General features: G+C 72.4%; 102 protein-coding genes and 2 pseudogenes (2 of these 104 only partly in view). 49 read left to right on the forward strand and 55 right to left on the reverse strand.

Features of this window, described 5'->3' with window-relative positions:
- Positions 1–114: the 3' portion of a hypothetical protein gene (locus tag MB828_RS36105; protein ID WP_301651853.1), read on the forward strand. The gene continues 951 nt to the left of window position 1, outside the view; the window shows 114 of its 1,065 coding nt (coding positions 952–1,065); its start codon lies off the left edge, out of view; its stop codon occupies positions 112–114.
- Between the two features lie 123 nt (positions 115–237).
- Positions 238–1,440, forward strand: a complete 1,203-nt coding sequence (locus tag MB828_RS36110; RefSeq protein WP_301651854.1) for a lactonase family protein — start codon at positions 238–240, stop codon at positions 1,438–1,440.
- Here MB828_RS36110 and MB828_RS36115 read toward each other — a convergent pair.
- Both MB828_RS36115 and MB828_RS36120 read right to left on the reverse strand, forming a co-directional pair.
- Positions 1,408–2,136, reverse strand: a complete 729-nt coding sequence (locus MB828_RS36115) for a DUF2470 domain-containing protein (protein WP_301651855.1) — start codon at positions 2,134–2,136, stop codon at positions 1,408–1,410. The two genes, MB828_RS36110 and MB828_RS36115, sit on opposite strands and share 33 nt — an antisense overlap.
- A 113-nt stretch (positions 2,137–2,249) precedes the next feature.
- Complete coding sequence (locus MB828_RS36120) at positions 2,250–2,855, reverse strand: TetR/AcrR family transcriptional regulator (protein WP_301651856.1); 606 nt, start codon at positions 2,853–2,855, stop codon at positions 2,250–2,252.
- Between the two features lie 108 nt (positions 2,856–2,963).
- Here MB828_RS36120 and MB828_RS36125 point away from each other — a divergent pair, with 108 nt between their 5' ends.
- Complete coding sequence (locus MB828_RS36125; protein ID WP_301651857.1) at positions 2,964–4,502, forward strand: cytochrome P450; 1,539 nt, start codon at positions 2,964–2,966, stop codon at positions 4,500–4,502.
- Here MB828_RS36125 and MB828_RS36130 read toward each other — a convergent pair.
- Both MB828_RS36130 and MB828_RS36135 read right to left on the reverse strand, forming a co-directional pair.
- Positions 4,461–5,300 (reverse strand): pentapeptide repeat-containing protein, encoded by an 840-nt coding sequence (locus MB828_RS36130; RefSeq protein WP_301651858.1) that lies wholly within the window; start codon positions 5,298–5,300, stop codon positions 4,461–4,463. The two genes, MB828_RS36125 and MB828_RS36130, sit on opposite strands and share 42 nt — an antisense overlap.
- 9 nt (positions 5,301–5,309) lie before the next feature.
- Entirely contained in the window at positions 5,310–6,227 is a 918-nt protein-coding gene (locus tag MB828_RS36135) for an AraC family transcriptional regulator (protein ID WP_301651859.1), read from the reverse strand.
- 158 nt (positions 6,228–6,385) lie between these two features.
- Between MB828_RS36135 and MB828_RS36140 the strand changes: the two genes are divergently transcribed.
- Complete coding sequence (locus MB828_RS36140; RefSeq protein WP_301651860.1) at positions 6,386–7,468, forward strand: aldo/keto reductase; 1,083 nt, start codon at positions 6,386–6,388, stop codon at positions 7,466–7,468.
- A 54-nt stretch (positions 7,469–7,522) separates the two neighbouring features.
- Here the strand turns inward: MB828_RS36140 and sigJ are convergent, their stop codons facing one another.
- From sigJ to MB828_RS36185, 9 genes are all read right to left on the reverse strand, one after another.
- Positions 7,523–8,419 (reverse strand): RNA polymerase sigma factor SigJ, encoded by an 897-nt coding sequence (gene sigJ, locus MB828_RS36145; RefSeq protein WP_301651861.1) that lies wholly within the window; start codon positions 8,417–8,419, stop codon positions 7,523–7,525.
- Between the two features lie 65 nt (positions 8,420–8,484).
- Positions 8,485–9,786, reverse strand: coding sequence for an alpha/beta fold hydrolase (locus tag MB828_RS36150; RefSeq protein ID WP_301651862.1), 1,302 nt, complete (start codon positions 9,784–9,786; stop codon positions 8,485–8,487).
- Positions 9,787–9,883: 97 nt separating this feature from the next.
- Positions 9,884–10,909, reverse strand: a complete 1,026-nt coding sequence (locus tag MB828_RS36155; RefSeq protein WP_133022717.1) for a LacI family DNA-binding transcriptional regulator — start codon at positions 10,907–10,909, stop codon at positions 9,884–9,886.
- Between the two features lie 111 nt (positions 10,910–11,020).
- The gene (locus tag MB828_RS36160) at positions 11,021–12,445 is read right to left on the reverse strand and encodes a BNR repeat-containing protein (protein WP_301651863.1); all 1,425 of its coding nucleotides are present in this window, start codon (positions 12,443–12,445) and stop codon (positions 11,021–11,023) included.
- A gap of 28 nt (positions 12,446–12,473) precedes the next feature.
- Positions 12,474–12,794: an L-rhamnose mutarotase gene (locus MB828_RS36165; RefSeq protein WP_301651864.1), complete on the reverse strand. Its 321-nt coding sequence runs from the start codon at positions 12,792–12,794 to the stop codon at positions 12,474–12,476.
- A gap of 19 nt (positions 12,795–12,813) precedes the next feature.
- The gene (gene rhaS / locus MB828_RS36170) at positions 12,814–13,893 is read right to left on the reverse strand and encodes a rhamnose ABC transporter substrate-binding protein (protein ID WP_301651865.1); all 1,080 of its coding nucleotides are present in this window, start codon (positions 13,891–13,893) and stop codon (positions 12,814–12,816) included.
- Between the two features lie 138 nt (positions 13,894–14,031).
- Entirely contained in the window at positions 14,032–15,009 is a 978-nt protein-coding gene (locus MB828_RS36175; RefSeq protein ID WP_301651866.1) for an ABC transporter permease, read from the reverse strand.
- Complete coding sequence (locus tag MB828_RS36180) at positions 15,002–16,042, reverse strand: ABC transporter permease (RefSeq protein WP_301651867.1); 1,041 nt, start codon at positions 16,040–16,042, stop codon at positions 15,002–15,004. The genes MB828_RS36175 and MB828_RS36180 overlap by 8 nt, the downstream gene beginning before the upstream one ends.
- Entirely contained in the window at positions 16,039–17,556 is a 1,518-nt protein-coding gene (locus tag MB828_RS36185; RefSeq protein ID WP_301651868.1) for a sugar ABC transporter ATP-binding protein, read from the reverse strand. Before MB828_RS36185 ends, MB828_RS36180 begins: the two co-directional genes overlap by 4 nt.
- A gap of 257 nt (positions 17,557–17,813) precedes the next feature.
- On the opposite strand from MB828_RS36185, the gene rhaI reads away from it, so the two are divergent.
- The 6 genes from rhaI (at position 17,814) to MB828_RS36215 (ending at position 25,579) form a co-directional block, all read left to right on the forward strand.
- Positions 17,814–18,983 (forward strand): L-rhamnose isomerase, encoded by a 1,170-nt coding sequence (gene rhaI, locus MB828_RS36190; protein ID WP_301651869.1) that lies wholly within the window; start codon positions 17,814–17,816, stop codon positions 18,981–18,983.
- A gap of 148 nt (positions 18,984–19,131) precedes the next feature.
- Positions 19,132–21,171, forward strand: coding sequence for a bifunctional aldolase/short-chain dehydrogenase (locus MB828_RS36195; protein ID WP_301651870.1), 2,040 nt, complete (start codon positions 19,132–19,134; stop codon positions 21,169–21,171).
- A gap of 14 nt (positions 21,172–21,185) precedes the next feature.
- Positions 21,186–22,622: a rhamnulokinase gene (locus tag MB828_RS36200; RefSeq protein ID WP_301651950.1), complete on the forward strand. Its 1,437-nt coding sequence runs from the start codon at positions 21,186–21,188 to the stop codon at positions 22,620–22,622.
- 70 nt (positions 22,623–22,692) lie between these two features.
- Positions 22,693–23,448, forward strand: coding sequence for a (Fe-S)-binding protein (locus tag MB828_RS36205; protein WP_301651871.1), 756 nt, complete (start codon positions 22,693–22,695; stop codon positions 23,446–23,448).
- A complete protein-coding gene (locus tag MB828_RS36210) occupies positions 23,445–24,923 on the forward strand; it encodes a LutB/LldF family L-lactate oxidation iron-sulfur protein (RefSeq protein WP_301651872.1) in 1,479 nt (492 codons plus the stop codon). Before MB828_RS36205 ends, MB828_RS36210 begins: the two co-directional genes overlap by 4 nt.
- Positions 24,920–25,579 carry a LutC/YkgG family protein gene (locus tag MB828_RS36215; protein WP_301651873.1) on the forward strand — a complete coding sequence of 220 codons (660 nt, stop codon included), beginning with the start codon at positions 24,920–24,922 and terminating at the stop codon, positions 25,577–25,579. The genes MB828_RS36210 and MB828_RS36215 overlap by 4 nt, the downstream gene beginning before the upstream one ends.
- Here the strand turns inward: MB828_RS36215 and MB828_RS36220 are convergent.
- On the reverse strand, positions 25,552–28,632 hold the full coding sequence (locus MB828_RS36220) for an alpha-L-rhamnosidase (protein WP_301651874.1): 3,081 nt from the start codon (positions 28,630–28,632) through the stop codon (positions 25,552–25,554). The genes MB828_RS36215 and MB828_RS36220 overlap by 28 nt on opposite strands.
- 226 nt (positions 28,633–28,858) lie before the next feature.
- Here MB828_RS36220 and MB828_RS36225 point away from each other — a divergent pair, with 226 nt between their 5' ends.
- Positions 28,859–30,013, forward strand: a complete 1,155-nt coding sequence (locus tag MB828_RS36225) for a betaine/proline/choline family ABC transporter ATP-binding protein (protein ID WP_301651875.1) — start codon at positions 28,859–28,861, stop codon at positions 30,011–30,013.
- Positions 30,014–30,034: 21 nt separating this feature from the next.
- On the opposite strand, the gene MB828_RS36230 is transcribed toward MB828_RS36225, so the two are convergent.
- The 5 genes from MB828_RS36230 to MB828_RS36250 form a co-directional block, all read right to left on the reverse strand.
- Positions 30,035–30,649: a hypothetical protein gene (locus tag MB828_RS36230; RefSeq protein WP_301651876.1), complete on the reverse strand. Its 615-nt coding sequence runs from the start codon at positions 30,647–30,649 to the stop codon at positions 30,035–30,037.
- Positions 30,650–30,704: 55 nt separating this feature from the next.
- Positions 30,705–31,646: an ABC transporter substrate-binding protein gene (locus tag MB828_RS36235; RefSeq protein WP_301651877.1), complete on the reverse strand. Its 942-nt coding sequence runs from the start codon at positions 31,644–31,646 to the stop codon at positions 30,705–30,707.
- Positions 31,643–32,314, reverse strand: a complete 672-nt coding sequence (locus MB828_RS36240) for an ABC transporter permease (protein WP_133022700.1) — start codon at positions 32,312–32,314, stop codon at positions 31,643–31,645. The genes MB828_RS36235 and MB828_RS36240 overlap by 4 nt, the downstream gene beginning before the upstream one ends.
- A complete protein-coding gene (locus tag MB828_RS36245; RefSeq protein WP_133022699.1) occupies positions 32,311–32,991 on the reverse strand; it encodes an ABC transporter permease in 681 nt (226 codons plus the stop codon). The genes MB828_RS36240 and MB828_RS36245 overlap by 4 nt, the downstream gene beginning before the upstream one ends.
- A 69-nt stretch (positions 32,992–33,060) precedes the next feature.
- Entirely contained in the window at positions 33,061–33,633 is a 573-nt protein-coding gene (locus MB828_RS36250) for a TetR/AcrR family transcriptional regulator (RefSeq protein ID WP_301651878.1), read from the reverse strand.
- Between the two features lie 119 nt (positions 33,634–33,752).
- Between MB828_RS36250 and MB828_RS36255 the strand changes: the two genes are divergently transcribed.
- Positions 33,753–34,610: an AAA family ATPase gene (locus tag MB828_RS36255; RefSeq protein ID WP_133022697.1), complete on the forward strand. Its 858-nt coding sequence runs from the start codon at positions 33,753–33,755 to the stop codon at positions 34,608–34,610.
- On the forward strand, positions 34,607–35,980 hold the full coding sequence (locus MB828_RS36260) for a VWA domain-containing protein (protein WP_301651879.1): 1,374 nt from the start codon (positions 34,607–34,609) through the stop codon (positions 35,978–35,980). Before MB828_RS36255 ends, MB828_RS36260 begins: the two co-directional genes overlap by 4 nt.
- A gap of 54 nt (positions 35,981–36,034) precedes the next feature.
- Here MB828_RS36260 and MB828_RS36265 read toward each other — a convergent pair whose 3' ends face one another.
- Together MB828_RS36265 and MB828_RS36270 are read right to left on the reverse strand one after the other, a co-directional pair.
- Positions 36,035–36,400, reverse strand: a complete 366-nt coding sequence (locus MB828_RS36265; protein WP_133022695.1) for a cupin domain-containing protein — start codon at positions 36,398–36,400, stop codon at positions 36,035–36,037.
- Between the two features lie 89 nt (positions 36,401–36,489).
- On the reverse strand, positions 36,490–36,618 hold the full coding sequence (locus MB828_RS36270) for a hypothetical protein (protein WP_301651880.1): 129 nt from the start codon (positions 36,616–36,618) through the stop codon (positions 36,490–36,492).
- A 399-nt stretch (positions 36,619–37,017) separates the two neighbouring features.
- Between MB828_RS36270 and MB828_RS36275 the strand changes: the two genes are divergently transcribed.
- From MB828_RS36275 to MB828_RS36300, 6 genes are all read left to right on the forward strand, one after another.
- A complete protein-coding gene (locus MB828_RS36275; RefSeq protein WP_301651881.1) occupies positions 37,018–38,169 on the forward strand; it encodes an NAD(P)/FAD-dependent oxidoreductase in 1,152 nt (383 codons plus the stop codon).
- Complete coding sequence (locus MB828_RS36280; protein WP_301651882.1) at positions 38,166–38,465, forward strand: (2Fe-2S)-binding protein; 300 nt, start codon at positions 38,166–38,168, stop codon at positions 38,463–38,465. The genes MB828_RS36275 and MB828_RS36280 overlap by 4 nt, the downstream gene beginning before the upstream one ends.
- Positions 38,466–38,525: 60 nt before the next feature.
- Entirely contained in the window at positions 38,526–39,989 is a 1,464-nt protein-coding gene (locus MB828_RS36285) for an NAD(P)/FAD-dependent oxidoreductase (protein ID WP_301651883.1), read from the forward strand.
- A 36-nt stretch (positions 39,990–40,025) separates the two neighbouring features.
- Positions 40,026–40,925, forward strand: coding sequence for a dihydrodipicolinate synthase family protein (locus MB828_RS36290; protein WP_301651884.1), 900 nt, complete (start codon positions 40,026–40,028; stop codon positions 40,923–40,925).
- A 71-nt stretch (positions 40,926–40,996) separates the two neighbouring features.
- Positions 40,997–41,998, forward strand: a complete 1,002-nt coding sequence (locus MB828_RS36295) for a proline racemase family protein (RefSeq protein ID WP_301651885.1) — start codon at positions 40,997–40,999, stop codon at positions 41,996–41,998.
- Positions 41,999–42,029: 31 nt separating this feature from the next.
- Entirely contained in the window at positions 42,030–42,728 is a 699-nt protein-coding gene (locus MB828_RS36300) for a GntR family transcriptional regulator (protein WP_301651886.1), read from the forward strand.
- On the opposite strand, the pseudogene MB828_RS36305 reads toward MB828_RS36300, so the two are convergent.
- Together MB828_RS36305 and MB828_RS36310 are read right to left on the reverse strand one after the other, a co-directional pair.
- Positions 42,683–43,072: pseudogene (locus MB828_RS36305) on the reverse strand (carboxypeptidase-like regulatory domain-containing protein); the annotation flags it as partial. The gene MB828_RS36300 and the pseudogene MB828_RS36305 sit on opposite strands and share 46 nt — an antisense overlap.
- Positions 43,073–43,201: 129 nt before the next feature.
- The gene (locus MB828_RS36310; RefSeq protein ID WP_133022686.1) at positions 43,202–44,224 is read right to left on the reverse strand and encodes a LacI family DNA-binding transcriptional regulator; all 1,023 of its coding nucleotides are present in this window, start codon (positions 44,222–44,224) and stop codon (positions 43,202–43,204) included.
- Between the two features lie 360 nt (positions 44,225–44,584).
- Between MB828_RS36310 and MB828_RS36315 the strand changes: the two genes are divergently transcribed.
- The 6 genes from MB828_RS36315 to MB828_RS36340 all read left to right on the forward strand — a co-directional run bounded on the left by MB828_RS36315 (position 44,585) and on the right by MB828_RS36340 (position 52,585).
- A complete protein-coding gene (locus MB828_RS36315; RefSeq protein ID WP_301651887.1) occupies positions 44,585–46,525 on the forward strand; it encodes a glycoside hydrolase family 127 protein in 1,941 nt (646 codons plus the stop codon).
- A gap of 32 nt (positions 46,526–46,557) precedes the next feature.
- The gene (locus MB828_RS36320; RefSeq protein ID WP_301651888.1) at positions 46,558–47,796 is read left to right on the forward strand and encodes a sugar ABC transporter substrate-binding protein; all 1,239 of its coding nucleotides are present in this window, start codon (positions 46,558–46,560) and stop codon (positions 47,794–47,796) included.
- A 72-nt stretch (positions 47,797–47,868) separates the two neighbouring features.
- Complete coding sequence (locus tag MB828_RS36325) at positions 47,869–48,756, forward strand: carbohydrate ABC transporter permease (protein ID WP_301651889.1); 888 nt, start codon at positions 47,869–47,871, stop codon at positions 48,754–48,756.
- Between the two features lie 44 nt (positions 48,757–48,800).
- Positions 48,801–49,562 (forward strand): carbohydrate ABC transporter permease, encoded by a 762-nt coding sequence (locus tag MB828_RS36330; RefSeq protein WP_133023179.1) that lies wholly within the window; start codon positions 48,801–48,803, stop codon positions 49,560–49,562.
- Between the two features lie 49 nt (positions 49,563–49,611).
- Positions 49,612–51,345, forward strand: coding sequence for an RICIN domain-containing protein (locus MB828_RS36335; protein WP_301651890.1), 1,734 nt, complete (start codon positions 49,612–49,614; stop codon positions 51,343–51,345).
- Positions 51,346–51,619: 274 nt separating this feature from the next.
- Positions 51,620–52,585: a pirin family protein gene (locus MB828_RS36340; RefSeq protein ID WP_301651891.1), complete on the forward strand. Its 966-nt coding sequence runs from the start codon at positions 51,620–51,622 to the stop codon at positions 52,583–52,585.
- Between the two features lie 58 nt (positions 52,586–52,643).
- Here MB828_RS36340 and MB828_RS36345 read toward each other — a convergent pair whose 3' ends face one another.
- Entirely contained in the window at positions 52,644–53,267 is a 624-nt protein-coding gene (locus MB828_RS36345) for a DJ-1/PfpI family protein (protein WP_301651892.1), read from the reverse strand.
- Here MB828_RS36345 and MB828_RS36350 point away from each other — a divergent pair.
- Positions 53,266–54,693, forward strand: a complete 1,428-nt coding sequence (locus MB828_RS36350) for a PLP-dependent aminotransferase family protein (RefSeq protein ID WP_301651893.1) — start codon at positions 53,266–53,268, stop codon at positions 54,691–54,693. The genes MB828_RS36345 and MB828_RS36350 overlap by 2 nt on opposite strands.
- A 235-nt stretch (positions 54,694–54,928) precedes the next feature.
- The gene (locus tag MB828_RS36355; protein ID WP_301651894.1) at positions 54,929–55,051 is read left to right on the forward strand and encodes a hypothetical protein; all 123 of its coding nucleotides are present in this window, start codon (positions 54,929–54,931) and stop codon (positions 55,049–55,051) included.
- Between the two features lie 186 nt (positions 55,052–55,237).
- Here the strand turns inward: MB828_RS36355 and MB828_RS36360 are convergent, their stop codons facing one another.
- Positions 55,238–55,753, reverse strand: a complete 516-nt coding sequence (locus MB828_RS36360; RefSeq protein WP_301651895.1) for a hypothetical protein — start codon at positions 55,751–55,753, stop codon at positions 55,238–55,240.
- Between the two features lie 135 nt (positions 55,754–55,888).
- Here MB828_RS36360 and MB828_RS36365 point away from each other — a divergent pair, with 135 nt between their 5' ends.
- The 3 genes from MB828_RS36365 to MB828_RS36375 all read left to right on the forward strand — a co-directional run bounded on the left by MB828_RS36365 (position 55,889) and on the right by MB828_RS36375 (position 59,015).
- The gene (locus tag MB828_RS36365; protein WP_301651896.1) at positions 55,889–57,160 is read left to right on the forward strand and encodes a sensor histidine kinase; all 1,272 of its coding nucleotides are present in this window, start codon (positions 55,889–55,891) and stop codon (positions 57,158–57,160) included.
- Positions 57,148–57,798, forward strand: a complete 651-nt coding sequence (locus MB828_RS36370) for a response regulator transcription factor (RefSeq protein WP_189908279.1) — start codon at positions 57,148–57,150, stop codon at positions 57,796–57,798. The genes MB828_RS36365 and MB828_RS36370 overlap by 13 nt, the downstream gene beginning before the upstream one ends.
- A gap of 335 nt (positions 57,799–58,133) precedes the next feature.
- Positions 58,134–59,015 (forward strand): alpha/beta fold hydrolase, encoded by an 882-nt coding sequence (locus MB828_RS36375; RefSeq protein ID WP_430381482.1) that lies wholly within the window; start codon positions 58,134–58,136, stop codon positions 59,013–59,015.
- 80 nt (positions 59,016–59,095) lie between these two features.
- Here MB828_RS36375 and MB828_RS36380 read toward each other — a convergent pair whose 3' ends face one another.
- Positions 59,096–59,956, reverse strand: a complete 861-nt coding sequence (locus MB828_RS36380; RefSeq protein WP_430381483.1) for a cytochrome P450 — start codon at positions 59,954–59,956, stop codon at positions 59,096–59,098.
- A 119-nt stretch (positions 59,957–60,075) separates the two neighbouring features.
- Between MB828_RS36380 and MB828_RS36385 the strand changes: the two are divergent.
- A pseudogene (locus MB828_RS36385) lies at positions 60,076–60,729 on the forward strand (glycoside hydrolase family 15 protein); the annotation flags it as partial.
- A gap of 247 nt (positions 60,730–60,976) precedes the next feature.
- Here the strand turns inward: MB828_RS36385 and MB828_RS36390 are convergent.
- Positions 60,977–61,615, reverse strand: coding sequence for a nucleotidyltransferase domain-containing protein (locus tag MB828_RS36390; RefSeq protein ID WP_301651897.1), 639 nt, complete (start codon positions 61,613–61,615; stop codon positions 60,977–60,979).
- Positions 61,616–61,919: 304 nt separating this feature from the next.
- Here MB828_RS36390 and MB828_RS36395 point away from each other — a divergent pair, with 304 nt between their 5' ends.
- A complete protein-coding gene (locus tag MB828_RS36395; RefSeq protein WP_301651898.1) occupies positions 61,920–62,411 on the forward strand; it encodes a cupin domain-containing protein in 492 nt (163 codons plus the stop codon).
- Between the two features lie 309 nt (positions 62,412–62,720).
- Complete coding sequence (locus MB828_RS36400; protein WP_301651899.1) at positions 62,721–62,891, forward strand: hypothetical protein; 171 nt, start codon at positions 62,721–62,723, stop codon at positions 62,889–62,891.
- A 49-nt stretch (positions 62,892–62,940) separates the two neighbouring features.
- On the opposite strand, the gene MB828_RS36405 is transcribed toward MB828_RS36400, so the two are convergent.
- From MB828_RS36405 to MB828_RS36420, 4 genes are all read right to left on the reverse strand, one after another.
- Complete coding sequence (locus tag MB828_RS36405; protein WP_301651900.1) at positions 62,941–64,077, reverse strand: S8 family peptidase; 1,137 nt, start codon at positions 64,075–64,077, stop codon at positions 62,941–62,943.
- 118 nt (positions 64,078–64,195) lie between these two features.
- On the reverse strand, positions 64,196–64,738 hold the full coding sequence (locus tag MB828_RS36410) for an EF-Tu/IF-2/RF-3 family GTPase (protein ID WP_301651901.1): 543 nt from the start codon (positions 64,736–64,738) through the stop codon (positions 64,196–64,198).
- A 29-nt stretch (positions 64,739–64,767) separates the two neighbouring features.
- Positions 64,768–65,781 (reverse strand): ketopantoate reductase family protein, encoded by a 1,014-nt coding sequence (locus tag MB828_RS36415; protein ID WP_301651902.1) that lies wholly within the window; start codon positions 65,779–65,781, stop codon positions 64,768–64,770.
- An 82-nt stretch (positions 65,782–65,863) separates the two neighbouring features.
- Positions 65,864–67,486, reverse strand: a complete 1,623-nt coding sequence (locus MB828_RS36420; RefSeq protein WP_430381484.1) for a PLP-dependent aminotransferase family protein — start codon at positions 67,484–67,486, stop codon at positions 65,864–65,866.
- Between the two features lie 21 nt (positions 67,487–67,507).
- On the opposite strand from MB828_RS36420, the gene MB828_RS36425 reads away from it, so the two are divergent.
- Positions 67,508–68,455, forward strand: coding sequence for a DMT family transporter (locus MB828_RS36425; protein ID WP_301651904.1), 948 nt, complete (start codon positions 67,508–67,510; stop codon positions 68,453–68,455).
- An 88-nt stretch (positions 68,456–68,543) separates the two neighbouring features.
- Here MB828_RS36425 and MB828_RS36430 read toward each other — a convergent pair whose 3' ends face one another.
- Positions 68,544–69,944, reverse strand: a complete 1,401-nt coding sequence (locus MB828_RS36430) for a DEAD/DEAH box helicase (RefSeq protein WP_430381485.1) — start codon at positions 69,942–69,944, stop codon at positions 68,544–68,546.
- Positions 69,945–70,236: 292 nt separating this feature from the next.
- On the opposite strand from MB828_RS36430, the gene MB828_RS36435 reads away from it, so the two are divergent.
- Positions 70,237–70,902: a hypothetical protein gene (locus MB828_RS36435; RefSeq protein WP_301651905.1), complete on the forward strand. Its 666-nt coding sequence runs from the start codon at positions 70,237–70,239 to the stop codon at positions 70,900–70,902.
- Between the two features lie 86 nt (positions 70,903–70,988).
- Here the strand turns inward: MB828_RS36435 and MB828_RS36440 are convergent, their stop codons facing one another.
- Both MB828_RS36440 and MB828_RS36445 read right to left on the reverse strand, forming a co-directional pair.
- Entirely contained in the window at positions 70,989–71,429 is a 441-nt protein-coding gene (locus tag MB828_RS36440) for a VOC family protein (RefSeq protein WP_301651906.1), read from the reverse strand.
- Positions 71,430–71,478: 49 nt separating this feature from the next.
- A complete protein-coding gene (locus MB828_RS36445) occupies positions 71,479–72,444 on the reverse strand; it encodes an ArsR/SmtB family transcription factor (RefSeq protein WP_301651907.1) in 966 nt (321 codons plus the stop codon).
- A gap of 72 nt (positions 72,445–72,516) precedes the next feature.
- Between MB828_RS36445 and MB828_RS36450 the strand changes: the two genes are divergently transcribed.
- Together MB828_RS36450 and MB828_RS36455 are read left to right on the forward strand one after the other, a co-directional pair.
- Positions 72,517–73,440: an alpha/beta fold hydrolase gene (locus MB828_RS36450; RefSeq protein WP_301651908.1), complete on the forward strand. Its 924-nt coding sequence runs from the start codon at positions 72,517–72,519 to the stop codon at positions 73,438–73,440.
- 484 nt (positions 73,441–73,924) lie between these two features.
- Positions 73,925–74,692, forward strand: coding sequence for a hypothetical protein (locus MB828_RS36455; RefSeq protein WP_301651909.1), 768 nt, complete (start codon positions 73,925–73,927; stop codon positions 74,690–74,692).
- A gap of 107 nt (positions 74,693–74,799) precedes the next feature.
- Here MB828_RS36455 and sbnA read toward each other — a convergent pair whose 3' ends face one another.
- The 7 genes from sbnA to MB828_RS36490 all read right to left on the reverse strand — a co-directional run bounded on the left by sbnA (position 74,800) and on the right by MB828_RS36490 (position 84,945).
- Complete coding sequence (gene sbnA, locus MB828_RS36460; RefSeq protein WP_301651910.1) at positions 74,800–75,858, reverse strand: 2,3-diaminopropionate biosynthesis protein SbnA; 1,059 nt, start codon at positions 75,856–75,858, stop codon at positions 74,800–74,802.
- A 36-nt stretch (positions 75,859–75,894) separates the two neighbouring features.
- Positions 75,895–76,965, reverse strand: coding sequence for a 2,3-diaminopropionate biosynthesis protein SbnB (gene sbnB / locus MB828_RS36465; RefSeq protein WP_301651911.1), 1,071 nt, complete (start codon positions 76,963–76,965; stop codon positions 75,895–75,897).
- Positions 76,962–77,969 (reverse strand): TauD/TfdA family dioxygenase, encoded by a 1,008-nt coding sequence (locus MB828_RS36470; protein WP_301651912.1) that lies wholly within the window; start codon positions 77,967–77,969, stop codon positions 76,962–76,964. Before MB828_RS36470 ends, sbnB begins: the two co-directional genes overlap by 4 nt.
- Before the next feature lie 58 nt (positions 77,970–78,027).
- Positions 78,028–81,276 carry a non-ribosomal peptide synthetase gene (locus tag MB828_RS36475; RefSeq protein ID WP_301651913.1) on the reverse strand — a complete coding sequence of 1,083 codons (3,249 nt, stop codon included), beginning with the start codon at positions 81,274–81,276 and terminating at the stop codon, positions 78,028–78,030.
- A 13-nt stretch (positions 81,277–81,289) separates the two neighbouring features.
- Positions 81,290–83,869, reverse strand: coding sequence for a Pls/PosA family non-ribosomal peptide synthetase (locus tag MB828_RS36480; protein WP_301651914.1), 2,580 nt, complete (start codon positions 83,867–83,869; stop codon positions 81,290–81,292).
- A gap of 211 nt (positions 83,870–84,080) precedes the next feature.
- Positions 84,081–84,383, reverse strand: coding sequence for a hypothetical protein (locus tag MB828_RS36485; RefSeq protein ID WP_301651915.1), 303 nt, complete (start codon positions 84,381–84,383; stop codon positions 84,081–84,083).
- A gap of 121 nt (positions 84,384–84,504) precedes the next feature.
- Entirely contained in the window at positions 84,505–84,945 is a 441-nt protein-coding gene (locus tag MB828_RS36490) for an ATP-binding protein (protein WP_133022659.1), read from the reverse strand.
- A 238-nt stretch (positions 84,946–85,183) separates the two neighbouring features.
- Between MB828_RS36490 and MB828_RS36495 the strand changes: the two genes are divergently transcribed.
- From MB828_RS36495 to MB828_RS36505, 3 genes are read left to right on the forward strand one after another with little or no spacing between them, the layout of a single operon-like run.
- Positions 85,184–86,059: a helix-turn-helix domain-containing protein gene (locus tag MB828_RS36495; protein WP_133022658.1), complete on the forward strand. Its 876-nt coding sequence runs from the start codon at positions 85,184–85,186 to the stop codon at positions 86,057–86,059.
- Positions 86,056–86,316, forward strand: coding sequence for a DUF397 domain-containing protein (locus MB828_RS36500; protein WP_133022657.1), 261 nt, complete (start codon positions 86,056–86,058; stop codon positions 86,314–86,316). Before MB828_RS36495 ends, MB828_RS36500 begins: the two co-directional genes overlap by 4 nt.
- Positions 86,317–86,364: 48 nt before the next feature.
- The gene (locus MB828_RS36505) at positions 86,365–87,171 is read left to right on the forward strand and encodes an SAM-dependent methyltransferase (RefSeq protein WP_301651916.1); all 807 of its coding nucleotides are present in this window, start codon (positions 86,365–86,367) and stop codon (positions 87,169–87,171) included.
- Positions 87,172–87,243: 72 nt separating this feature from the next.
- Here the strand turns inward: MB828_RS36505 and MB828_RS36510 are convergent, their stop codons facing one another.
- Together MB828_RS36510 and MB828_RS36515 are read right to left on the reverse strand one after the other, a co-directional pair.
- Positions 87,244–88,092 carry a chitosanase gene (locus MB828_RS36510; protein WP_301651917.1) on the reverse strand — a complete coding sequence of 283 codons (849 nt, stop codon included), beginning with the start codon at positions 88,090–88,092 and terminating at the stop codon, positions 87,244–87,246.
- Positions 88,093–88,227: 135 nt separating this feature from the next.
- Positions 88,228–88,443: a hypothetical protein gene (locus tag MB828_RS36515; RefSeq protein WP_046733555.1), complete on the reverse strand. Its 216-nt coding sequence runs from the start codon at positions 88,441–88,443 to the stop codon at positions 88,228–88,230.
- 136 nt (positions 88,444–88,579) lie between these two features.
- Between MB828_RS36515 and MB828_RS36520 the strand changes: the two genes are divergently transcribed.
- Positions 88,580–89,362 (forward strand): Fpg/Nei family DNA glycosylase, encoded by a 783-nt coding sequence (locus MB828_RS36520; RefSeq protein ID WP_301651952.1) that lies wholly within the window; start codon positions 88,580–88,582, stop codon positions 89,360–89,362.
- A 76-nt stretch (positions 89,363–89,438) separates the two neighbouring features.
- Here the strand turns inward: MB828_RS36520 and MB828_RS36525 are convergent, their stop codons facing one another.
- The gene (locus tag MB828_RS36525) at positions 89,439–90,011 is read right to left on the reverse strand and encodes a dihydrofolate reductase family protein (RefSeq protein ID WP_301651918.1); all 573 of its coding nucleotides are present in this window, start codon (positions 90,009–90,011) and stop codon (positions 89,439–89,441) included.
- Positions 90,012–90,173: 162 nt separating this feature from the next.
- Between MB828_RS36525 and MB828_RS36530 the strand changes: the two genes are divergently transcribed.
- Both MB828_RS36530 and MB828_RS36535 read left to right on the forward strand, forming a co-directional pair.
- Positions 90,174–90,449 (forward strand): hypothetical protein, encoded by a 276-nt coding sequence (locus tag MB828_RS36530; RefSeq protein WP_301651919.1) that lies wholly within the window; start codon positions 90,174–90,176, stop codon positions 90,447–90,449.
- 66 nt (positions 90,450–90,515) lie between these two features.
- Positions 90,516–90,863: a tetratricopeptide repeat protein gene (locus MB828_RS36535; RefSeq protein WP_133022652.1), complete on the forward strand. Its 348-nt coding sequence runs from the start codon at positions 90,516–90,518 to the stop codon at positions 90,861–90,863.
- Positions 90,864–91,045: 182 nt separating this feature from the next.
- On the opposite strand, the gene MB828_RS36540 is transcribed toward MB828_RS36535, so the two are convergent.
- Both MB828_RS36540 and MB828_RS36545 read right to left on the reverse strand, forming a co-directional pair.
- A complete protein-coding gene (locus MB828_RS36540) occupies positions 91,046–91,462 on the reverse strand; it encodes a BlaI/MecI/CopY family transcriptional regulator (RefSeq protein ID WP_301651920.1) in 417 nt (138 codons plus the stop codon).
- Positions 91,463–91,500: 38 nt separating this feature from the next.
- Complete coding sequence (locus MB828_RS36545; protein ID WP_301651921.1) at positions 91,501–92,949, reverse strand: PepSY-associated TM helix domain-containing protein; 1,449 nt, start codon at positions 92,947–92,949, stop codon at positions 91,501–91,503.
- A 124-nt stretch (positions 92,950–93,073) separates the two neighbouring features.
- Here MB828_RS36545 and MB828_RS36550 point away from each other — a divergent pair, with 124 nt between their 5' ends.
- Positions 93,074–93,718, forward strand: a complete 645-nt coding sequence (locus tag MB828_RS36550) for a peptide deformylase (RefSeq protein WP_301651922.1) — start codon at positions 93,074–93,076, stop codon at positions 93,716–93,718.
- A gap of 443 nt (positions 93,719–94,161) precedes the next feature.
- Here MB828_RS36550 and MB828_RS36555 read toward each other — a convergent pair whose 3' ends face one another.
- Complete coding sequence (locus MB828_RS36555; RefSeq protein ID WP_301651923.1) at positions 94,162–95,589, reverse strand: dihydrolipoyl dehydrogenase family protein; 1,428 nt, start codon at positions 95,587–95,589, stop codon at positions 94,162–94,164.
- Positions 95,590–95,723: 134 nt separating this feature from the next.
- On the opposite strand from MB828_RS36555, the gene trxA reads away from it, so the two are divergent.
- Positions 95,724–96,104 (forward strand): thioredoxin, encoded by a 381-nt coding sequence (gene trxA / locus MB828_RS36560; RefSeq protein WP_133022647.1) that lies wholly within the window; start codon positions 95,724–95,726, stop codon positions 96,102–96,104.
- A 154-nt stretch (positions 96,105–96,258) separates the two neighbouring features.
- Here the strand turns inward: trxA and MB828_RS36565 are convergent, their stop codons facing one another.
- Together MB828_RS36565 and MB828_RS36570 are read right to left on the reverse strand one after the other, a co-directional pair.
- Positions 96,259–97,695, reverse strand: coding sequence for an aldehyde dehydrogenase family protein (locus MB828_RS36565; RefSeq protein WP_301651924.1), 1,437 nt, complete (start codon positions 97,693–97,695; stop codon positions 96,259–96,261).
- Between the two features lie 122 nt (positions 97,696–97,817).
- A complete protein-coding gene (locus tag MB828_RS36570; protein ID WP_301651925.1) occupies positions 97,818–98,864 on the reverse strand; it encodes a LacI family DNA-binding transcriptional regulator in 1,047 nt (348 codons plus the stop codon).
- Positions 98,865–98,991: 127 nt separating this feature from the next.
- On the opposite strand from MB828_RS36570, the gene MB828_RS36575 reads away from it, so the two are divergent.
- Positions 98,992–99,663 carry a TetR/AcrR family transcriptional regulator gene (locus tag MB828_RS36575; protein WP_301651926.1) on the forward strand — a complete coding sequence of 224 codons (672 nt, stop codon included), beginning with the start codon at positions 98,992–98,994 and terminating at the stop codon, positions 99,661–99,663.
- Positions 99,664–99,667: 4 nt separating this feature from the next.
- Here the strand turns inward: MB828_RS36575 and MB828_RS36580 are convergent, their stop codons facing one another.
- Positions 99,668–100,348 carry a TetR/AcrR family transcriptional regulator gene (locus tag MB828_RS36580; protein ID WP_207920510.1) on the reverse strand — a complete coding sequence of 227 codons (681 nt, stop codon included), beginning with the start codon at positions 100,346–100,348 and terminating at the stop codon, positions 99,668–99,670.
- Positions 100,349–100,450: 102 nt separating this feature from the next.
- Between MB828_RS36580 and MB828_RS36585 the strand changes: the two genes are divergently transcribed.
- Complete coding sequence (locus MB828_RS36585) at positions 100,451–101,008, forward strand: NADPH-dependent FMN reductase (protein ID WP_133022643.1); 558 nt, start codon at positions 100,451–100,453, stop codon at positions 101,006–101,008.
- A gap of 152 nt (positions 101,009–101,160) precedes the next feature.
- Here the strand turns inward: MB828_RS36585 and MB828_RS36590 are convergent, their stop codons facing one another.
- The gene (locus MB828_RS36590; protein ID WP_301651927.1) at positions 101,161–102,042 is read right to left on the reverse strand and encodes an LLM class F420-dependent oxidoreductase; all 882 of its coding nucleotides are present in this window, start codon (positions 102,040–102,042) and stop codon (positions 101,161–101,163) included.
- 211 nt (positions 102,043–102,253) lie between these two features.
- Here MB828_RS36590 and MB828_RS36595 point away from each other — a divergent pair, with 211 nt between their 5' ends.
- Positions 102,254–103,228, forward strand: a complete 975-nt coding sequence (locus MB828_RS36595; RefSeq protein ID WP_301651928.1) for an alpha/beta hydrolase — start codon at positions 102,254–102,256, stop codon at positions 103,226–103,228.
- Between the two features lie 7 nt (positions 103,229–103,235).
- Here the strand turns inward: MB828_RS36595 and MB828_RS36600 are convergent, their stop codons facing one another.
- The 3 genes from MB828_RS36600 to MB828_RS36610 form a co-directional block, all read right to left on the reverse strand.
- Complete coding sequence (locus MB828_RS36600) at positions 103,236–105,281, reverse strand: TerD family protein (RefSeq protein WP_301651929.1); 2,046 nt, start codon at positions 105,279–105,281, stop codon at positions 103,236–103,238.
- A 167-nt stretch (positions 105,282–105,448) separates the two neighbouring features.
- The gene (locus tag MB828_RS36605) at positions 105,449–105,937 is read right to left on the reverse strand and encodes a (2Fe-2S)-binding protein (protein WP_301651930.1); all 489 of its coding nucleotides are present in this window, start codon (positions 105,935–105,937) and stop codon (positions 105,449–105,451) included.
- 97 nt (positions 105,938–106,034) lie between these two features.
- A complete protein-coding gene (locus MB828_RS36610) occupies positions 106,035–108,116 on the reverse strand; it encodes a xanthine dehydrogenase family protein molybdopterin-binding subunit (protein WP_301651953.1) in 2,082 nt (693 codons plus the stop codon).
- 187 nt (positions 108,117–108,303) lie between these two features.
- Here MB828_RS36610 and MB828_RS36615 point away from each other — a divergent pair, with 187 nt between their 5' ends.
- Positions 108,304–109,329 (forward strand): helix-turn-helix domain-containing protein, encoded by a 1,026-nt coding sequence (locus tag MB828_RS36615; RefSeq protein WP_301651931.1) that lies wholly within the window; start codon positions 108,304–108,306, stop codon positions 109,327–109,329.
- Here the strand turns inward: MB828_RS36615 and MB828_RS36620 are convergent.
- Positions 109,323–112,930, reverse strand: partial view of a molybdopterin-dependent oxidoreductase gene (locus tag MB828_RS36620; RefSeq protein ID WP_430381486.1) — the 3' portion only. The gene runs 496 nt beyond the window's last position; 3,608 of the gene's 4,104 nt are visible here — the last part of the coding sequence; its start codon lies beyond the right edge, outside the window — the gene reads right to left on this strand; the stop codon is at positions 109,323–109,325. The genes MB828_RS36615 and MB828_RS36620 overlap by 7 nt on opposite strands.

A 112,930-nucleotide genomic window follows, 5' to 3' on the forward strand; every position in this document is an offset into this window, starting at 1 on the left:
CCGGTCGGCGACTGGCTCGGCGAGGACCTGGAACCCTGGCAGCAGCCGTCCCCGGAGCAGGTGATCCCGCTGAAGGACCCGCCGGGCAAGCCGGTGGAGGACGGCGACTGGTAGACCGCCCCCGACACCCGCTCCCATTGCAGCATGCGCAACGTTCGTTGCCGTTCTTGCGTTCGCTCGCCGGTACACGCCAAGGTTGCGTGACGACCGAGGCGACCGACGACCTGAGGTGCGGGCATGGGCAGTGGTACGGAAGCGACGGGTGGCGGCTGGAGCAGGCGCCGGTTCGTCGGCGCGCTGGCGGGCGCCGCGGCGGTGGTGGCGGTCCCGGCCCCGGCCGCGCCGCCCGCGGAGGCGCCCCGCACCGCCCCACGGACGGCGGCGAAGTCCCCGGCGAAACCGGCTTCCGGTCCCCGCCCGCTCTACCTCGGCACCTACACCTCGGTGGCCGGCGACGGGACCGGCATCGGCCTCGCCGACTACGATCCGGCGACCGGCGAGATCACCGGCACCGGCACGCTCACCGGCGTCACCGACCCGTCGTACCTGGCCGTCCACCCGGACGGGCGCACGCTGTACGCCGTGAACGAGCACGCGGCCGGGAGCGTCACCGCCGTACGGCTCGCGGACCGGAAGGTCCTCGGCAGCCGCGGCACGGGCGGGGCGGGCCCCTGCCATCTCTCGGTGCATCCCACCGGCCGCTGGCTGCTGAGCGCCAACTACACCTCGGGCAGCGTGGCCGTGCACCCGATCGACGCCACGGGCGCCCTCGGTGAGCGCACGGCCCTGGCCACGCACTCCGGTCCGGCGCCCGGGCCCGGCCAGCAGGGCCCGCACGCCCACCAGTTCGTCACCAGCCCGGACGGCGGTCACGTCCTCGCCGTCGACCTCGGCACGGACACCGTCTACACCTACCGCCTCGACCTCGCGAAGGGCACGCTCACCGAACTCTCGCAGGCGCACACGAGACCGGGGGCGGGCCCCCGCCACCTGACCTTCCACCCGGGCGGGCGGTACGCGTACCTGGCCGACGAGGTGGACGACACGGTCACCGTGTGCGGGTACGACCCGGCCACCGGCAGGCTCACCGTCGGCGAGCCGCAGTCCACCGGCAGCAGGGCGGGCACCACCAACTACCCGGCCCAGATCCTGGTCACCGCGGACGGCGCCTACGCCTACCTCGCCAACCGCGGCGACAACACGCTGGCCAGGTACGCCGTCGAGGCCGACGGGGCCCGGTTGCGGCTGCTGGACACGGTGCCGGTGCACGGGGACTTCCCCCGGCAGATCGCCTTCTCCCCGGACGGCCGGCTGCTGTTCGCCGCCAACCAGCGGTCCGGCACCGTGAGCGTCTTCACCGTCGATGCGGCCGGCGGTGGACTCCGGCTCGCCGGCGAGCCGTTCGCGTCACCGGTCGCCGTCTGCGCGCTGCCGCTGTAGCGTCCGCGGGCAGGACGCGGCGGCGGCCTGGGCCAGCAGGACGTGTATCCGCTCGGTGAGTTCGGCGACGTCGTCGGCGGGCGCGTGGAAGGTGAGCCGAACGTCGCCGTGGGCGCGGGCGCGTTCGATGCGCAGGGTGAGCCCGTGCCGGTCGACGGCCAGGGGCTGGACCCGGGTGGCGGCGTGCAGGCTGTCCGGCTCGACGAGGCGGGTGAGCCGCTCGACGGCGTCCGGATGGGCGTCGGCGAGGTGGGTCAGCAGTCCGGCCTCGGCCCCGGCCAGCGGGTCGGGGCGCGCGGCGGCGAACTCGTCGAGGTCGACGACCACCGCGCCGGAGGGCCGGCGCAGCACCACCCGGGTGGGGTGGAAGACGAGCTGCTCGTCGGTGGGGGCGAACCAGCCCGCCATCCAGAGCCGGGCCCGGACCCGGCCCCGCACCGGGACGGGCGCGACGTCGGCGAACTCCAGCACCGCGGCCGGCTCGCCGCGCGGGGCGCAGATCGCCGCCGTGAGCAGGGCGCTGTCCTCGGGCACGTGCAGCAGCACCCGGCCGTCGTCGGCGACGGCGTGCGCGCCGACGAACTCCTCGCGTCCGCCGTCCGCGGTCACCATGCACGACCACGCGACGGCGAGCAGGGACCGGGCCTGCTCCGCCGCACCGGGTCCGGCCGCCCAGGCTGCCTGTTCGTCACCCATCCCGAAACCTCCTTAGGTAAGCCTCACCTAACTTACCGAAGATCCAGAGGTACGCCAACCACGCGCCGCGACACGCACACGACGGACAGGGGCGGGGAGACCGGCCACGACGGTCAGGAGAGGACGCCCAGCAGGGCCCGTGCGCAGAGGTCCCGCACCTGCTCCCGCGTCAGTTCTTCGGTGCGCAGCCACTCCAGGCAGACGTGCGTGGTGAAGGCGAGCCAGCCGCGGACCGCGAGGCGGGTGTCGGGGCGCCGGTCGAGAGCGGGACCGAACTCCGGGTCCGCGGCCAGGGCGGCGAGGATCTGACGCTCCTGCGCCGCCTGCGCCTGCCGGTAGACCCGGCGCACGGCCTGGTCCCCGGAGGCCTCGGCGCGATGGAAGGCGCGGAAGCCGTGGGCGTGCGCGTGGACGTACTCGAGGTAGACGTCGAGACCGGCGGTGAGCTGCTCGCGGGCGGGGACGCCGGGCTCGGCCGCCGTCAGCCGCAGCATCCGCTCACTCTCCCGCTCCACCACGGCCGCGAAGAAATCACGCTTCGTCGGAAAATAGTGGTACAGCAGCCCCCGGGAGACCCCCGCGATCTCGGCTACCTGCTCGATCCACACGTCGTCGTACGGGCTCTCGGAGAAGAGCCTGGCCCCGACCGAGAGGAGTTGCTCACGGCGCTCCACGGTGCTCAGTCTGCGGCGGCTGCGCTCACCCTGGTTCGCGACCATGTCCGCACTTTACTTGACGCCGGTTCAACAACGGGTCGAGACTGAAAGCGCTTATTGAACCCACGTACAACTAGCTCAACCTGCCGCAGCATCGAGGGAGATCGCGTCATGGCGGAGACGGTCACGCAGCCTGGGTCGGGGGCGGACGGCCCGCTGCCGAAGGGGTTCCGGGGCGCCGAGCAGGGCTGGCCCGAGCTGCACCGGATCCCGCACCCGCCGCGTCGGCTGCCGCTCCTCGGCGACGTCCTGGGCGTCGACCGGCGCACCCCCGTGCAGGACTCGATGCGGCTGGCCGGGCAGCTGGGCCCGGTCTTCCGGCGCAAGGCGTTCGGCAACGAGTTCGTGTTCGTGTGGGGCGCCGCGCTCGCCGCCGACATGGCCGACGAGTCCCGGTTCGCCAAGCACGTCGGCCTGGGCGTCGCCAACCTGCGCCCGGTCGCCGGGGACGGCCTGTTCACGGCGTACAACCACGAGCCGAACTGGCAGCTCGCGCACGACGTCCTCGCCCCCGGGTTCAGCCGGGAGGCCATGGAGGGCTACCACGCGATGATGGTGTCGGTGGCGGGCCGGCTGACCGACCACTGGGACCGGGAGCAGGCGGCCGGGCGGTGGGTGGACGTGCCCGGGGACATGACCAAGCTGACCCTGGAGACGATCGCGCGCACCGGGTTCGGGCACGACTTCGGGTCGTTCGAACGGGACCGGCCGCACCCCTTCGTGACCGCGATGATCGGCACCCTCACCTACGCCCAGCGCCTCAACAGCGTGCCCTCGCCGCTGGCCCCGCTGCTGCTGCGGCAGGCCTCCCGGCGCAACGCGGCCGACATCGGCTTCCTCAACCGCACGGTCGACGAACTGGTCGCCGAGCGGCGCCGCACCGGCCCCGCGGAGGGCGACCTGCTGGACCGGATGCTGGAGACGGCCCACCCGGAGACGGGCGAGCGGCTGTCCGCCGAGAACGTCCGCCGCCAGGTGATCACCTTCCTGGTGGCCGGCCACGAAACCACCTCGGGCGCCCTCTCCTTCGCCCTGCACTACCTCGCCCTGCACCCCGGGATCGCCGCCCGGGCCGCCGCCGAGGTGGACCGGGTCTGGGGCGACACCCCCGCGCCGGGCTACGACCAGGTGGCCAAGCTGCGCTATCTGCGCCGGGTCCTCGACGAGTCGCTGCGGCTGTGGCCGACCGCCCCCGCCTTCGCCCGCGAGGCCCGCCGGGACACCGTGCTCGCCGGCGAGCATCCGATACGCCGGGGCGGCTGGGCGCTGGTCCTGACCCCGATGCTGCACCGCGACCCGGAGGTGTGGGGGCCGGACGCCGACCGCTTCGACCCGGACCGTTTCGAGGCGAAGGCCGCCCGGGGCCGGGCCCCGCACACCTTCAAGCCGTTCGGAACGGGCGCCCGCGCCTGCATCGGCCGCCAGTTCGCCCTGCACGAGGCGACCCTGGTCCTCGGCCTGCTGCTGCGCCGCTACGAGCTGACGGCCGACCCCGGCTACCGCCTGACGGTGACCGAACGGCTGACGCTCATGCCGGAGAAACTGCGGCTGCGGCTCGAACGGCGGCGCCCCGCACCGGCACCGGTGCCGGTGCCGGACACGTCCGGCTCAGCGGACGGCGGCTGTCCAGTGCACGGGACGGGTGACTGACTCCGGCAGCCGGGTCCCGGCACTCCCCCGCGCCGCGTCGACCTGCGGCTGGGTCAGGAAGAACGCACCCGTCAGATCCGCGTCGGTGAGGTCGGCGTCCCGCAGGTCGGCACCGATCAGATCCGCGTCGCGCAGGTCGGCGCCGGTGAGGTCGGCGGCGATCAGATAGGCCCCGCGCAGGCTAGCGCCTCGCAGGTCGGCGCCCCTGAGCCGGGCTCCCATCAGATCCGCGCCCCGGCGGTCCTTCGTCCGGCCCCGGCTCCGGACGCCCGTGCGGGCCAGCTCACTGGCGCGCAGCAGCAGTGCGTTCACGTCCTGCCGGTGGGCGGCCACGTCCAGGGCGGCGAGTTCCTCGGGCGTGCCGAGGGCGAGCGCCTCGGTCCTGTCCAGCAGCGCCTCGAGCTCGGCGTGCACGGGCCGGGCGGCGGGCAGGGCGAGCGCGGCCGTCAGATACCAGAGGAGTTCGTGCAGCTGCCGTACGACGGGGAAGACGTCCACCATCCGGCGGACGTGCTCCGGGGGGCCGCTGCGCCAGTCCCGGCCGCCGAAGGTCACCTGGGAGACCCGCTGGCCCGCGCCGAAGCAGTCGTAGACCGTGCAGCCGGCGAACCCGCGCCCGCGCAGCTCGGTGTGGATCCCGCAACGGTGGTCGCCGCCGAGGTTCCGGCAGGGCGTCCCGGCGGGTTTGGTGACCGCGAAGTCGGCCGAGGCGGTGAACGGCAGGGCGACACAGCACAGGCCGAAGCAGCGGGAGCAGTCTCCGCGCAGCCGCGACGGTCCGGATATCTGTTCTGGCATCCGTCCAGCCTACGGACCTGCGAGGACTGCCACCTCCGCGTTTCTCAGGCGGGCCGCGTCCGCGCCGGGCGGCCGGCCGAACTGCCGCCGGTACTCGCGGCTGAACTGGGAGGCGCTGTCGTAGCCCACCGCGTAGCCGACGTCGGCGATGTCGTCGGTACTGCTCATCAGGCGCAGCCGGGCCTCCTGGAGGCGGATGTGCTTCTGGTACTGGATCGGGGTCATCGCGGTGACCGCCCGGAAGTGCCGGTGGAACGGGGAGGCGCTCATCCCGGAGAGCCGGGCGAGGTCCTCCACGCGCAGCGGTTCGGTGTAGTGCTCGCGGATGAAGCGGACGGCCCGGCTGATCTGGGTGAGGCGGCTGTCGGCGAGCCCGATCTGCCGGACCAGCGCGCCCTGTTCGCCGGTGATCAGCCGCCACAGGATCTCGCGTTCGACCATCGGGGCGAGGACGGGGATGTCGGCGGGCCGGTCGAGCAGCCGGACCATGCGGACCACGGCGTCGAGGAGGTCGGCCGAGGCGTCGCCGACCGCGAGGGCGGGCAGGTCGTCCGTGCGGCGGCGGCCGGTGCCGGCTCGCGGGCCGGTGCCGGACTCCAGGAGCAGCGCGGCGAGCCGGGCGGGCCTGATGCGCAGGCCGAAACCGAGGAAGGGCCGGTCGGGGGTGGCCCGGGTGCAGTGGCCGGAGACCGGCAGGTCCACCGAGACGACCAGGTACTGGCCCACCTCGTAGTCGTAGATCCGGCCGCCCAGCGTGAGTCGTTTCGCGCCCTGGGCGACCAGCGCGAGGACGGGGTCGACGATGCCCGAGCGGGGGCCGGTCGGCCGCTCGGCGCGGGTCAGCAGCAGCCCGTCGATCGCGGGGACGGCGTCGGCGTCACGCGGGGCGTGCCGGTCGATCAGGGCGCGCAGTTCGTCGAGGGACACGCTCGATTCAAACGCCGCGCGGGGCCGGCCGCAACGCCCCCGCCGTCCACATCGACAGGATCGTGCAAGCCGCCGGTCCGATCGCCCTAACGTTCCCGCAGCTCAGGCTGGTTTGCTCGGAGAACCGGATGCCCCATCCATCTTCCACGGAGCGTTTCATGGCACTCGACTCGTACGTCGGTCTCGGCCGGTCCGGGCTCAAGGTGAGCCCCTTCTGCCTCGGCGCGATGAACTTCGGCGAGGACGGCGGGTTCGGCTGCTCGGTCGAGGACTCGGAGAAGATCCTCCAGACCTATCTCGACCTCGGCGGCAACTTCGTCGACACCGCGAACTTCTACACCAACGGCCACTCGGAGGCGATCATCGGCGACTTCCTCGCCGCCCGCCCCGGCCGCCGCGACCGGCTGGTGCTGGCCACCAAGTTCTTCGGCAACCTGCACCTCGGTGACCCCAACGGCGGCGGCGCGGGCCGCAAGGCGATCGTCGGCCAGCTGGAGGACTCGCTGCGCCGGCTGCGCACCGACCACGTCGACCTGTACTGGCTGCACAACCACGACTGGGCCACGCCGGTCGAGGAGACCCTGCGCACCCTCGACGACCTGGTGACGGCCGGCAAGATCCGTTACGTCGGCTTCTCCGACACCCCGGCCTGGTTCACCGCCAAGGCCCACACCATGGCCCTGCTGCGCGGCTGGACGCCGGTGACCGCGCTCCAGATGGAGTACTCGCTGCTGGAACGCACCGTCGAGGGCGAGCTGGTGCCCCTCGCCGAGGACGCCGGGATGGGGCTGCTGCCCTGGAGCCCGCTGAAGAACGGCTACCTCTCCGGCGCGTACCGCAAGGGCCGGGCGGCGCCCGCGGACGCGAAGCGGGCCGCCCTCCTCGGGCAGCCCGACGACGCGCAGTTCACCGTCATCGAGGCGGTGGCCGCCGTCGCCGAGGAGATCGGCACGAGCCCGGCCGCGGTGGCCCTGTCCTGGGTGCGGAACCGGCCCGGCGTCACCTCCACCCTCATCGGCCCGCGCACACCGGCCCATCTGGAGGGCAACCTCGCCGCCCTCGACGTCCGCCTGACGCCGGAGCAGACGGCCCGGCTGGACGAGGTGTCGGCGCCGTCCCTGAACTTCCCGTACGACCTCAACCGCAGGGTCGGCGCCATGCTCAAGTACGCGGGTGCGACCGTCGACGGGGTGCCGAGCGCGGTGTACCCGCCGCTGCTGGAGAGCGCGGCCCGCTACTGACCGGGCCGGGCCGCGCCGTCCGGGCGTCAGCCCGTCCCGTGCGTCAGCCGTCCGTCAGTCGTCCTCGGCAGCGAACTCCAGGCGGGCCAGCCGCTCGGGGTCGGCGAGGATGTACATCTCGGTGATGCGGCCGTCGACGACGGTCACCGCCATCACCGAACGCGGGCCGCCCGCAGGCGTGTTGACCATGCCCACCGTGCCGTTGACCAGGGCGAGCCGGGCCGTGCCGGCGAACTGCCGGAAGGTGAAGGCCTGTTCGGCGACGGGCCGGGCCCCGCGCACCAGCTTGGAGGCGGCGGCGCCGCGCACCAGGGCGCCCGAGTCGACGCGCAGCACCACGTCCGGGTGGAGCAGGGCGACCAGCGCCTCGAAGTCCCCGCCCCGGGAGGCGGCCAGGAAGGCGTCCAGGACCCGGCGTTGCCGGCCCAGGTCGGGCTCGGCCGACGGGGTGGCGCCCTGCACCCGGCGGCGGGCCCGGCTGGCCAGCTGCCGGGTCGCCGCCGGACTGCGCTCCAGGATCGGGGCGATGTCGTCGAAGGGCACCGTGAACATGTCGTGCAGGACGAACGTCAGCCGCTCGGCGGGTTCCAGCGTCTCCAGGACGATCAGCAGGGCGAGCCCGACGGAGTCGGCCTGGAGCACCTCCTGTTCCGGGTCGATGGTGGAGAGCGGCCTGATCACCGGGTCCGGCACGAACGTCTCGTCCATCGGCTGCTCCCGGCGCGCGGTCCGGGAGCGCAGCATGTCGAGGCAGACCCGGCCGACCACCGTGGTCAGCCAGCCGCCGAGGTTCCGGATCTCGTCCGGGTCGGTGCGGCCGAGCTTGAACCAGGCCTCCTGGACGGCGTCCTCGGCCTCGGTGAGCGAGCCGAGCATTCGGTAGGCCACCGCGCGCAGGTGGTCGCGGTGTTCCTGGAAGCGGCCGGCCAGCAGTTCCGTGTCCATGGTCATGTCCCCCGTGTCTCCCCTGTCTCCCGTGTCGGCCGAGCGGTTCCCCGCGCCCCTTCGGGAGTGTCTCAGGCCTCGTCCCGTGCCAGGGCCAGCAGCCGGTCCAGCACCCGCGGTGCCCCGGCGCGCAGTCCGTCGTGCTCGAACTCGTCGGTGACCCAGGTGCGCAGGCCCCGCACCGCCCGCGCGGTCCGCAGGGAGTGCCCGGCGTCGACGTACATGTCGTCGTGGTAGACGACGGCGGCGACCGGCACCTCGTTGACGGCGAGGCGCGCCGGGTCGTACAGCGGCTGCCAGTCGGTGCGGGCGGCGAGCAGGTCCGCGGCCTCCTTCAGCGGCCGCAGCGACGGGTCGGTCTCGAACACCCACGGGTGCACGGTCTCCCCGGTGAACAGCACCGGGGTGTCGCCCGCGAGCGACTTGGCCGCGTCGAACTGCGGGAACTCGGCGCGCACCCGCTCGGCCGCCCAGGCGGTGGGGCGGGCGTCCTGACCGTAGACGGGCTCGTGGACCAGCGCGTACAGCGGGTTGGCCGCGTACGACAGGAGGCCCTGGACCTGTTCCTGGAAGGAGTCGGAGAGCTCGGCACCGGCCGGCGTGCGGACGAACGCGTCCTCCAGGAGGAAGTGCAGGCGGTGGCTGCCGTCGCTCATGCCCAGCATCAGGCCGAGGGACTGGAAGGCCTCGACGGTGAGCCGGTAGCCGTTGGGCAGCACGGTCTCGCGGTCCAGAAGGTGCTCGGCGATCCGGCGGACCCGCTCGACGTCCATCGGATAGCGGTCGTAGTGCGCGGCGACCTTGCGCTCGATGCGCGGGTAGGCGGCCCGGTAGACGTCGTCGGCGTGCGCGTCGAGGGAGGGCAGACCGCCGGTGATCACGGAGGTCTCCAGCCCCTCGGGGAAGAACGACAGGTAGGTCAGGGTGCAGAAGCCGCCGAAGCTCTGGCCGAGGGTGGTCCAGGGGGCGCCGCCGGTGAGCTGCGGGCGGATCGCCTCGCAGTCCCGGACGATCGAGTCGGCACGGAAACGGGCCAGGTGGTCGGCCTGCGCGGCCGGGCCGCCGCGCAGCGGGAGGGTCTGCCGGTTGACCGGGGTGGAGCGGCCGGTGCCGCGCTGGTCGAGGAGGAGGACGCGGTACTCCTGAAGGGCCCGGTCGAGCCAGGCCTGCCGCCCGACGAAACGATTCGCCCCGAAACCGGGTCCGCCCTGGAGGTACAGCAGCCAGGGCAGCTCCTTGTCCGCCTTGTCGCTCGCGACCGCCTCCCGCGCGTAGAGCTCGATGGTCTCGCCACCGGGGTCGGCGTGGTCCAGCGGGACGGTGAAGTGGCGGTCGGTGAGGACGACGCCGGGCTGGCGGTAGCTGAGGCTCAACGGTTCTCCCGGGACGGACGGACGGACGCGTCCCAGTTCAGCACACGTCCGGGGGTGGCCCGCCCCCGGGATCATGCAATCGTTACTGAATCTCCGATCAGCGGGCGGCGAGGCTGGAGCGGCGGACCACGAGTTCCGGCTGGAGCACCACCCGGCGGTGCTCGTGGGGTCGCTGTCCGTCGTGTTCCTCGGTCTCCTCCAGGAGGAGGTCGGCGGCCATGGCGCCCATGGTGACGGCGGGCTGGCGTACGGAGGTGAGGGGGACGGCGGCCGCGGCGGCGAACTCGATGTCGTCGTAGCCGACGATGGCCAGATCGTCCGGGACGACGACACCGGCCGCGTACATGGCCTGGAGGACGCCGAGGGCGAGCAGGTCGTTGGCGCAGAAGACGGCGGTGGGCCGGTCGGCGAGGCCGAGCAGGCGGGCGCCCGCGTCCCGTCCGGCGGCCACGTCGAGCCGTTCGGTGGGCAGCTCGCGCAGCGCGTCGGGGCTGAGTCCGGCCTCGGCGAGGGCGTTCAGCGCGCCGGTCCGGCGGTCGCGCACCTGGTTGAGCCCGGGGGGGCCGCTGACGTACGCGATGGAGCGGTGACCGGCGTCGACGAGGTGGCGGACGGCCAGCGCGCCGCCCGCCACGTCGTCGACGCTGACCGAGCACTCGGTGGTGCCCTCCGCGACCCGGTCGACCAGTACGAAGGGGATGCCGTGCCGGCGGAACGTCTCGATGTTGCGGCCGGTGGCATCCGCCGGGGTGAGCAGGACGCCGCGGACCCGCTGTTCGGCGAAGAGCGCGAGGTACTCGGCCTCCTCACCGGCGTTCTGCGCGCTGTTGCAGACCATCACGCCGAGTCCGGCGTCGCGTGCCGCCCGCTCGGCGCCGCGTGCCACGTCCACGAAGAAGGGGTTGCCCATGTCGAGGACGAGCAGCCCCATGATCCGGCTGCGGCCCGCGCGCAGCTGACGCGCGGACTCGCTGCGGACGTAGCCGAGCCGGTCGATCGCCGACTGCACCCGCGCCCGGGTCTCACTGGCGACCGTGTCCGGGCGGTTGATGACGTTGGAGACCGTGCCCACCGACACTCCGGCGGCGCGGGCGACGTCCTTGATACCCACCGACTGGGCCATCGGGCGGAGACCTCCAGGGATATACGGGCGGCGGAGAACCCTTCACACCTGGCGGGACGACCACCACGGGAAGGGCTTCACATTACGACATGACTCGCGCACGGAGCCGGGTCAGGCGGGCAGGGCGAAATCGACGACGTGGAGCGCCGAGGGTGTCGTACCGCTCGACGTCTCCTGGTACATGAAGGACAGCACGCCGTCCGCCTTGATCCGCAGTTCGTCGATCACGACCTCGCCGAAGGCGTTGAGGTCGCTGCCGTCGTACAGCAGTGCCCAGTCGGTGTACCCGGAGGATCTGGACGCACCGGCGATCCGGCCGTACGGGAACACCGCGTAGGCGTTGTCGTACTTGTCCAGGACCAGTTTGGTGCGCTGGCTGGAGTCGAGTGCGACGGGGATCTCGGTCTTCTGCCAGGTGCCGGCGGAGTTCTTGCGGACGTGGAAGGCGCGGCCGCCCGCGGTGCGGTCGCTGACGTAGTCCGTCGTGCACTGCCCGAAACGGCCGGGGACGTAGCTGATGATCGCGTGCGGGAGGCCGGCCGAGTCGGTCCACTGGCTCTCCTGGTTCATCAGGGAGTGGTCGGGGTTGAGGGAGTCGACGACCAGACCGGAGTCGGTGACGGCGACGGTGTCCGAGGTGCCGGTGGTGGCGACCAGGGCGCCCGCGTCGTTGCGCCAGGTGCGGCCGCGGTCGGTGGAGTAGACGTAGCCGGTGTCGTGGTTGGTGATGCCGCCGCTGTCGCACATCACGGACGCCGACTGCTCACGCCAGGTGAAGAACGCGTGCAGTCGTCCGCCGGCGTCGTAGTCGATGCCGTGCAGGTACATGTTGCGGGCGGTGCTGGAGCCGTGCGTGCTGGTGTACGTGCCAGTGGAGCTGGTCCACTCCCCCAGCGCGGTCCAGCTCGAACCGTCGTACTCCGCGAGGGCGTTGCGGCCGTTCCCGGAGATCCCGACCCGGTAGCTGAGCTGGAGCCTGCCCTCGGGCGTGGCGATGAACTGCGGGTAGGTGAACTGCGTGGTGAGCGCCAGCCCGTCGAGGGACGTCTGGACGGCGCCGAAGACGGCCGAGGTCCATGAGGTGGAGCCGGGGTCGTCCAGCAGCCCGGCGACCGACTTCACGTAGAAGAAGCCGTCGCTGTGGGAGTCCATGTTGATGTGGAGGCGGCCGTCGACCTTCGACACGCCCATGGAGATGACGTTGTGGGAGTCCCTGGACTTGAGCTGGTGGGAGAGGGTGACGGTCGACCAGGAGGAACCCCCGAGCACCCGGCGGCCGATCACCGCGGAGCCGGTGAAGGTGTACCAGGCCGCGTACTGGTAGCCCTTGTAGGTGAACAGGCCGTTCTTCTGGAAGGAGTTGTTGTTGACCAGCCCGTCGTAGGAGACGAAGAAGATCGCCGTGGCGTCGAGTCGGGTGCTCTGCTTCTTGTTCACCGACGGTCCGGGGTCGGCCGCGCGGGCGGTGCCGGCGGCGAGGGCGGGGGTGGCCATGGCGCCCACGAGGGCGGCACCGAGCACGGTACGTCGTTTCACGAGCGGCTCCTGAGGGGACGGAGGTGCGTCAGGCGAGGTGGAACACTTCGGTGAGCGGTCTCATGGCCTCGTCGGGGCGGGCGCCGTCGAGGGACTCGAAGAAAGGGCCCATCTCGGTCTGCCAGCGGGCGTTGACCTCGGTGGCCTCCATGCCGGCGAGGGCGGCGGTGAAGTCCTCGGTCTCCAGGTAGCCGACGAGCAGGCCGTCGTCGCGCAGGAAAAGTGTGTAGTTGTGCCAGCCGGTGGCCGAGAGCGCGGCGTGCATCTCGGGCCACACGGCGGCGTGGCGTTCGCGGTACTCGGCGATGCGGTCCTGCCGCACCTTGAGGAGGAAACAGACGCGCTGCATGAAGTACCGCCCGGGGATCCTAGAAGTTGAACTGGTCGATGTTCTTCGCGTCGAAGACGGTGGGCTTGCCGAGGTTGATCACGCCGTCCTTGCCGATGGTGTAGGTGGTGTCGCCGGCCTTGAAGGTCTCGCCTTCCTTGCCGGTGATCTGTCCGGAGGCGAGGGCGACGGCGGTACGGGCGGCGAGGTCGCCGAGCTTGGCCGGGTCCCACAGCTCGAAGGCGTCGACGGTGCCGTTCTTGACGTACTGGCGCATGTCGTTGGGCGTGCCGAGGCCGGTGAGCTTGACCTTGCCCTTGTACTTGGAGCCGGACAGGTACTGGGCGGCGGCCTTGATGCCGACGGTGGTCGGGGAGATGATCCCCTTGAGGTTCGGGTACTGCTGGAGCAGGCCCTGGGTCTGCTGGAAGGACGCCTGGGCGTCGTCGTTGCCGTAGGCGATCTTGACCAGCTTGATGTTCTTGTACTTGGGGTCCTTCAGCTCGTCCTTCATGAACCCGATCCAGGTGTTCTGGTTCGTGGCGGTCTGGGCGGCGGACAGGACGGCGATCTCGCCCTTGTACCCGATCTGTTCGGCGAGCAGCTGCACCTCGGTACGGCCCAGGTCCTCGGCGGACGCCTGCGAGACGAACGCGTTGCGGCAGCCGGCGTTGGTGTCCGAGTCGTAGGTGACGACCTTGATGCCGTTGCTCATGGCCTGCTTGAGCGCCGTGCACAGGGCGCCGGGGTCCTGCGCCGACACCGCCATGGCGTCGACCTGCTGCTGGGTCAGCGTGTTGACGTAGCTGACCTGCCCGGAGGTGTCGGTCGCGCTGGAGGGGCCGACCTCCTTGTACGTGCTGCCGAGTTCGGTGAGCGCCTTCTTGCCGCCGTTGTCGGCGGAGGTGAAGTAGGGGTTGTTGACCTGCTTGGGCAGGAACCCGACGGTGAGCCCCTTCTTCAGCGCCGCGTTCGGATCGGCCTTGGCGGTGGAGGTGGCGGCCTGGTCGTCACTGCCGGAGTTGTTCTTGGTGGTGCCGCCGCAGGCGGTGGCGGCGAGAGCGAGGGAGGACACGGCGGCGAGCGCCACAGCGGCACGCCGGATGGACGACTTACGCATGACGGTTCCTTTGCAAGAAGGGTTCAGGAGACGCCTGAAAGAAGGGTTCAGGAGAGCGCCCCGCAGGGGGCGCCGGGGGTACCCCGGCCGAAGGCTGGGGGAGGAACTGCGCGACGAGCCACACACGGCCCGCAGTGTTCAGACGGCCTTCGCGGCCCTCTGCCGAGCCAGCGAAACCTGCCGGGCGACGCGAGGCCCCAGCACCGAGACGACGAGCAGCACACCGGTCACGACGATCTGCGACTGCGCGGAGACGTTGACCAGGCTCATCACGTTCTGGAGCGCGCCGAGCAGGAACACCCCGGCGATCGCCCCGCCGAGGGTGCCCTTGCCCCCGTCGAAGTCGATGCCGCCCAGCAACACCGCGGCCACGACACTCAGTTCGAGGCCGGTGGCGTTGTCGTACCGCGCACTGGCGTAGTGCAGGGCCCAGAAGATCCCGGTGAGCGAGGCCATGAACCCGGTCGCGACGAAGAGGATCAGCTTGTTGCGTTTGACGCGGATCCCGGTGAAGCGGGCAGCTTCCTCGCTGGCGCCGATGGCGAACAGGGACCGGCCGAACGGGGTGGCGTGCAGGACGACCACGGCGATGACGAGGAGGATCAGGAAGGGCAGGAAGGCCTGTGGCAGGAACGTGCCGCCGAGCCGGCCGGCGGCGAAGTCGAGGTACTGGGTGGGGAAGTCGGTGACCGCGTCGGAGCCGAGGACGATCTGGGCGATGCCCCGGTAGGCCGCGAGCGTGCCGATGGTGACGGCCAGCGACGGCAGCCCGAGCCGGGTCACCAGCAGCCCGTTGACCAGCCCGCAGGCCACGCCGAGGACCAGACAGACCGGGATGATCGTCTCGATGGCCATGCCCTCGTTCCAGAGCTTGCCCATGACCGCGCCGGACAGGCCGGCGGTCGAGGCGACCGACAGGTCGATCTCACCCGCGACCACCAGCAGGGTCATCGGCAGGGCGATCAGCGCGATCGGCAGGGTGTTGCCGATCAGGAACGACAGGTTCAGCGCGTTGCCGAAGCCGTCGACGGTGGAGAACGAGAACAGCAGCAGGAGGATGAGGAGGGCGCCGACGACGGTGTCCCAGCGGACGGCGCGCGTCAAGGACTCAGGCATGGCGGGCGTTCCTCTTCTTGAGGGCGGATGCCACCCGTAGTGCGACGATCCGGTCGACGGCGATGGCGAGCAGGAGCAGGATGCCGTTGATGGCGAGGACCCAGACGCTGCTGACGCCGAGGGCGGGCAGGACGCTGTTGATGGAGGTGAGCAGGAGGGCGCCGAGGGCGGCGCCGTAGACGCTTCCGGAGCCTCCGGTGAAGACGACGCCGCCGACGACGACGGCGCTGACGACGGTGAGTTCGTAGCCGTTGCCGGTGCTGGAGTCGACGTTGCCGAACCGGGCCAGGTACATGGCTCCGGCGAGGCCGGCGAGGGCGCCGCAGACGGTGTAGGCGGTGATGATCCGCTTGCGGACGGGGATGCCGGCGAGGCGGGCGGCTTCGGGGTTGGAGCCGAGGGCGTACAGTTCCCGGCCGCTGCCGAAGTGTTTGAGGTAGTAGGCGGTGGCGACCAGGACCGCGAGTGCGATCAGGGCCAGCCAGGGGATCGCGGACAGGCCGCCGGAGCCGAAGTCGTTGAAGGCGCCGGGCAGGTCGGCGGCGGTGATCTGCCGGGAGCCGACCCAGATGGAGTCGAGGCCTCGGATGATGTAGAGGGTGCCGAGGGTGACGACGAGGGCGGGCACCTGCCCGAAACTGACGAGCACCCCGTTCAGGAGCCCGCAGCCGATCCCCAGGAGGACCGCGAGGAGGACGGCGACGAGTGGGTTGCCGCCGCTGTGCAGGTAGTCGCCTGCGGCGAAGGCGGTGATGCCGAGGGTGGAGCCGACGGACAGGTCGACGTTGCGGGTGATCACCACGAGGGACTGGCCGGTGGCGACCAGGACCAGGATGGTCGCGTTGAGCAGCAGGTCCTTGATGCCCTGCTCGGAGAGGAACTCGCTGTTGCCGGCCTGGGTGACGGCGATCATCACCAGGAACACGGCCAGGATGGCGAGTTCCCGCATCTTGAAGACGCGGTCCACGAGCCGGGTGCCGCTCGTGGCGGGGGGCTCGTCGGTGGAGACGGGGCTGGGAGCGGTGGCCGTCATGCTGCGGTCCTCCCGGTGGCTGCGGCCATCACGGTTTCCTCGGTGGCGTCGGAGCGCGGGATCTCGGCGGTCAGGCGGCCCTCGTGCATCACGAGCACGCGGTCGGCCATGCCGAGGATCTCGGGCAGGTCGGAGGAGATCATCAGGACGGCGACGCCGTCGGCGGCGAGCTGGGACAGCAGGCGGTGCACCTCGGCCTTGGTGCCGACGTCGATGCCCCGGGTCGGCTCGTCCACGATCAGCACCTTCGGCCCGGTCGCCAGCCACTTGGCCAGGACGACCTTCTGCTGGTTGCCGCCGGACAGGGTCGAGACGGTGTCGGCGATCCGGGCGTACTTCACCTGGAGCCTGACCGCCCAGTCCAGGGACCGGCTGCGTTCGGCACCCCGGTCGACCAGACCCGCCTTCACACTCGTCCGCAGTCCGGTCAGGCCGATGTTCCGCTCGATGGACATGTCCATCACCAGGCCCTGCGCCCGCCGGTCCTCGGGGACCAACGCGAGACCGGCGGACATCGCGGTGGAGGGCGCGCCGTTGGTCAGCTTGCGTCCCCGGACCTCGACCTCGCCGGCGTCCCACCGGTCGACGCCGAACACCGCGCGGGCGACCTCGGTGCGACCGGCACCGACCAGTCCGGCCAGGCCGACGATCTCACCGGCGCGGACCTCGAAGGAGACGTCGGTGAACACCCCCTCACGGGTCAGCCTGCGCACCGACAGGGCGACCTCGCCGACGCTCACGTCCTGCTTCGGATAGAGCTCGTCCAGGTCCCGGCCGACCATCCGGCGCACCAGGTCGTCCTCGCTCATGCCGTCCAGGAGTTCACTGGCGATCCAGGCCCCGTCGCGGAGCGTGGTGACCCGCCGGCAGATCTGGAAGATCTCCTCCAGCCGGTGCGAGATGAACAGCACGGCCGCGCCCTGCTCGCGCAGCGCGCGCACGACGTTGAAGAGACGGGCGACCTCGCTGCCGGTCAGGGCCGCGGTCGGCTCGTCCATGATCAGGACCCGGGCGTCGAAGGAGAGCGCCTTGGCGATCTCCACGATCTGCTGGTCCGCGATGGACAGGCCACGGGCGGGACGGTCAGGGTCCAGAGCCACCCCGAGCCGCTTCATCAGGGCGGCGGTCGCCGCCCGGGTGGCCTTGTGGTCGATCCGGCCCAGGGCGCGCCGCGGCTGGCGGCCCATGAAGATGTTCTCGGCGATCGACAGGTCGGGAAAGAGCGTGGGCTCCTGGTAGATCACGGCGATACCGGCGTCACGGGCGTCGCCGGGGCCGTGGAAGACGACGGGCTCACCGTCGAGCAGCACCTGGCCGGCGTCCGGCCGGTGCACTCCGGCAAGGGTCTTGATCAGCGTCGACTTGCCCGCGCCGTTCTCCCCGGCGAGCGCGTGCACCTCGCCGGGGAACAGCTCCAGGGAGACGTCCCGCAGAGCGCGGACGGCACCGAAGGACTTGGAGACGTCCTTCAGCGCCAGCACCGGGGCCGGTCCCGTGTCGGACGGGTGGGTCATGGAGGCTCCTCGACGACACCGGGCGGGAAGGTTCCGACCGACCCCACGGCGCCGTGAAAGGTTTCAACTGGATTGCCGGGACCGTAGGCACCACAGGCATGTCACGTCAATGGGTCCGTGTCGAAAAAGTTTCGATAGCCGAAGGTCACGGCGGAGTCACGGAAAACCGGGCGAGCCGGAGCGCTTGACACTCCTGCGCAAGCCTCATACTTTGCCGTTCTGAATCGTTTCATCATTCGTACCCCAGGAGCTCCGAAGTGACCGACTCCGCCGCGGTGAAGGCCGCGCTGAAGACCCAGGCCGTCGAGACGCCGTCGTGGGCGTACGGGAACTCGGGGACCCGTTTCAAGGTGTTCGCCCAGCAGGGCGTGCCGCGCTCGCCGCAGGAGAAGCTGGACGACGCGGCGCAGGTCCACGCGGTGACGGGGGTGGCGCCGACGGTGGCGCTGCACATCCCGTGGGACAAGATGGACGGCCCCGACGGATACGCGGACCTGGCCAAGCACGCCGAGGAGCGGGGGGTGAAGCTGGGCGCGATCAACTCCAACACCTTCCAGGACGACGACTACAAGCTCGGCAGCATCTGCCACCCGGACGCGGCGGTGCGCCGCAAGGCCGTGGACCACCTGCTGGAATGCGTCGACATCATGGACGCGACGGGGTCGCGCGACCTGAAGCTCTGGTTCGCGGACGGCACGAACTACCCCGGGCAGGACGACATCCGGTCGCGGCAGGACCGGCTGGCGGAGGGGCTGGCCGAGGTGTACGACCGGCTCGGCGACGACCAGCGGATGCTGCTGGAGTACAAGCTCTTCGAGCCCGCCTTCTACACGACCGACGTGCCGGACTGGGGGACGGCGTACGCCCACTGTCTGAAGCTGGGTCCGAAGGCGCAGGTCGTGGTCGACACCGGGCACCACGCGCCGGGTACGAACATCGAGTTCATCGTCGCCACGCTGCTGCGGGAGGGGAAGCTCGGCGCGTTCGACTTCAACTCGCGGTTCTACGCCGACGACGACCTCATGGTCGGGGCCGCCGATCCGTTCCAGCTGTTCCGGATCATGTCCGAGGTGATCCGGGGCGGCGGCTTCACCGCCGAGGTCGCGTTCATGCTGGACCAGTGCCACAACATCGAGGCGAAGATCCCGGCGATCATCCGGTCGGTGATGAACGTCCAGGAGGCGACGGCGAAGGCGCTCCTCGTCGACCGTGACGCGCTGACCGCCGCCCAGCGGTCCGGGGATGTGCTCGAGGCGAACGCCGTGCTGATGGACGCGTACAACACGGATGTGCGGCCGTTGCTCGGTGAGGTGCGGGCGGAGATGGGGTTGGACCCGGACCCGATCGCCGCGTACCGGCGGTCCGGCTGGGCCGAGAAGATCGTCGCGGAGCGGGTGGGCGGGGAGCAGGCCGGGTGGGGTGCGTGAGCGTCTGCCTTGAGTTGTCTCGTCGCGGGGGGCGGGCTGGTCGTGGCCGGTCGCGCCCGCGCGGCGGTAGCCGCATGTCACACGCAGCCCCGCGCCCCTGACGGGACGCACCGGTGTACCCCCTCCTTCTAGAACCATAGGAACCTTCATGACTACGCATCCCGAAGCCGCGGCTCTGCTCGCCCGGTCTCATCGGCTCGGTGCTGATCCCCGTAACACCAACTACGCCGGCGGGAACACGTCGGCCAAGGGCACTGCCTGCGATCCCGTGACCGGCGGGGACGTCGAGCTGATGTGGGTGAAGGGGTCCGGTGGTGACCTGGGCACCCTGACCGAGGGCGGGCTGGCCGTGCTGCGGCTGGACCGGCTGCGGGCGCTCACCGGGGTCTATCCGGGTGTCGAGCGCGAGGACGAGATGGTCGCCGCGTTCGACTACTGCCTGCACGGCAAGGGCGGCGGCGCCCCGTCGATCGACACCGCCATGCACGGGCTGGTGGACGCGGCGCACGTCGATCACCTGCATCCCGACTCCGGGATCGCGCTGGCGTGCGCGGCCGACGGGGAGAAGCTGACCGCGGAGTGTTTCGGGGACCGTGTGGTGTGGGTGCCGTGGCGGCGGCCCGGTTTCCAGCTGGGCCTGGACATCGCGGCGATCAAGGCTGCCAACCCGCAGGCGGTCGGCTGCGTCCTCGGCGGCCACGGCATCACCGCCTGGGGCGAGAGCGCTGAGGAGTGCGAGGCCAACTCGCTGTACGTCATCCGCACCGCCGAGGCCTTCCTCGCCGAGCGCGGCCGGCCGGAGCCCTTCGGACCCGTCGTCCAGGGGTACGAGGCGTTGTCCGGGGCCGAGCGGCGGGAGCGGGCCGCGGCCCTCGCGCCGTACATCCGCGCGATCGCCTCGCAGGACCGTCCGCAGGTCGGCCACTTCAACGACTCCGAGGCGGTCCTCGACTTCGTGGCCCGCGCCGAGCACCCGCGCCTGGCCGCACTGGGCACGTCCTGCCCCGACCACTTCCTGCGCACGAAAGTACGGCCGCTGGTGCTCGACCTTCCGCCGGCCGTCCCGCTCGACGAGGCGGTGGCGCGGCTGAAGGAACTGCATGCCGCCTACCGCGAGGAGTACGCGGCCTACTACCGGCGGCACGCCCTGCCGGACTCGCCCGCGATGCGCGGTGCCGACCCGGCGATCGTGCTGGTGCCCGGTGTCGGCATGTTCAGCTTCGGCAAGGACAAGCAGACCGCCCGGGTGGCCGGCGAGTTCTACGTCAACGCGATCAACGTGATGCGCGGGGCCGAAGCGGTGTCCACGTACGCGCCGATCGAGGAGTCGGAGAAGTTCCGCATCGAGTACTGGGCCCTTGAGGAGGCCAAGCTCCAGCGGCTGCCCAAGCCCAAGGCGCTGGCCACCCGGGTGGCACTGGTCACCGGCGCCGGCAGCGGGATCGGCAAGGCCATCGCCGAGCGCCTGGTGGCCGAGGGCGCCTGTGTCGTCGTCGCCGACCTGAACGCCGAGAACGCGGCCGCGGTCGCCGAGGAGCTCGGCGGCCCGGACAAGGCCGTCGCCGTGACCGTGGACGTGACGTCCGAGGAGCAGATCGCGGAGGCGTTCAAGGCCGCGGTACTCGCCTTCGGCGGGGTGGATCTCGTCGTCAACAACGCCGGGATCTCGATCTCCAAGCCGCTCCTGGAGACCACCGCTCGTGACTGGGACCTCCAGCACGACATCATGGCCCGCGGGTCGTTCCTGGTGTCGCGGGAGGCGGCCCGGGTCATGACCGCGCAGAAGCTGGGCGGGGACATCGTCTACATCGCCTCCAAGAACGCCGTGTTCGCCGGGCCCAACAACATCGCCTACTCCGCGACCAAGGCCGACCAGGCCCACCAGGTGCGGCTGCTGGCCGCCGAGCTGGGCGAGCACGGCATCCGCGTCAACGGCGTCAACCCGGACGGCGTGGTACGCGGGTCCGGGATCTTCGCCGGCGGCTGGGGCGCCCAGCGAGCCGCGACCTACGGCATCGAGGAGTCGAAGCTGGGCGAGTTCTACGCGCAGCGGACCATCCTCAAGCGCGAGGTCCTGCCCGAGCACGTGGCGAACGCCGTGTTCGCGCTGACCGGCGGCGAACTCACCCACACCACCGGACTGCACATCCCCGTCGACGCGGGTGTCGCGGCCGCGTTCCTGCGATGAGCACGACGAGCGCGATGAGGTCCTACGCCGCGGTCGACCTGGGCGCCTCCAGCGGACGCGTCATGGTCGGCCGCGTCGGCCCCGACTCGCTGGAGCTCACCGAGGCCCACCGGTTCGCCAACCGTCCCGTGCGGCTGCCCGAAGGACTGCGGTGGGACATCCTCGCCCTCTACGCCGGGGTGCTGGACGGGCTGCGGACGGCCGGGCAGGTCGACTCCGTCGGCATCGACAGCTGGGCCGTGGACCACGGCCTCCTGGACGCCGACGGCACACTGCTCGGCAACCCCGTCCACTACCGCGACACCCGCACCGACGGCATCGCCGAGAAGGTGTGGGCGACGCTGCCGGCGGCGGAGCTGTACGGCCTCACCGGCCTCCAGTACGCGCCCTTCAACACCCTCTACCAACTGGTGGCGGCGCGTGCGAGTGCCCAGTTCGGGCACGCCGAACGGCTGCTGCTCGTCCCCGACCTGCTGTCCTACTGGCTGACCGGGGAGCAGGGCACCGAGCTGACCAACGCCTCCACCACCCAGCTCATCGACCCCCGCACCCGCACCTGGTCCACCGAGGTCGCCGACCGGCTCGGGATCGACCTGGGACTCTTCGCGCCGCTGCGCCGGCCCGGCGACCCGGCCGGACAGCTGCGGCCCGAGGTGCTGGAGGAGACCGGACTGACCGGACCGGTGCCGGTGACCACCGTCGGCTCGCACGACACCGCCTCCGCGGTCGCCGCCGTACCGGCCACCGGGAAACGGTTCGCGTACATCTGCACCGGCACCTGGTCACTGGCCGGGCTCGAACTCGACGCGCCCGTCCTGACCGAGGAGAGCCGGGCCGCCAACTTCACCAACGAACTCGGCCTCGACGACACGGTCCGCTACCTGCGCAACATCATGGGACTGTGGCTGCTCCAGGAGTGCGTACGGGCCTGGGGCGACCCGGAGCTGGGCGGGCTGCTGCGGGAGGCGGCCACCGTGCCGGCGCTGCGTTCCGTGGTGGACGCGGGGGACAGCGCGTTCCTCGCCCCGGGCCGGATGCCGGAGCGGATCGCCGAAGCCTGCCGGGCCTCCGGGCAGCCGGTGCCCGGGTCGCGGGCCGAGATCACCCGGTGCATCCTCGACTCGCTGGCGCTGGCCCACCGGCGGGCGGTCATGTCGGCGCAACGGCTCGCCGACCACCCGGTGGACACGGTGTACGTCGTCGGCGGCGGCACCCGCAACGCGCTGCTGTGCCAGCTCACCGCCGACGCCTGCGGGCTGCCGGTGGTGGCGGGGGCGACCGAGGCGGCGGCCCTGGGGAACGTGCTGGTACAGGCCCGTACCCACGGACTCGTCGGCGATCTCGCCGACCTGCGGCAGCTGCTCACCCGCACCCAGCCGCTGACCCGGTACACACCGCGTGGCGACACCGCGCGCTGGGCGGCGGCCGAGTCCCGACTCGCCGCCCGGTGACCGGGTCTCCCGCCGCCCGCAACGGCCCACTACTCTGCACTCATCCGATGATCGACCTCTAGGAGCCGCGATGCGTGTCGCCCTGTTCCTGACCTGTGTCAACGACACGCTCTATCCGGACACCGGTCGCGCCGTGGTGAAACTGCTGACCAGGCTGGGCGTCGAGGTCGACTTCCCGATGGCGCAGACCTGCTGCGGACAGGCCCACTACAACACCGGTTACCGTCATGACGCGGAACCCCTGGCCCGGCATTTCTCCGATGTCTTCGGTGAGTACGAGGCCATCGTGACCCCGTCCGGATCGTGCGGGGCGATGGTGCGGGAGCTGTATCCGCGGATGGGCGAGCGGGCGCGGGCGGAGGGACGCGGCAGCGGCCTGGCGACGGCGCTGGCACCGGTGGTGCCGAAGACGTACGAGCTGACCGAGTTCCTGGTGGACGTGCTCGGGGTGACGGACGTCGGTGCCTACTACCCGCATCGGGTCACGTACCACCCGACCTGCCACGGGCTGCGGGGCCTGGGCCTCGGCGACCGCCCACGCCGACTCCTGGAGGCCGTCGAGGGACTGGAGCTGGTCGAGCTGCCGGGAGCGGAGGAGTGCTGCGGGTTCGGCGGCACGTTCGCGGTGAAGAACGCGGACGTCTCGGCGGCCATGGGCACCGACAAGGTCCGCAACGCCGAGTCGACCGGTGCCGAGGTGCTGTGCGCGGCCGACAACTCCTGCCTGATGCACATCGGCGGGACCATGACGCGCCTGGAGACCGCGATGCGCCCCGTCCACATCGCGGAGATCCTGGCCGCCACCGAGGAGGAACCGGCCGCATGAGCGGAACATTCGTCGGCATGCCGGCCTTTCCGAAGGCCGCGCACGAGGCCGTCAACAACCCGACCCTGCGCGGCAATCTGCGTCACGCGACCCACACCATCCGCGCCAAGCGGGCCAGGGCCGTCGCCGAGGTGTCCGACTGGGCGGCACTGCGGGAGGCCGGCAAGCGGATCAAGGACCACACCCTGCGTCATCTCGACCGCTACCTGGTCCAGTTGGAGGAGACGGTGACGGCCGCGGGCGGGACCGTCCACTGGGCGGCCGACGCCGACGAGGCCAACCGGATCGTGACCCGGCTGGTCAAGGAGACCGGCGAGACGGAGGTCGTCAAGGTCAAGTCGATGGCCACCCAGGAGATCGGGCTGAACGAAGCCCTGGAGGCCGAGGGCATCCGGGCCTACGAGACCGATCTCGCCGAGCTGATCGTGCAGTTGGGGAAGGACCGGCCCTCGCACATCCTGGTACCGGCGATCCACCGCAACCGGGGTGAGATCCGGGACATCTTCCGCAACGAGATGAGCGAGTGGGGGCGCCCGGCCCCCGACGGGCTGACCGACACTCCCGCCGAACTGGCCGAGGCGGCCCGCCTGCACCTCAGGGAGAAGTTCCTGCGCGCCAAGGTCGGTATCTCCGGCGCCAACTTCATGGTCGCCGAGACCGGCACCCTGGTCGTCGTCGAGTCCGAGGGCAACGGACGCATGTGCCTGACCCTCCCCGAGACGCTGATCTCGGTCGTCGGCATCGAGAAGACCGTGCCGAGCTGGCAGGACCTGGAGGTCTTCCTCCAGACCCTGCCCCGCTCCTCGACCGCGGAGCGGATGAACCCGTACACCTCCACCTGGACCGGCACCACCGACGGCGACGGCCCCCGCACCTTCCATCTGGTCCTCCTCGACAACGGCCGCACCGACACCCTCGCCGACGAGGTGGGCCGCCAGGCCCTGCGCTGCATCCGCTGCTCCGCCTGCCTCAACGTCTGCCCGGTGTACGAACGAGCCGGCGGCCACGCCTACGGCTCCGTCTACCCCGGCCCCATCGGCGCCATCCTCACCCCCCAACTCCGGGGCACCGCGAGCGAGATCGACGCCTCGCTGCCCTACGCCTCCTCGCTCTGCGGAGCCTGCTACGAGGTCTGCCCGGTCGCCATCGACATCCCCGAGGTGCTGGTGCACCTGCGGGAGCGGGTGGTGGAGGGCGGCGAGGCGGTCCGGGACGGCAACAAGGTGGTGCTCAAGCCGGCCAAGGGGCACGCGGCGGAGCGGGCGGCGATGCGCGCGGCCCGCTGGGCGTTCTCCCGTCCGGCGGCGCTGCGCACCGGCCAGCGGCTCGCCTCCCGCACCCGCCGCCTGCATCCCCGCACCCTGCCGGGTCCCGGCCGGGCCTGGAGCGGGACCCGGGACCTGCCCGCCGTACCGGCGGAACCCTTCCGGGACTGGTGGCAGCGGACCGGCGGCGGAAAGGGTGACGCCAAGTGAGCAGCAGGGAACGGATCCTCGGCCGGGTGCGGCGCGCCCTGGCCGACGTGCACGGCGAGGACGGCCCGGTCGAGCGGACGTACCTGCGCGAGCACGGGGAGCGGAGCGTCGAGGAGACGGTGGAACTGCTCGCCGAGAACCTCGCCGACTACCGGGCGATCGTCCACCGCTGCACCGAGGCCGAACTCGCCGCTGTGATCGGGCGGTTGGTCGCCGAGCGTGGTTCGGGGACCGTGGTCGTGCCGGCGGGTCTCGCGCCGCGGTGGCTGGCGGCGACCGATGCCTTGCAGGTCCCCGACCTGGCGGAGAGCACTCCGCGGGAGCTCGACCGGGTCGGCAGCGTGGTCACGGGCTGCGCGGTGGCGATCGCCGAGACCGGCACCATCGTGCTGGACGGCGGCCCCGACCAGGGCCGCCGCCGCATCACACTCGTCCCGGACCACCACATCTGCGTCGTCCGGGTCCCGGACCAGGTCGTCTCCTCCGTGCCCCAGGCCCTCGAACGCCTCGATCCGACCCGCCCGTTGACCTGGATCTCCGGCCCTTCGGCCACCAGCGACATCGAGCTGGACCGGGTCGAGGGGGTGCACGGACCGCGCACCCTGGAGGTGCTGCTGGTCAGCCGCGATCAGCCGAGCGACGCCAGCAACTCGTAGTGCCCGGACGGCAGTCCGTACGACGCGACGCCGTCCGCGAATCCCTCGTAGGTCACGCCGGGCACCCGGGAGAGCGGGGTGCGGCCCTCGCGGACGGTCCCCGGGTCGGCCGTGGGGATGCGCAGGGTGGCGGTGCTGTTCGCCGGTACCACGGCCCGGTAGGCGAGCCGGCGGTCCGTCACCCGCCATGCGCTGACGATCTCACCGTACGGCGACCGGTACGAACCGGAGACCTGGGTGATCTTCCCGGTCGGGTCGAGGTGCGGCCGGAGCAGGAAGTGCTTGAAGCCGGGGTGGGCCGGGTCCTTGGCGATGCCCGCCATGGACTCGTACATCCACTCCATGATCGCGCCGTACGAGTAGTGGTTGAAGGAGTTCATCTCGACCGGGCCGAAGCCGTCGGCCTCGGAGTAGGAGTTCCAGCGCTCCCAGACGGTGGTGGCGCCGTTCTTCACCGAGAACAGCCAGGACGGCATGGCGTCCTGGTGGAGGAGCCGGTAGGCGAGGTCGGCGTGGCCCTCGTCGGTGAGGACGGGGGCGAGGACGTTCACGCCGAGGAAGCCGACGGAGAGGGTGTTCTCGGGGTAGTCGACGCGGGTGCTGTCGGGGTGGGCCGCCTTGTAGGCCGCGTCGTTGCCGATGTTGGCGGCGAGCAGGGCGACCAGTTGGCGGCGCTGCGCCTCGGTGTCGTGGAAGCCGAGCTTGAGGACCCAGAGCAGGGCGGTCTGGGCGTTGTCCTCGGTCCTGCCCGCGCTGTTGCCGGGGGTCCAGGGCGGTGGGTCGCCGAGGCTGGAGCGGAGCGTGAGCTCGCCGGTGCCGGCGTCGGTGGCCAGGTACTTGATGATGAACGCCCGCTTGATGTGGGCGAACAGCCGCTCGTAGGCGCCGGCTTCGTCGGTGCGGCCGGTGGCGCGGGCCATGTCGGCCATCAGGCGGGCGCTGTGGCCGTAGTAGACGTCGCTCATCAGCTGGGTGCTGGTGATCTGGAAGGCGAGCCAGTCGCCGAAGACGGCGCCCTGCCCCGCGTAGGTGTCGCCGGTCCTGCGCTGGATCCAGTCCAGGTACTTCGTCATCACCGGCCAGCAGCGGTCGATGACCGTGCGGTCGCCGGACATCTGCCAGACCGTCCAGGGCACGACCACCCCGCAGTCGGCCCAGCCGCTCGCCGCCACCGGCTGGTTGTACCGGTTGCCGGGCGCGACCCAGGTGAACTGGGCGCCGTCCAGGCCGTAGATCCGCTGGGAGTCGTTGAGGTTGTCGGTGAAGTGGCTGAGGAAGTTGACCGCGTCGGCGTTGTAGAGGCCGGTGCCCGCGAAAAGCTGGGTGTCGCCGGTCCAGCCGAGCCGTTCGTCGCGCTGGGGGCAGTCGGTGGGGATCCAGAAGTAGTTGCCGCGCTGACCCCAGCGCACGTTGCTGATCAGCTGGTTGACGGTGTCGTCGTCGGTGCCGATCGCCCCGGTGTCGCGGATCGCGGAGGTGGCGACCCGGCCGGTGAGGGAGGTGACGGTGATCCGTTCGGTGGCGGTGACGGAGGCGTGGCGGAAGCCGTAGAAGGTGAGCGAGTCCTCGTGGGTCTCGCCGGCGGGGTCGCCCTTGAGGACGTAGGTGCTGGTGGCCTTCGCGGTGCGCAGGTTGGCCCGGTACAGGGAGCCGGCCGGGCCGTCGGCGCCCGCGCTGGAGTCGTTGAGCATCTCGCCGAAGCGGAAGGTGACTTCGGTGCCGGCCGGGCCGCGCAGCGTGTAGCGGGGGACGCCGACCATGTTCTGTCCCAGGTCGAAGACCGCGGTCTCGCCGGGGGCGAGGGTGACGGTCGCGGTGGCGGCCTGCGCCGGGTCGGTGACGGTCCGGGCAGGGTCGACGACGATCCGCCCCCTGCCGTCGCCGGTCACGCCGGTGTACACGGTGACGGAGTGCGGACTGCGGTCCCACTCGGGCATCAGCCGGGCGCTCTCCCCGGGGTAGGCGACGAGTTGCGCGTCGGGGAACCGCGCCGGGTACGCGCTGGGTTCGACGGCCGACCAGCCGGAGGTGTCGAAGCCGTTCGCGGTCCAGCCGGGCAGTTCCCGGCGGGCGTCGTAGGTCTGGCCGTCGTAGATGTCGTCGGCGCGGTAGGGGCCGGTGTCGGTGGCACGCCAGGCGTCGACCGGTTCGGTGACGACGGACTGGGTGCTGCCGTCGGCGTACCGGATCAGCAACTTGGCCTTGAGGGCGAGGGAGTTGCCGTCCGCTGAGTAGTAGGTGCTGCCGTCCGAGACCCGGCTGTTGTACCACCCGTTGCCGAGCACGGCGGCCAGGGTGACCTGCCGTTCGCCCGCGACCAGGTGGGTGACGTCGTAGCTGAGGTAGCTGATCCGGCTGTCGTAGTTGGTCCAGCCGGGGGCCAGCAACTCGGTTGTGCTGCCGCCTCCTTGGGGCACGGTGACCCGTCGGCCGTTGACGTGGGCGGTGTAGACGCCGAGGGCCGAGACGTAGAGCCGGGCCGCGGCCACCGTGCGGCCGGTGAGGGCGCTCTGGCGGCGCAGCAGCGGGGCGCCCGCGCTGCCCGGACGCTTGCCCGCCATGCCGATCCAGCGGGCGCCGTCCCAGCCGGTGACACCGTCGGTGCTCAGCAGTCCGGTCTCGAAGCGGGCCGGGCGGGAGGTGGTGGCGCGGCCGTCCTCGTGCCAGACCGTCACCGTCCAGTCGTAGCGGGTGGCGGCGGTGAGGTCCGGGCCGCCGTACGGTACGGCGACGGAGTCGGCCGCGGGGACCCGGCCGCTGTCCCAGACGGGCGCGCCGGCTTCGGTGACCCGGATCCGGTAGGCCGTCTGGCGGCGGCCACGGACCGGGGAGGCGGTGCGCCAGCCGAAGCGCGGGCGCCGCGCGTCCACGCCGAGCGGGTCGGTGCGGTGCTCGACCGTCAGCCCGGTCACGGCATCGCCGGCGGCCGGGGCAGCGGCTGAGGCCGGGCCGGGACCGCCCGCCCTCAGCACCGGGACGGCCCCGAGCGCGGTGGTGAGAAGGGTCCTGCGCCGGACCCCGTCGTGATCGTCCCTGGATACTCCGTCTGTCATGCCGTCATCCCTTCGGCCGGTCGGAGTTGTATCGATTCAGATCGATCGACGGATGAAGATAGTTGCCCTTGTGAGACGTGTCGATGGCGGGAACAGGGAGAATTTTTCACAGCCTCCGACACCCGTGGGATCCAGCCAGGGGCAGGAAGGCCACCGGTAGATCGGATTGAAACTTTTCAAAAACGGAGCCGAGCGTCCCGGAACGGCCGCGGCTAGCGTGAGGGGCATGATCCGGTTCGAGCAGGTCTCCAAGCGGTATCCGGACGGCACGACCGCCGTGGACGGCCTGTCCTTCGAGGTGGCCGAGGGTGAGCTCGTGACGCTCGTCGGCCCGTCCGGCTGCGGCAAGACCACCACGATGATGATGGTGAACCGGCTCATCGAACCGACCTCGGGCCGGATCCTCGTCGACGACGAGGACGTCGCCACGGTCGACCCGGTGCGGCTGCGGCGCCGGATCGGCTACGTCATCCAGCAGGTGGGGCTGTTCCCGCACCGCACGGTCCTCGACAACACCGCCACCGTCCCGGCCCTGCTCGGCTGGAGACGGGCGAAGGCCCGGGCCCGCGCGGCCGAGTTGCTGGATCTGGTGGGCCTGGACCCCGGGACGTACGGGGCCCGCTACCCGGACCAGCTCTCCGGCGGTCAGCGGCAGCGGGTCGGCGTGGCGCGGGCGCTGGCCGCCGATCCGCCGGTGCTGCTGATGGACGAGCCGTTCGGCGCGGTCGACCCGGTGGTACGGGCGCAGTTGCAGGACGAGTTCCTGCGGATGCAGGCCGCGGTGCGCAAGACGGTGCTGCTGGTCACGCACGACATCGAGGAGGCGGTGCGGCTCGGCGACCGGATCGCGGTGTACGGGCAGGGACGCATCGAGCAGTTCGACACGCCCGGCGCGGTGCTCGGCACCCCCGCCACGCCGTACGTCGCCGAGTTCGTGGGCGCCGACCGGGGGCTCAAGCGGCTGTCGGTGACCGCCGTCGAGCCGGACGACCTGGAGCAGCCGCCGGTCGTCCGGCCGGACGAGTCCGCCGGGGGCGCCGCCGTGCGGATGCGCGGCCTGGGTGCCCGGTGGGCCGTGGTACTCGACGCGGACGGCGATCTGCACGGCTGGGTCGGTCTGGACGAGTTGGCGGCGGGCGGCCAGGTCCGCGCGCTCGCCCACCGGATGACCGCCTGGGTACCGGTCGGCGCCCCGCTGAAGCAGGCGTTCGGTGTGATGCTCCAGCACGACGCCGGGTGGGTCGCCGTCCTGGACGGTTCGCGGTTCCTCGGTGTGCTCACCCCGGCCAAGCTGCACGAGGCGCTGCGCCGCTCGGTGGACGCGGACGCGCGCGGGATCCCGCGGGGGCAGGTGCCGTTCGACTCGGTGTCCGGCGCCTGACCGGCCCCGGCCGGGGTGGCGTCAGGAGTACGTCATCGGGCAGCCGCGGCGCAGTGAGTGCTGGGCGGCCCGCAGGTACAGCGCGACGTAGAAGGCGGCGTCCAGGTCCTCGGCCCAGGGCCCGGGGCGGGTGGTGGCCGCCTCCTCGGCCTCGCCCTCCAGGAACCACATGGTCAGATCCAGGTTGTCGCAGGCCTCCGGTATCACGTCCAGGGGCAGCCGGATCGCCTCGGCCATCCGCTCGGCGAGCGCCAGCACCTGGGGTGCGCCGGCGACCGTCGTCTCGTCGGCGTAGGGGGACCGGACGGGCAGCCGCAGTGACTCGTCGAGCGACAGCGGCACCAGCACCGACCAGGTCAGCAGCAGCCCCGACTCGTGCTCCGACAGGTGCTCCCGGCACAGCCCGCCGAACCCGTCCATGGGCGCCGCCAGCTTCTCCTCGAACGACTGCCCGGAGCCGCGTACCAGGGCGGTCCGCTCGGGCACCGACGTGTACGGCGCGAGACCACGGCGTGCCAACTCCGCGTCGAGCGCCGCGGCGAGGGGGCCCTGGCCGCCCTCGCCGTCGTCCTCCATCTCGGTCTCGGCCGTGCCGAACCAGTCCCCCGCGCTGACACTCACCAGATAGATCCCCATGCCCCGCAACGTAGCGGCCGCCACTGACAACGGCCCCCGCACCGGTCTCCGGACCTCACTTCACCAGGCCCTTGTCCTTCAGATAGGTCCGCGCGACGTCCGAGGCGAGCCGCCGCCAGCTGTCGACCTGCTGGTTCATGGCGGCCAGATCGGCGGTCGTGAGAACGTCGTTGAGCCTGCCGAGCGCCTTGGTCACCCGCTCGGCGCCGGCCCGTGACCGGTTGACGACCGGGACGACGTAGTCGGCGTTCTGCAGGTGCCGGTCGTCGGCGAGGAGGACCAGGCCGAACTGGTCGAGGGTGGCGTCCGTGGTCGTGGTCAGCACCATCTGGTCCTGTCCGTTCTGCACGGCCCGCTTGGCCTGCGTGGTCCCGACGCCCTTGGGGTCGACGCCGGTGATGTCGATGCCGTACACCTTCTTCAGCCCCGGCTCGCAGTACGGCCGTTGCACGCACTCGTCGCCCGCCGCGAGCCGCACCCTCAGTCCCGAGGCGCCGAGGTCGCTCAGGGTCCTCAGGTGGTACCGGCGGGCGTAGGCGGCGGTCACCGCGAAGGCGTTCTGGTCGACGGCCCTGCCCGGGTCCAGGACAGTGAGGCCTCGCGGGGTGGCGAGGCGGCGCAGCGCCTTCATGGTGGTGGCGAGGTCCGGTGAGCCGGCGGGCGGTGCGTCGGGGCCGTTGGTCCTGGCGTTGAGCCAGTCGGCGAAGGTGGCCGCGTACTCCGGGACGACGTCGATCTGGCCGGATTCCAGGGCGGGTTCGTAGAGTTCGCGGTTGGCGACGGTGAGCAGGGAGGTCCGGTAGCCCGCCTGGTTCAGCAGCTGTGCGTACATCTGGGCGAGCAGGTCGCTCTCGGTGAATCCCGCGGAGCCCACCATCAGGTGCCGGCTGTCGCCGGGGGGTGCGGTGACCTCGCCGCGGTTCTCCAGGGAAGGGCCGGTGGCGCAGGCGGTCAGGACGAGCAGCAGCGCGGCCGGCGCCGCCGTGCGGCACCTCACCGCGAGCCCCGTGCCCACACCGGGGCGAGCCGTTCGGCGATCTCGAAGACGCCCTCCACGACCAGGGCGAACGCGGCGACCAGGATCGCTCCGGCGACCACCATGGGGGTGCTGGCCAGGTTGAAGCCGGCCGTGATGATCCGGCCGAGTCCGCCGCCGCCCGCGAGCGCGGCGATGGTGGCGGTGGCGACGAGCTGGACGGCGGCGAGCCGTACCCCGGTGAGGATCAAGGGCAGGGCGAGGGGCAGTTCCACGCGCAGCAGCAGCTGCCGGCCGGTCATCCCCATGCCCCGGGCGGCCTGTACGACGCTCCGGTCGACCTCGCGCATCCCGACGTAGGCGTTGGTGAGCAGGGGCGGTACGGCGAACAGCACCAGGGCCACCACCGTGGGGCCCTCGCCCCAGCGTCCGACCGGGGTGAGCAGGAGCAGGACCAGGACGGCGAAGGTGGGGACGGCGCGGCCGACGTTGGAGATGTTCACGGCGAGCGCGCCGCCCCTGCCGAGGTGGCCGAGGACCAGGGCGACCGGGAGGGCGATCAGGCAGCTGACGAGCAGACAGACGACGGTCAGGACGAGGTGCTGGAGCAGCCGGTTCCCGATGCCGTCCTCGCCCGCCCAGTGCGCGGCGTCGGTGAGCCAGGACCAGGCGTCGGCGAGCGTCGTCATCGGCGGGCCGCCCGGGTCCACGGGGTGAGCAGCCACTGCACGCCGAGCAGCAGCAGGTCGGCCAGGACGGCGATGACCACGCACAGCACGGACGCGGTCAGCACCTGGGCCTTGAAGTAGGTGTTCATACCGGCGTAGATCAGGTTGCCGAGCCCGCCGAAGCCGACGATCGCCCCGACGGTGACCAGGGAGACCGCGGAGACGGTGGCGATGCGCAGCCCGGCCATCGCGGCGGGCAGGGCGAGCGGGAACTCGACGGTGAGCAGCAGCCGGACCGGGCCGTAGCCGAGACCTCGGGCGGCCTGCCGGATCTCCTCGGGGACGGCGCGCAGGCCCGCGAGGAGGTTGCGGACCAGCAGGGTGAGCGAGTAGAGCACCAGGCCGGCGACGACGAGGGTGGCCGAGAGGCCGTACAGGGGCAGCAGCAGGGAGAACATCGCCAGGGACGGGATGGTGTACAGGACCGTGGTGACCCCGAGGACGGGTCCGGCCGCCCAGCGCCGGCGGCGGGCCAGTACGGCCAGCGGCACCGCCACGAGCAGCGCGATGACCACCGAGACCACGGTGAGCCTGAGATGCTGGCCGACGGCGTCGAGCAGGATCTGCCGGCGGCTGGAGAGGTAGGCACCGCAGATCCAGTCGTTGCGCGCGAGGCAGTCGTTCGGGGGCGCGGTCACGCGTCCATTGCACCGGACGGGCGACCGGCTCGGCGCGTTGTGGTGATCCGTCCGGGGCCGGCCCCGGCGCTACTTCATGCCGGCCGCGTCCATCAGGGCGGTCACCGTGCCGGCGGCCAGTCCGTCGGCCAGGCTCTCGATGCGGGCGCCGGCGCGGGCGCTGGCCCCGTCGAAGACCAGCATCAGCTGCCGGGCGAGCAGCCGCGGGTCCCGGGCGCCGCCCCGCTCGGCCTGGGTGCGGAAGTCGCTCTCCAGGTGGTCCTTGACCTCCCGGGCCACCGCGCTCGCCGGGTGCTCGGTGTCCTTCAGCTCGACGAGGACGGCGAGGTACGGGCAGCCGCGGTAGTCGGGGGCGGCGGAGGCCTGCTCCAGCCGCCGGAAGACGTACAGGATCCGCTCGCGGGGCGTGGCCGACCCGGTGTCCGGCGGCGTGAGCTGGGCCTCGTACCAGGCCCTGCGGCGCTCCAGGCTGGCGGCCAGCATCTCGTCCTTGCTCTCGAAGAGCTGGTACATCGAGCGCTTGGAGACCCCGGCCGACCTGCACAGCGCCTCGACGCCGATGGAGACGCCGTCGCGGTAGAAGAGCTGGGCGGCGGCGTCGAGCAGCCGGTCGCGGGGGGACGCCTTGTCGGTGGTGGCCATGGGGCCGAGGGTACCGCGCGCGGGCACGTTGGGAAACCGATCGGTATACAGGGTGGCGAGTCAGGTGAACAAGCGCTTAGATAGTGAGGTCAGTGATAGCCCCTCAGCCGGAGGCCCCGTTGTTCACTTCCGTCGACGACGTCTCCACGCGCCTCGCGGAGACGGGCTACCTCGCCTCCCCCGCGGTCGCCACCACCGTCTTCCTGGCCGACCGGCTGGGCAAACCGCTGCTCGTCGAGGGCCCGGCCGGGGTCGGCAAGACCGAGCTGGCCAAGGCCGTGGCCGAGGTCGCCGGGGCGCGGCTGGTCCGGTTGCAGTGCTACGAGGGCGTGGACGAGTCCCGCGCGCTGTACGAGTGGAACCACGCCAAGCAGCTGCTGCGCATCAGCGCGGGCCGGGACGAGAGCTGGGACGACACCCGCACTGACATCTTCAGCGAGGAGTTCCTGCTCCCCCGCCCGCTGCTCACCGCGATCCGGGGCGACGACCCCAAGGTGCTGCTGATCGACGAGACCGACAAGGCCGACGTCGAGGTGGAGGGCCTGCTCCTGGAGGTGCTCAGCGACTTCCAGGTGACGGTCCCGGAGCTGGGCACGGTCACCGCGACCCGCCGCCCCTTCGTGGTCCTCACCTCCAACGCCAGCCGTGAGCTGTCCGAGGCGCTGCGCCGCCGCTGCCTGTTCCTGCACATCGGGTTCCCGGACGAGGAGCTGGAGCGGCGGATCGTGCGCCTGAAGGTGCCCGCCCTGACCGAGACGCTGGCCGAGTCCGTCGTCCGGGTGGTCGGGGCACTGCGCGCGATGGACCTGCGCAAGGTGCCGTCGGTCGCGGAGACCATCGACTGGGCGCGCACCCTGCTCGCGCTGGGCGCCGACACGCTGGACGAACAGGTGGTACGGGACTCCCTCGGCGTGATCCTCAAGCACCAGGACGACATCCAGAAGGCGGCCGCCAAGCTGGACCTGGACGCGCTGTGAGCACGCCGGCCGGTCCCCGCGCCGACCTGGCGGACCGGCTCACGGGGCTGGTCGGGGCGCTGCGGGCGCACGGGGTACGGGTCGGGACCGGCGAGACGGTGGACGCGGCCCGCGCGATCGAGGCGCTGGGCCTGGCCGAACGGGAGCCGCTGCGCGAGGGGCTGGCCGCGACCCTGCTGCACGGCACCGGTCAACGGGCCGTGTTCGACCAGGTCTTCGACCTCTACTTCCCGCGCGGGGTCGGCGGCCCCGGCGACGGGTCCGGCGACCGGGACGAGCTGCGGGAACGGCTCGCGGACGCGCTCGCCGACGACGACACCGCGCTGCTGCGGCGGTTGGCGGCGCAGGCCGTGGACGGCTTCGGCGGATACGGGAGTTCACCGGGCTCCGACGGCTGGTCGTCGTACCAGACGCTGGACCGGCTGCGGCCGCAGACGCTGCTGGCCCGGGTGCGGACGGACATCCGGGCACGGGGCGGGAACGGCTCGGGGTTCGCGGACCGGCTGCTGGACGACGAGATCAGGCGGCGCATCGAGGCGTTCCGGGGCATGGTCGCGGCGGAGGCCAGGCGGCGGGTCGCGGAGCGGCGCGGGCGGGACGAGATCGCCCGGCGGGCGGTGGCGCCGAGCGCCGACCGGGTGGACTTCCTGTTCGCCGGGCGGGACCAGCTCACCGAACTGCGCCGGGCCGTGCAGCCGCTGGCGCGCAAGCTGGCGACCCGGCTGGCCGCGCGCCGCCGCCGGGCCGCGCGGGGCACGATCGACCTGCGGCGCACCCTGCGCGGCTCGCTGTCCACCGGCGGGGTGCCGATGCGGCCGGTGCTGCGCCGCCGCCGGCCGGTCCGCCCCGAGCTGGTGCTGCTGTGTGACGTCTCCGGCTCGGTGTCGGGGTTCTCGGACTTCACGATGCTGCTGGTGCAGGCGCTGCACGACCAGTTCAGCAAGGTCCGGGTGTTCGCCTTTGTCAACCGGATCGACGAGGTGACCGGCCTGCTGGAGCACGGCCGGGCCGACCCCGAGGGGCTCGGCGCCCGGATCCGCGCCGAGGCGACGCTCACCGGCTGGCACGGCAGCAGCGACTACGGCATGGCCCTGGGCGAGTTCGCCGAGCGGTACGGCGCCGCGGTGGGCCCGCGCACCACCGTGTTCGTGCTCGGTGACGCCCGCACCAACAACCTCGACCCGAACCTCGCGGCCGTCCGCCGGGTCGCCCGGCAGGCGCGCCGCGTCTACTGGCTGAACCCCGAGCAGCGCTCGCTGTGGGGCACCGGCGACTCGGCGGCGCCCGAGTACGCGGAGCTGGTGGAGATGCACGAGTGCCGGACGGCCCGGCAGTTGAGCGGGCTCATCGCACGGCTGCTGCCGGTGTAGGCACGAGAGAAGGTGCCGTCACCGCGCGCGGTGACGGCACCCCAGGGCCGGCCCTCAGCCCTCCTTGGCCTTCGCGTAGTCCGTCGCCATGCCGCCGGCGAAGTCGTACACGATCACCTGTTCGTCGCCCACCACCCAGGCGTCGTGTCCCGGCGGGCAGACGAAGACGTCTCCGGGGCCGACCTCGCCCTCGCCGCCGTCGTCCATGACCAGGTGCATCCGGCCCTGCACCACGAATCCGTTGTGGTGGACCATGCAGGTCCCGGTGCCCGCGATCGGTCCCACCGACTCCGTCCAGCGCCAGCCCGGCTCGAAGGTGGCGACGGCGAAGTCCAGGCCGGTCATGTGCACGGCTTCGAGGTGGCCGCGGGGGAAGTCACGCCGCTCGTCCGGCTTGTCGACCGTCTTGATCTCCAGCATGACGGTGTCCTCCCTTCCGGCCGCTCACCACGGCCGGGGCCGGCCCCCGCCGCCCGGTGACCGCGCCCCACCACTCCATCGTCTTCCTGTCAAGCCGGGAGCGCCATTCGGGGGTGTCCGCCGGTGCCGGCCGCCCTCCGTTCGGCGCGGCGCACGGTGAACACCACGTACACGCAGGCGAGGTCGAGCAGGGAGCAGGCGAGGTACAGGCCGTACAACGGTGCCGGCCATCTTGTCGAGGGCGATGCCTGGGGACTGGCCCGGGGTGCCGCGGCGGGCGGCCGGCAGCAGCAGGAAGAGTGCGGACATCACCAGGTCGCCGCCGAACGACGTGCAGACGCCCTCGCCTTCGTCGAACCGGAGGGACACCCAGTTCACGCCGAAGAAGGCCAGGACGAGCAGGGCGGCCGGCGCGGGCAGAAACAACTTCCCTGACGGGCGCGGGAATTCGTCGGGCCGTAGCGGACGACGGAGTCGCCGATGACGGGACCGAAGCCGAACCGGACCAGGTCCTCGGCCTTCCGGCCGGTTCTGCCTCCTTGATCAGGCCGGCACCCCCCGCCGGCGGAGGTGTCCGAGGTGTTCCCCCGGCCGGTGCCATGTGACATATTACTGTCGTGAGCATGCGACTGACCTGCGATGTCGTGATCGTCGGGGCGGGCATGGTGGGCGCGGCGTGCGCCCTGTACGCGTCCCGGGCGGGGCTCGACGTGATCGTGGTGGACCGCGGTCCGGTGGCCGGCGGCACCACCGGCGCCGGCGAGGGCAACCTGCTCGTCTCCGACAAGGAGCCGGGACCCGAACTCGAACTCGCCCTGCTGTCCGCCAGGTTGTGGACGGAGCTGGCCGATGACCTGGGCGACCTGATCGAGTACGAGGCCAAGGGCGGGGTGGTGGTCGCCGCCGCGCCCGCGGAGCTGGCCGCCCTCGATCGCTTCGCGGCCGGTCAACGGGGAGCCGGGGTACGGGCCGAGGCGGTCGACGCGGACCGGCTCCGGGACCTGGAGCCGTACCTGGCACCCGGCCTGGCGGGCGGGGTGCACTATCCGCAGGACGCTCAGGTGATGCCGACGCTGGCCGCCGCGCATCTGCTGCGGGTCTCGGGCGCCCGGCTGTCGACCGGCCGGACGGTGACGGGGGTACTGCGCGGTGCCGACGGTGCCGTGCGCGGGGTCCGCACCGACCGCGGCGACCTGCACGCCCCGGCCGTGGTGAACGCGGCCGGGACCTGGGGCGGCGAACTGGCCGCGCTCGCCGGAGTGCGCCTGCCCGTGCTTCCCCGGCGCGGTTTCGTGCTGGTCACCGAGCCGCTGCCACGCCGGGTACGGCACAAGGTGTACGCCGCCGACTATGTGGCCGACGTGGCCAGCGACTCGGCCGCCCTGGGGACCTCGCCGGTCGTCGAGGGCACCGCGGCCGGGCCGGTCCTGATCGGGGCGAGCCGGGAACGCGTCGGTTTCGACCGGTCGTTCGCACTGCCGGTGGTGCGGGCGCTGGCGGCGGGCGCCACCCGGCTGTTCCCCTTCCTGTCCGACGTCCGGGCCGTACGCGCCTATCTGGGCTTCCGCCCGTACCTGCCGGACCACCTCCCCGCCATCGGCCCCGACCCCCGCGTCCCCGGGCTCTTCCACGCCTGCGGACACGAGGGCGCGGGCATCGGACTCGCCACCGGTACGGGGCTGTTGATCGCCCGGGTGCTCAGCGGCAAGGCCCCGGAACTGGACCTGGCCCCGTTCGCTCCCGAGCGTTTCACCGAGGAGGCCGCGTGAACCCGCTGGAGTGGGCCGGGGCCCGGCCGGGTCCCGCCTTCGCCGTCACCTTCGACGGCCGCGAGATCGAGGCGCTGCCCGGCCAGACGGTCGCGGCCGCGCTCTGGGCGTCCGGTGTCAGGTCCTGGCGGACCACCCGCGGCGAGGGCCGCCCCCGAGGTGTCCTCTGCGGGATCGGCGTCTGCTTCGACTGCCTGGTCACCGTCAACGACCGCCCCAACCAACGGGCCTGTCTGGTGCCCCTGCGCCCGGGTGACGCCATCCGTACCCAGGAGGGCACGGGCCACCATGACTGAGCGGACCCAGGAGGGCAGGGGCCGCCATGACTGAGCGGACCCAGGAGGGCACAGGCCATCATGACTGAGCGTCCCCACCTCGCCGTGATCGGCGCGGGTCCGGCGGGACTCGCCGCCACCCTGGCCGCCGCCCGGCACGGACTGCGCGTCACCCTGATCGACGCGGCAGCCGAGGCGGGCGGCCAGTTCTACCGGCAGCCGGCCGCCGGACTCGGGGCCCGCCGCCCGCGGACACCGCACCACAGCCGACGCGGCTGGGAGCGGCTGCGCGCGGGACTCGACCGGTACGTCTCGGCCGGGCACGTGACCCATCTCCGCGACCATCACGTGTGGTTCGCGCAGCGGCGGCCGGCGGGCTTCACCGTGCACGCGCTGCTGGGACCGGAGCAGGAGCGGCCCGTCGAGGTCCGTGCCGACGGGCTGCTGCTCGCGACCGGCGGCTACGAGAAGGTGCTGCCGTTCCCCGGCTGGACGCTCCCCGGGGTCGTCACCGCGGGCGGTGCGCAGGCCATGCTCAAGGGCGGCCTGGTGCTGCCCGGCCGTACCGTCGTCGTCGCCGGGACCGGGCCACTGCTGCTGCCCGTCGCGACCGGGCTGGCGGCGGCGGGCGCGCGGGTGGCGGCGCTGGTGGAGTCCGCCGACCCGCGGGCCCTCGTACGACGGCCCGCGCCGCTGGCCGCCCAGCCCGCGAAACTCGCCGAAGCCGCCCGGTACGCGGCCGGGCTGCTACGGCACCGGGTGCGTCCCCTGGTCCGCCACACCGTCGTCGAGGCCCACGGCGACGGGCGGCTGACGGCCGTGACCGTCGCCGCGCTCGACACGGAGGGCCGGGTACGGCCGGGCACCCGGCGGCGCGTCGACTGCGACACGCTGGCCGTCGGGCACGGCATGCTGCCGCACACCGATCTCGCCCTGGGCCTCGGCTGCCGCATCGACGGTGTCGCCGTGCACGTGGACGACGAGCAGCGCACCGACGTACCGGAGGTGTGGGCGGCGGGCGAGGCGACCGGGATCGGCGGCGCGGCCCTCGCCCTGGCGGAGGGCCACATCGCGGGACGCTCGGCCGCCGCGCGGCTGTCGGGTGCGGTGCCCGAGCCGCACGGCTGGGCGGCGGCCGCGGGCAGCCGGGCGGGGCTGCGGAGGTTCACGGCGGCGCTGGACGGGGTCTACGCACCGCCCGCGCACTGGGCCGACCTGGTCACGGACGGCACGGTCGTGTGCCGTTGCGAGGAGGTCACCGGCGGAGCGGTCCGGCAGGCCGTGACCGAGCTGGGCGCGGGAGACGTACGGACCGTCAAGCTGCTGACCCGGGCCGGGATGGGCTGGTGCCAGGGCCGCATGTGCGGGACGGCGGTCGCCGGGCTCGCCGGCTGCCCGGAGACGGCGGCCCGCAGGCCGTTCGCGCGGCCGGTGCCGCTCGGGGTGCTCGCCCGCGCCGGCCGGGACGAGGAACGGCAGGACGACGGTCACGACGACCCCGACGCACACCAGGACGACCTGAACGAACAGCACGACGCACGGTGACATGACACATCCCCTCCGAAGAGCCCGAGGAGCCCCATGACCACCGACCCCCAGTCCCGCCCCTGGCGCGGTGTCCTCGTCGCCACCGCCCTGCCGCTGCGCGACGATCTCTCCGTCGACCACGACCGGTACGCCGAGCACTGCGCCTGGCTGGTCGAGAACGGCTGTGACGGTGTCGTACCGAACGGCTCGCTCGGCGAGTACCAGGTGCTCACCCCCGAGGAGCGCGCCGAGGTGGTGGCGACCGCCGTGGCCGCGGTCGGCGGGGCCCGGGTCATGCCCGGCGTCGCCGCGTACGGCTCGGCCGAGGCCCGGCGCTGGGCGGAACAGGCCCGCGACGCCGGCTGCCAGGCCGTGATGCTGCTGCCGCCCAACGCCTACCGGGCCGACGAGCGTTCGGTCCTGGCGCACTACGCGGAGGTCGCCAAGGCGGGCGTGCCGGTGGTGGCGTACAACAACCCCGTCGACACCAAGGTCGACCTCGTCCCGGAACTGCTCGCCAGGCTGCACGGCGAGGGGTACGTCCACGCCGTCAAGGAGTTCTCCGGCGATGTCCGGCGTGCCTGGCGGCTGGCCGAACTCGCTCCGGAACTGGACCTGTTGATCGGCGCCGACGACGTCCTGCTGGAGCTGGCGGTCGCCGGTGCCAAGGGCTGGGTGGCGGGCTACCCCAACGCGCTGCCCGCGTCGACCGTCGAGCTGTACCGCGCGGCGGTGCGCGGGGACCTGGACACGGCCAAGCGGCTGTACGAGCAGTTGCATCCGCTGCTGCGCTGGGACTCGCGGGTCGAGTTCGTGCAGGCCATCAAGTTGTCCATGGACATCGCCGGCCGTCACGGGGGCGCCTGCCGTCCGCCGCGGGTGCCGCTGCTGCCCGAGCAGGAAGCCGTCGTCCGCGCGGCCACCGAGAAGGCCCTGGCGGCCGGACTGGCATGAGCCCCCGCGCGAGGGACCCGCGCCGAGGGACCCATGCCGAAAGACCACGCCGAGCGACCACCAGGAGTGTCATGCGCAGCAAACTCGTCCTGCACGCCGTCGACTCGCACACCGAGGGCATGCCCACCCGCGTGATCACCGGCGGGATCGGGACCATCCCCGGCGCGACCATGAACGAGCGGCGGCTGTACTTCCGTGAACACCGCGACGACATCAAGCAGTTGCTGATGAACGAGCCGCGCGGACACTCGGCGATGAGCGGAGCCGTCCTGCAGCCGCCGACCCGGCCGGACTGCGACTGGGGCGTGGTCTACATCGAGGTCTCCGGCTACCTGCCGATGTGCGGGCACGGCACGATCGGGGTGGCGACCGTGCTCGTGGAGACCGGCATGGTGGAGGTGGTCGAGCCGGTGACCACCATCCGGCTCGACACCCCGGCCGGTCTCGTCGTCGCGGAGGTGGCGGTGGAGGACGGCGCCGCGACGAACGTCACCCTCCGCAACGTGCCGTCCTTCGCCGTCGGCCTCGACCGCAAGATCGCCCTCGCGGACGGGCGTACGGTGACCTACGACCTCGCCTACGGCGGCAACTTCTACGCCATCCTGCCGCTGGACGAGTTCGGCCTGCCCTTCGACCGGGCCCGCAAGGACGACATCCTGGCCGCCGGGCTGTCGCTGATGGCGGCGATCAACGCCGAGGCGGAGCCGGTGCACCCCGAGGACCCGTCGATCCACGGCTGTCACCACGTCCACCTGCTCGCCCCCGGCGCGACGGCCCGCCGCTCCCGGCACGCGATGGCCATCCACCCGGGCTGGTTCGACCGCTCCCCGTGCGGCACCGGCACCAGCGCGCGCATGGCCCAGCTGCACGCCCGCGGCGAACTGCCCCTGCACACCGAGTTCGTGAACGAGTCCTTCATCGGCACCCGGTTCACCGGCCGGCTCCTCGGCGCCACCGAGGTCGCCGGCCGCCCCGCCGTCCTGCCCAGCTTCACCGGCCGCGCCTGGATCACCGGCACCGCGCAGTACCTGCTGGATCCCACCGACCCGTTCCCGGCCGGCTTCGTACTCTGATGTCCCCCGTACCGCCACCAGGAGTTCCACCATGGCCGACCGGCCCAGCAGCTCTTCCGTCCCCGCCATCCCCTCGCTGGGCGGCCGTCGGCCCAACTACCGGGAACGGGTCGTGGACGTCCTGCGCGCCGCGCTGATCGCGGGTGAACTGCGGCCCGGCGAGGTGTACTCGGCGCCCGGCCTCGCCCCCCGGCTGGGCGTCTCCGCGACCCCGGTGCGCGAGGCCATGCTGGAGCTCGCGAAGGAGGGGATGGTCGAGATCGTCCCAAACAAGGGGTTCCGGGTCACCGCCGTATCCGAGAAGCAGCTGGACGAGTACACCCACGTCCGGTCCCTGATCGAGATACCGACCACCGTGGGCCTCGCGGCCACCGCCCGCCCCGAGGACCTGGAGGCGCTGCGGCCGGTGGCCCAGGAGATCGTCGCCTCGGCCCTGAAGGGCGACCTGATCGCCTACGTCGAGGCCGACCTGGCCTTCCACCTGGGGCTGCTGGCCCTGGCGGGCAACGACCATCTGGTGGACGTGGTGCGGGACCTGCGGCGCCGCTCACGGCTCTTCGGTCTGACGGCGCTGGCGCGGGCCGGCCGGCTGACCGCCTCCGCCGAGGAGCACCTGGAACTCCTGGACGCCCTGCTGGCCCGCGACGAGCAGGCCGTACGCGAGGTGATGACCCGTCACCTCGGTCACGTCCGCGGGCTGTGGGCGGCCGGACCGCCCACGGACGACTGACCTCGCCCGGGCGACTGCCCGCCGGGATGGGCGAGTTCGATGTCGTGACCGTGAACGTCGGTGCCGCCGACGCCCACGGCGGTGGCCTGCGGCGGGTAGCCGGTGGCGATCACCGTGTACTGGCCGGTGTCCAGATCCGGGAAGACGTACGTGCCGTCGTCCCCGGTGGTGGTCGTGGCGACGACGTTGCCGACGGCGTCCACCAGGGTGACCCGGGCGTCGCCCAGCGGGCCGGCCGCCGCGCGCACCGTGCCGCGTACCTGGACGCCGGGCCGCAACTCGGCCTCGACACGGGTGAGTCCGGTCCCGGACAGCTCAACGGGGAGCGCGAGCGGCCGGTGCAAGGTTCCGTGCGGCCCGACGGCCGCCCCGCCCCGACCATGACGGCAGCCCCTGTCCCGGACCACACCGGCGGTCCTTGCCCCGCGCCACGGCGGCAGCCCCTGTCCGGGCCACGGCGACAGCCCCTGTCCTCAGCTGGACTCGCGCACCACCAGCCGGCACGGCACCGTGTGCACACCCGGTTCCGGTGCGGCGTCGATGGCCTGGAGCAGTCGCAGTGCGGCGATCCGGCCGATCTCGGCCAGGTTCATGTCGACGGTGGTGAGCGGCGGGCGGCAGGCGAGCGCCATGGTGTCCCAGTTGTCGTACCCGACGACGGCGATGTCCCCCGGCACGTCCTTGCCGCGCTCGCGCAGCGCGTCGGCCACCCCCCGGGCGATCTGGTCGTTGCCGCAGAAGACGGCGTCCGTGCCGGGGGCCGTGCGCAGCACGGCGTCGGCGGCCCGCCGCCCCCAGGCCTCGCTCCACTCCCCGAAGTGCACGCGCCCGGCCGCGGGTTCGAGTCCGGCCGCGGCCAGGTGCTCGACGGCGTGCCGGGCCCGGTCGCGGGCCGCCTGGTGGTGCTCGGGCCCGGTGACGTGGGCGATCCGGGTGCGGCCGGTGGCGAGCAGGTGCTCCACGGCGAGCCGGGCGCCGCCGCGGTCGTCGGTGACGACGGAGGTGTCGGCGGGGTCGGCCGACGGGGAGAGGGCGTAGACGACGGGGATGGCCGGGTCGATGCCGGTCAGCGGCGGGCGGGGGTCGGTACGGCGGCCGGCGACGATGACCCCGTCCACCCGCCGGTCGGTGAGGTTGCGCAGGTGGTGCTGCTCTCGGATGGCGTCGCCACGGGTGTCGCAGAGCAGGACGGAGATCTTCCCGGCGCCGAGCGCGTCCTCGGCGCCGAGCAGCACCGGGGTGCTGAAGCGGCCGATGCCGTCCGTCGTCATCAGGCCGACGGTCCAGCTGCGGCCGCTGTGCAGGCTCTGCGCGTGCTGGTTGGGCCGGAACCCGAGCGCCTCCACCGCGTCCAGCACCCGCTGCCGGGTCTCCGGGCGCATCCGGCCCGCGCCGTTCAGCGCCTTGGACGCGGTGCCCACACTGACACCGGCGAGGGCGGCGACATCGGCGAGCCTGGCCCGGCCGACGGGCGGGGAGTCGGGAGCAGAGGTCACGAGCAAACCTTTTCCTAGACGGACTCTCGCTCGCACCGTCGGCCTTGCGACGGCAGAGCCGCCCCACATGGTCGCAGGCGCTCGCGCCAAGCGCCAGCCGCCGCAGACAACTTGAAAAAAGTGCGCCGGGCGCCTTGACCCCCTCCCTCGACTGCCCTGTACTTCTCGGCGAGAAAACGGTTGCGCAACACCGTCCCGTATCCCGTCGCAACACGGTCCCGTACCGCATAGCGGCGCGGTCCCGTACGGCATCGCGGCGCGGTCCCGCACCGCTTCGTGGCCGCAGCTCCAGACAGCGTTCGGTATTTCGAATCACGCATCAACGCCCAGGCACCCAGTCCCTCCCCACCTCGGAGAGCCATGCCCCGCACGCCTTCCGCCCTGCCCTTCCCCATCGGCCCCATCCGCCCCACCCCCGGCGCCCGCACCGCGCTGCGCCCGGCGGCCGTCACCATCGACGGCGGCTTCTGGCACGACCGGCGCGCGACCAACGCCCGGGTCTCCCTCCCGCAGGGTCCGGACCTGCTGGAGTCCGCCGGGAACCTGCACAACCTGCGGCTGGCGGCGGGCCGGGCCGAGGGCGAGTTCCAGGGCGCGTACCCGTTCGTCGACACGGACGTCTACAAGTGGCTGGAGGCGGCCGCCTGGCAGCTCGCCGAGGACTCCGGCGAACCACTGGCCGCCGAGGTCGAACGGATCGTGGCCCTGGTGGCCGCCGCCCAGCAGCCCGACGGGTATCTCAACACCTGGTTCCAGCTGGTCAAGGGCGGGGTGCGCTACCAGGACCTGCGCTGGGGCCACGAGCTGTACTGCGCGGGCCACCTGATCCAGGCCGCCGTGGCCCACCACCGGGCCACCGGGCGTCCCGAACTCCTCGACGTGGCCCGGCGGTTCGCCGACCACATCGACTCGGTCTTCGGCCTCCCCGGCAGTGGGAAGCCCATCGACGGCATCGACGGCCACCCCGAGGTGGAGACCGCCCTGGTGGAGCTGTACCGGGAGACCGGCGAGCGCCGCTACCTGGACCTGGCCGGCTACTTCGTGGACCGGCACGGCCACGGCCTGCTCGGCGGCGAGGCGTACTGCCAGGACCGCGTCCCGCTGCGTGCGGCGACGAACGTCGAGGGCCACGCGGTACGGCAGTTGTACCTGCTGGCGGCCGCCGCGGACCTGGCGACGGAGACCGGCGACGACGAACTCCGCTCCGCGGGCGAGCGGTTGTGGCGAGCCATGACGGCCACCAAGACCCACCTCACCGGCGGTCTTGGCGCCCATCACGACCGGGAGGACTTCGGCGACCCGTACGAACTCCCCAACGAGCGTGCCTACTGCGAGACCTGTGCGGCGATCGCCTCGGTGCAGTGGAGCTGGCGGCTGGCCCTGCTCACCGGCGAGGCCCGCTACTCCGACCTGATCGAGCGCACCCTGTTCAACGGCTTCCTCGCCGGGGTCTCGCTGGACGGCGAGCGCTGGCTGTACGTCAACCCGCTCCAGGTCCGCGACGGCCATACCGACTCCGGGGGTGACCAGTCGGCCCGCCGCACCCGCTGGTTCCGTTGCGCCTGCTGCCCGCCGAACGTGATGCGGCTGCTGGCGAGCCTGCCGCACTACCTGGCGTCGGGTGACGAACAGGGCCTGCAGATCCACCAGTTCGTCACCGGGACGTACGCGACCGACCGGGTGCGGGTGCGCGCCGAGACCGACTACCCCTGGCACGGCACGGTCGCGTTCACCGTCGAGGAGACCTCCGCCGACGGCCCCTGGACGCTGTCCCTGCGCATCCCGCAGTGGTGCCGCGAGTTCCGGGTGCGGTCCGGTGCCGACGCGTACGACCAGTCCGACGCCCCCGTCGACCACGGGTGGCTGCGGCTCACCCGCGCCTGGGAGCCGGGCGACCGGGTCGTCCTCGAACTCGGTCTGGAACCCCGGCTCACCGCCGCCGACCCCCGCGTGGACGCCGTACGCGGCTGTGTGGCGATCGAGCGCGGGCCGCTCGTGCACTGCCTGGAGCAGGTGGACCACCCCGGCGGCGGGCTGGACGACATCGTCCTCGACCCGTCCCGGCCGCTCGCCGTGAAGCACCGCCCGGACCTGCTCGGCGGCGTCACCACCGTGGTGGCGGCGGGCCGCCGGCGCCGCCTCCCGGACCGCGGCTGGTGGCCGTACACCTCGGCGTCCGGCACGGACGGCGGATCGGACCGTGAACCGGACGGCGAACCTGTCGAGTTGACCGCGATCCCGTACCACGTCTGGGCCAACCGCGAGGACGGCAGCATGCGCGTCTGGCTCCCCACCTCCTGAAACACCCCGCTCTACGACAACGAGGTCACCCCGTGATACCCACCCGCCGTACCCTCCTGGCCGTCGCCGTGGCGGCCCTGCTCCCCCTCACCGCCTGCGGTGGCGGTTCCGGCTCCTCGGGATCGTCGTCCTCGGCCGGCGGCACGTACACCTTCTGGGACCCGTACCCTCAGTTCGACGCCTCCTCGGACTGGGGCAAGCGGGTCACCGCGTGCGGCACCGCGGCCGGGGTGAAGCTCAAGCGGACCGCGTACGACACCACCGACCTCGGCAACAAGGCGCTGCTGGCCGCCCAGCAGGGTGACGCACCGGACGTGATGCTGGTCGACAACCCGGTCGTCTCCACGCTGGTGGAGGCCGGGATCCTCAACAAGACCGCCGACCTCGGGCTCGACACCGCGTCGATCCAGAAGAACGTCATCGGCGCCGGCACCATCGACGGCGCCTCCTACGGCGTCCCGATCGGCGCCAACACCCTCGCGCTCTACTACAACAAGAAGGTCCTCTCCGCCGCCGGCGTCGACCCGGCCTCGATCAAGGACTGGGCGTCGCTCACGGCCGCGCTGAAGAAGGTCAAGGCGGCCGGGAAGAAGGGGATCACCTTCTCGGCGATCAACACCGAGGAGGGCAGCTTCCAGTTCCTGCCCTGGTTCTGGGGCGCGGGCGGCGACCTGACGAAGCTGGACTCCGCCGGCGGAGTCGCGGCGCTGACGCTGTGGAAGCAGTGGGTGGACGCGGGGTACGCGCCCAAGGACGTGCTCCAGAACACCCAGACCACCAGCTGGCAGGAGTTCGCCACCGGGGACTACGCGTTCAGCGAGAACGGCACCTGGCAGCTCGGCAACGCCGACAAGGCCGGCTTCCCGTACGGGGTCGTCAACATCCCTGGGCGGACAGGCGGTTCGGCGCCGGTGCCGACGGGCGGCGAGTTCGTCACCGTACCCGTGCAGAAGGACTCCTCGCGCTACGACGTCAGCAAGAAGATCGTCACCTGTCTGACCAGCGCGACGAACCTGCTGGCCACCGACACCACGCTGATGTACGTGGCGCCCACCGCGGCGGTACAGGCCGAACAGGTCAAGAAGAACGCTGAGTTGAAGCCGTGGGTGGCGGCGGTCGCGGCGGCCCGCGGGCGCACCAGCGGTGGTCTCGGCACCAAGTACCCGACGATCTCGCAGCCGATGTGGACGGCCGTGCAGTCGGCCCTGTCCGGCGGCAGGAGCCCGCAGGACGCGCTGGACACCGCGCAGGCCGCGGCACGCAAGGGCTGACCGGTGGCCGCCAATCCGCGTGTCGACGCGGCCCCGCACCTCTGTCGGGGCGGTTCACACCTGGGAGTCCGCATGTCCCCCGCCTTTCGGCGCCGGCTGACCGCGCTCGCCTTCGTCCTCCCCCTGCTCGTGTACCTCGCCGCCTTCTACGTCTACCCGCTGTACCGCAACCTCGACCTGAGCCTGCGCGACTACACGGTCCGGTCCTTCGTGGCCGGCGACGCCCCGTTCTCCGGCTGGGACAACTTCCGTACGGTGCTGGACGATCCGACGTTCGGACCGGCGATGCGGCACACGATGGTCTTCACCTTCGTGTCGATCGCCTTCCAGTACGTCATCGGACTCGCCCTCGCGGTCTTCTTCAACCGGCACTTCAGGCTGTCCACCGTGCTGCGGGCGCTGTTCCTGATCCCGTGGCTGCTGCCGCTGATCGTGTCGGCGTCGACCTGGTCGTGGATGTTCAACAGCGAGTCGGGAGTGGTCAATCACCTCCTCCACACCGTCGGCCTCGCTCCGGTCGGCTGGCTCACCTCACCGGACTGGGCGCTGACCGCGGTGATCGTCGCGAATATCTGGATCGGCATCCCCTTCAACCTGGTCATCCTGTACAGCGGGCTGCAGAACGTCCCCGGCGAGCTGTACGAGGCGGCGGCCCTGGACGGGGCGGGCGCCTGGCAGCAGTTCCGGCGGATCACCTTCCCGCTGCTGCGCCCGGTGTCGGCGATCACCCTGCTGCTGGGGCTGGTCTACACGCTCAAGGTGTTCGACCTGATCTGGATCATGACCAAGGGCGGTCCCGGTGACGCCTCCTCGACCCTGGCCACCTGGTCGTACCAGCTGGGCTTCGGCACGCTGCTGCCGAGATTCGGGCCCGGTGCGGCGGTCGGCGACATCCTGATCCTCATCGCGCTGGTCTTCGGTCTCCTGTACGTCCGCGTCCAGAGGAGGCAGGAAGCGTGAGGTCGCGCGGCTACACCCTGATCGGCATCCTGCTCACCGCGCTGATGCTGTTCCCGGTGTACTGGATGGTCAACGTCTCCCTCACCCCGCAGCAGGACATGCGCAAGGACCCGCCGGACCTGTTTCCGCTGCACCCCACCTTCGAGGGCTACCGGGCGGTCCTCGACGACCAACTCCCCTACCTGGGCACCAGTCTGCTGATCGGCCTCGGTACGGTCGCCGTCACCCTGGTCATCGCGGCCCCGGCAGGCTACGCGCTGGCGAAGCTGCGCCCACGCGGCGGCGGCGCGCTCGGACTGGCCCTGCTCATCGCGCAGATGATCCCCGGAATCGTGATGGCGATGGGCTTCTACGGCGTCTTCCTGGACCTCGGTCTGCTCAACTCCTGGTGGGGACTGATCGTCGCGGACTCCACCATCGCCGTGCCCTTCGGCGTCATGATCTTCACCGCGTTCATGTCGGGCATCCCCGGCGAACTGATCGCGGCCGCCCGGATCGACGGCGCCGGCACCTGGCGCACCTTCCGCTCGGTCGTCCTCCCACTGAGCCGCAACGCGCTCGTCACCGTCTCGCTGTTCGGCTTCCTGTGGGCCTGGTCCGACTTCGTCTTCGCCAACACCCTTGACGGCGGCGGCAGTTGGAAGCCGATCACACTCGGCATCTACAAGTACATCGGCAACAACAACCAGGAGTGGAACGCGATCATGGCCACCGCCGTCGTCGCGTCCGTCCCGGCGGCCGTCCTCCTGGTCCTCGCCCAGCGCTATGTGGCGGCGGGCGTCACCGCGGGCGCGGTGAAGGACTGACCCCCGACCGACTCCCGATTCCCCCGATTCCGCAAGGGAGACCCATGTCATGAGCCGCACCTCCCGCAGAGCCGCGGTGGGCGCCGTGGCCCTCACCGTGGCCGCCCTCGGCACCACGGCACCCGCCCAGGCCGCGCCGACGTCCGCGACCACCCTGGTGGTGAGCGCGAACCAGACCCTGCGCTCCGTCACGCACGTGGCGACCGGCAGCCTGTACGGCCTGGACACCGCGAGCGTCCCGGCGGACAGCCTGGTCAAGCCGCTCAAACCCAACACCTTCGTGCAGATGGCGCCCGGCGGCAGCCAACTGCCCAACGGTGAGCCCAGCCCCGGCGGTGACGCCCTGGCCGTCGCTCCCGAGGCGGCCGGAGCCGGTGCGAAGGTCGTCGTACGCATGCCGGACTGGTATCCGGACTTCCCCTACAAGTGGGTGAGTTGGAGCGACTGGCTGTCCGCCGTGGACAAGCAGGTGGCGTCGGTGAAGTCCTCGGGCGCGACCAACATCGCCGCCTATGAGCTGTGGAACGAGCCGGACTGGACCTGGAACACCTCGGCGGCCGGCAGCTTCGACTCCGGGTGGGCGACGACGTACAAGGAGGTCCGCGCCAAGGACGCCACGACCCCGGTCCAGGGCCCGAGTCACTCGGCGTGGAACCGGAGCTGGATGAGCACGTTCCTCACCGACGCGAAGGCCAGTGGCACGGTCCCGGACATCGTCTCCTGGCACGAGTTGCAGGGCTCGCAGAACATCGCCGCCCATGTCGCCGCGTACCGCGCCCTGGAGACCGGCCTGGGCATCAGCCCGCGCCCGATCGCCATCGAGGAGTACGGCACCACGAGCGAGGTCGGGGTCCCCGGGCCGCTCGCGAGTTACGTCGCCAAGTTCGAGCGGGCCGGCGTCCACGACGCCGAACTGGCCTTCTGGAACCACTACGGCACCCTCGGCGACACCCTCACCGACACCGGCGGCTCCCCCAACGGCTCGTACTGGCTCTACAAGTGGTACGGCGCCATGTCCGGGAACATGCTGGTCACCACACCGCCGGCGCAGACGGGCATCGACGGCTTCGCGTCCCTCAACGGCGCGGGCAACCAGATCAGCGTCGTCACCGGCGGCTGCACCGGTTCGTGCGCCGTGACCGTCAACGGGCTGTCGTCCCTGTCGGCCTTCGGCGGCACGGTGCACGTCAAACTGGAGTACACGCCGTCCAAGGGCCGTACCACCGCGGTCTCCGGGCCGATCACGGTCTCGGACACGGACTACCCGGTCAGCGGCGGCTCGATCACCGTCCCGGTGACCATGAACGCCTCCGACGGCTACCACCTGACCGTCACCCCGAGCGGCACCGCCACCTCGCTGGCCGGGCGGTACCAGATCACCAACAGGAACAGCGGCCTCGCCCTGGACACCAGCGGCGCGGGCACCGCCCAGGGCACCGCCGCCGTCCAGGCCACCCCCACCACGGGCACCGACCAGAACTGGACCCTGGTGGCCGCGGGCAACGGCCTCTACAAGATCCAGCAGCAGGCGAGCGGCCTGCTCCTCGGCATCACCGACGCGGGTACCTCCGCCGGCGGCACCGCCCTGATCTGGGGCGACAACGGCACCGCCGACCACCTCTGGCAGCTGATCCCGTCGGGCGACGGCTACTACAAGATCGCCAACTACAACAGCGGCCTGCTGCTCGGCGTGAACGGCATGAGCACCTCGTCCGGCGCCCAGGTCCTCCAGTGGGACGACAACGGCACCGCCGACCACCTGTGGAAGCTCACTCCCCGCTGACGTACACCGCAGTGAAACCGAGCACACCCGCGTGGGGCCACGTCCTGCGTTCACGGCCCCACGAAGGCTCTCCCTGGTGATTCGCAGCCGAAAAGAGACGACCGGCCCCACCTTCACAGGAGGACGGAGCCGGTCGTCGTCGCATCGCGGTTCGCCCTGATCCGGCCGCGAAGCGGGACACCTACCGTCCGGTCTTCGACAAGGTGAGGGACGGGTTCCGTTCGCCCCGCTGACCGCTCGGCAACACGGACCGGCGCCCGCTAAGTTTGGCGGCATGAGCAACCTTGACCGCGCTCCCGTGCCGAGCGTGTGCGGCGGCCGCGGATTCGTCGTCGCCGAACCCGTCCGCGAGCTGTTGAGCCCCCGCCAGGTGAGACTCGGCGAGTCGACCGAGGTGCGCCGGCTGCTGCCGAACCTCGGCCGCCGCATGATCGGCGCCTGGGCGTTCGTCGACCACTACGGCCCCGACGACATCGCCGACGAGCCCGGGATGCAGGTACCGCCGCACCCGCACATCGGGTTGCAGACGGTCAGCTGGCTGCACGAGGGCGAGGTGCTGCACCGTGACTCCACGGGCAGCCTGCAGACGATCCGCCCGCGCGAGCTGGGACTGATGACGTCGGGCCGGGCGATCAGCCACTCCGAGGAGAGCCCCCGGTCGCACGCCCGGTACCTGCACGGCGCCCAGCTGTGGGTGGCCCTTCCGGACGCGCACCGCCACACGGACCCGATGTTCGAGCACCACGCCGACCTGCCGAAGGTCACCGCGCCCGGCCTCACCGCCACGGTCGTCCTCGGCTCCGTCGACGGCGCGGCCTCCCCGGGTACGACGTTCACCCCGATCGTCGGCGCGGACCTGGCCCTCGCCCACGGCGCCGACCTGCGGCTGCCCCTCGAACCCGACTTCGAGTACGGCGTCCTGGCGATGTCCGGCGAGGTGCACGTCGACGGTGTGCCGGTGCTCCCGGGCTCCATGCTCTACCTGGGCTGCGGCCGCACCCAACTCCCGCTGCGCGCCGAGTCGGACGCGGCGATCATGCTCCTCGGCGGCGAGCCGTTCGAGGAGGAGCTCGTGATGTGGTGGAACTTCGTCGGGCGCACCCAGGACGACATCGAACAGGCCCGTGCGGACTGGATGAACGGGACGAGGTTCGGGGAAGTGAAGGGTTACGACCGGGCGCCTCTCGCGGCGCCGGAACTGCCGCCGGTGCCGCTGAAACCGCGAGGCCGAGTGCGCTGAGCAGGTACTCCGGGGCCTGGCGCAGGGGGAGCGGCAGCAGTCCACGCGACTGGTTGGTTCAGACGAGCGCCGGTGCGGGAGCGGGCAGGTAGGGGGTGATGTTGCGCCACGCGCGCTCGATGTACTGCTCCTTCTCGCCGACCGGGGCGACATAATGCAGTGCGCTTTCGGCGGCGTCGTTGCCCTTGAGACGGGCGATGATCCAGGCGGCGAGGTAGTGCGAAGCGAGGCAGCCGCCGGCGGTGGCGAGGTTGTCCTTGGCGTAGAAGGGCTGGTTGAGCACCTCGACGCCGGCGGCGACGACCCAGGGCTTGGTGGTCAGGTCGGTGCAGGCGGGGATGTCGTCGAGCAGACCGAGCCTGGCCAGTACGAGCGCGCCGGAGCACTGCGCGGCGATGAGTTGGCGCGAGGGGTCCAGGCCGCGCAGGAGGTTCATGATCGCCTGGTCTTCGACGACCTCGCGGGTAGCGATTCCGCTGCCGACGATGACCGCGTCAGCGGCGCACGCCTCCTCGAGGGTGGACATCCGTTCAAGCACCACCCCGTTCCTTGACGTCACCTTGGGGCTGGGCGTGGCGAGGGTGACGCGCCAATCGTCGGCCTTGACGCGGTTGAGTACGCCGAGCGCGATCAGGGAGTCGAGTTCGTTGTAGCCCTCGAAGGTGAGGATCGCGATGTGCATGACGGCCGTCCTTCCGGGTGAGCGGGTTTTGACGATAGGGACCCGTGAACAGGACAGTCAAAGAATTGTCATGGATACAATTCGGTGTATGGCAGCCTCGCGGTACAAGAACCTGGTCGACGCGCTCGCGTCGGACATCCGGACAGGCAGGCTCGCCGCCGGTGTGCGACTGCCGACGCACCGCGGGCTCGCCGCCCGCGAGGGGATGGCCGTGGCGACCGCGACTCGGGTGTACGCCGAGCTGGAAGCCATGGGCTTGGTGAGCCGGGAACAGGGCCGTGGCACGTTCGTGCGGGACGTCGCGGTCCACGCCGGTCACGGAATCGATCAGCAAGTCGTCGCCACGGATACGGTCGACCTCAACTTCAACTATCCGTCACTGCCCGGCCAAGCCGATCTCCTACGGCAGACCCTGCGAGAGGTGGCCACCTCAGGCGAACTCGACTCGCTGCTGCGCTACCAACCACATCGAGGACGTCCCCAGGACAGAGCCTCGATCGCTCGGCACCTGAGGCGTCGAGGACTCTCTCCTGCCGCGGACGAGATCATGGTCGTCAACGGCGCGCAGCACGGCCTGGCCATCACCGTCATGGCCACGCTCAACGCCGGTGACGTCGTCGCTGTCGACGCACTCACCTACCCGGGTTTCAAGGTGCTCGCGCATGCCTTTCATCTCGACGTGGAGCCCATACCCACAACCGCCGACGGGCCGGATCTCGATGCCTTCGAGAAGCTGTGCGCGACCCGCCCCGTGCGCGCCGTCTACACCCAGCCGACCCTGCACAACCCTCTGGGGTGGGTCATGTCGGCAGCCGACCGCGCCCGTCTGATCCGGATCGCTCGGCACCACGGTCCGCTCATCATCGAAGACGCCGCGTACGCCTACCTGGTCGAGAATCCGCCACCGCCGCTGGCTGCGAGTGCACCGGACATCACCGTCTACGTCTCGGGACTGTCCAAGAGCGTCGCCACCGGCCTGCGGGTCGGCTTCGTCGTCGCCCCGCCGTCCAGGGTGCCGTCGCTCGAACGCGCGATCCGGGCGACCACATGGAACACCCCGGCCCTCACCACCGCGATCGCCTGCCGCTGGCTCGACGACGGCACGGTGGACCACTTGGAAGCGCGGAAACGCGACGACGCCAGGGCCCGCCAAGCAATCGCCGGACAAGAACTGGCGGGCCTTCCGCTCATCGGCCACCCCTCGTCCTACTTCACCTGGCTGCCCCTGCCCGACGACGCACGCGCCGATCGCCTGACCGCCACCCTCGCTCGTCAGCGCATCTCGGTGAGCACAGCGGAACCCTTCACCACCTCGAAGCACACACCGCAGGCGCTCCGTCTCGCTCTCGGCTCGACCGACCTGGACAGCCTCCGGTCGACGTTGCGCACAGTACGCCGAGTCACTGTCGAGGACGCCTACGCCTGACCCCCGCCGGACCAGCCGATCCCGCCCTCCTCAGCGCGCGGCCAACCGCCGGGCTGAACGCGCTGCCGGACAACAGCCCGCGTCCGACGGCAGCGCATACACCGAATACCGGCTCACACAGAAGGGCAAGGCCCTCCGGGTCGCGCTCGTCGCGCTGCGACAATGGGGCGAGGACAACCTGTTCGACCCGGAAGAGGAACGACTCGGACTCGTCGACCGTCGTGACGGCCTGCCAGTGGCCCACCTCGACATGCGCGCCCATGACGGCCGCGTCCTGGCGCCCGACGACGTCGAAGTCCGCAACATCAGTCCCTGGTCACCGCCCGCCGACAGCGACCGGTCCGGCAAGCAGCCCTGATGCGAGTGCAGCGTCAGCCGGCCGCGACCAGGTCGCGTCGGGGAAATCCAGCCCCGCCGGCCCCACCGTTGTGACCTGCGGAGCAACTCATCGCGTGACCGGTGTGCTCCCGACCCGCGAACACGCGTCGCCGCCCACGAGCGCGCCTGCGCGCTCCGGCACGACTACGTAGTCGGGCGGTCGGCGTCACGCGGGCCGGTTCAGGGTCCGCAGTGCCAGCCGGCCGCACAGCGCGGCGAGCGGCAGCTCGGCGCCGAGCGCCATGGCGACCGCGCCGGCGAAGTCGCCGCCCGGGGCCGCGGTCGTGGTGTCGAACCAGGCGTCCACCACAAGCAGCGTCGCGGTGGCGGCGGCTGCCAGGGCGTGCCGCCGGTCGCCGCGGGCGGCGAGGAGGCCGGTGGCGATCAGGCCGAGCGCCTCCAGCGCGTCGAGCCCGACCCAGGCGACCGGCCAGTGCGCCGCGGTCGCGGTGGCCGGCAGGCCGACGGCCAGCACGTACAGCCACGGCAGCAGGGCGAGCCCGCAGGCGACCAGCAGCCACCCGGCCCGCCGCATGCCCCGCGCCGGGCGCGGCTCCTCCGCCTCTTCGCGGAGCGGGATGGCCTCGGCGCGGCCGAAGCCCTCGGCACCGGTCAATTCGTCATCACACAGCACCAGTTGACGCATCGTCTTCCCCCGCTCCCCGCCGGCTCTCCCCTTCATGTGCTCCACCCTCCGCCGCGCACCAGGGCGCCGTCAGTCACGCAGGGTTCCGACCCGGGGTGGAGAGAAGTGCACCCCCGAACCGGGCGGAAGCGTCATGGCACGGGGATGGCCTGCGGCTTTACCGTGTGACGCATGCAACTCACGACGTGGCTGCGGCTGGTGCCGGGCCGGCTGTTCCGCAGGGCGGGACACCGGACCGCGCTCGTCGCCGCCGGCCTGCCGCTCCACCTCGCCGTGGTGCCACTGTGGCTCTGGCTGCTCGGCACGATTGCGGCGTGGGTGCACGCGCCCTGGGCGGTGGCTGTGACTCCGCTGCCCGTGCTGCTCACGCTCGTGGTGACACCCCTGCTGACCGCCGGGCAGCGGCGGCGCTACCGGGCGCTCGTCGGCAAGGACCTCCCGCGCCCCGCCGTACCCGGGCCGGGACGCGACTGGACGTCGCCGGTGCGCCGGCTGACCACGCGGGCCTTGTGGCGGCAGGTCTGCTACCACGCCGTGGCGGGTCCGCCGCTCGCCGTCCTGGACCTCGCCGTCCTCGTCGTCTGGGGCACCGCTCTCGTGGCCGCCTCCGTCTATGTGTGGATCTGGGCGCTGCCCCCGCAGTGGCGGGTCAGCGACGTCGGGTACAGCACGCAGGCCGCCTACATCACCGCCGGCGGCCTCGCCCTGCTGTTCCTCGGGCCCCGGCTGACCGGCGCGCTGGTGCGGCTGGAGACCCGGGCGGCCGAGGTCCTGCTCGGCCCCAGCCGCACGGACAAGCTGGCCCGCCGGGTCGCCGACCTCGCCGAGAGCCGGGCCGGCGTGCTCGACGCCGCCGACGCCGAGCGGCGGCGGATCGAGCGCGACCTGCACGACGGCGTGCAGCAGCGCCTCGTCTCACTCGCCGTCAACCTGGGCCTGGCCAGGGCCACCCTCGGCGACCTGCCGGAGGACGCCCGCAAGGTGATCGACGAGGCGCACCGCGAGGCGAAGGAGGCGATCGCCGAGCTGAACGACCTGGTGCGCGGCCTGCATCCGGCCGTCCTTGAGGACCGCGGCCTCGACGCCGCGCTGTCCGGGGTCGCCGCCCGCCTCCCGATCCCGGTGCGCGTGGCGGTGGACCTGCCGCGGCGCCCCTCGCCCACGGTCGAGGCCGTCGCGTACTTCGTGGTCTCCGAGGCCCTGACGAACGTGGTCAAACACGCCCAGGCGAGCCGGGCGGACGTGACCGTGGAGCGGATCGGGGAGACACTGCTGGTGGTCGTCGCGGACGACGGAGCGGGCGGCGCGGATCTCGCGGCGGCCGGCGGCACCGGGCTCGCCGGGCTCGCCAGGCGCGTCGCGTCCGTCGACGGCACGTTCTCCTGCCGCAGCCCCGCCGGGGGCCCGACCGTCATCACCGTGGAGCTGCCGTGCGCGCCGTGATCGCCGAGGATTCCCTCTTGCTGCGCATCGGCGTGGTCAAGGTGCTGGAGGCGGCCGGCTTCGAGATGTGCGCGCAGGTCGCCGACGCGGAAGGGCTGCTGGCGGCCGTCGAGGAGCACCGGCCCGACATCGCCGTGGTCGACGTGCGCATGCCGCCCGGCTTCACGGACGAGGGAGTACGCGCCGCGCTGGTGATCCGCCGCCAATATCCGCGTACCGCCGTGCTCCTGCTGTCGCAGTACGTGGAGGAGCGGTACGCGGCCGATCTGCTCGCCGCCAACACCTCGGGCGTCGGTTATCTGCTCAAGCAACGCGTCGCCGACGTCGAGGAGTTCACCGAGGCGGTACGCAGGGTGGCGGCCGGTGGCACCGCGCTCGACCCGCAGGTCGTCGCGCAGCTGCTGGTGCGCCGGCACAGCGATCCACTCGACCGGCTGACACCGCGCGAGCGGGAGGTGCTGGAGCTGATGGCGGGCGGCCGGTCCAACTCCGGCGTCGCCGCCGAGCTGGTCGTGAGCGAGAGCGCGGTCGCCAAGCACATCAACAGCATCTTCACCAAGCTCGACCTGCCCAAGGCCGACGCCGACCACCGTCGCGTCCTGGCGGTGTTGCGCTTCCTGGGCGTCGCGACCGCCTAGTACGCGACCCTCGAGACCGGCGGCGCGGGCCTCGCACCGCATGTGCGCGACGAGCGCCCCTACCCCGTCCTTGCGCCCGCCGCGCCTCTCACGGAAGCGGTTACACCGACTGCCGTACCGATTTCACCCGATTGCACTGGGTGAGCTGGCTCGGTGCCACGGACGCGTGAAGCTGATTGCGGTACAGCCTGACGAAAGGCGAGGACAGAATGAGTACGGTCCCTGGCATACGACGCCGCAGACAGCGTCTTCACGGTGCGGCAGCTGCAATCGCCGTCGCCGGCCTGTGCGCGATCCCGACGGCGTCGGCTTCAGCGGAAGGCGGCACAGGCGGCGTGAAGCCCACCATCGTGCTGGTACACGGCGCCTTCGCCGACGGGTCCAGCTGGAACGGGGTGATCACGCGCCTGCGGCAGGCGGGGTATCCGGTCATCGCTCCGGCGAACCCGCTGCGTGGACTGGCCAGTGACGCCGAGTACATCCACAGCGTGCTGAAGAGCGTGCACGGACCGGTCGTGCTCGTCGGCCACTCCTACGGCGGCGCCGTGATCAGCGAAGCCGCCGTCGGTGACGCCCAGGTCAAGGCGCTGGTCTACGTCGCCGCCTTCGCCCCCGCGGAGGGGGAGAGTTCTCTGGGGCTGTCCAACAAGTTCCCGGGGAGTTCGCTCGGCCCCACCCTCAGGAACGTGCCCTTCCCTCTTCCAGGCGGGGGCACCGGCACCGACCAGTACATCAAGGCCGACAAGTTCCACGACCAGTTCGCCGCCGACGTGCCCAGACCGGTCACCGACCTGATGGCCGTCACCCAGCGTCCCGTGGCCGCCTCGGCCCTGCAGGAGAAGGCCACCAAGGCCGCCTGGAAGACGATCCCCTCCTGGACTCTGATCACCACCGAGGACCGCAACATCCCGCCGGCCTCACAACGGTTCATGGCCCAGCGCGCCCATGCGCACACCGTCGAGGTCAAAGCGTCCCACGCCGTCGCGGTGTCCCAGCCGGGCGCGGTCAGCCGCCTGATCGAGCAGGCCTCCCGGACCACCGCCACCACGACGACCGCGGCTGATCCTTCCGGCACGACCCTCGCGGACACCGGCTCCGGGCGGCAGACCACGCACGCCGTCACCCTCGGCAGCACAGCCGCCGCGTCGGTGGCCGCCGGTGCGGCCTTCGTCCTCCTCGGCCGCCGGTGGCGACCGGAAGCGAACAGCGGCCGCTGAGGCTCGTCCCGCAACCCGCAACCCGCAGACGTGCGCGCCGCCGCGGCCGCCGGGCTGAGCGAGGCCCCCTGGACGGCTCGTCATGGTGTGGTGAGGCCGTCGATCGCCACGGGAAGGTGGTGGGGGCCGCGCAGGACGGGGTTGGCGCGGTACGGCGGTGGGTCCGCCAGCAGCCGTGGGTTCCTGATCCTGCGGAAGAGCTCCGGCAGGGCGAGCTGCGCCTCCATCCGGGCCAGCGGGGCGCCGAAGCAGTAGTGGATGCCGGTGTAGAACCCCAGATGCTCGTTGTCCGCGCGGTCGGGATCGAACCGGTCGGGATCCTCGAAGCGTTTGGGGTCGCGGTTGGCCGAGGCCAGCATCAGCCGGACAGGCGCGCCCTTGGGGATGGTGGTCCCGGCGATGTCGATGTCTGCCAGGGTGGTGGTGAACGGTATGAACTGGACCGGTGGCTCGTACCGCAGCACTTCCTCGACGAGCGGGACGACCAGCTCCGGTTCCTTCCGGAACCGCTCAAGGACCTCGGGGTGGCGCAGCAGTGTGAGTGTCGCGTTGCTGATCAGGTTGACGGTCGTCTCGTGGCCCGCGATCAGGAGCACGATCGCGGTGGACACCAGCTCCGCGGTGGACATGCTGCCGCCGGGGCCTGTTTCGCGGGCCAGGGGGCCGAGGATCCCGCTGCCGTCGCGGCGGCGCTTGGTGTCGATCAGGCCGGCGAGGTAGGCGCCCAGCTCGCGGCGTGCCTGTTGTGCCTTTTCCAGCCCTCTTTGCCCGCCGCTGGGATCGAGCCCCGACGCCACGGTGTCGGCCCAGCCGTGGAAGCGCTGTTCGTCCTCCTCGTCCTTGCCTTCGAGCCCGTCGAACAGGTCGGCGACGACCCTGGCCAGCTCTCCGCGCAGGTCGTGGAGGAACCTGGGACTGTGCGGGGGGCCGAACGGCCGCATCGCCGCACCCCGCAGCCGGTCGTGTCCGGGCGGGTCCGGGAACGACGCGACCGGCGCCGCGCTGTCCCGCGTTGCGTGGCCCGTAACGGTGCTGCCGCATCTGGGAGGCACTGATCAACACGGTGGACTGGGTGTGCGAGAACTGGGACCGTCCCGAAGCCGGTATCTGGGAAACACGGGGCGGTGACAAGGACTTCACCTATGGGCGGCTCATGAGCTGGATCGCGTTGGACCGGGCCGTCCGTATGGCCGCCCGCAGCGGCCGCCCCGGTGAGGTGCAGCGCTGGACCAGGCAACGCGACGCCGCCTATTGGCAGATCATGCAGCGAGGCTGGAGTGCGGAGCGGGCTGCGTTCACCCAGTACCTGGGCAGCGAGGTCCTGGACTCCGCGCTGCTGCGGATGCCCGCGGTGGGGTTCATCCCCCCGCAGGACCCGCGGTGGCTCTCGACGCTGGACGCGATCAAGAAGGATCTCGTGTCCGACGGCCTCGTGTACCGGTACGATCCCTCCGCCTCCCCGGACGGGCTGCGCGGTTCCGAAGGCACCTTCTCGGCGTGCACGTTCTGGTACGTCGAGGCCCTCGCCCGCGCCGGCCGTCTGCGTGAGGGGCGCTTCGTCTTCGAGAAGATGCTCACCTACGCCAATCATCTCGGTCTGTACTCCGAGGAGATCGGGCTGACCGGCGAGCAACTCGGCAACTTTCCGCAGGCGTTGACCCACCTCGCCCTCATCTCCGCCGCGCTGAGCCTGGATGCCCATCTCGACGCCGCCGTACCGGGTTTCCCTCCCACCTCACCAGTCTCGGTCCCCTATCTCTACGCGCAACCGATGACGGCGGAGGCCGGAGGCCCGCCGGTCACGCCGGCCACCCCGTATCCGTCGGACCACATCATCCGCAGATGAGCGCACCGACCTGTCCATGACGGCATCGCCGTCGCGGGCAGGCCGGAGGCGTACTCAGCCAGGCCCCGCCGTCACGGCCGGCTGGACCGTCCTCGGCCGTCCGGTGGCGCGCCACTCACCCCGCCAGCTCGGGCAGCCACGGATGCTCGGGGTGCACGAGCTCCAGCCACCCACCAAGGACATCCCGCCGGGCCCTGCCCAGCAGCGGCAGCACCCCGTCGAAGTCGGCCTGATCCTTGGGCCGTGGCGCCTTCGCTTTGAACAGCAGCACCAACTCCGGCACGAGGTAGGGGACTCCGTCAGGAGTTCGCTCAATGACCGCGTCATAGGGCAGTCGCAGCCGCTCGTCCCGCCGACAGATCCAGGTCCCGCCCTCGTGCGGCTCGCGGAAGACGTCAAACAGGAACTGGCCGCTCGTCGGATCCCGCAGCCAGGTCTGGTGCGTGGCCGCCAGCTCCTCAGCTCCCGCCTCCGGCCAGACCCGCCCCGAACCCACCGCGTCGAACACGTACTCGGGGAAACGGTGCCGGATCTCCGGGAACCCCGCCGCGGGCACCGAGATCTCCAGATCGCCGTGCGGCCGCGACTGTTCCCCGCGGAACAGATCCAGTGCCCACCCCGCGGCGATGCACCAGGGTGCTACGACCCCGTCCAACCGCACCGCGACCTGTTCCGGTCGCCAGGCGTCCGCCCAGCGGGCCTCCAGTTCGTTCGCATCGAGCACAGCGCCACCGGGCGGCAGGGATTCGATCACCGGAACAACCTATCGCCGCAACCCGTCCCGGTACGGCTGTCTGTGCGCCGGTCAGCGTGACACGACGGTCCCCGGTTTCGGGCCGTCCAGGAGCGCATCAGAGTGCTCCGCACAGGCGTCGGCAAGCCGCGCTGCCGAACGGACCGGGTGCGGGCCGGCAGAGCCTATGGATGCCGAGCCGACCGCCACTACCTGCGTAAACGCGTGATCCGCTGCACGGTCAGCACCACCGCAGCGCCCGTGACCGACCGAGGCCGCCGCGGCTGAAAGAGATCGAAGGAAAATGCCGGGCCACAATGACCTCATGACCGACAGCCCTCCACGCGACGCACCTAGTCCTCTCCTGCGCCTCCCCTCGGACGGCGAGCTCATCGACGTTGCCGGTGTCGCGCACTTCTTCCGGCTCACCGGCGAGCACACGGCAGGACACTTCGCCTTTGAGGAGTTCAGCCTCGCGCCGGGCACCATCGGCGCCAGGCCCCACGTGCACGAAGGACATGACGAATACTTCTACGTGCTCGAAGGTGAGTTGACCCTCCACACCGGGGACGGCGAGGTGACTGCCGGCCCGGGGTATCTGCTCGCCGCGACCCGCGGTACCCCTCACGGCTTCCGCAACGAAGGCCCGGCTACAGCGAAAGCCCTGTGCCTCTACACCCCGGCCGGCTACGAGAACTACTTCCGCGACGTCCATGCCGCGGTGAGCGCCGGCGCCGAAGCAACCGACCAACTGCTCGCCGAATTCCGCGGCCGCTACCGAACCAGCTCCTACCCGGCCCCCTCCGACACACCGTGAACGGCACCGACGTTCCTCGGAGAGCCCGCGCACAACAACAGCGCCTGCCGTAGACACGCCAGCGCTGTCACCGGGCACGGCTCGGCCGAGGACACCCCATCGGTGCTCAGGCTCAGCCAGAACAGGTGGGCCGGCGGGGCTCGCGAGTGGACGGCTCTGACGGTGCTCCACTTCGAGCTGGGTCTCCCTACGCCGGAACGCCCCCTAAGTCGGCTGGACGTGTGCGGGAAGGGGAGGCCTTCCGGTTTCATCCACGAGGTGGTGTTCCGGCGGTGTCCCGACTGCCAGGAGCTCCACAGACCGCGTCGTATGCGGTGGGACTCCGTCGGGCTCTACAGTTCGGCCACCGTGCGCCGGCTGGCCGAGGCCGACGCGCCGCCGTACGCCTCGCCGCTGTTCGTCTTCCACGGCAGTACGGGCATCCGCATCGCCCGCAACCACTACGACAAGGGGCTCAACACGTCCGTGGTCACGGACTGAGCCGGACCGCCGGCCTTCGGCGGGCCCGCGCGTATTCGGTGCGACAGCCTCAGAGGCCGCCGGTGTTGAGCAGCCGGTTCGGGGTGTCGGAGCGGACGCCGTGCAGGATGCCGCGGGTGGCCGTGTGGTCGAGCCAGACGTGGACCTGGGCGGCCGTGGCGTGCGGATGTGCCGACAGGTACAGCGCGATCACTCCGGTCGCGTGCGGCGCGGCCCAGGACGTGGCACCGTCGTTCTCCGTGGTCGTACCGCCACCGGCGAGGGCGGCGGTCACCTTCTGGCCTGGGGCGTACAGGTCCACGCAGCGACCGTAGCCCGAGCCGTAGGAGCCGGTGTCGCTCCACGGCCGGTCGTTCGGGGTGGAGGCCGCGACGACGATGGTGCCGGGGACGCCGGCCGGGGAGTGCTTGCAGGCGTCGTCGTGGAAGTTGCCGGCCGACACCACGGTCGGGATCCCCGCGTCGACCATCTTCTTCACGGCGGACTCCAGGGCCGCCGACCGGTGATCGAGGTTGAGCGACATGTTCACCACCGCCGGCTTCTGCGCGTGCGCGGTGACCCACTTGACCGACTTCACCAGCGCCGCCTCGGCCGCCGCCGGGGAGCCGCCGCCCTCGCTCTCGCACAGGATGCCCTGGACGCGTACGAGTTCCGCCTTGGGTGCCACCCCGTACTTCGCCCCGCCGATGATGCCCGCGACGAACGTGCCGTGGCCGGTTCCCGCCTCGCTGAAGCAGTCACCGGAGTCCTTCGGGCCCACGAAGTCGGCGCCGAGGTGGGCCCGTCCGCCGAACTCCTGATGCCCGACGTCCAGCCCGGTGTCGATCACGTAGACGTGCACGCCCTTGCCCGTGGCGGTCGTGGTGAGCTTCCCGTCGAGGGGCCGCGACCGCTGGTCCAGGACGTCCAGGTTCCACGGCACGCGCCGGGTGACGGCCGACGCCGTGGTCCGCGCGGTGCCGGGCAACGTCCGCACGGTGCCGGACACCGTCCGCGCGGTGCCGGACAACGTCCCCACGGTGTCCGAGGACGCGGCCTCCCCGGTCCGGTGCGCGGGGAGCGTGCCACCGCTGCCGCCGGCCGCCGCGCCGGCCTCCCCGCCGCAGGCCGAGGCCCCGACCACCGTCACCACGGCAACCATCATCAGACCGGCCTTCGTCACGTTCCGCGCCACCGCGTCCCCCATCGCCCCGCTTCGTACACAGTCAGCGCACAAGACGACCACAGGGGGCGGGCGGTTCCGGCCGGGCGTACGCCGCCCGGACCGCGCCCGTATCCGTAGCGGGTGGCCTGGTCCGTGCGGTTCAGCGCGGGAGGCCGAGCACGGTGCCGGAGCCGGCGGCCCGGCCGTGATGGCGGAACGCGAAGGGCTGGGCCTGCTCCAGGGCTACGGGTTCGTCGAGGGTGACGGTCACTTCCGCCCCGTGCAGGGGCCGCACCACGTCGATCCCGTACAGCTCGACGGTGGCCCACACCGCGGCGCTGCGGGTGTGCAAGTGAAGACGATCACCGGACACCACGTCGGCACCGCCCTGTTCCTCCGGGAGCAGGGTGATGTCCGCGGTGAAACGGGCGTGGGCGCTGATCGAGCCGGGTGTCGCGAGCACATGGCCCCGCTCGGCCCGCTGTGCCGCCGTGCCCGGCAGCAGGATGCCCACGTGCGTGTCCGTACCGGCCTCGGCCACCCGTGCCCGACTCGCGTCGATGTCTGCCACCCGGACGGTCGCGCCGCCGCCCGGACCGACGATCTCCACCTCGTCGCCCCTGCGCACCCGGCCACGCTCGATCCGGCCCGTCAGCATGACCGTCCGGCCCTGTCGGGGGCTGAAGACGTCCTCGACCGACATCAGGAACGGCCCCTCCCCCGCGGTCCCGCTCACTCGCACGCGGTCGCCTCGTCGGCCAGCCGGAGCAGTTCCTCGACCGCCAGGGAGCCGGGTGCCCGGCGCTGCCGGGCGAAGGTGTTCGCCAGGTGCTGGAGGAGCTCGTTCAGCGGGGTCGGGACACCGTGCAGTCGGCCGAGGAGGGCTATCTCGCCGTTGAGGAAGTCGGCCTCGATCGTGCCGGTGGCCCGGCTGAGGGACTGCCAGGAGGAGCCGCCGGCCGGCTCGGCCCCGTCGAGGCCGACCAGGGTGATCTTGTCGCCGCGGGTCTCCTGCTGTTCCCGGAGGCCCGCGTAGGCGATGCCGGCGGCGTCCAGCACGGCCTCGCCCTCGCCGCGCACCCTCCCGTACAGCTCGTGCAGACGGGGGTCGTCGGCCGGTCCGCTGACGGCCTCCAGGGCGTTGCGGAGGTTGCCGAGCAGCTTGGCGTACTGCCAGCGGGCGACATCGGCCACGACCGGCGCCTCGAACCGGGCGGTCTCCAGGTCGGCGGCGACGGCGCGGATCGTGTCGTCCGTGCCGTGCGGGTAACGGCCCAGGTGCAGCATGCCGGTGAGCGGTGCGCCCGCCGCGGAGACGACACCGGGTTCGACGTGGGTGGCGGGCAGCCAGACGCAGACCCCGTACACGTGCCGGAAGCGGCGCAGGGCGATGCGCCGGCTCTCGACGCCGTTCTGCGCGCAGAGCAGGGGCAGCCGCTCGGCAGCGGTCCGGCCGCCGGCGACGGGTGCGGGGGCCCAGGCACCGAGCGTCGCCGCCGCGTCCTGGGTCTTCACCGTGAGCACCAGTACGTCGTCGGCGCGCAGTTCGCCGAGCGCGTCGGGTCCGTCCACGACCGGCAGGCGGTAGGTCAGTTCGCCCTCGGGCACTCTGAGCCGCAGCCCGGCCTCGCGCAGGGCCTCGTGGTGCGCGCCCCGCGCCACCAGCACGACCTCGTGTCCCGCACCGGCCAGCCGCCCGCCGATGGCTCCGCCGACCGCCCCTGCCCCGATGATGATGTAGCGCATGGGAGAAGCCTGCCATCCCGCCCGGAGGGGTCCGGTGCGCGGGCGGGGCCTCGCCCCGGGACACCGGAGCCCGCGTGATCCGTCAGGCGAGCGTGTCGCGCAGAGCCGCGCCGACGAGGGCGACGCCCTCGTCGATCTCGTGGGCGGGGCCCGCCGCGTAGCCGAGGACCAGGCCCGGCCGGCCGGGCGTCATGCGGTGCCACGACAGCGGATGCACCTTCACACCACGAGCGAGGGCGGCCTCGGCGAGGTCGGTGTCCCGAAACCCGCCGTCCCGGAAGCCACCGTCCTCGAAACCGCCGTCCCGGAAACCACCGTCCTCGAAACCGCCGTCCCGGAAATCACCGTCCTCGAAGTCGCCGCCGCGAACGCCGCCGTCGCCGAAGGTGACCATCAGGTGCAGGCCCGCGGCCGCGCCGTGTACCCGGGCGCCCGGCAGGTGCGCGCCGATCGCCCGCAGCATGGCGTCCCGTCGGCGCCGGTGGCGGGACCGGACGTGCCGCAGGTGCCGTTCCAGCTCGCCGGAGTCCATCAGCCGGGCGAGCACCAGCTGGGTGAGGATGCCGGTCCCGAGGTCGGCGTACCGCTTCGCGGTCACCACGGCGTCCAGCCGGTCCGGCGGGACCAGGAGCCAGCCGATCCGCAGCGCGGGCGCGAGCAGCTTGGAGACGCTCCCCGCGTAGCAGACGCCTTCGGGCATCAGGGAGCGGAGGGCCGGTACCGGCGGCCGGTCGTAGCGGTGTTCGGCGTCGTAGTCGTCCTCGATGACCACTCCCCCGCCGGCCGCCCAGTCCAGCAGCTCACGGCGGCGCTCGCCGTCGAGGACGACCCCGGTGGGGAACTGGTGCGCCGGGGTCGTCAGCACCGCGCGGGCTCCGCCGGCACGCAGCGCGCCGACGTCAAGCCCGCCGCCGTCCACGGGGACGGGTACGACCGTATGGCCGCCGTACTCGAGTTGCTGTCGCGCGCCGAGGGATCCGGGGTCCTCGACCGCGATGCGGCTGATGCCGTCCTTCCGCAGGATCCGGGCGAGCAGTCCGAGGGCCTGTGCCACCCCGGCGACCACCACCACCTCGGCCGGATCGGCACGGATGCCGCGGTTGCGGGCCAGCCAGTCGACGACGGCCCGGCGCAGGGCGGGAGCGCCCCGGGGGTCGCCGTATCCGAAGTCGCCCGGCGAGACGCTCGCGAGTACGGCGCGTTCGGCGCGCAGCCAGGCGGTGCGGGGGAACGCGGCGAGGTCGGGGACGCCCGGCGAGAGATCGATCCGGCACGGCAGCGCACGCAGTGCGTCCACGGCACCCTCGCGGTCGGCCGCCGCGAAGAGCGCGGGCCGGGACTCGGGCGGGCCGGCGGGGCGGGTGCGGGGCGGCGCGGGGGCCGCCACGACGACCGTGCCGAGCCGGCCGCGGCCGGCGATCTGGCCCGACTCGGCCAGCCGCCGGTAGGCCTCGGTGACCACACCGCGCGTCACGCTCAGCTCCGCGGCCAGTACCCGGCTGGCGGGCAGCCGGGTCCCGACGGGCAGCCGGCCGTCGGCGATGGCCGACCGCAGCCGGTCCGCCAGCCAGGCCGTGCGCCCGCCGGCCGGTACCCGGCCGATGTCCAGCTGGAGGAAGTCGGATCCGACGGCCGGCGCGGTCACCGGACGCGGACTTTTGGACCCCTCGGACGTCGGCTTCGTGGACCTGCCCATGGCGTCCATTGTGGGGGCAGGGTGGAGGACATGGACACCCCTTCCCCTTCCGCCTCGTTCGCCCCGCTGCTGCCCGGCATGGCGGGGATGGTGCTGGTCGGCAGCAGCGTCACCGTCTCGCACTCCCTCGTCGGTGCCCCGCTGTTCACCGCCCAGGCCGTCCGGTACGCGGCCGCCACCGTGATCCTCCTGGTCGTCGCGAGGGCCGCCGGTGCCCGCCTGGTGTGGCCGCGCGGACGGGAGTGGCTGTGGCTGACGGGGCTGGCGGTCACCGGCCTGGTGCTGTTCAACGTGGCCGTGGTGCGGGGTGTCGCGCATGCGGAGCCCGCGGTGATCGCGGTCGCGGTCGCCTGTGTCCCGGTGGTCCTCGGGCTGGTGGGCCCCCTGCTGGAGCGGCGCGGACCGAGCAGCCGGGTCCTGGTGGCGGCGCCCGTCGTCATGACCGGCGCGGTGCTGGTGGAGGGGACGGGCCGCACCGATGCCGTCGGAGTGGCGTGGGCCGCGCTGGCGCTCGGGTGCGAGGCCGCGTTCACCCTGCTCGCCGTGCCGGTACTGGGCCGGCACACCCCGTGGGGGGTGTCCGTGCACGCGACCTGGCTGGGCGGAGCCCTGCTGGCCGTCCTCGGCGCGCTGTCCGAAGGGCCGTCGGCCGTGGCGGAGCTGTCCGGGGTGCAGTGGGCCGCCGTCGGCTATCTGGCGGTGCTGGTCACGGCGGTCGCCTTCGTGCTGTGGTACTCGACGGTCCGGGCGGCCGGGGCGGGGCGGGCCGGGCTGCTGACCGGCATCGCCCCGCTCGCCGCGGCGGGCGGGGGCGCGGTCGCGGGTACCGGTGTGCCGGGGCCGCCGGTCTGGGCGGGCATCGGCGTGGTCGTCGTCGGCCTGGTGGTCGGCCTGCGGCCATCGGGTCCGGCGGCCGGGAAGCGCGGGGAGGGGGCGCCCCGGACGGCTCCCGCACCCGCCTCGGGCCGCGCCCGGTAGCCACCCGGGGCTGCTCCCGCACCCGCCTCGGGCCACCCGGTAGTCACCGGGGCCGGGGCCGGGGCGCGGGCGCCTGTGGGGGCCGGGTTCAGCCGCCGCGCCGTATCCGGGCCGCCTCGCGGGCCTGGGCGAGCTTGCGGGCCTCGCTGCTCCTGCGGGACGGCCTGCCGTCGGCGCCGCCGCCCCGCGCGTCCTTGCTGGTGCCCAGGCCGCGGAACGGGACGTTGTGGTTCTTGGGGCGGGGTACGGCCGGGCCGCCGTCGAGAGGCTGTCCGGACGGGGTCCTGGCACCGGTGATCCGGCTCAGTTCCGCCTCGCCGGACCGTGCCTTGGTGACCTTGGGGGCGACGCCTGCGTCCGCCATGACCTGGCTGGTCTCGCGGCGCTGCCCCGACAGGACGAGTGTCACGACGGTGCCGGAACGGCCGGCCCGGGCCGTGCGGCCCGCGCGGTGCAGGTAGTCCTTGGGGTCGGTGGCCGGGTCGACGTTGACCACCAGGTCGAGGTCGTCGACGTGCAGGCCGCGGGCGGCGACGTTCGTCGCCACCAGGGCGGTGACCTGCCCGCTCCGGAACTGGGCCAGGGTGCGGGTGCGCTGTGGCTGGGCCTTCCCGCTGTGCAGCGCGGCGGCGGCCACGCCGTTGGCCCGCAGATGCCGCGTGAGCTGGTCGACGCCGTGTCTGGTGTCCAGGAACAGCAGGACCCGGCCGTCGCGGGCGGCGATCTCCGTGGTCACGGCGTACCGGTCGGGGCCGTGCACCACGAGGACGTGGTGCTCGATCGCCGGGACCGCGCTGGACGAGGGGTCCACGGAGTGGACGGCGGGGTCGCGCAGGTAGTCCCGGACCAGCTGGTCGACGTCCCGGTCGAGGGTGGCGGAGAACAGCATCCGCTGCCCGTCGGGGCGCACCTGGTCCAGGAGCGCGGTGACCTGGGGCAGGAATCCCATGTCGCACATCTGGTCGGCCTCGTCCAGGACCGCGACGCGCACCCGCCCCAGCCGGCAGTCCCTGCGCTCGACGAGGTCGTGCAGCCGGCCGGGCGTGGCGACGACGATCTCGGCGCCGTCCCGCAGCGCGGCGGCCTGCCGTCCGACGGACACCCCGCCCACCACGGTCGCCAGCCGCAGCCGCAGTGCCTCGGCGTACGGGGTGAGCGCCTCACCGACCTGTTGCGCCAGTTCCCTGGTGGGCACCAGGACGAGCGCCAGCGGCTCCTTGGGCTGCGCGCGCCGCCCGGCCGTCCGGGCGAGCATGCCGAGGCCGAAGGCGAGCGTCTTGCCGGACCCGGTACGGCCCCGGCCGAGGACGTCCCGTCCCGCGAGCACGTTGGGCAGCGTCGCCGCCTGGACGGGGAAGGGAACCGTCACACCGTGCTCGTCGAGCACCCGGAGCACCTCCGCCGGCAGCCCGAGCTCGGCGAAGGACGTCACCCGCGGGACCCGCTCCCGGTCCTGGTGCCCGGAGTCGGTACGTGCTGGTTCGCTCACAGAAAGCCTTCCTCCGAAGGGACCGTACCGAGGAAGGCGCGGCGGGGACGCGGTCACCGGCCGGAGACACCGGACCGGGCACCGACACAGCGGCGCTCCAGAGCACCGGTGCAGCGACGCTGCAAAAGCCCGACGGTAGCACAGGGCGGGGGCGGCCCCGGTCGAGGTGGTGTTGGCACCACCCCGTCTTCGGTGTCCAGGCCCAGCGACGACGGCCCCCCGCGACGGGCAGGCTGCATAACGTCGGCGAACGGGCCGGCCAAGCATCCACCACACCCATCGGGGGACACCCATGACGGAAACCTTCGCGCGGCGCCTGACCGGCGTCGCCGGCATCGCCGCCGCGGCCGCCTTCATCGTCGAAGTACCCCTGTACTTCGTCTACTCGGGCCCGCCACCGGACGCGAACGTGCTGAGCAGGCTGCTCATCGGGATCGTCGCGCTGGTCTGCCTGGTCGTGTTCGTGACCGCCCTGCGGGAGCTCGTGAAAAGGGTGAGCCCGGCGTACGAGTGGGCCGGCTCGGTCGCCTTCGCCGCGGGGCTGGTCTACGCCACCGTCACGCTGGTCTCCAGCGGTCTGGAGGCGGGCGCGGTCATCGCCGTCGACCACCCGATCGACCCGACCATCGCGGTCAGCGGCACCTACATCCTGTACGGGTCGATCTCCCGACTGCTGCTGGCGCTGTTCCTGGCCACGGTCGGCTTCCTCGTCTCGCGCACGGAGCTGCTGCCCCGGTGGACCGGCCGGTCGGCCTACGTCCTCGCGGGCGTCAACCTGGTGTTCGTGCCGTCGCTGTTCTTCGGCAACACCCCCGCGCACTTCTACGCGGCCAACGGCTGGGGCACCACCGCGCTGATGGGGGCGTTCCTCAGTTACTGGCTCCTGGCGTTCGGCATCTCCGCCTACCGCAGCGGCACGCGGCCCGCACTCACCCGCTCAGTGGTGACGGAGCCCTGAGCGGCGGCTCCCACGCGCAGGCGCCCGCGGTGCCGGCCCGACCCGGGCCGGCACCTCGGCTGTACGGCTGTGCGGCTGTGCGGCTGTCAGCCCAGCTGCTCGGCGAGGCCGACGACGATGTCCTCGGGGCCGCGGACGTAGCAGAGCCGGTAGATGTTCTCGAACTGCACGATCTCGCCCACGAGTTCGGCGCCGTGAGCGCGCAGGCGGGCGACGACGTCCTCGATGTCGTCCACGGCGAACATGACACGCCGGAGGCCGAGCGTGTTCGCCGGTGCGTCCCTCGGCTCGGGGGTGATGGCCTTGGGCTGGTGGAACCTCGCGAGCTCCACCCGGCCGGGGCCGCCCGGGACCCGCAGCATGGCGATGTCCTGCCGGACGTCGTCGAGCCCGATGACGCGCGCGGCCCCCGGCCATTCGAGTGGGCCGGCGCCCTCCAGCTCCATGCCGAGTTCGACGAAGAACGCGATGACGGCATCGAGGTCCTCGACCACGATGAGGACGTTGTCCATCCGACGGATCGTCATGCCGGTCTCCTTCAGCTGGGGACGGCCACGGTAGCCGCTGCCGCGCCGCTCACGGGGCGCCGTCGCCCATCAGGTGGTTCGCACGTTCCGTGCGCAGGTGCAGCGCGGTGCGGCCCTCCCGTTGTGTCGACACCAGGCCCGCCCCGCGCAACGCGCCCAGGTGTTGGGAGACCGCGCTCGGGGTGACGCCCAGCCTGACCGCCAGGGCCGGCGTCGTCAGGGGTTCGGCGAGGGCCGCGAGGATCGCCGTCCTGGTGCGGCCCAGCACCGGGGCCAGTCCCGCCGCCGTCCGGACGGAGGGTTCCCAGAGCAGGCCGACGCCCACCGCCGGGTAGCGGATCGACGCGGCTTCCACGGGGGACTTGTCGACGCCCACGTGCGGCCAGTTGAAGACGCTGGGCAGCAGGACCAGGCCGTGCCCGCCGGTGTCCACCGTGACCGCCGTGTGCGGGGCGCGCCGGCCGTGCACCACCAACTGGCCGCCGTCCCAGGCGATGTCCTGGTGCAGTTCGGCGAAGAGCGCCTGGACCCCGCCGTCCACCAGGGTGAGCGCCCGGCCGGCGACGTCGGCCTCCAGCACCGCGCGCATCCGGCCCCAGTGCGGAGCGATCAGCTGCTCGTGGCAGCGGTGAAGGGCGTCCGCGAGCCGTGGCAGCACGGCCGCCGGCGCCGGGACCTGATCGTCCGGTACGCCCACCACGGCGCCGTACTCCCGCCGGAAGAAGCCCTCTTCGGTGGCCCGCAGCTGGTCGAGCTCGGCCGACACAGAAGGCAGCCGCTCCTGCGGCACCGGGAACAGGAACGACGGCAGCGGACCGGCGATCATCGCCCGCAGCAGGGGCAGTTCGCGCTCACCCGCCGGCACCTGCCGGGCCCGGCGCACCCACGGCCGGTGCACCTCGTGACCGGCCCCGCCCAGCAGGATCCGCAGCGCCAGCACCGTCTCGCCCAGCGGCGAGAGAGCGAACCGCACCTTCGCGACCGACGCCGCGGTGAACCTGATCCCGACCGCCATCCGTGCCGCCCCGTCATGTAGCCCTGGCTGAACGATAGGCCGGCACCCGTCGCCGCCCGCACGCTGTCCGGCATGGAATTCTTCACCTCGTACGACGGAACCGGCCTCGCCTACCGGGTGGTCGGGGACGGCCCGCCGCTGGTCTGCCTGCCGGGCGGCCCTCAGGAGTCGGCCTACCTGGGCGAACTCGGCGGTCTCTCCGCGCACCGGCGGTTGATCATGCTGGACCTCCGTGGCACGGGCCGCTCGGCGATGCCGACGGACCTCGCCTCCTGCCGCTGCGACCGGCTGGCCGACGACGTGGCGGCCCTCCGGGAGCATCTGGGCCTGGACCGGATGGACCTGCTGGCGCACTCCGCCGGCGCCAGTCTGGCCCTGCGGTACGCGGGACGCCGTCCGGAACACGTCGGCAGGCTCGCGCTGATCACGCCGAGCGTCCGGGCCGTCGGCATCGAAATCAGCGGAGAACTGCGGCGCGAGACCGTCCGGCCGCGCCGGGACGAGCCGTGGTTCCCGGAGGCGTTCGCGGCCCTGAAGGCGATCGGCGCGGGCCGGGCGACCGCGGAGAACTGGCGGGCCGTCGCGCCGTTCTCGTACGGCCGCTGGGACGAGGCGGCCCGAGCGCACCGGGCTGCCGAGGAGCGGATGAACACGGAGGTGGTGGCCGCCTTCCATGCCGAGGGCGCCTACGACCCGGACGCCACCCGTGCGGAGCTCGCCCGGTTCGGGGCACCGGTGCTGGTGCTGGCCGGGGAGGTCGATCCGGGTTTCCCGCCACCGACGGCGGCCGAGTTCGTGAGGCTCTTCCCGAACGCCGGGTACACCGTCCAGCCCGGCGCCGGGCACTTCCCGTGGCTCGACGACCCGGACCGGTTCGTGGCGGCCACCCTGGCGTTCCTGGAACAACCGGTCCTCCCCCGCCCCGTCGCCTCCCGCCCCGTCGCCTCCCAGGCCACGGAAGTGGACAGCCGTCCCAGCGACGTCCCAACGGCTTGACGACGCCGCAGGTCATCGAGGCGGCGGCGTCCCGTCCTCCCAGGGCGCCCGGAACCCCTTGGCACCCGTTCGACCGCGTCGGCAACCTGTTGCCGCCGGGCCGCCGGATGTCCACGGACCAGCTGCCCGGCCTCCACCACACCTGACCGTGGCTGCGTCACCTGGCGTTCTGATCCGCCCGGTCACCGCGGTGGGGCCCACGGGGGTGGTCCCACCGCGGTGAGTGACCGGCCCCCGGTCACGAGCGGGCGCTGCTGACGATGAAAGGCACCGCCACTGCTACCGCGGGGCCACCGGCCGTATCCGCTGTCTGACCGCACCCGATGATGAGGACGCCGGTACGGGCGTCGCTCAGACGGGTCTGTCCGTGTTCGGCGGCAGCGATTCCCGCTCCGGACGACCGGCTGAGTACGCCTACTCATGCCGGCCCGCACCGGTCCGGGGACGATGGGCGGTGAACGGCGGGCGGACAGGGGGCGGGGACATGGGCGGATTCCTGGGTGCGGTGGTGGCCGTCGTGGTGGCGGCGGCCGCGCTGGTCCTCGCGTACGTCGCGGGGGCACCGCCCGCGGTGGTGCTGGCCGCCGGGGCGGGCGTGCTGAGCCTGGGGTGGCTGCTGCTCCTGCTCACGGTCCCGTGGAACCTGTACTTCAGGGCGCACGCCGTGCTCGCCGAGATAGCGGTCAGCCGTGAGAAAGGGCTGGACGTCTCCCGGGAACGGGACGCCGAGGCCGCGCGCATCGCCCGCGTGATGCTGCGGGCGGCGGTCGCGGGGCACGTCCTGACGGCGGCGGTCGTCGTCGCGGTCGCCCGGGCGACGGGCGAGTTCACGGGGTACTGGTTCGCCGGGTTCTTCCTGCTGAGCACGGTCTTCCGGCCGGCCGGCGCGTACTTCGCGCAGCTCCGGCGGCGCCTCGGCACCCTGCTGAAGGACGTCACGTACCCGCGGGACGACGTCGTCGGGCTGCACGCCCGGCTGGACCGGACCGAGGCAGGGGCCCGCGTCCTGGAGGAGAAGGCGGAGGAACAGTACCGGACCCTCGCCGAACTGCGCCGGACCGTGGACGCGCTGTCGACCAGCGCGTACGAGCGGGCCGACGAGACGGACCGCAGGATCGCCGCGCTGGCCCGGGAGTTCGAGTCCACCGTGGACCGTCTCACCGACAACCGGGAGATCATCACGGGCGTGAAGGCGTTCCTGCGCCTGTTGCGCTCCCCCGACCTGCCCGGCGGCACCCCGGCCCCCGGCTGACGTGGGTCGGTCCGGGGCCGGGCACGCCGTAGCCCCTCGGGGCGGCTGCGGGGCCGGCTTCGAGGGGCTTCGGGCGGTCGTGCGTGCGCCGGGGCCTGCCGGCCGGATCAGGGGCTGCGGCGGCGGGCCGGGGCACGTGAGGCGGACTTGGGCTCCCTGGGCAGGGGTTCGGTCTTCGTCCTGGTCTTGGCCTCGGGCTGCTCGGCGTCCTCGCTGTCGAGCACCTGGTCGCCGTACAGGTCCTGGAGCCAGTTGGTCTGGTAGATGGTGTCGAGGTAGCGCTCGCCGAGGTCGGGGGCGACGGCCACCGCGGTGAGGCCGGTGGTGTCGTGGCGGGACAGCCAGTCCGTCGCACCGCTGACCACCGTGCCGGTGGAGCCGCCGAACAGGAAGCCGTGTCTGGCCATGCGGTGGCACATCCGGATGGTGTCGGGTTCCTCCACCCGGATCACCTCGTCCACGAAGGACTCGTCGAGCAGCGGCGGACGCATGCTCATGCCGAGGCCCGGGATCATCCGGCGGCCCGGTTCGCCGCCGAACGCCACCGAGCCGGCGGCGTCCACGGCGACGATCCGCACCGGCCGGTGCCACTCCCGGAAGTAGCGGGCGCAGCCCATCAGGGTTCCGGTGGTGCCCGCCCCGATGAACAGGACGTCCAGTTCCGGGAACCGGCGGGCGATCTCCGGCGCCGTGGTGCGGTAGTGCGCCGTCCAGTTCCCGGGGTTGGTGTACTGGCTGAGCCAGACGTACCTGTCGTCCGACGCGCACAGGTTGCGGACGTACTCGATGCGGGTGCCCAGGAAGCCGCCATTGGAGTCCTGGTCGGCCACGATGTGCACGTCACTGCCGAGTGCCTCCATGAGGAGCCTGGTCGACAGGTTGCAGCGGGAGTCCGTCACGCACAGGAACCGGTAGCCCTTGCTCGCGGCGATCATGCTGAGCGCGACGCCCAGATTGCCGGAGGAGGACTCGACCAGGACGGAGTCCGCCGTGAGCAGTCCGTCCCGTTCGGCGCTCTCCACCATCTCGTTCGCGGCCTTCAGTTTGATGGATCCGGCGAAGTTGAAGGCCTCGCACTTCAGATAGAGCGCGTGTCCGCAGATGGACTCCAGGTCGACGAAGAGATCGCCCTCGTTGAAGGCGTGGGGAGCGGAGATGACAGGCACGGCGGGCCTCCTGGTGCCGGGCCGAGGACGACGGTCTCAGCCGTACCGGCGCAGTTCGTGGAAGAAGTCATCGATGAGACGCAGGTCTCCCGCGCGGGACACCTCGTCGTAGACGTACTTGCCGACGGCGAGATCGAGGACGCCGAGGCCGAACGGCGAGAAGATCACCGGGCGGTCGGGCGGCGGCGCGGCCCGGCCGGACATGACGTCACCGAGGGTGCCGTTCAGGAAGTCCCGGTCACCGGTGAGCTGTTCGGCCAGGTGGGGTGACGTGTCGGCCTTCAGGCAGTGGTCGACGTCGTCGACGAAGTTGGCCGCGCCCAGCAGGACCTCGGGGGCGAGGTCGCGCAGGGACACGTGCAGGACCAGCGGGTTGTGCGTGAACCAGGCGGGGTCGGTGACATGGGGCCGGCCCGCGATGGTGGCGAAGACCACCAGGTCGCTGCCGCGGACCAGGTCCTCGGCGCTGTCGTGCACGGTGACCCGCGCGGTGCTGCCGGTCCCCCGCAGGTAGCCGCTGAACCCGGCCGCGCTGTCGGCGGCCAGGTCGTGCACGCCCACCTCGTCGAAGTCCCAGCCGGTGCCGGCCAGGAACGTGTGGATGTAACGGGCGATCAGGCCCGTGCCGAAGAACCCGACCCGGGTGGGGCGGGAGCGGCCGCGGCTGAGCCAGTCGGCGGCCAGCGCCGCGGAGGCGGCCGTCCTGGTGGCGCTGATGATCGAGCTCTCCAGGCAGGCGAACGGGTAGCCGGTGTCGTGCTCGTTGAGGATGAGCACCGCGGAGGCCCGCGGCAGACCGGCGCTGACGTTCTCCGGGAAGCTGGAGACCCACTTCAGCCCGTCCACCTGGACGTCCCCGCCCAGGGAGGCCGGCAGCGCGATGATCCGCGAGCTGGGCCGGTCGGGGAATCGCAGGAAGTACGACGGCGGGTTGACGGAGTCTCCCGCGTCGTGCAGCCGGTAGACGGCCTCGACCAGCTCCACGAGCTGTTTCTCGCGTCCGGCCAGCGCCTGCTGCACCTGCTCGCCGGTGATCACCGCGAAGGTCGGCGCCGGGGTCCGGCCGGGCTCGGCGGACCGGGTGGTGTTCGACAGCGTGTCGGTCATCGCTCGCTCGCCTCCACGGCCGGGCAGTCCTCTGTCGGCCGCACGGGTTCGGCCATGCCGACCAGGATCTGCCGGTCGCCGCCGAACGCCTCTCTGCTGTGCGCGGTGCGGATGTTGTCCACCAGCAGCAGGTCGCCGGCCTGCCAGGGGTCACGCCGGGTGTGCGCCTCGTAGGTGGTGTTGATGGTCTGGACGACGTCCTCGGTGATCGGGGAGCCGTCGCCGTGGCGGGTGTTGAACGGCAGGCCGTCCGGGCCGTAGACGTCCACCAGGTACTCCCGTACCTCGGGGGCGAGCGTCCACTCGTTGAGGAAGGCGATCTGGTTGAACCAGCAGCGGCGGCCGGTGACCGGGTGCCGGACCACGGCGTTGCGCCGCTGTTCGGTGCGCAGGGTGCCGTCTGGCAGCCAGGTGCAGTCGATGGCGTTCGCCCGGCAGTAGCGCTCGATCTCGGTGCGGTCGGCGGTGCCGAAGGACTCGGTGAGGCTCGCGCCGATCTCGTCGTTGTAGGTGCGGGTGAGGATCCAGCCCTCCCGCTCGAACCGTTCGGTGAGGCCGCTGGGCAGGGCCCGCAGCATCTCCTCGGCGTCGGCGACCGCTGTCGCGCCGCCCTGCTCGGGCGCGGTGAGACAGGCGAACATCAGCAGGCCGGGCACCTGGAACGGGTAGCTCAGTTCGTGGTGCATGCACATCGGCTGGTTGGCCGGCCAGGGCGTGGAGGAGTAGAGCCCGGGGCCGTGGGCCTCGCGGGGGGCGAAGGCCTCGCGCTCCGTCATGAGTTCACCGGCGAGTCCCGTGAAGACCGCACCGGTCCGGCCGGTGTCCCGCAGGCCGAGGCCGCGTACCAGCAGCGCTCCGTGCTCGGTGACCTGGGCGCGCAGCGCGTCGCGGTGCTCGGCCGCCCACCTGGCGGCGTCGTCGGGGGGTTGTGCCACGCGCAGCAGTGCCGGTCTGTCCGGCCGCGGCTCCACGTCGAGTGGTGATGCCAGGGAGGAGAACGGCATCTCGGTTCCTTTCGGTCGACCGCCTCGGGGTTCGGCGGGTCAGGAAGGCAGGAGCAGGTCAGGGGGAGGCGAGGGGGCGCATGGCGGTCAGGACCGCGAGGGCCGCCTCGACGGGCCGGGTGCGGGGGAAGTGGTGTCCGCCGTCGGCGAGTTCGTGGAGTCCGACCCGGTCGGCCAGGAGCAGCCAGTCCCGGTGGCGGCGGTCGTGGCCGGCGGTGTGCGGGTCGTCGGCGGCGACGACCACCGTGACCGGCGCGGACAGCCTGACCGGCGGTGGCGCTTCCAGGGCCGCGTGGAAGTAGCGGTGCGCGCCGAGGCAGTCGTGCCGGTAGGCGGCGGCGATGTGCTCGGCGTGCCGGGTGTTCAGCTCGGCGAGTTCGGCGTGGCCGCCGTCGGCGGCCAGCCGTGCCGCGATCTCGGCGTCGCCGCGGGCCGCCAGTTCGGTGCCGGCGGTGTGCCGTTCGGCGGCTGTGCCGAGCAGGTGCGCGCCGAGGAAGACGTGGGTCACGTGGACGCCCCGCTGCTCGAGCCGCCTGGCCGTCTCGATGGCCGGCGCGGCCCCGGACGAGTGGCCCCACAGCATGACCCGGGTCAGGCCGCGCGCCACGATCTCCGCGGCGACCCGTTCGGCCACCTCCTCGATCGGGGCGAAGGGCTCGGGGGGTGCGGCCAGGTTGTGGCCGGGCAGGTCGACGGCGAGCACCGCCAGGCCGCTGTCGGCCAGCGCGCTCGCCATCGGCTGGTAGTTGACCGCGTTGCCGCCCGCGTACGGGAAGCACACCAGGGTGTTCTCCGGCGAGCCGCTGCCGCCCGCCAGGGACAGCAGCAGTTCGGGGCGCGGCCGGGCCGCCGTGCCCGCGAGCAGCGCGGCCTGGTCGGCGAGGACGGGGTTTCGGGTGATGTCCTTCAGGGAGACCGCGCGGTCGAGCGCGAGGGAGAGTTTCACCGCGGTCAAGGAGGTGCCACCGGAGTCGAAGAAGTTGTCGGCGCGGCCGATCCGTTCCTCGGGCACCCCGAGCAGTTCGGCCCAGACCGCCGCCAGCCGGCGTTCGGCGGGGCTCAGTTCACCGGTGGCGGGCGCGGGTGAGGCGGTCGCGTCCGCCGCCAGTGCTGTCAGGGCCTTCCGGTCGATCTTGCCGTTGGCGGTCAGCGGCAGGCTCTCCCGCCAGTGGAAGGCCGAGGGCACCATGTAGCCGGGCAGGGTCGCGGCGAGTTCCTCGCGCAGCTGCTCCGGTGGCCGCTGTTCGCCGCTGTGGAAGGCGATCAGGTGCTTGCCGCCACCGCCGCGTTCGGCAACGACGACCGCGCCGTCCCGTACGCCGGCCACCCGCAGCAGGGCGTTCTCGATCTCGCCGATCTCGATCCGGAAGCCGCGGATCTTGACCTGGCTGTCCCGGCGGCCGAGGAACTCCAGTTTCCCGCCGGGGTGCCAGCGTCCCCAGTCGCCGCCCAGGTAGAGCCGTTCACCGGGCCGGTGGGGGTCGGTGCGGTAGGCCTCTCGGGTGCGTTCCGGGTCGTTGACGTACCCCCGGCCCACGCAGACCCCGGAGAAGGCGATGAGTCCCGGGGCGCCCAGCGGCAGCAGCGACAGCTGCTCGTCCACGACGTACACCCGGACGTTGCCGACGGGCCGGCCGAGCAGCACCCGCTCGGGTACCTCGCGCAGCAGTTCGTGGTTGGTGTCGTCCGAGGTCTCCGTCAGCCCGTAGGCGTTGAGCAGCGCGATGTCCGGCTGCACGGCGAGCCAGCGCTGGACCAGCTCGCGTTTGAGCGCCTCGCCGGTCACCGACACGCACCGCAGGTCCGGCAGCGGGCGCGGGTGCCGTTCCAGGTAGGAGACCACGACCTCCAGGTACGACGGCACCAGCTGGGCCACGCCGACCCGGTCGCGTTCCAGGGTGTCGACGAACCGTGCCACGTCCGTGATCACGTCCTGCTCGACCAGCAGGGTCCGGCCGCCCACCAGCAGCGGGGCGAGGAGCTGCCACAGGGAGATGTCGAAGCACTGCGGGGCGGTCTGCGCGACCACGCTGCCCGCGCCGATCGCCAGGTCGTCGATCTTGGCGTGGAGGTGGTTGAGCATGCCCGCGTGTTCGCACATCGCGCCCTTCGGCTCACCGGTGGAGCCGGAGGTGAAGTAGATGTAGGCGAGTTGCCCGGGGCCGACCCGGACGCCGGGGTCGTCGTCGGCGTGCGGTTCGGCGTACGCATCCTCGACCGGCAGCTTCTCCGTTCCCGGCAGGCCGGCCAGGGCCTGGTCGAGGGTGTCGGTGGCGCCGGTTCCGGTCAGGACCAGCCGGCAGCCGGCCCGGGTCAGGGTCGCGGTGATCCGGCCGGCCGGGAAGTGCGGCTCGATCGGCAGGTAGACACCGCCCGCCTTGAGCACCGCGAGCACGGCCGCGGGCCAGTCGAGGGTGCGCTCGGTGACGACGGCGACCACGTCCTCCGGGCCCAGGCCGCGCGCCAGCAGGGCCCGCGCCAGCCGGTTCGCCCGGCGGTTGAGTTCGTCGTACGTCCGCTCCTGCCCGGCGTGTACGGCGGCCACCGCTCGCGGGTGCGTCCGTACCCGTTCCTCGAACAGCTCGTGCGCCCGGGCGTCGGGCAGGGGCCGGTGCGGGCCGGCCATGGTCTCGAGCTGCTCGTGCCGTTCCCCGGCGGACAGCAGACTCTGCCGGGTGTGGTCGGCGTCCGGGTCGGCGGTCATCAGGCGCAGGGCCGTCAGGTGGTAGCCGGCGATCCGGGCCGCGGCCGCGGCGTCCAGTACGTCCGTGCGGTGGCGCAGGCGCAGCGTGAGCCGGCCGTCCCGGTCGGACCAGCGCACGTGCAGGGCACCGTCGTCGGCGTGGGCCGCGCCGGCCTCCAGGGGGCCGGACACGATCTCGTACGGCGGCTCGGTCAGGCCCAGTTCCCGGCGCAGCTTCTCGACGGGGAAGTCCCGGTGCGCCAGCAGTTCCGTCTCGGCCGACCGGGCAGCCGTCAGCAGGGCGTGCCAGGAGCCCGCCGGTACGGACGTCCGGCAGGGCAGTGGTTCGGCGAGGGCGCCGCCGCCGTACCCGGTGACCACCTCCGGCTCACCGGACAGCACGGCCAGCACCTTGAGCAGGGCGGCCGACACCACTGTGTCGACGGGCAGTTCGCGGCGCGCCGCCAGGGCCCGCACCGCGGTGGTCACGTCGTCCGGCACCGGTGTCTCGTGGTCGGCCGAACCGGGTGCCGGCTCGCCGGTCCAGCGGGGCACGGCGGTGACACCGCCGGCCGTCAGGGTCCGGCTCCAGAACTCCCGGTCCGCTTCCACGCGCGTTCGCATCGAATGGCCTTCCTCAACTCACGGTCGCCGCGGGGGCGTCGACGGTCGGCTCCGCCCGGCCGGGGCCGGTGGCAGCGCTGTCGGTCTCGGGCATGTCCACCGCGGGGTTGCCGCCCCACCGGGCGTCCGGCGGGACTTCCTCGCCCTTCATCAGGAAGGCGTCGGGTGCCAGTACGGAGCGGTCGCCCATGGTCACGCCGTAGTGCACGTGGGCGCCGACGCCCAGCGTGCAGCCGGCGCCCAGCGTGGTGCCGTCGGACTTGAAGGTGCCGTCCTCCTGCGAGTGGCACTGGATCTTGCTGCCGGCGTTCAGGGTGCAGTCGTCGCCGATGGTGGCGAGGGTCCGTTCGGTCAGGTAGCAGCCGTCGTCGAACACCCGGCTGCCGATGCGCACGCCCAGCAGTCTCCAGACCAGGCTCTTGAACGGGGTTCCGTTGAAGACGTTGAGGAAGTGGTCGGGCACCTTCCACAGCCGCTCATGCCACCAGAAGTACGGTTCGTAGATGGAGCACAGCCGGGGGCGCAGCGCGCGGAACGAGGTGAGGCAGCGCTCCACGAGGACGAAGTAGGCGGCGGAGAAGGCGAGTGTGAAGGCCAGGTATCCGGCGATCACGACGTGTCCGACCACGCCGTACAGGTCCACGGAGGCCAGGCCGAAGAAGGTCAGCCAGAAGGTGTGCAGCCAGCGCACGAACAGCATGAGCGCCATGGACCGCAGGTTGTAGCGGTTCTTCGCGGCGAGCCGGCGGCGGAGGGTGTCGCCGGTCCTGAGGTGGTCGAAGCGGGTGTCCCGGTCCACCGAGCGGGGGATCTCGAAGCACGGTGAGCCGAGCAGCCCCACGCCTTCCCTGACCTCGCCGTCGAGGGGGATCATCACCTTGGTCGCGAGCAGGCAGTTCTCGCCCGTCCTGCCGCCCGCCGGGTAGGCGATGTTGTTGCCCAGGAAGTTGTGCGGGCCGATCGAAACCCTGGACACCCTGAACGACGTACTGGAGTAGTCGGCGTTGAGGATCGAGAGGCCGTCGGCCACCATCGTGCCGCTGCCGACGGAGACCAGCAGCGGTGTCTCGTGCTGTACCTCGGTGCCGAAGTTCGACCCCGTCTGCTCGACCCTGGACAGGTCGTAGCCGAGGCCCCGCAGGTAGAACACGATGTAGGAGCTGTCGCCGAACAGCCAGGCGAAGAACCTGACGTTCGTCATGCGGGCCGTCGCGCGGTGCAGCGCGTAGTGGAGCCCGTACAGCGGATAGGTCCGGTCGGGTCTGACGACGAGGCCCAGCAGGCGCGGGAGGGTGTACAGGAGCGCCAGGCCCAGGACGACGAACCCGGAGAACGCCACCAGGGACAGCAGCAGTGCGTCGGAGAGCAGTTCGGGCCAGGACAGCGCGGTCGTGGCCGGGTCCAGTCGCTTGCCGATCGCCGGTACCTGGGTGAACACCATGTAGAGCCCGCCGACGGCCAGCGGTATGTACAGGAGGACCAGCTGCGTCAGGGTGCCGAGGGCGAACCAGGCCCGGCGGACGGTGCCGCAGGGGGCGGACGGGACCCGGACGTAGTCGGTTCCGGTGGGTTCCGCCGGGGATCCGTGCCAGTGCTCGCCGTCCGGGACGGTCTGGCCGCGGTGCAGGGCGGACGAGTGGCCCAGCTGGGCTCCGTCGCCCATGGCGGTGTCGATGTCGAGAACGGTCTTCTCGCCGACGAAGACGTCCGCGCCGAGGGTGACCCTGCCGGTCTGGATCCGTCCCGCGTAGGCCCGGTAGCAGAGCAGGAAGGAGTCCTTGCGGACCACCGTGCCCGCGCCGATCGTCAGCAGGTCGGTGCAGACCGGGACGGAGTGGGAGAGGATCGTGACGCCCTTGCCGATCCGGGCGCCGAGGGCCCGCAGGTACAGCACGTACAGCGGGGTCCCGGTGAGGAAGACCATGGGGTTCGCGTGGAGCAGTACCTTGACGAGCCAGAAGCGCAGGTAGGCCAGGCTCCAGACGGGGAACTCCGTGGCTCGCCAGCGGCCGACGAGCAGCCATTTGGCGGCGACCGGGAACGCGCACATCGCCACGAACGCGAGGCCGCCGAAGAGCAGGGACCGCAGGTAGACGTCGGCCAGGCCCTTGCCGGCGGCTATCCACTCGTAGCCGGTGGCGGTGACGAATCCGGAGACGAGGGAGTAGCCGAGGAAGAGCAGCAGCTGGAGCGTGCCGCACAGCATGTGGCTGCCCGGTCCGCGGCGCGGCCCGGGGGCCGGGGCGGCGCCCGGTGCGGGGGCCGGCGGGGTCCGCGGTGCGTCGGCGGGGACGGGCTCGCCGAGCGCGGCTGCCAGGCTCCGGATCGTGGGGTGCCGGTAGATGTCCTTCATGGTCGGCGACGGCAGATCCGGCTGCTTGCGTATTCGGGCGCAGAACTGGGCCATGACCAGGGAGTTGGCACCGAGGTCGGTGAAGAAGTGGCTGTCTGCGGGGACGTGCTCGGTGTCGAGGAGGCCGGCCAGGGCCTGCGCGAGCCGCTGCTCGGTCCGGGCCCCTCGGGGGCCGGTGTCGGTCAGGGCGACGGCAGGATCGTCCGGCTCCGACACGACCTCGGAGGACTGCTCCACCATGCGATCTCCTGAAGAACGTCAATGTTCCTGATCACGAACCGGCGGATTCAGTTTGTCCGGATAGCGGCGTCGACTGCCACTTTTCGTATGGAATTAACAAGGTGCCACGAATGAGCCGTCAGGCCCGTATTCCACCGCTTTCACGCCCGGACGGGGGGTGTACGAATCACTCGAACGGCGGCCCCCCGGCCGGTGCCTGCCAGGGGTCGGCTCACCTGCCGACGGCGTCCCCTGCCGGCGTGCCGGTGACGGTGTCGCCGGCCGCTGTCTCGGCCGCCGCGATGGCGGCGAATCGGCGGATGGCCTCCACGGGCATGTCGAGCCCTTCGGAGGCGGCGCGCTCATCGCCGAACACCTGTACCGCCTCGGCGACGGCGAGGGCGAGTTCGGCCTCCGCCTTGCGGACCTTGACCTCGGCCTTGTCCACGGTGTCCACCACCGCCAGCTGGCGGCGCTGCTTCTCCTGGAGCCGCTGCTTGCGGGAGAGCGTCTTGTCAGAGTTCTGCACAGTCACGACCAAGATCATATGCAGCGGGGTACGTACCCGTGAAATCGCCAAGTGCCTCTCCCCGGCTCGCCGTTCGGAGCACTACGGGAGCGCTGCGGAAGCGCTGCGGAAGCGCTGCGGGCCGGCGTCAGGCCGTCAGCGTCGCCCACACCGCGTGGCCGCTGGTGAGCCGCGACCGGTCGACCCCCCAGGAGTCGGCCAGTTGCTCGACCAGCAGCAGCCCCCGGCCGCCCTCGTCGTCGGGGCCGGGATCGCGCCGGGGCAGTCCCCGGCCCGAGTAGTCGTGGTCGTGGACCTCGAGCCGCAGGCAGCCCTCGGACACCAGGCCCATGCCGCACAGGATCCGCACGCTCAGGGTGTGGATCACGGCGTTGGTGGCCAGCTCGGACACGAGCAGCACCGCGTCCTCGCAGAGCTCGCGGGACAGCCCCCACTCGGTCAGCCGGGTTCTCATGGAACGGCGGGCGACTCGGACGCTGGAGCGGTGCGAGGGCAGCTCGATCCAGTGCGCCTGGTCGGGAGCTACGACGTCCAACAGGTCACGGGGGGAGGTCGTGTGGGGGGACACGGTGGCTGCCTTCCGTAAGGCGGGGCGCGGCGGGGAGCGGGCAGAGCTGAGCAACGTCCTCACGGGGGCGGGGCGTTTCCCGTGATCGTGGACGCGAATCACTCAAGTAACTATGCGCGCATGCGAGTTCAGGCTGCAACCGACTCCCTGATAATTTCAGGATGCGGCTTTCGGTCTGGCCGGTTCAGCAAGTGCCTGTCACACTCGACGCGATGACAGTCCCTCAGGAGGTAAGGGCGTGAGCGAAGGCCGTTCGAACGCGGGCAGCACCAGTGCGCCCACCGTTCTGCGCATGATCCTGGGCCGCAGGCTCCAGGAGCGGCGCCAGGACGCGGGGGTGTCGCTGGAGGACGCCGCGCGGGCGCTTCGGGTCACCCCGCTGACCATCCGCCGTCTGGAGAAGGCGGAGGTCGCCCTCAAGCCCCTCTATGTCGAGAAGCTGCTGCAGACCTACGGCGCCGACCGGCAGGAGCTGGACGAGTTCGTCGCCTTCGCCGAGCGGGCCAACGAGCCCGGCTGGTGGCACACCTACCGCGACGTGCTGCCGACCTGGTTCAGCGCCTACGTGAGCCTGGAGACCGGGGCGTCCACCCTGCGCACCTACGAGCCGCACTACGTGACGGGGCTGCTCCAGACCCACGCCTACGCGCGCTCGGTGCTCAGCGGCGGCTTCCCCAACGACAGCGACGAGGACCTGGCGCGCCGGGTGAACCTGCGGCTGCGCCGCCAGGCCCTGCTGGAGCGCGCCGACGCGCCCACGCTGTGGGTGGTGATGGAGGAGGCCGTCCTGCACCGGGTGGTCGGCGGCCCCGAGGTGATGCGGGAGCAGATCGAACGGCTCCTGGAGGTCTCCGAGCTGAAGCACGTCAGCGTCGACGTCGTCCCGTTCACGGCCGGCGCCCATGTGGGCGCGTGCGCCCCGTTCACCTACTTCCGCTTCGCCGAGCCGGAGCTGCCGGACGTCGTCTACAGCGAGATCCTCTCCGGCGCGATGTACCTGGACCAGCGCTCCGACGTCGTGGCGCACCTGGAGGCGCACAACCGCATGTCCCTGCTCACTTCCGACGCGCAGAGCAGGGCGCTCCTGAACCGCATGCGCAAGGAGTACTCATGACCACCATCGACGGCGGCGCCCACGACGTGTACAACGGCATGCCCGCGACGGACCTCGGGGAACAGGGCTGGGAGTCGCCGTGGAGCGGCCCCAACGGCGGCCAGTGCGTGCAGACGAAGCAGCTCGCCGACGGCAGGATCGCGCTGCGCCAGTCGACGGACCCCGCGGGCCCCGCGCTGATCTACACCCCGGAGGAGATCGCCGCGTTCGTCGCGGGGGTCAAACGGGGCCTCGCCGACCACCTGACCTCCGGCTGACGCACCTCGCTCACCCCTCCCCCCTCGCACACCTCTGAAAGGTTCAGGATGACCAACTCGCCCGCGGCGCGGGACATCGACACCAGCAGGCCCCACTCCGCCCGCATGTACGACTACTACCTGGGCGGCAAGGACCACTTCGACGTCGACAAGGTGGCCGCCGAGACCGTGGCCTCCGCCTACCCGGGCATCTTCGTCTGCGCCCGGGAGAACCGTGCCTTCATGCACCGCGCCACCCGGGTCCTCGCGCGCGAGCACGGCATCCGGCAGTGGCTCGACATCGGCACCGGCATCCCGACCGAGCCGAACCTGCACCAGGTCGCCCAGTCCGTGGTGCCCGAGGCGCGGGTGGTGTACGCGGACAACGACCCGCTGGTCCTCAAGTACGCCGAGCGGCTGATGCGCAGCACGACGGAGGGCCGCACCACCTACATAGAGGCGGACGTCAACGATCCGCAGTCGCTGCTCGACGCCCCGGAACTGGCCGAGGTCCTGGACCTCGGCCGGCCCGTGGCGCTGTCCCTCAACGCCCTGATGCACTTCGTGACGGACGCGCAGGACCCGTACGGCATCGTGAGCCGGCTGCTGGACGTGCTCCCCTCGGGCAGCGCGCTCGCCCTGAGCCACTGCACGCCCGACTTCGACCCGTCGACCTGGCAGAAGGTCACCGACATCTACAACAACGCCGGCACGCCGGTGCAGTTCCGTTCGCGTGCGGACGTGACGCGCTTCTTCGACGGGCTCGAACTGCTCGACCCCGGTGTCTCGGTGGGCCACCGCTGGCGCCCGGACACCGAGCCGACCGCCACCGACGCGGAGGTCAGCCTGTGGACCGGGGTGGGCATCAAGCCGTAGGGCCACTGCGAGGGGGGAAGGGCCCCTGGGCTGCCGTACCGCATGGGGGTGCGGTACGGCAGCCCGGGGGTGTCAGCCGATGTGGTAGCTGTCGCCGTACACCTTCCAGTCCAGCGGGGTGTTGAGACACAGGTTGCCCTTGTTCAGGAAGACCCGCTGCTCGGTGTCGACCCGGGTGGTGTCGCTGTGCGCCTCCTCCTGCTTCATGGCCCAGACCCGGGCGTCGAGGAAGGCGTTCAGGTACGTCTTCTCGTTGCCGCCCTGGGCCGGTGGCTTGGCGTGGCCGAGGGCACGCTTGCGTATGTTGCGGAAGCTGGTGGGGTCGTCGCCGTCGCCGTGCATGACGATGGCGTCGTAGTAGGTGAACTGGCCGAGCGTGCCCAGCCCGTCCGTCTTGCCCTGCTGCACGGCCGGGTTGAAGTACACGCGGTCCCGCTCGTCGTTCTGCGCCTGCTGGAAGGCGCTGTCCTGGGCCGCCTTGCGCCAGTCGGCGGGGAAGTTCGGGTCCAGGCCGGAGTGCGAGTCGGTGCCGTTGACCCGGCGCAGCGCCGGGAGGTACTTGGCGAGGACGTTGCCGGGCTTGCGGTCGGTGTAGAGCTGGACGAGGTCGAGCATGTCGCCGGTGCCGGAGCAGAATCCGATGATCCCGGCGGTGTAGCCGCGGCCGTCGCCGATGTCCTCGATGTACTTGTACTGCGCCTTCCAGTCGAGCGAGGAGTTCTCCGCGCTCGACACCAGCTTCATGGCGATGTCCTTCTTCGCCGGGTCGTCCAGGCCCGCACAGCTCGCGGCCGGCGCGGCGGCGGAGGCGGCCGCGGGGCGCAGCAGCACGGCGCCGGCCGCGGAGGCGCCGAGCAGGGCGAGCAGGGAGCGGCGGGAGGTCAGGACGGGACGTGTCGTGGCGTGGTTCGGATGCCTCACGAGGTCTCCTGTGGGGGGTGAGGGGTCGGTCATCGACACTCATCGATAGGAAGGTTTCCTATCAGTTCAGCCCGATGTTGTGTACCCGTCACACAGAAAGTTCGTAGGGTCGAACAAGTCCCGGCGGCGTCCGGGTCAGCCGGCGGCCGTCCAGGCCGCCGGCCCCATGCCCCGCCACTCGATCAGTTCGGGGTCGTCGACGGTCGTACGGGCCTCGGGCAGGCCCGCCCGGCGCAGGAACTCGACCACGTCGAGAAGGTGGTACGCGATGCCGACGTACTCCCCGCGGATGGTGACCCGCCGGCCACCGTCGGGGCCCGGCGGCTGCACGATCACAGGCGCGCCTTCCATAGTCTCCGGATGCCCTTTCCCGGAGCAGATCATGCGGCGGCCCCGGCCCGGCAGCGGTGGCTTCCCGTCCCTGCCGACGGTTGGCGTCCGCAGGTCCGGCTACTCGGTGACCGCCACCGGACGCCTGGAGGAGATCATGCCGGAGCTGCCGGACGTCGAGGGCTTCCGCGCCGTACTGGACTCCTGCGGCCGGGGCCACCGGGTCCGGCGTGTCGAGGTGCGGGACGCCGGGGTGCTGCGGGGTGTCACCGCGCGGCGCCTGAGGCAGGTGGTCGAGGGGAACCGGTTCGGCCGGCCGCGCCGCCACGGCAAGCTGCTGATCGCGCCGGTCGGCGAGGGACCGGCCCTGGTCTGGCACTTCGGCATGACCGGAGAGCTGGTGTCCGCCACGGCACAGGACCCCCTGGACCGGCACGACCGGATCGTGCTCACCCTGGACGGCGAACGGCAGCTGCGCTTTCGCGACCAGCGCAAACTCCAGGGCATCCGGCTGGCGGACGGCCCCGAGGCGGTGGAGCGCATGCTCGCCGGCCTGGGACCCGACGCGCTGGACATGGCGCGCCCGGACTTCCTGGCACTGCTCGCCGGCCGGCGGGGCGCCGTCAAGGGCGTCCTGATGGACCAGTCCGCCATCGCCGGCCTCGGGAACCTGCTCTGCGACGAGATCCTCTGGCGGAGCCGGGTCGTCCCGGCACGGCGGGCCCGGGACCTCGGCGAGGACGAGGCGCGCCGGGTGTTCACGGCGATGCGACGGGTGCTCGACGCGTCCCGGCGCGCCGCACGGGTACCGCCGCGCCGCACTTGGCTGACCGGTCACCGCGACGACCCGGACCCCGCGTGCCCACGCTGCGGCACCGCCCTGCGCTCCGACCGCACCGCCGGCCGGCGCACGCTGTGGTGCCCGCGGTGCCAGCACTGACGGGCGCGGTGCGGCGCGCGGCCCGCCCGGACAGCGCCCGGGACCGGGTCAACGGACGACGGTCAGCGGACGACGGTCAGCGGACGACGTCGAAGACGTTCTTCTGGACGCCGTTGGAGTAGGCCTCGTGCTCGACCAGCCGGAGCTGCTGGGCGTCCTTGTCCGTGCCGCTGAACAGCCGCTTGCCCGCGCCGAGCAGCAGCGGGAAGACGAGCAGGTGGTAGCGGTCGATCAGACCGGCGTCGGACAGGGCGTGGTTCAGCTCGGCACTGCCGTGCACGATGACCGGGCCGCCGTCGGTCTCCTTGAGGGCGGCGACCTCGTCGAGCGAGCGCAGGATGGTGGTCTCGCCCCAGTTCGACACCAGGTCGCCCTCGGTGAGGGTGGTGGAGACGACGTACTTGGTCAGCGTCCGGTAGCGGGCGAACTCCGTCATGTCCGGCCAGACGGGGCTGAACGCCTGGTAGCTGGTCCGGCCCAGCAGCATCGCGGCCGCCTCCTCCTGCTCCCGGCCCTTGATCTCGAAGGCCTCCGGCACGAAGTCGACGTGCTTGAAGGTCCAGCCGGAGTTTCGGTACCCGGGCTCGCCGCCAGGGGCCTCGACGACACCGTCGAGCGACATGAAGGCAGTGCTGATCAGGGTACGCATCGGGTTTCCTCGCCGTCTCGGGTCAGCTGCGGTGTTCCGCTGTCCCAGCATCCGACCGACAACAAAAATTGTCAAGGAAACTCAAGTTGTCGGCCGAGGGTGTGAACCATCGCCCCGCAGGTACTCGGCCGGGCAGAACCACTCCCGAAGGAGATGACTGGGATGCTGCTCTTCCTCGGACTGCTCCTGCTCGCGGCGACCGTCGCCTTCACCGTCCTGGCGATCGCCGGCAACCTCTCGGGCGGCCCCGGCTACACGGTCTCCGTGCTCGACCACCACATCGCCACCCTCGGCCCGCTCGCGATCTTCTGCGCCGGCCTGGCGCTGGCACTGATCTTCTGTCTGGCGCTGGCGGTCATGGCGGGCGGCGCGGCCCACCATCGCCATACGCGCGTGGGCCCGACCACGGGCGGGCGCTTCTCCGGGCCCGTCGCCTAGCCACCCGGACAGTTGGTGGAATATTCAACTACTGCGGTCCGTTGGTGCCCTCGAAGGAGGTCACGAGTGGACACGACGTACTACGACCAGGGAACCGCCGCGGAGCGCTGGGAGCGGGGGCAGCTGTTCTTCGACGCCAAGGACTACGCGGGCGCCGCGCGGGTGCTCGCCGGGGTGGTGGCGGAGGTGCCGGAGCAGACCGGACCCCGGCTGCTGCTGGCGCGTGCCTACTACCACTCGGCCCAACTGCGGCGCGCCGAGACCGAGTTGCGCGAGATCGTCGAGCGGGACCCGGTGGAGCACTACGCCCGGCTGATGCTGGGCCGCACCCTCCAGCGGCAGTCCCGGCACACGGAGGCGGAGCCGCACCTGCGGATCGCCTCGGCGCTGGCTGGGGACTTCCCGCAGGAGTGAACGGCTGAACGGACGGCCGACCGCACGGCTGTCGGACCGAAGGGCCCCCGGACTTCCGGGGGCCCTTTTTCCGTTACGGCGACAGGCGGGGGCCCTCTTTCCGTTACGGCGGCAGGCGGGGCTCCGCGCCCGTTCCTGCGACCGGTGCCGACGTGACATGCCGGGTCGCGGGTGTGGGGTGGTCAGTCTTCCTGGCCGTCGAGGTTGGGGTGGGAGCCGCCCCGCGAGTTCGGCCGGGTCGGCGCCGCGGACTCCAGCAGGGCCCGCAGGACCTGTTCGTCACCGGGCGGCAGGGCGGTGACGAAGCTGGCGAGCACGGCCTCGCGGTCCCGTTCGCCGTCGAGCAGCCGGCGCATCCGCAGGGCGGCCAGCCGGGCCACGTCGGCGGTCGGCGTCCACACGAAGGACCGGCCCTGCCGCTCGCGGGCGACGACGTCCTTGGCGAGCAGCCGGGTCAGGATGGTCACCACGGTGGTGTAGGCGAGGTCGCCGCCGAGCCGCTCCTGCACCCAGGCCGCCGTGACGGGACCGCCGGCCTCCCGGAGCGCGCCGAGGACCTGCCCCTCCAGTTCGCCCTGCCCGCGCCGGACTCGCGCCATGATCGCGTCTCCCTCCGGCGTAGGCGTGTCTCCCCACGCTACTTCACCTGGGGTCCCCTCCCGTAGGTGCGCCGGCCGCGACGGTGCGCGACCTCGCCGAGCACGATGTCCACGGCCAGGAAGGCGGCCAGCGGGATCCCGAGCAGCGGCACGAAGTAGCCGAGCACCGCGATCACCGCCATCGCCGGGACGAGAAGGTACGGCGGGACGTCCGCCCAGGCGCCGCGCGGCACCGGCCGGCCGAAGGCGGAGCCCCGGCCGCGCTGCCACCACATGCGGTAGCCCCACAGGATCAGCAGGATCAGGGCGACGGCGAGCAGCGCGAGGGCCAGCTGGTTGACGATGCCGAAGAGGATCCCGGTGTGCAGGTCGATGCCCCAGCGGGTGAGCTTGGCGAGCACCGGGTAGTCGTCGAAGCGCAGTACGTCGGTCACCTCGCCGGTGCCCGGGTCGACGGCGACCGAGTCCTGCTTCTCCGGCCAGCTGCGCTGGACCTGCCGGACGACGTAGGCGCTGGTCGCGTCGGCGGGCGGCACGATCTCGACGGGGTTGCCCAGCCCCTCGGCGCGGGCCGCGGCCAGCACCTTGTCCAGGCCGACGCCGTGCCCGGCGGAGCCGCCGGTCATGGACGCCATGTCGTGGCCGGCGTGTTCACCGCCGCTCGCGGCCGCCGAGACGGACGGGGTGGCCTGGCCGAGGGAGGTGCGCAGTTCGTCGATGTTGGCGCCGGCGTACGCGGACCAGGTCAGGCCGGTCGCCGACAGGAAGAAGAAACCGGCCGCGGCCCAGACGCCGACGCTGCCGTGCAGGCCGAGCGTGCGCCGCCGGCCGCCGGTGCCGCGCACCTTGCGCAGGGCCCGGCGGCGCGAGAACCACAGCACGAGCCCGCCGCCCGAGATCACCCACAGCCAGCTCGCCGCGAACTCGCTGTAGAACCGGCCGGTGTCGCCGAGGTGCAGGTCGCGGTGGAGTTCGTCGATCCAGGTGCGCAGCGGCAGCGCGCCGGTCGAGCCGTACTGTTCGAGGGCGCCGCGCACCTTGCCGGTGTACGGGTCGACGAACACGGCGAGGGTGTGGTCCGCTCCGACGCCCTTCACCCCCGAGAGCAGCACCCTGGTGGTCGCGCCCGCCTCGGGTGAGGGCCGTATCGCGGAGACGGTGCCCTCGGGGTGGGCCTCGCGGGCGGCGGCGACCTGCCGCGAGATCGGCAGCTCGGTCTTCCCCACCGGCACGGTCAGTTCATGGGCGTACACCAGCTTCTCGGCCTGGAAGGAGAACGCGTACAGCAGGCCGGTGGTGGCGGCGACCAGCAGGAAGGGGGCGACGAGGACACCGGCGTAGAAGTGCAGGCGCAGGACGAGGGGGCGCAGCGGGGTCCAGCGGCCGGGGACGGCGGCCGGGACGGCGTGGGGCGGGGCCTCGTCCGATGGGGGCTCCCCCGAGCGGGCGGAGCCGGGATTGGGGGACGTCGAGGGGGCGGTGGACATCGGCGGGCCTCTCCGGGGACTCGTGGCTGAGCGGTGACGGTCCAGTAGTCGGAGGCCGGCGGGGCCGAGTTCCCGGCAGGTGAAGTGACCCGCGTCACACGCGCGGTCATGGCATGCTGGCGCGATGGCATCTCCCAGTGATCGCGCACCTCTTGCCGAACGGGTCGAGGAACTCCTCGCCGTCGGCGGCCCGTTGCCCATCGTCGCGGCCGGCGACCCGGTCCTGCGGCGCGGCACGGAGCCGTACGACGGCCAGTTGGGCCCCGAGCTGCTGGCCCGGTTCATCGAGGCGCTGCGCGTCACCATGCACGCGGCACCGGGCGTGGGTCTGGCCGCGCCGCAGGTCGGCGTCCCGCTGCGGCTCGCCGTCATCGAGGACCCGGCGCCGGTGCCGGCGGAGGTGGCCGCCGCCCGTGGCCGGGTCCCGCAGCCGTTCCGGGTCCTGGTCAACCCGGTCTACGAGCCCGTCGGCACCGCACGCGCCGCGTTCTTCGAGGGCTGCCTGAGCGTGCCCGGCTGGCAGGCGGTCGTGGCCCGGCCCGCCGAGGTGCGGCTGCGCGGCGAGGACGAGCACGGCAGCCCGGTCGACGAGGTCTTCACGGGCTGGCCGGCCCGTATCGTCCAGCACGAGACCGACCACCTCGACGGCACGCTGTACCTGGACCGCGCGGAGCTGCGGTCCCTGTCGTCGAACGAGGAGCTGGCCCGCCGCTGGACCCAGCCGACCCCGGCGACGGCAGCCGAGGCCCTGAGCTTCGACCTCCCGTAGCCACCAGACAACACCCGCCAACCACCAACACACGGGGTCACGCCCGACGGCAGCACTCGGCACCGTCAGCGCGAACCCCCCAGGCCGACCACGGCCGATGCACACCCACGACCGCCCGGGGGGCGCGGCCGACGGCGGCTCCCGGCACCGTGGCCGCGAACACCCCAAGCCGGCCACGGCCAATGCACACCCACGGCCGCCGAGGGGCGTGGCCGCTGCCGATGCACACCCACGCACCCCCCACGGCCGCCGGGGCGTGGCCGACGGTGGCTCTCGGCACCGTCGGCGTGAACTGCCCAGGGGCGCGGGGAACTGCGCGACCAGCCCCCACCGGCCCGCAGCCGACCGACGACCGGGCCGCGCCCCCCTCCGGCCCTACCCCCGGTCGGCCCCCACCGGCCCGCAGCCGACCGACGACCGGGCCGCGCCCCTTCGGCCCAGCCCTACCCCCGGTACGCCTCCAGCAGCCGCAGCCATACCTCGCTCAGCGTCGGGTACGACGGCACCGCATGCCACAGCCTGCTGATCGGCACCTGTCCGGCCACGGCGATCGTCGCCGAGTGGATCAGCTCGCCCACCCCCGGCCCCACGAACGTGACCCCGCGCAGGGTCTCCGACTCCAGGTCGACGACCATCCGGGCGCGCCCCCGGTAGCCGTCGGCGTACAGCCCCGCGCCGGCCACGGACGAGAACTCGACGTCGACGGCCCGGACCCGGTGCCCCGCCTGCTCGGCCTCCGCGAGGGACAGCCCGACGGCCGCCGCCTCCGGGTCGGTGAAGACGACCTGCGGTACCGCGTGGTGGTCGGCGGTGGCCGCGTGCGCACCCCAGGGGCCGTCGAGCAGCGGCGTGCCGGAGACCCGCGCGGCGATCGTGTCGCCCGCGATCCGGGCCTGGTACTTGCCCTGGTGGGTGAGGAGCGCCCGGTGGTTGACGTCACCGACGGCGTACAGCCAGTCCGTGCCCTCGACCAGGAGGGTGTCGTCGACCGACAGCCAGGAGCCCGGCTCCAGGCCGACGGTGTCCAGTCCGATGTCGTCGGTGTGCGGCACTCGCCCGGTGGCGAAGAGGATCTCGTCGGCCTCGATTCGGTCGCCCGCGCCGGTGACGGCGACGACCGTGCCGTTCTCGCGGGTCACCGACTCCACGGAGGTCCCGGTGCGGACGTCGACCCCGATCTCCTTGAGCGCGTCGGCGACGAGTTCGCCGGCGAAGGGCTCCATGCGGTTGAGCAGGCCCTTGCCCCGGACCAGGAGGGTGACCCGGGAGCCCAGGGCCTGCCAGGCGGTCGCCATCTCGGTGGCGACGACACCGCCGCCGACCACGATCAGCCGGCCGGGCGCCTGCTGGGCGCTGGTCGCCTCGCGGCTGGTCCAGGGCTTGACCTCGGCGAGTCCGGGCAGGTCGGGCAGCTGGGCGCGGGTGCCGGTGGCGACGGCCACGGCGTGCCGGGCGGTCAGGGTGGTCACGGTGCCGTCGGCGCCGGTCACGGTGACCGTGCGGGGCCCCGCGAGGCGGCCGTGGCCGCGGTAGAGGTCGGCGCTGATGCCGTCCAGCCAGGCGACCTGGCCGTCGTCCTTCCAGTCCGAGGTGAAGTAGTTCCGGCGGGCGAGGACCGCGGGGGTGTCGAGGGGACCCTGGACGGCCTGGGACAGGCCGGGCAGGCGGCGGGCGTCGGCCTGGGCGATGACCGGCCGCAGCAGTGCCTTGCTGGGCATACAGGCCCAGTACGAGCATTCGCCGCCGACGAGTTCGCTCTCCACGACCGCGGTGGAGAGACCGGCCGCACGGGTGCGGTCGGCCACGTTCTCCCCCACGGGCCCGGCCCCGAGCACCACGACGTCGTAAGCGATGGATTCCGTTTCCGTCATGGGGCAAGTCTCCAGGGTGCCGTGCGCTCGGGCCACACGGGTGGCGGGCGGAATACCCGCCCGGCCGGGCACGTTGTCGCGAGCGGTTCCGTCCCGCAGCGGGGCGCCCCCACATCAGGAAGAGGGAAGCACGCATGAGCAGCACCGTGGAGCTCACCAAGGAGAACTTCGACCAGACGGTCACCGAGAACGAGTTCGTCCTGATCGACTTCTGGGCGTCGTGGTGCGGCCCGTGCCGGATGTTCGCCCCGGTCTACGAGAAGGCCGCGCAGGCCAACCCCGACCTGGTGTTCGCGAAGGTCGACACCGAGGCGCAGCCGGAGCTGGCGCAGGCCTTCAACATCCAGTCGATCCCGACCCTGATGATCGTCCGCGACCAGGTCGCCGTGTTCGCCCAGCCGGGCGCCCTGCCGGAGGCCGCCCTCGCGGACGTCATCGGCCAGGCCCGCAAGCTGGACATGGACGAGGTCCGCAAGAGCATCGCCGCGCAGCAGGGTGCGTCCGAGGGCGAGTGAGCCGCCGGCACCGGCCGGAGGTGCAAGCCTGCGACACCAGCCGGGGTAACACTCTCTAATGGAAGTTAGAGAGTGTTAGAACAGGCCAGACGTTACGCGAGACCCTCTAACGGAAGTTAGAACTGGTCAGGCGTGACGCGTCCACTTGCGTCCACTAGAACGGGTAAGGCGCGACGTCTCCACGCACCGTCGTCCAGCGCACGTCCGTGAACGCCTCCAGATTCGAGTCGCCGCCGAACCGGGCCCCGGTACCGGAGGCGGCGACTCCACCGAAGGGGGCCACCGCCTCGTCGTTCACGGTCTGGTCGTTGATGTGGACGATGCCGGTCGGGATGCGCTCCGCGAGGTCCAGGCCGCGTGCCGTGTCGCGGGTGACGATGCCGAGGGAGAGCCCGTAGGAGCTGTCGGCCGCGAGCGCGGCGGCCTCCTCCGCGTCGGCGAAGGCGCGGACCGGCGCGACCGGCCCGAAGACCTCCTCGGCGTAGGCGGGCGTGCCGTCGTCGACACCGGCCAGCACGGTGGGCCGGTAGAAGAGCCGCTCGTGGGTACCGCCGGCCGCGAGGCGCGCGCCGCTCGCGGTGCTGGCCTCCACCAGGCCGTGGATCTTGGCGAGTTGAGCGTCGTCGATGATCGGGCCGAGGTGGACCTGCTCGCGGTGCGGGTCGCCGACGGCGAGGGAGTCGGCCTTGGCGGCGAGGCGTTCGACGTACTCCTCGACCAGCGAGCTGTGCACCAGGTGGCGTCCGGTGGTCATGCAGATCTGGCCCTGGTGGAAGAAGGACCCCCAGGCGGCCGTGGCGATCACCGCGTCGAGGTCGGCGTCCTCCAGGACGATCAGGGCGGAGTTGCCGCCGAGTTCGAGGTGGGCGCGCTTGAGGTGGCGGCCCGCCGCCTCGCCGACCGCGCGGCCGGCCGCCGTAGAGCCGGTGAAGGAGATCACCGGCACCCGCGGGTCCTCGACCAGTGCCGCGCCCACGTCGGCGCCGCCTGGCAGCACGTGCAGCAGCCCTTCCGGCAGCCCGGCCGCGGCGAACACCGCGGCGAGCGAGAGCCCGCCGCAGACGGCGGTCCGCGGATCGGGCTTCAGGACGACGCCGTTGCCGAGCGCCAGGGCGGGCGCGACGGAGCGGATGGACAGGATCAGCGGCGCGTTGAACGGCGCGATCACCCCGACCACCCCGACCGGGACCCGGCGGGTGTACGACAGGCGCGGTGCCTCGGTGGGCAGCACCTGGCCGGTCGGGCGGGAGGCGAGGGCGGCGGCCTCGTAGCACTCCTGGGCGGCGACGTGCAGTTCGAAGTCGGCCTTGCCCGGTATGGAGCCGGACTCGCGGACGATCCACTCACGCAGTTCGTCGGCGTGCTCCGTGAACAGGTCGCCCGCCCGGCGCAGGACCTGGGCGCGCACGAAGTGCGGTGCGCGGGCCCAGTCCCGGTGTGCGGCGTGGGCGGCCGCGGCGGCCGGGGCCACGTCGGCGGGCGCGGCGAGGGTGACGGCGCCGAGCGGGTCGCCGGTGGCGGGCTCGGTGACTTCGTGCTGCGCGCCGGACAGGGCGCTCTCCTGCCAGGTCTTCGGGTCGAGCAACGGCATGACGGCTCTCCGATCGATCACCGGGGTGGCGCGGCCCACGGCACCTGCGGGCCGTTTGGTTGAGCGCGCAACATCCTAGTCGGGGAGCGCGGAACCGCACCGCCCCCGACCAGGGTGACCCATCAGCTGGACTCGCGCCGCACCACCGAGGCGCCCAGCACCTTGTGCGTCTCCGGCTCGCCGCCGGAGTCACGGACCACGCGGTCGACCAGTTCGGCGAGTTCACGGCCGGACGGGAGGTCGATGTGGATCGTGGAGAGGCGGGGCCGCAGCAGCCTGCCCAGCATCAGGTCGTCGGCACCGACCACGGCTGTCTCGTCGGGGACGCGCACCCCCGCGTCCTGGAGGGCGCGCATGAGCAGCATGGCGTACTCGTCGTTGTAGGCGAACACCGCGTCGAGTCCCGACTCCCGCCATTGTGAGGCGAGTCGGGCTGCCGACTGTTCGGTGTAGCCGAGCGGCAGCCCGGTCACCGTCGCGTCGGTGCCGCGCAGGGCCTGGCGGACGCCTTCGAGCCGGGGCCGGGAGTAGGCCTCCAGGCCGGCCTCCTCGGGGACGACCACGCCGATCCGCCGCCGGCCGCGGGCGTAGAGGTGGCTGCCGGCGCAGTGCCCCACCGCGGCGTGGTCCATCAGCAACGCGTGGGCGCCGTCCACGCGTTCGGGCCCCAGGGTCACCACGGCGCGGGCGCCGGCCCGCTTGAGGACCGCGACCCCCTCGGGGCCCAGCTCCGAGCCGGGGACGAGTACCGCGACCGGCCTCAACTCGGCCCAGGCGCGGGCGGCTTCGTCGCCGCGGAGGCCCACGGTGCCGTACTGCACGACCGTGTAGTCGAGGCGGCTGAGGGCCCACTGGAGGTCGTTGACGAACTGGCCGTACAGCGGGCCCATCGGGATGGCCGGGGCGGGCATCAGGACCATCCGGCTGTGCCCGGCGCGCAGGCTGCGGGCGGCCGCGTGGGGGACGTACCCGAGTTCCTTCGCGGCCTGGTGGACCCGGCGGCGGGTGGGCTCGCTGATCCGTACGGCACTGGTGTTGTTGAGGACGTAGGAGACGGTCGCGCGGGAGACGCCGGCCAGACGGGCCACGTCGGCGCTCGTGGGGACCGCGCGCGGTGTCGGCGACGCCGCCGAGGGCGGTTTCGGTATCTGCACCATGACGTACGGCATCTTGGCAGAAGGCCGGGGAGGGGGGCCCGGCGGGGCAAGATGGTTCACCGTTGGACGAATTGGGGTGTCAGTGCCGACCCGAGGGCGCCGCCCCCGGGGTGACGAACATGTTCGTTAGGGTGAGGGCATGCCAGCGACTCCCCGCTCCCGCCGCGAGCGTCCCGCCAAACCCGCCCTGACCAGGGAGGGCATCGTGACCGCCGCCGTGCGGATCCTGCGCGCCGAGGGACTGCAGAAGGTCACCATGCGGCGGCTGGCCCAGGAGCTCGACACGGGGCCGGCCTCGCTCTACGTCTACGTCCGCGACACCGCCGAGCTGCACGCGGCGGTCCTGGACGAACTGCTCGGCACCCTGGACCCGCCGCCGGCGCAGGGCAGTTGGCGGGAGCGGCTGGAGCAGGTGCTCGTCGCCTACACCGGCATGCTGCTGGAGTATCCGAGCCTGGCCCGCTCCGCGCTGACCAGCTGGCCGAGCGGCCCGCACTACCTGGCCCTGATCGAGACCCTGCTGGGCCTGCTCGACGAGGGCGGGGTGGAGCGCGCGCGGGCCGCCTGGGGTGTCGACCTGCTCCTCCAGCGCGCCGCCGCGAGCGCCGCCGAGCACGCCGGCCGCGAGTCCCGGGCGGACTGGGACGCCCTCGGCCGGGCGCTGACCCAGGTGTCGGAGCGGACCCATCCGCACATCGCCGCCGCCTCCGGGGCGCTCCTGGCCGGCACACCCGACCAGCGCGTGTCGTGGGCGATCCAGACGCTGGTCAACGGCATCCAGCAGACCGCCGTGCCCACCACCCGCGAGTAGCCGGTCAGCGGGGCGGGTCGGTGCGGGTGACCCGGGCGACCAGGTCGGTCCAGCCGGCCTCCAGGCGCTCCATCGGCATCCCGCACTGCCTGGTCAGGTGGTGGATCTTGGCGGGGTCGAGGTAGGCGAGAAGCGAGTGGGCGAGCAGTTCGCAGTCCGCGTCCGGCTGGATCTGGCGCAGCAGCATCGCCACGTGGGTACGCAGCGCCCCGAGCGAGGGGTGCGCGTAGCGCCGCACGGGCTCGGGCTCGGCGGCCAGCCTGAGGTCGAGCTGCTCGGCCGTGCGGTAGAGCACGGCGATGCCGAACGCCCGCAGCCGCTCCACCGGCGGGGCGCCGGGACCCAGGGGCGGCGGCCCGCCGAGGAAGTCCGCCTGGAGCTGCCGCGAGGAGTGGTCGAGCAGCGCCATCAGCAGCCCGGTGCGGTCGCCGAAGCGCCGGAAGACCGTGCCCTTGCCGACCTCGGCCGCCGCGGCCACCGCCTCCATGGTGACGCCGGCCACCCCGTGCTCGGCGATCAGCCGGGCCGCGGCCTCCAGCAGCCGGGCCCGGTTGCGGGCCGCGTCGGCTCGGAGGCAGGGTTCGTCGGGGGCGGACCCGACCTCGAGCAACTCAGGGGTGTCGAAGGGCTCCTGGGGCTGTGGGAAAGGCGGCAGGACGCTGGACATGAAGACAGCGTAAAGCATCGGGAACAGAACTGGACCGCGGTCCGTTTGGGGTGTTAGAAATTAACCGGACCTCGGTCCGGATTCGTAACGGCAGTGTTTCAGCCCCTTTGGAGTTCCCCCATGTCTGTCCGCATCCTTGCGCTCGTCGGCAGCCTCCGCGCCGGTTCGCACAACCGCCAGCTCGCCGAGGCGGCCGTGAAGCTCGCTCCCGAGGGTGCCGAGGTCGAGGTCTTCGAGGGCCTCGCCGACATCCCCTTCTACAACGAGGACATCGACGTCGAGGGCAGCGTCCCGGCCCCCGCCGCGAAGCTGCGCGAGGCCGCCCAGGCCGCCGACGCGTTCCTGCTCTTCTCCCCCGAGTACAACGGCACGATCCCGGCCGTCCTCAAGAACGCCATCGACTGGCTGTCCCGCCCGTACGGCGCCAGCACCTTCGGCGGCAAGCCGGTCGCGGTCATCGGCACCGCCTACGGCCAGTTCGGCGGCGTGTGGGCCCAGGACGAGACCCGCAAGGCCGTGGGCATCGCCGGCGGCAAGGTGATCGAGGACATCAAGCTCTCCATCCCCGGCTCCGTGGTCCGCTTCGCCGAGACCCACCCGTTCGACGACGCCGAGGTCGCCGCGCAGCTCACCGAGGTCGTCGCGCGCCTGCACGGCAACGTCGGCGTGGCCGCCTGACCCATGTCCCACCCGAAGAGGGCCGGAGCCCCGCTCCGGCCCTCTTCGCATCGTCGCGCGCCACTCCGGAGCCGTCCCGCGCCGTCACGCGCCACTCCGGGGCCGCCCCGCGCCGTCACGCACCGCTCCAGGCCGTTCCGCGCCGTCCGCGCCTAGTCGATCCCGGCGAGCCGCTTGACGGCCGGCGCCGCGAAGGTCTCCATCCACCCCGAGGTCTCACCCAGCCGCGGCGCCAGGATGACGGTGTCGACGCCCAGCCCGGCGTAGCCCTCGATGTCCCGGGTGAAGGCGTCCAGGTCGCCGGTGGTGGCCGGTTCGGCGCCGTACGCGACGGTCTTGCGGATGGTGTCGTAGTCGCGTCCCACGGTGTCGCAGTGACCGCGCAGCACGTCGAGCTTGTGCCGCAGTTCCTCGGGCGAACCGGGGATCAGGTTGCAGGCGTCCGCGTACTGGGCGACCAGCCGCAGGGTCTTCTTCTCCCCGCCGCCGCCGATCATGATCTCGGGATGCGGCGAACTGACCGGCGCGGGTACGCAGCGCGTCTCGGCGAGCCGGTAGTGCCTGCCCTCGAAGGGGCCGTCGTTCTCCGGGTCCCACATCTGCAGGCAGATCCGCAGCGTCTCCTCCAGCCGCTCGAAGCGCTCCGCGAGCGGCGGGTAGGGCACGCCGAGGCCGTGGTGCTCACGGTCGTACCAGGCGGCCCCGATGCCCAGGGTGGCCCGGCCGCCGGACACCACGTCCAGGGTGGTGGCGATCTTGGCGAGCAAGCCGGGGTGCCGGTAGGTCACGCCGGTCACCAGGGCGCCGAGCCGGACGGTGGAGGTACGGCCGGCCAGGTAGCCGAGGGTGGTGTAGGCCTCCAGCATCGGGTCCTCGGCGCCGCCGTTGAACTCCATCTGGAAGTAGTGGTCCATCACCGAGACCCAGCTGACGCCCGCCGCCTCGGCCGCGGCACCGGCGGCGGCGAGTTCGGCGCCGAGGGCGGGTCCGCCGCCGGAGTGGTCGAACCGGTTGATGTGCACGCCCACGCGCATGGCCGTTCTCCGTCCGCCCGAACCGTCGTCTGCGTCGACGACGCTAGTTCCTGGAGCGCGCTCGAAGTCAAGCCGCCGCGTCCGCCGCCGGGCGCGTCCCGGGGCACCCGCCGGACGGCGGGCAGCTTCCGCCGTCCGGCGGCCCCGCCACCGGGACGGTCGCGCGGATCATGGCCGTACGAGCCGCACCGCACCGTCGCGAGGAGCCGCCATGACGTCCGTACCGCCCCCGTTCGACCCCGAACTCGCCGCCGCCCTGGAGATGATCAGGGATGTGATCTCGCCGTCGATGACCCTGGAGGACATCGCGACGATCCGGCAGGGTGACGGGATCCGGATGCTCGCCGAGGTGGACCTCACCCTGGGCGGGGCGTTCGAGGTGACGGACCGCACGGTTCCCGGGCCGGCGGGCGCCCCGGAGATCTCGCTCCTGATCTGCCGTCCGGTCGCCCCCGGGACCCCCGGTCCGCTGCCGGTGATCTACCACGTGCACGGCGGCGGGATGGTGATCGGCGACAACCGGGTGGGCGTGGACGTCCCGTTGGCCTGGGCGGACGAACTGGGCGCGGTGGTGGTGTCGGTGGAGTACCGGCTGGCGCCCGAGCATCCGCATCCCGCGCCGGTCGAGGACGTGTACGCCGGGCTCCTGTGGACGGCGGAGCACGCGCCCGAGTTCGGCGGCGACCCCGACCGGATCGTGATCGCCGGGGCGAGCGCGGGCGGCGGCCTCACCGCCGCCCTGGCGCTCCTCCTCAGGGACCGCCGGGGCCCGGCGGTGATCGGCCAGATGCTGCTGTGCCCGATGCTCGACGACCGCAACGACACACCCTCCAGCCACCAGATGAAGGGCCTCGGCGTCTGGGACCGCACGGCCAACGAGACCGGCTGGACGGCCCTCCTCGGCACCGCCCGCGGCGGCCCCGACGTCTCGCCCTACGCGGCCCCCGCCCGCGCCACCGACCTCGCGGGCCTCCCGCCCGCCTTCCTCGACGTCGGGTCCGCCGAGACCTTCCGGGACGAGACCGTCACCTACGCCTCCCGCATCTGGCAGGCCGGCGGCATCGCCGAACTCCACGTCTGGCCGGGCGGCTTCCACGGCTTCGACGGCTTCGCCCCCCAGGCCGCCCTCTCCCAGACGGCCCGAACGGCCCACACCAACTGGCTCCGCCGCCTGCTCGCCGACTGAACGAACATCAGCCGACCGACACGGGCCGGCGGGCCGGGGACCGGCGCGGGACCGCCCGGTCGAGGTGGACCACGACCGAGCCGTAGAACCGCTGAACCGCGTCGTCGACGCTGCGGATGAATCCGGTCTCGGCGTTACCCCGGCCACCGCCCATGCCCTTGAGAAGGGACAGCCGGAAGCCGGTGATCCGGGCGCCGTCCGTCTTCGGCAGCAGGTCGGCGGGCTCGGGCCGGAGCCGCTCCAGCGTGCCGCGCGGCCCGGCCGTGTCCCCCTCCACCAGCGTCTCGATGTGCAGATCGGCCGGCGCCTCCGCGAGGGACCGCACCAGCCGTTTGGCCCAGCTCAGCGGGTAGCCCTGCTCGGGGGCCGGGATCTCCATGGCGGTCCGGATCCTGCCGGTGCGCAGATCGGCGACGACCGTGAGTACCCCGGGCGTGCCCTCGATGCGCAGTTCGGCCTGGAGCCTGCCCTCGGCACACAGCTGGTCGGCGAGCAGGCCGCGGCGCTCCCGGGGGTCCCTGCCACCCTTGGCGGCCCGCACCGGGAGCACCTTCTGCCCCAGCTCACCGCCCAGCCTCAGGCAGACCTGGCGGACCAGCCGCTCCCAGCTCTCCACCACGTCGAGGGCCCGGGAGTCTCCGCGGCACAGGGTCTCGTCGTCGATGCCGTTGCGCACCGGGACCCAGGACGGACCCATGTTCTGGAATCCGTGGCAGCCGGAGTTCTCGTGCTGGAGGTAGTGCAGCAGTTCCTGGAGCAGCCAGGCGTGCGCCTTGTTGCCGACACCCTCGTGCCGGATCAGCAGCTGGGCCTGATAAGCGACTTCGGCCCAGGACAGGTGCCGTAGCGCCACCTTGTGCTTGCGGCGGCCGTCGACCTTGACATCGACGAGCGGGCTGCCTTCGAGGGCCACGTCGTTCGACAGCGTGATGACGGCCTCGTAGCCACGGCGGGCCGCGATGTCCATGTACGCCTGCACCTGGTCGGACTTCAGGCTGTTGCCGTTGGTCTTCGTCTCGACCAGCGCCGTCCACAGCTTTCCGGCCCGCTCGACGCGGACGACCCCGTCCGGACGCCTGGGCGTGTCCCCGTGCGGCAGGGAGACCTCGGTGAACGTCTCCATGCGTCCGGCCGGGGCACCGAATCCCGCGGTGAGCCGCCGGCCGAACTCCGGCACCTGGGCCATCACGGAGAGGAGGACCGAGGTGGCGCGCGTCTCGCGGTCCCGGTCGCTCTTCAGGGCCGAGACGGGAAAGAGCCGGGCCGCCCGCCAGGACTCGTTCTCCGCCAGCGACTTCCCGGCCGCCTTGGGCAGGGTGACCTTCTTCTTGGCCGTACGGGGCCGGGCCGCCGGCTGCTGCTGTACCCCTGTGTCGTCCGCGGGCGGACGGGGCGCCGGGACGCCGTCCAGGTTCGGCGCCGCCTCCTGATCGACGGACGGCGCGGGGTCGTCCGGGCCGGACGGTTCGTCGTCCGCCGGGACGCCGAGCCCACCCTGCGCCTCGGCGTCGTCGTCGATGTCCACCCCGAAGTCGGTCGCCAGTCCGGCCAGTCCGTCGGCATATCCCTGGCCGACCGCCCGGAACTTCCACTCCCCCGCCCTGCGGTAGAGCTCCCCGAAGATGACGGCGCTCACCGCGTCGGCGTCCTCGATCGTGAACCGGAGCAGTGGATCACCCGCCGCGTCGGCGAGCGTGACCGTGAGGTTCTCCAACTCGCCGAAGCGGGCGTCCCGGTACCGGCTGGCCGCCACGATCAGCCGGTCGACGTCCTGCGGTACGGCGGTCAGGTCGAAGCCGATACGGTCCTCGTCCCCCGCCTCGGTGGGCGTCTTGCCGAGCAGTTGGACGCTGCCATCGGCGGCCACCGGGTTGTTGTAGAAGTAGAAGTCGCCGTCGCCGCGCACCTTGCCGTCGTCGCCGACCATCAGAACGGAGACGTCCGCGTCACCCTCGCCGCTCGGGCTGACCCACCCGAGGCTCACGATCACCGAGCCGACGTTCTCGCTCAGGGCCGACAACGTGACGTTGGACCCCTTCACCATCTCCTGCATGAATCCCCCCAGGATCCCCACCGTTCGAGCTCGGGTAACTGTAATACGCACCGACCCCACTGGTGACTTGAGTCCAGAAACGACCGACTTTTTACGATCTCGACCTGTCGCATCGGAGACACGCCATCAGACCTGCACGTCGGACGGCTCCGTCGTCGGCCGATCGGCTATGCCTCGCCGTCTTCCGTGGCCGCGTGTGCGCCGGAAGAGGCGGCTGCCTGCTTGACGGCCTGTCTGATCCGGGCGTAGGTGCCGCAGCGGCAGACGTTCTCGATGCGGTCGATGTCGGCGTCCGTCGGATGCGGGGTGCGGGTGAGGAGGGCGGCCGCCGCCATGATCTGACCGGGCTGGCAGAAGCCGCACTGGGCCACGTCACAGTCCAGCCAGGCCTGTTGGACCGGGTGCAGGGTGTCGCCGTCGGCCAGGCCCTCGATGGTGGTGACCGCGCGGTCCGCGCAGTCGGCGACCGGGACCACGCACGGCTGGATCTCCGCGCCGTCGAGGTGGCTGGTGCAGGCGCGGCAGACGCCGACCCCGCAGCCGTACTTGGGGCCGGTGACGCCCAGCAGGTCGCGCAGCACCCAGAGCAGCGGCATGTCGGCGGGTGCCTCGACGGTGACCGGTTCGCCGTTGAGGACGAAGGAGTACGAACTCATGGGTGCCTTCTGGTGAGTTGTCGTGGGGTGTGAGTTGTGGGGCGAGTGTTGTGCAGCGTGAGTTGTGGTTGTGGGTTGGGAGTTGGGCGGCGGAGGGTCAGAAAGCGAGGGGGAAGCTGCGGGGTTTGCGGCCGGTGGCTCGGGCGTAGGCGTTGGCTACCGCGCCCGCCGCAGCGGGGACGCCGAGTTCGCCGGCCCCGCCCGGTTCCCCGCCCGACGGGAGGATGTGCGCCTCGAACTCCAGCGGCGCGTGCCGCTGGCGGGCGTAGTGGAAGTCGGCGAAGCTGCCCTCGCGCACCGCTCCCCGGTCGATGTGCAGCCCGGCCCGCAGCACGGTGGAGATGCCGTCGACCGCGGTGCCCATGAGCTGGGCCTCCAGGCCGCGCGGGTTGACGGCCGTACCGACGTCGGCGGCCATCACCATCTTCGTGACCCGGGGGTTGTCCGGATCGCTCGCGTCGATCTCGGCCAGGCAGGCGACGGCCGATCCGTACTCCTCGTGGACGGCCACGCCCTGGCCGGTTCCGGCGGGCAGGGCGCGGCCCCAGCGGCCGGCGGCGGCCACCTTGTCGAGGACGGCGCGGACCGCCTTGCCGCGCAGGGTGGCGCGGCGGAAGGCGACCGGGTCCTGCCGCAGGGCGGCCGCGACCTCGTCCACGACGATCTCCTCGGCCGTGCGCATGGTTCCGGAGTCCACCGAGCGCCAGGCGCCGAGCGGGATCGGCAGCTCGATCCCGCCGGAGTCGCCGCCCACCCGGCCGAAGTCGTACAGCCCGCTGTCGCTGGGCAGCGGGCGTACCCCGCCGGTCTGCGCGGTCAGGCCGGTCTCGTCGGCGGACTCGCCCACCGAGGCCGTCATGTGCTGGAAGGCGACCACGCGGCCGCCGGCCAGGTCGGCGCGGATCCGGTGGTGGCCGGCGGGGCGCATCCTGCCGTGCCGGATGTCGTCGTTGCGGCTCCACATCAGCTTCACGGGCCGGCGGGCCGCCTTGGAGACCAGGGCCGCCTCGACGGCCGCGTCGAAGGTGAGACGCCGCCCGAACGAGCCGCCGCCGCGCACCACATGGACCCGTACGGCGTCCGCCCGCAGCCCCAGCAGGGCGGCGACGGTGTCCCGGGCGTCCATCGGCGTCTGCGTGGAGAACCACAGCTCGGCCCGGTCGGGGCGGACGTCGGCGACCGCGGTCAGCACCTCCATCGGAGCGTGGCTGACGAAGGCGAACGCGAACTCGCCCTCGACCCGCGTCGATCCGCGCGGCGCGCTGCCGAGGCGGGGTACGGCGGCCCGCAGCCGGGCGCGGATCTCCTTGTCGGACAGGGCCACGAGCGGGCCGGGCGCCCAGGTGATCCTGAGCGCGTCCCGGGCCCGGAACGCGTGGTGGAAGGTGTCGGCGACGACCGCGACGCCACCGGGGATCCGCACGACCGCGTGCACGCCGGGCAGGGCGCGGGCGGCCGTGTCGTCGAGGGAGACGAGCCTGCCGCGCAGCGTCGGCGGCCGGGCCACCACGGTCGGTTTCGCCCCGGCCACCGCCAGGTCCCCCGTGTACTTCGCGGCTCCGGTGACGATGTCCCGGGCGTCGATCCTGGTCGTCGGCCTGCCGATCACCCGGTGCCGGGAGGCCGGCTTCGGTCTGCTCGGCACGTCCGGGGTGCGGATCCGGGCCGCGCTCGCGGTGAGCGAGCCGAAGGTCGCCGTCCGGCCGTCGCGGGCGACGACCCGGGTGTTCCAGGTGCGCAGGGTGTGCGCGGGCACCCGCCACCGGCGGGCGGCGGCCGTCACCAGGCGGGCGCGCGCGGTGGCGGCCAGCTGCCGGGCCGGGCCGTACAGCGAACTGACCGAGCTGGAACCGCCGGTGTACTGGTTGCCCGTGCGGCGGGCGTCCGCGAGCGGGATCCGCACGTCGGTGAGGCGGGCGTCGAGCTCCTCCGCGATCATCATGGCGACGGCGGTGGTGATGCCCTGTCCGACCTCGACGCGGGGCAGTCGTACGACGACCTCGTTGGCGGCGGTGACCTCCAGGACGAGCATCTCCTCGTCGGTGCCGGAGACCAGAAGACCGCCGCCGCCGGATGCCTCCGCGGCGCCGGATGCCTCGGCGGCGCCGGAGGCCGGCGGGGCGTCGCAGCCGAGCGGGGCGGCGACCGTGAGGGTGGCCGCGGCCACCGAGTAGACCATGAACCTCCGGCGGGACGGCCAGGGGGCGCCGCCCGGGGTCTCGTTGCGGTCCAAGCGAGGGCTCCTGTCGGTCGGTGCCTGTGCGGGCGCTGTGTCTCGACAGCTAGGAGGGGCGCGCGCCCGCATGGGTTGCCCGGGGGGCGCTCCGCTCTCCTCGTCGGGGGACCGGATGGCGCATCATGGCCCTATGAAGGAGCTGGCGGGACGGCTGGCCGCGGTGGACCCGGATGCCGGGGCCGCCGTCTCGGTGATCGCGTACTTCGACCGGCTGGCCGAGTCCCGGGCCGGTCTGGAGGCGCTGGTGCGCGGGGCCGCCGTGCTCGCCGGATGCCCGGCCCGGCTGGTCGACCCGGAGCGGCGGGTCCGGCTGCGGGTGGAGCCGGACGGACGGCGCGTGGACGACGGGGGCGTACCCGACCCCGGCTGGCCGGGGGCGCCGCTGACGCCGGGCGGCCCGTCGGCGCTGTGGCTGGAGCGGGCCGCGGGCGACGGGCCGAGCGTCGTGGACGCGGTGATCCTGGAGCGGGCCGCGGCGGCCGTACGATCCGTGCTCGACCGCACCCGGGGGCGGGTCCCGGCGCCGCAGGCGGACGATCCGGCGCTGGTCGAGACCGTCCTGGACGCCGACGCCCCGCTGCCGGCGCGGCTGCACGCGGCGCGCCGGCTCGGCCTGGGCGGCACCACCGGCACCACCGGCGCGGCCGCGCTGGTCCGGGCGGTGGCGATCGCGGACGGACCACCCCTGATCGTGGCCGACGGGCAGCCGCTGCCTGTGCCGGGACGGGCCGGGGTGGGACCGGCGGTGGCGATCGCGGAGCTCCCCCGGTCCTGGGCGGCGGCCCGGACCGCGCTGCGGTTCGCCTCCGACGGCCGGCTACCGGGCCCGGGCGGCCGGAACGTGGTGCACGCCGACGAGCTGGGCGGTGTCGCGCTGCTCGCCGATCTCGTCGTACCCGGTGCGGAACCGGCCCCGGACGTCCGTGCCGTGGAGGCCGCCGCGGCGGACGCGCCCTGGATGCTGCGCACCCTGGAGGCGGTGGCGTCGACGGCGAGCCTGCGGGCGGCGGCCGCCGAGGTCAACGTCCACCACTCCACCTTGCAGGACCGGTTGACGCACGCCGAGCATCTGCTGGGCTGGCCGGTGCGTACCCCGCAGGGCCGGTTCCGGCTCCAGGTGGCGCTCACCATGCGTCACCTGATGAAGCATCAGTAGACGTCCCGGACGTAACGCTTCTCCGTGGCCAGCTGTTTGACGTACGCCGTCGCCTCGTCCGCGGTGAGTCCGCCGTGCACGGTCGCGATGTCCTTCAGGGCGCGGTCGACGTCCTTGGCCATCCGGGAGGCGTCGCCGCAGACGTAGAAGTGGGCGCCGTCCTGGAGCCAGGACCACAGCAGCGGGCCGTGTTCGCGCATCCGGTCCTGGACGTAGACCTTGGCCCGCTGGTCGCGGGAGAACGCGGTGTCGAGGCGGGTCAGGACGCCCTCGGCGCGCAGGGCGGTGAGTTCCTCCTCGTAGTAGAAGTCGGTGGCCCGGTGCTGTTCGCCGAAGAAGAGCCAGTTGGGGGCGCGGTGGCCGCGGGCCCGGCGCTCCTCCAGGAAGCCGACGAAGGGCGCCACGCCGGTGCCGGGGCCGACCATCACCATGGGGGTGGACGGGTCGGCGGGCGGCCGGAAGTGCGGGGCGCGCTGGACGTGCACCGGGACCGGCGTGCCGGGCTCGGCGTCGGCGAGGAACGGGGAGCAGACGCCCTGCCGGGGTGCGCCGCGCAGGTTCTCGTAGCGGACCACGGAGACGGTGAGCGAGACCCGGTGGGGGTCGGTGAGCGGGCTGGAGGAGATGGAGTACAGGCGCGGTTGCAGCTTCCCGAGGACACCCGCCCAGTCCGCGGCGGCAGCCCGGATCCCGAACTCGGCGGCGACGTCGACCGCTTGCCGGCCCCAGGACCACTTGGCCAGCTCGTCCTTGTTGTCGGGGCGCAGCAGTTTCCGCAGCTCACGCGGGTCACGGGTGCGCTCGGCCACGAAGCGCAGCAGGTCCGGGGTGATCCGGGTGATGTCCAGGTGCCGCAACAGGGCCTCGGAGAGCGGGACTTCACCGATCCCGTTGATCTCGACGGTGGTTGACGCGGCCAGGCCGGTGACGTCCAGCCATTCACCGACCAGCGAGGTGGAGTTGAGGGGCCGCACGCTCAGCGCGTCGCCCGCCTCGTAGACGAGCGGGGTGTCGTCGTCGCGGGTGTCGAAGGTGAACCGGCGGACCTCCTTCCCGGCGCCGGGCAGACTGAGCAGCCGGTTGCCGACGAGACGGGCGGCGACGGGGGCGGGGCGCCGGGACCCGGTGCGCGCGGCGGCGCTGGTGGCCGGGATGGCGGTGGCCGGGGTGACGGCGAACGCGGCGGGTGCCGTGGGGGATCCGTCCTTGAGCGCGGTGAGCACCTGGTCGAGCCAGGCCTCCGCCTGTGGTTCGAAGTCCGGTTCGCAGTCGGTGCGCGGGGCCAGCCGGACCGCGCCGAGTTCGTCCATACGGCTGTCCAGGCGCCGTCCGTGCCCGCAGAAGTCGTCGTAGCTGGAGTCGCCGAAGGCCAGGACGGCGAACCGGCGGCCGGTGAGCCGGCCGGCGTCGAGGCCGGCCAGGCCGTCCCAGAAGCCGGTGCCGTTGTCGGGGGCGTCGCCGTCGCCGAAGGTGCTGGTGATCAGGAGCAGGTCGGCGCCCGCGGGCAGCGCGGCCGGGTCCGCCTCGTCCATGGCGACCAGGGAGGCGGTGTGGCCGCGCGCGTTGAGGCGCTCGGCGGTGGTGGCGGCGAAGTCCTCGGCGTTGCCGGTCTGGGAGGCCCAGAGGATCACCACCTGCCGGGTGGCCGGCGTCGGCACCGGGACGGCGGGCTCCGACGAGCGGGAGTACATGCCGGCCAGGGTGCCGTTGACCCACAGGGCGTGCTCGGGGCTGAAGGGCGCGTCGGGCGGCAGCACCGGCACGCCGGGGGCGCCGACCGGGACGCCCGCCAGGAAGCCGACCAGGTAGTGCCGTTCGGCTTCGGTGAGGACCGGTGGCGGGGCGGGTTCGAGACCGAAGACGGCGGCCGCGGAGGGCGGTACGGCGGTGGGGGCGACCACGGCCGCGGAGGCCACGACGGTGGCGGCCGGAGTCACCTCGGTCCCTGGAGTCTCCACGGTCCCCGGAGCCTCCACGGCCCCCGGAATCTTCTCGGTCCCCGGCGTCTGCACGGTCACCGGGGTGGACACCTTGGTCAGCGCCACCGCGCACACCTTCAGCTCGGGCTGGAAGGAGAGCGGGTCGACCGCGTCGTTGGTCACCGCGTTGACGCTGAGGTACTCGCCGAACAGGTCGTTCCAGTGGAAGGGCGCGAAGCAGGAGCCCGGCAGCACCCGGTCGGTGACGACCGCCGGCAGCACCGCCCGCCCGCGCCGCGAGGCCACCTCGACGGAGTCGCCGTCGGCGAGGCCGAGGGCGGCCGCGTCCTCAGGGTGTATCTCCACGAAGGGGCCCGGGTCGAGCTTGCTGAGTTTCGCGACCTTGGCGGTCTTGGTGAGGGTGTGCCACTGGTGCTGGAGGCGGCCGGTGTTCAGGACGAACGGGTAGTCGTCGTCGGGCATCTCGGCGGGTGCCAGGTGCGGGCGGGCGTGGAAGACGGCGCGGCCGGAGGCGGTCGCGAAGGTGAGGGATCCGTCGGCGTCGACGTACCGGACGGGGTTGCGGTCGGGGCCCTCGGGAGCGGCCGGCCACTGGACGGGACGCTCGCGCAGCCGGTCGTAGGTCACGCCCCGCAGGTCGTAGCCGGTCCCCGGGTTGTGGAAGCGTTTGATCTCCTCGAAGACCTCCTCCGCGCTGTCGAAGGTGAAGCCGTCCTCGTAGCCCATGGCGCGGGCGACGCGGGCGATCAGCCGCCAGTCGGCGGTGGCCTCGCCGGGCGCGTCGGCGGCGGGGCGGGCGAGGGTGAGGTTGCGTTCGCTGTTGATGAGGACGCCCTCGGTCTCGGTCCACAGGGCGCCGGGCAGGACCACGTCGGCGTAGGCGTTGGTCTCGGTGTCGGTGAAGACGTCCTGGGTGACGACGAACTCGGCGGCTTCGAGGCCCTCGATGACGGTGCGGCGGTTGGCGACGGAGGCGACCGGGTTGGTGCAGATGATCCAGCAGGCCTTGATCTCGCCGTCGGCCATCTTCCGGAACATCTCGACGGTGCCCTTGCCGACGCCGTCGGCGCGGATCGTGCCGGGTGCCAGGCCCCACGCCTCCTCGACGAAGGCGCGGTCGGCGTCGACCAGGACCGACCGCTGGCCGGGCAGCCCCGGGCCCATGTAGCCCATCTCCCGGCCACCCATGGCGTTGGGCTGCCCGGTGAGCGAGAACGGTCCGCTGCCGGGGCGGCAGATCTTCCCGGTCGCGAGGTGCAGGTTGATCAGGGCGTTGGTGTTCCAGGTGCCGTGGGTGGACTGGTTGAGGCCCATGGTCCAGCAGCTGGTCCACTCCCCCGCCTCGCCGATCAGCCGGGCCGCGGCGCGCAGGTCCGCCTCGGGGATCCCGGTGATCTCGCAGACGGTGGCGGGCGGGTAGTCGGCCAGGAACTCCGGCATCGCCTCCCAGCCCTCGGTGTACGCGGCGACGAAGCCCGGGTCGGTGTGCCCGTTCTCGTGCAGGAGGTGCAGCAGGCCGTTCAGGAGGGCGAGGTCGGTGCCGGACCTGACCTGGAGGAAGAGGTCGGCCTTGACGGCGGTGGCGGTGCGGCGCGGGTCGACGACGATCAGCTTCGCGCCCGCCTTCACCCGGTCCATCATCCGCAGGAAGAGAACGGGGT

The sequence above is a fragment of the Streptomyces arenae genome, from assembly GCF_022343545.1.
Lineage (GTDB): Bacteria > Actinomycetota > Actinomycetes > Streptomycetales > Streptomycetaceae > Streptomyces > Streptomyces humi.

Bases quoted from the DNA above. Each gene is read 5' to 3' on its own strand.
- MB828_RS36425 (WP_301651904.1), top strand. From the start codon at position 67,508: ATGGACACCCCTTCCCCTTCCGCCTCGTTCGCCCCGCTGCTGCCCGGC.
- MB828_RS36180 (WP_301651867.1), bottom strand. From the start codon at position 16,042: ATGACGGCCACCGCTCCCAGCCCCGTCTCCACCGACGAGCCCCCCGCC.
- MB828_RS36315 (WP_301651887.1), top strand. From the start codon at position 44,585: ATGCCCCGCACGCCTTCCGCCCTGCCCTTCCCCATCGGCCCCATCCGC.
- MB828_RS36600 (WP_301651929.1), bottom strand. From the start codon at position 105,281: ATGCAGGAGATGGTGAAGGGGTCCAACGTCACGTTGTCGGCCCTGAGC.
- MB828_RS36210 (WP_301651872.1), top strand. From the start codon at position 23,445: ATGAGCGGAACATTCGTCGGCATGCCGGCCTTTCCGAAGGCCGCGCAC.
- MB828_RS36240 (WP_133022700.1), bottom strand. From the start codon at position 32,314: ATGACGACGCTCGCCGACGCCTGGTCCTGGCTCACCGACGCCGCGCAC.
- MB828_RS36575 (WP_301651926.1), top strand. From the start codon at position 98,992: ATGCCAGCGACTCCCCGCTCCCGCCGCGAGCGTCCCGCCAAACCCGCC.
- MB828_RS36420 (WP_430381484.1), bottom strand. From the start codon at position 67,486: ATGGACGCCATGGGCAGGTCCACGAAGCCGACGTCCGAGGGGTCCAAA.
- MB828_RS36615 (WP_301651931.1), top strand. From the start codon at position 108,304: ATGAAGGAGCTGGCGGGACGGCTGGCCGCGGTGGACCCGGATGCCGGG.
- MB828_RS36515 (WP_046733555.1), bottom strand. From the start codon at position 88,443: ATGGAAGGCGCGCCTGTGATCGTGCAGCCGCCGGGCCCCGACGGTGGC.
- MB828_RS36330 (WP_133023179.1), top strand. From the start codon at position 48,801: ATGCTGTTCCCGGTGTACTGGATGGTCAACGTCTCCCTCACCCCGCAG.
- MB828_RS36290 (WP_301651884.1), top strand. From the start codon at position 40,026: ATGACCACCGACCCCCAGTCCCGCCCCTGGCGCGGTGTCCTCGTCGCC.
- MB828_RS36455 (WP_301651909.1), top strand. From the start codon at position 73,925: ATGGGCGGATTCCTGGGTGCGGTGGTGGCCGTCGTGGTGGCGGCGGCC.
- MB828_RS36520 (WP_301651952.1), top strand. From the start codon at position 88,580: ATGCCGGAGCTGCCGGACGTCGAGGGCTTCCGCGCCGTACTGGACTCC.
- MB828_RS36605 (WP_301651930.1), bottom strand. From the start codon at position 105,937: ATGAGTTCGTACTCCTTCGTCCTCAACGGCGAACCGGTCACCGTCGAG.
- MB828_RS36440 (WP_301651906.1), bottom strand. From the start codon at position 71,429: ATGACGATCCGTCGGATGGACAACGTCCTCATCGTGGTCGAGGACCTC.
- MB828_RS36155 (WP_133022717.1), bottom strand. From the start codon at position 10,909: ATGGCCCAGTCGGTGGGTATCAAGGACGTCGCCCGCGCCGCCGGAGTG.
- MB828_RS36410 (WP_301651901.1), bottom strand. From the start codon at position 64,738: ATGTCGGTCGAGGACGTCTTCAGCCCCCGACAGGGCCGGACGGTCATG.
- MB828_RS36565 (WP_301651924.1), bottom strand. From the start codon at position 97,695: ATGCCGTTGCTCGACCCGAAGACCTGGCAGGAGAGCGCCCTGTCCGGC.
- MB828_RS36285 (WP_301651883.1), top strand. From the start codon at position 38,526: ATGACTGAGCGTCCCCACCTCGCCGTGATCGGCGCGGGTCCGGCGGGA.
- MB828_RS36205 (WP_301651871.1), top strand. From the start codon at position 22,693: ATGCGTGTCGCCCTGTTCCTGACCTGTGTCAACGACACGCTCTATCCG.
- MB828_RS36345 (WP_301651892.1), bottom strand. From the start codon at position 53,267: ATGCACATCGCGATCCTCACCTTCGAGGGCTACAACGAACTCGACTCC.
- sigJ (WP_301651861.1), bottom strand. From the start codon at position 8,419: ATGACCATGGACACGGAACTGCTGGCCGGCCGCTTCCAGGAACACCGC.
- MB828_RS36195 (WP_301651870.1), top strand. From the start codon at position 19,132: ATGACTACGCATCCCGAAGCCGCGGCTCTGCTCGCCCGGTCTCATCGG.
- MB828_RS36130 (WP_301651858.1), bottom strand. From the start codon at position 5,300: ATGCCAGAACAGATATCCGGACCGTCGCGGCTGCGCGGAGACTGCTCC.
- MB828_RS36380 (WP_430381483.1), bottom strand. From the start codon at position 59,956: ATGCGGCCGTTCGGCCCCCCGCACAGTCCCAGGTTCCTCCACGACCTG.
- MB828_RS36595 (WP_301651928.1), top strand. From the start codon at position 102,254: ATGACGTCCGTACCGCCCCCGTTCGACCCCGAACTCGCCGCCGCCCTG.
- MB828_RS36175 (WP_301651866.1), bottom strand. From the start codon at position 15,009: ATGCCTGAGTCCTTGACGCGCGCCGTCCGCTGGGACACCGTCGTCGGC.
- MB828_RS36500 (WP_133022657.1), top strand. From the start codon at position 86,056: ATGACCACCATCGACGGCGGCGCCCACGACGTGTACAACGGCATGCCC.
- MB828_RS36395 (WP_301651898.1), top strand. From the start codon at position 61,920: ATGACCGACAGCCCTCCACGCGACGCACCTAGTCCTCTCCTGCGCCTC.
- MB828_RS36200 (WP_301651950.1), top strand. From the start codon at position 21,186: ATGAGGTCCTACGCCGCGGTCGACCTGGGCGCCTCCAGCGGACGCGTC.
- MB828_RS36590 (WP_301651927.1), bottom strand. From the start codon at position 102,042: ATGCGCGTGGGCGTGCACATCAACCGGTTCGACCACTCCGGCGGCGGA.
- MB828_RS36405 (WP_301651900.1), bottom strand. From the start codon at position 64,077: ATGGGGGACGCGGTGGCGCGGAACGTGACGAAGGCCGGTCTGATGATG.
- MB828_RS36295 (WP_301651885.1), top strand. From the start codon at position 40,997: ATGCGCAGCAAACTCGTCCTGCACGCCGTCGACTCGCACACCGAGGGC.
- MB828_RS36250 (WP_301651878.1), bottom strand. From the start codon at position 33,633: ATGGCCACCACCGACAAGGCGTCCCCCCGCGACCGGCTGCTCGACGCC.
- MB828_RS36230 (WP_301651876.1), bottom strand. From the start codon at position 30,649: ATGGGGATCTATCTGGTGAGTGTCAGCGCGGGGGACTGGTTCGGCACG.
- MB828_RS36400 (WP_301651899.1), top strand. From the start codon at position 62,721: ATGCGGTGGGACTCCGTCGGGCTCTACAGTTCGGCCACCGTGCGCCGG.
- MB828_RS36360 (WP_301651895.1), bottom strand. From the start codon at position 55,753: ATGAAGGGGAGAGCCGGCGGGGAGCGGGGGAAGACGATGCGTCAACTG.
- MB828_RS36185 (WP_301651868.1), bottom strand. From the start codon at position 17,556: ATGACCCACCCGTCCGACACGGGACCGGCCCCGGTGCTGGCGCTGAAG.
- MB828_RS36120 (WP_301651856.1), bottom strand. From the start codon at position 2,855: ATGGTCGCGAACCAGGGTGAGCGCAGCCGCCGCAGACTGAGCACCGTG.
- MB828_RS36480 (WP_301651914.1), bottom strand. From the start codon at position 83,869: ATGGTGGAGCAGTCCTCCGAGGTCGTGTCGGAGCCGGACGATCCTGCC.
- MB828_RS36470 (WP_301651912.1), bottom strand. From the start codon at position 77,969: ATGCCGTTCTCCTCCCTGGCATCACCACTCGACGTGGAGCCGCGGCCG.
- MB828_RS36585 (WP_133022643.1), top strand. From the start codon at position 100,451: ATGTCTGTCCGCATCCTTGCGCTCGTCGGCAGCCTCCGCGCCGGTTCG.
- MB828_RS36445 (WP_301651907.1), bottom strand. From the start codon at position 72,444: ATGGCGGTCGGGATCAGGTTCACCGCGGCGTCGGTCGCGAAGGTGCGG.
- MB828_RS36265 (WP_133022695.1), bottom strand. From the start codon at position 36,400: ATGCTGGAGATCAAGACGGTCGACAAGCCGGACGAGCGGCGTGACTTC.
- rhaS (WP_301651865.1), bottom strand. From the start codon at position 13,893: ATGCGTAAGTCGTCCATCCGGCGTGCCGCTGTGGCGCTCGCCGCCGTG.
- MB828_RS36450 (WP_301651908.1), top strand. From the start codon at position 72,517: ATGGAATTCTTCACCTCGTACGACGGAACCGGCCTCGCCTACCGGGTG.
- MB828_RS36115 (WP_301651855.1), bottom strand. From the start codon at position 2,136: ATGGGTGACGAACAGGCAGCCTGGGCGGCCGGACCCGGTGCGGCGGAG.
- MB828_RS36415 (WP_301651902.1), bottom strand. From the start codon at position 65,781: ATGCGCTACATCATCATCGGGGCAGGGGCGGTCGGCGGAGCCATCGGC.
- MB828_RS36350 (WP_301651893.1), top strand. From the start codon at position 53,266: ATGACGGCCGTCCTTCCGGGTGAGCGGGTTTTGACGATAGGGACCCGT.
- MB828_RS36220 (WP_301651874.1), bottom strand. From the start codon at position 28,632: ATGACAGACGGAGTATCCAGGGACGATCACGACGGGGTCCGGCGCAGG.
- MB828_RS36125 (WP_301651857.1), top strand. From the start codon at position 2,964: ATGGCGGAGACGGTCACGCAGCCTGGGTCGGGGGCGGACGGCCCGCTG.
- MB828_RS36300 (WP_301651886.1), top strand. From the start codon at position 42,030: ATGGCCGACCGGCCCAGCAGCTCTTCCGTCCCCGCCATCCCCTCGCTG.
- MB828_RS36540 (WP_301651920.1), bottom strand. From the start codon at position 91,462: ATGGCGCGAGTCCGGCGCGGGCAGGGCGAACTGGAGGGGCAGGTCCTC.
- MB828_RS36325 (WP_301651889.1), top strand. From the start codon at position 47,869: ATGTCCCCCGCCTTTCGGCGCCGGCTGACCGCGCTCGCCTTCGTCCTC.
- MB828_RS36475 (WP_301651913.1), bottom strand. From the start codon at position 81,276: ATGCGAACGCGCGTGGAAGCGGACCGGGAGTTCTGGAGCCGGACCCTG.
- MB828_RS36550 (WP_301651922.1), top strand. From the start codon at position 93,074: ATGGCATCTCCCAGTGATCGCGCACCTCTTGCCGAACGGGTCGAGGAA.
- MB828_RS36335 (WP_301651890.1), top strand. From the start codon at position 49,612: ATGAGCCGCACCTCCCGCAGAGCCGCGGTGGGCGCCGTGGCCCTCACC.
- MB828_RS36505 (WP_301651916.1), top strand. From the start codon at position 86,365: ATGACCAACTCGCCCGCGGCGCGGGACATCGACACCAGCAGGCCCCAC.
- MB828_RS36435 (WP_301651905.1), top strand. From the start codon at position 70,237: ATGACGGAAACCTTCGCGCGGCGCCTGACCGGCGTCGCCGGCATCGCC.
- MB828_RS36555 (WP_301651923.1), bottom strand. From the start codon at position 95,589: ATGACGGAAACGGAATCCATCGCTTACGACGTCGTGGTGCTCGGGGCC.
- MB828_RS36525 (WP_301651918.1), bottom strand. From the start codon at position 90,011: ATGCGTACCCTGATCAGCACTGCCTTCATGTCGCTCGACGGTGTCGTC.
- trxA (WP_133022647.1), top strand. From the start codon at position 95,724: ATGAGCAGCACCGTGGAGCTCACCAAGGAGAACTTCGACCAGACGGTC.
- MB828_RS36570 (WP_301651925.1), bottom strand. From the start codon at position 98,864: ATGCCGTACGTCATGGTGCAGATACCGAAACCGCCCTCGGCGGCGTCG.
- MB828_RS36530 (WP_301651919.1), top strand. From the start codon at position 90,174: ATGCTGCTCTTCCTCGGACTGCTCCTGCTCGCGGCGACCGTCGCCTTC.
- sbnB (WP_301651911.1), bottom strand. From the start codon at position 76,965: ATGACCGACACGCTGTCGAACACCACCCGGTCCGCCGAGCCCGGCCGG.
- MB828_RS36110 (WP_301651854.1), top strand. From the start codon at position 238: ATGGGCAGTGGTACGGAAGCGACGGGTGGCGGCTGGAGCAGGCGCCGG.
- MB828_RS36225 (WP_301651875.1), top strand. From the start codon at position 28,859: ATGATCCGGTTCGAGCAGGTCTCCAAGCGGTATCCGGACGGCACGACC.
- MB828_RS36165 (WP_301651864.1), bottom strand. From the start codon at position 12,794: ATGCAGCGCGTCTGTTTCCTCCTCAAGGTGCGGCAGGACCGCATCGCC.
- MB828_RS36610 (WP_301651953.1), bottom strand. From the start codon at position 108,116: ATGGTCTACTCGGTGGCCGCGGCCACCCTCACGGTCGCCGCCCCGCTC.
- MB828_RS36365 (WP_301651896.1), top strand. From the start codon at position 55,889: ATGCAACTCACGACGTGGCTGCGGCTGGTGCCGGGCCGGCTGTTCCGC.
- MB828_RS36340 (WP_301651891.1), top strand. From the start codon at position 51,620: ATGAGCAACCTTGACCGCGCTCCCGTGCCGAGCGTGTGCGGCGGCCGC.
- MB828_RS36545 (WP_301651921.1), bottom strand. From the start codon at position 92,949: ATGTCCACCGCCCCCTCGACGTCCCCCAATCCCGGCTCCGCCCGCTCG.
- MB828_RS36140 (WP_301651860.1), top strand. From the start codon at position 6,386: ATGGCACTCGACTCGTACGTCGGTCTCGGCCGGTCCGGGCTCAAGGTG.
- MB828_RS36580 (WP_207920510.1), bottom strand. From the start codon at position 100,348: ATGCTTTACGCTGTCTTCATGTCCAGCGTCCTGCCGCCTTTCCCACAG.